Here is a 105,356-nt window from a genome sequence, read left to right on the forward strand (position 1 = left end):
GACGCGTTGGAGCTGGCCCGACAGCGCCTGCTCCGCCAGCAGTACGACGAGCTACGGCGAGCAGAGGAAGGGCTGGTCTTCGGCCGCCTCGACGGCCTTGACGGCACGGTGCGCCACGTGGGCCGTGTCGGTCTCCGTGACGACGGGGAGGGCAGTGAGCCAGTGCTGGTGGACTGGCGTGCTCCCGCGGCTCGGCCGTTCTACACCGCCACGGCTGTCGACCCACAGGGTCAGGCACGGCGCCGGCACATCCGTACGACGGGATCGTCCGTCGTCGGCGTGGACGACGAGCCCCTCGACGGAAGCACGACTGCGGAACTCGTCGGCGAAGGCGCCCTACTGGCCGCGCTCGACCAGCGGCGCACCGGCCGCATGTCGACGGCGATCTCCACCCTGCAACGCGAACAGGACGACATCATCCGGGCTGAGGCGACCGGCCCACTGATCGTCCAGGGCGGTCCCGGCACGGGCAAGACCGTGGTTGCCCTGCACCGCGTCGCGTACCTGCTGTTCACCCACCGGAAGATGGCCGACCAGGCGGTCCTGGTCCTGGGTCCCTCGCCGCGGTTCCTCGAGTACATCGCCCAGGTGCTACCCGCGCTCGGTGAGACCGCCGTCGTCTCGGCGACCTGCGACACGCTGCTGGCCGACGTCCACGTGGGCCGCGACGAGAGCCGGCGACTCGCCGAGATCAAGGGCCGCGCTCTCTGGCAGGCCGCCCTCGAAGGCTATGTCACGTCGCTACTCCCCCGTCCGCGCGAGCTGAAGCTGCGCTGGGAGGGCGAGTTCTACGTCATTCCGGCCGCGACCGTGGCGCAGGCGCTCGCCTCGGCGGTGCAGGGGCGTCCGTACCACCGCGCCCGCGCGGCGTTCGCCGATCAGTTGCACCACCGTCTGGCCGATGTCGTCGCCGAACAGCGCGAGACGCTGATGGCGGAGATGGAGGAAGGCTTCGAGGACATCCTCGCTCGCGTCGACAAGGGCATGGCGCAGGATCACTTCTCCACTGAAGCGTCCACCGGGAGCGACATCAACGGGTTGCTCTCCGAGGAGGAGATCGAAGAACTTCGTGGTCGCATCGCCGAGAACGCCACCATCGCCCGGTTCATCGAAGCGTGGTGGCCCACCCTCGATCCCGAAACCCTGCTGGGTGGCCTCCTGACCGACCGCACCCTGCTGGCCCGGTTCGCCCCGCAGTTGTCCCCCGAGGAGATCACGGCCGTCGCAACCGAGCCGACCCCCTGGGCGTCAAGCGACATCCCCCTGCTCGACGCCCTCGCCGACCTGCTCGGCGACGTCGACACCCCGCAACCACAGGGCGAATTCCTCGCCGAACGTGCTCGCCGCCAGCGCGCCTGGGTGTACGGCCATGTCGTCATCGACGAGGCGCAGGAACTGTCCGAGATGCAGTGGCAGATGGTTCTCCGCCGGTGTCCCAGCCGTTCCATCACCGCCGTCGGTGACATCGACCAGGCCGAGGCAGCCCACCGGCACACCAGTTGGGCGCAAGCGGTAAGAGCTGCCTTCGGAGACCGCTGGACCGCAGCGGAACTGACCATCTGCTACCGGACCCCGCGCGAGGTCATGGACCTCACCGAACCGGTCTTGAAGAGGGCGGGCAGCCACAACACTCCGCCACGAGCGGTGCGCTCCTCCGGCATCGCCCCCTGGGCGCGGACGATCACGCCGGCTGAGCTTGCCGACGCCGCCGTGGACGCAGTGCGGCAGTTGCAGCAACGGTGGCACGGCGGCACGGTCGGCGTCATCGCCCCCGTGGAGCGCATCGCCACACTCCACGCCGTACTGAGTGACGTGCCGGTGCTCAGCGCGACCCAGTCCAAGGGGCTGGAATGGGACGCGACACTCCTCATCGACCCTCAGGGCATCGCCGCCGAACCGCGCGGTTGGAACGGCCTCTACGTCGCGCTCACCCGATGCACCCAGGAACTCGGCCAGCTGACCCTCACGCAGCAGTCGCCACACCCTGACCAGGAGCGGCCGCCCACCTCCTGACGAGCGTTCGAAAGCGCTCCCGCCGGGCGGTCGGAGTCGCCGATCGGCGGCTCTGCCGGAAGGAGCGCACCATGGCCGTCTCGTTCGTCGATCCCGAAGGACTACCGGCGAACGACCTGTACCGTCACGTTGACGACGGCAGACCAGGACGCCAGCCGATCAAACTGTGGCTCTGACCGACTTCGGGACAGACCCTAGCGGGCCAGGCGGTCCAGCAACTCGCCGAGCAGCGCGTGCTCGCCCGGGGTGAGGTCACCCGGGTCGTCGCCGACCAGCGCACGTAGCGTCAGTGCGGCGCTCGCACGAGTCTCGGGGGCTTCGGCGGGGGGCATGCGCAGGACTCCGGCCAGCGCGGCCGAGATCCGCGAGTGGATCCAGGGGCACCTGATCTACCCCAAGGTCGTGCTCACGCCAACCTCGTTCGCGGTCGACCGGCTGGTGGCCTCCGGGGACGGCGAATTCCCCGGCGGGCCCCTGTCCTTCGCACTTGTGTTCGACATCAAGGACGACCAGGTCATCGACCTCGCGATCGAGCCCGTCTGATGCGTCACCGGCCGGGCTGCCCGAGGGCTGCTCCGGCCGGTGAACGCGACAGTGGAGCACGGCATCAATCGGCTCAACGCCACCGTGCAGTCGCGACCAGGCTCGACGAACTCGCCGTTCGCGACGAAGCGACCGCCGTCAACCGCGACGACTCTTGGACATCTGCATCGAGGGCGCGGTGGCACGGGCGGCGCTGTCGATGAAGTCGGCGACCGGGCCGGGTTGCGAGACCGCCACAGCGTGGGAGGCGGCGATCTCCATTGTCGTGGAGCCCGCCCGGTCGGCCATGAAGCGTTGCAGGTCTGGCGGGATGCCCTGGTCCTGGGCACTGATCAGGGTCCAGGAGGGGATCGTCTTCCAGGCGGCCTTGGTCACGCCCTCCTCCTGGGCGTTCGCGGAGGCGGGTCGCTGCGTTGCCGCCATGAGTTCGGCGGTGCCGGCATCGACGTCGGCGGCGAACACCTCGTGGAACTTTTCCTGCAAGATGTACTGATCCATGGTCATGCCGCCGTCGTCGGAGGGCACCGGGATCATCTTGATGCTTGAGGTGAGCTGACTTCCGGGATACTTGGAGACCAACTCGATCACACTTTCGCCCACGTCCGGGCTCACGCTGGCGACGTACACCAGGGCCTTGACGTTGGGGGCGTCGGCCGCCGCCTCGGTCATGACCAGTCCGCCGTAGGAATGAGCAGCCATCACCACCGGTCCGGGCAGGCTGTCCAAAAGGGCGCGAACGTATGCGGCGTCCTTTTGCACACCGCGCAGCGGGTTGGCGACGGCAATGACCGGATAGCCCCGATGTTTGAGGTTGGCAATCACTCCGTTCCAACTCGACGAGCCGGCGAATGCCCCGTGGACCAGCACGATCGTCGGCATCTCCTGGGCAGACATGTCAGAAGCAGCGCTCATCTGGAGGTCCTTTCGAGAGGCCTCGTCACCCAGTGCCCGCAGTTGCCGGCCGGACCGACGAGTACGGTCGACGGAGCATTTCCTCGGATACCGCGAATCAGCGCGCGCGATCCCTGCTCCGGTGGGGTTGCAGCATCCAGAATCCCGCACTGATCGGGCCACTGTCAGCGAGATCGGAGAACAGCGGACAAGGATAAGACCGAACGTTCTGTCGCTAAGATGGTTGGATGGCGAGCGACGAACCCACCAACCGGCCCTCCGAGGCGCGCCTCAAGCTTCTCCGAACGGCGACCAGGATCTTCTACGCGGAGGGCATTCACGCCGTCGGTGTCGACCGGATCATCGCCGAGGCGAAGGTGACCAGGGCTACCTTCTACCGCCACTTCCCCAGCAAGGATGATCTCATCCTGGCCTACCTGCGGGAGGTGCATCAGCTGGAGCGCGGCATGGTCGACGAGGCGCTCGCCGCCGATCGATCGCCGGTCGACCCGCTCCTGGCCATCGCCAATTCCATCGCTCGGAACATCCAGTCCCCCGGGTTCCGTGGGTGCGCGTTCCTGAACGCCGCGGCGGAATATCCCGACACGAACCATCCCGTGCACCAGGAACTCATGGCCCACCGGCAATGGTTCCTGGACACCATCACCGGGCTCATGGCGCAGGTCCACGAAGGAACGGCGGATCCCGCAGCCCGTCACTTCGTCATGCTCCGCGACGGTGCCATGGCGGCGGGATGCCTCGCCGACCCCACGACGGTGTCCGAGACCTTCCTGCGTGGTGTCGAAGGACTCCTCAGGATCAACTCGGAGCTTCGGTCGGCAGAGTCGGCCCGGTAGCCCCCGTACGACCGCGAGCTGGGCCACCCTCCGGTAGGAGGATGACACAGCTCCTGTGTGTCGCGGCCGGCCGTACGGCGCAGGTCAGCGGCCGTACGCCTCCAGCAGGCGCAGCCAGACCTCGCTGACGGTCGGGTACGCGGGCACGGCGTGCCACAGCCGCTCCAGTGGGACCTCACCGACGATGGCGATCGTCGCGGCGTGGATCAGTTCCGCGACATCCGGGCCGACGAGGGTGAGGCCGACGATCACCCGCCGGTCCTCGTCCACGACCATCCGGGCCTGCCCCTGGTAGCCGTCGGCGTGCAACGCGGCTCCGGCGACGGCGGCCAGGTCGTAGTCGACGACCCGGATCCGCAGTCCAGCGGCCTCGGCGGCGGCTGCGGTCAGCCCCACCGACGCGACCTCCGGGTCGGTGAAGACGACCTGCGGCACGGCGCGCTCGTCCGCGGTGGCGACGTGCCGACCCCACGGGCGGTCGTCCGTCGCGTCTCCGGTGGCCCGCGCCACGATCACGTCGCCCACCGCGCGCGCCTGGTACTTACCCTGATGGGTCAGGAGCACGCGCCGGTTGACGTCTCCGGCCGCGTACAGCCACCCGTCGCCGATCAACGCGCCGGCACCGTCGACCACCCGCAGGGTGTCGTCGACCGTGAGCCAGGCGCCCGGCTTCAGGCCGATCCGGTCGAGGCCCAGGTCGTGCGTGTTCGGCGTACGGCCGATCGCGACGAGGATCTCGTCGGCCTCGACCTGCTGGCCGTCGGTGAGCATGATGTGCACCGTGCCGTCGCCGTCACGGCTCACCGATCTGGCCTCGGCACCGAGTTGGACCGACACGCCGGCTTCCCGCAGAGACTGCGTGACCCGCTCGCCGACGAACGGCTCCGCCGCGGTGAGCACACCGTCGCGCGCGAGCACCGTCACGGTCGATCCGAGGCCGGCGTACGCGGTCGCCATCTCCGTGGCCACCACGCCACCACCGATGATGGCGAGGCGGCCGGGAACCTCGCTCGCGGCGGCCGCCTCACGGCTGGTCCACGGTGCCGACTCGCGCAGACCGGCGATCTCCGGCACCAGCGCGCGACTGCCGGTCGCGACGACGACGGCGTGTCGGGCGGTGAGCGAGGTGGTGGAGCCGTCCGCGCTGGTCACCTCGACGAGCCGGTCGTCGCCGATGCGTCCCTGGCCCCGGTACAGCGCGATCCCCGCCGAGCTCAGCCAGGACACCTGCCCGTCGTCCTTCCAGTGCGAGGTAAAGGTGTCCCGGCGACGCAGCACGGCCTGCGCGTCCAGCTCGCCGGTCACCGCCTCGCGCGCTCCGGGCAGCTGACGAGCCGCCCGGAGCGCGGTCTGGCTGCGCAGCAGCGCCTTGGTCGGCATGCAGGCCCAGTACGAGCATTCGCCGCCCACCAGCTCCCGCTCGACGATCGCGGCGGTCAGGCCGCCCCGCACGACGCGGTCGGCGACGTTCTCCCCCACCGGTCCCGCGCCGATGACAATCACGTCGTACGTGGCCTTCTGCACGTCAGTTTCCCTTCGCGGCGCGGCCGAGGCGGATGGCCGCGATGAGGAAGAAGATGGCGCCGGGGATGGCGTAGCCGATCGCGTTGGTCAGCGCCGGGTTGTCCGCGGAGGCCGCCGCGAAGAACGACGCGCCGGCGATGACGGAGATGCCACCGCTGATGATCATGGGCCATTGGCCACCCATCGTGCGGCGGGTGACGGCCACGATCAGCTGAACCAGTCCGGCCACCACCGCCCAGGCGCCCCAGACGCGCAGGACCGCCGGGATCCCGGACGCGCCGGCGATGCCCAGGCCCACCGCGGCCAGCAGGCTGATCGCGACGTTCACGTACAACAGGGTTGGCGATCCGGTGGCCCGCGATGCGCGGACGTCGACAATGGCGGCGGCCACGTCGAACAGCGGGTAGAGCACGAGCAGCGCGGTGGTGAGGGGGTTGAGGTGTTTGGCGAGGGGGAACGTCACGGCGGCCCAGACGATCGCGAAGGCGAAGCGACCGAAGTACAACCGCCGCAGAGCAGCGGCTGTCGTCGAGATGCCGGGGACGGCAACGGTGGTCATGGTCAACCTCTCGGTGATTGCGGAGCGAGGGGACATCCAGCGGGGTGAGGGCCGCCGCCGGGAGGGGAAGGGCGGTGCTACTCGATGTCTGAGAACAGCCCGGTGATCTCCACCTGAGCGCCCTGGAGCCCACCGAAGACAGCACCGGCAGCGGGCGTCGCGACTGCGGCAGAGGCGTCCTCGTAGCTGGCGAAGTACAGGTCGAGCGTCCGGTACGCGGGCGTGGGCGTGCCGTCCTCCTTCGGCCACACCTTGGCCGACTCGACCCGCTGGAGCTTCGGGAACGTCTCCGCGGCCCGGCGCACGTCGGCGTAAACCTTCTCGAACTCGTCGGGGTCGGCCGGATTACCGATGACAAGGGTGATCTTGGTGGGCACGGGGCTCTCCTTCGGGCGCAGCCATGAACGTCAGGTAGACCGAACGTTCTGTCTGCACGAACGGTACCCACCCGGCTGCCCGCCGTCAAGACCGATCGTTCTATCTGACGGGTGCTGTGGTGGGCACCACTGCCCGGGGTGAGGGAACACCGGTTCGACGTGAACACGAGGTGCGTGGCCAGCAGGGCGGTTACGGGACGAAACAGGTCATCGCGGCGACCGGGCGCCGCGTCACGCCTCGGAGTCGCGGTCTCCGGACGTCTCCCGTCCGATCGGCGAGGCGGAAACCTCCAACGGCTCGCCTCGCCTGCGCAGCGCTCCGAGTAGCGCGACCAGGGCCAGCACACAGGCCACCACGCTCAACCCGACCATCGGCGCCCAGTGCGCCAGCACCGGTGTGGCCAGCAACAGGGCGCCCAGACCGACCACCTGGGGTCGGGAGATCTGACCGAAGATCTCGTACTCCAGCCGCAGGCGGGCCACGAGGAAGAGCATCGGTCCGCCCACCACGAACAGCAGCCAACCGGGCCGCGGCTGTCCGAACGGATGATCGATCACCAACTCGTACCCGACCGAGGTGATGAGCACGCTGAGCACGATCAACAGGTGCGTCCGTTCCGACGTCGCGCCCAGCCGGGCGGGCATACCCGCCCGGCCGAACGCCTCCGACAACAGCAGACCGGCGCGGTAGAAGTAGATCCGCCAGAGCAACGCGCTGATGGCGAACGCGACCGCGAAGGCGGCTGCCCGATCCCCGGAGTAGTCCGCGCCGCTGAAGACCACGCCGATAACCAGAATCGACTCACCGAGCGCGATGAGGACCATCTGCTGATAACGGTCCGCGAGATGGGTCCCCGCGATCCGCCACCGACCTATTTTCGAAACCCCGAGCCACGGCAACGGCCAGCCCAGGAGCCAGGCGAGGTAGTCGACAGCGAGAGCGACAAGCCACAGCGGCAGGCGGAGGTGATCCGGACCCAACGCGCCGACCAGCCACAGCGGGGCGCTCGCCAGGGCCCACACGACAAGCCGGACGGGCACCAGCCGTCGCGGATGCCCGCGCAAAGCGACTGCGACCACCAGCGGCCGCAGCACCATCACCATCAGGTACGCGACCGCGAACGGCAGCGCGCGCTCCTCCATGGCGCGGGGCAGCGCCACCGCCATGATCAGGCCGGCGAACATGGTGCCGACCACGACGGCCTGAATGACCGGCTGCTCCGGTTCGTACCGGCTGGTGATCCAGGCGGTGTGCGACCAGATCAACCAGAGCGCCAGAAACAGCAGCAGGGTACGCCCGAAGCCCGTGACGAGCGCCCAGCCGGTGTCATCGGCGGCACCGGCGAAACGTTGCGAGACCCGGGTGAGGGCCACCACGAAGGCCAGATCGAAGAAGAGTTCCAGGAACGTCGCCCGACCCGAACTCATCGGCGGGCGCAGCAGCTCGCCACCCCGCCCCGCCGCCATCGTCCGCCTCCGTCCGCCCCCCGCTACCAACGAGCCGACCGCCAGTGGAGTTGCGTCGACATCACCTGGCGTTTGGCGCGCACCGTACGCCGCTGCCTCCAGGCGCACGGATCATGCGGTTGGATATTGATTGCAGTCACTGTACGGTGGGAACGCTCCCAGACCGCGTCCACCACCCACCTGATCGAGGAGCTGAACATGTCACGACGACGTCGTCGCCCGGCCGCCATGCTGGCCGGGTTGCTCGCTCTGGCCCTGGCTGCGACCCTGTCGCCACCGACGCCGATTGCCGGCACTGCCGCGGCCGGCCCATCCAAAACCCGCGCTGTGCCACTCGCCGAGTTGACCGTGGTATCCGAACGGGTGGCTTTCGGCCTGCAGCGCCCCATCGCGATCACCGGCCTCCCGGACGGCCGGATGCTGATCGCTGAGAAGAACGGCACTGTCCGCGCCTACCACCCCGACACCGGCCTGGCACCCGACCCGGTGATCGACCTGACCGCCCGGATCGACACGTCGGACAACGAGCGCGGCCTGCTCGGCATCACTCCGGCACCGAACTTCGCGCGGACCGGGATGCTCTACGTGGCCTACACGAGCCTGCCGGCCGGCGCGCTGACCCTGGCGCGAGTGCCCATCAACGCCCCCGACCGGGTGCAGGTGCTGCTCACCCAGGAGCACGCCGAGTACGGCAACCACAACGGCGGACAGGTGGCCTTCGGCCGCGACGGCTACCTGTACTGGTCCCTCGGCGACGGTGGTTACGCGAACGACCCCTACAAGAGCGGCCAGAACCTCGGCACCCTGCTCGGCAAGATCCTGCGGATCGACGTCAACCGCAGCTGCGGGGCGAAGCCGTACTGCGTGCCCTACGACAACCCGTTCGTCCGCACGTCGGGCGCCCGGCCGGAAATCTGGGTGTACGGGCTGCGCAACCCGTGGAAGTTCTCCATCGACCCGGCCGACAACTCACTGTGGATCGGCGACGTCGGCCAGGGCCTGATCGAGGAGATCAACCACATCCACCCGTCGCAGCGTGGGGCGAACCTCGGCTGGTCCTGTCGAGAGGGCACGCCCGTCTTCGACGAGACGCAGTGCCGGCCGGGCGTGCGGCTCACCGACCCGATCGTCGAGTACGACCACTACATGACGGAAAACTGTTCCATCATCGGCGGTCTAGTGTACCGGGGGTCCGTCACCCCGGAAGCGCGGGGCACCTACATCGCCAGCGACTACTGCTCGACCCGCGCTTTCGCCGTGCGGCCCAAGTCCACCGGTGGCTACGAGTCCGCTGAGATCGGCACCTTCCCCACCCAGCCGACGGCGTTCGGCGCCGACGTGAACGGCGAACTGTACGTGCTCAGCGACCTCCCGGGATGGCTGAGCAAGGTGCGGTTCGAGCGGGTCCAGCCGACCCCCACCGGCGGGGCGACGATCCGCTGAACCTCAGGACATGCCCGTGACACCGCGCTACCCCTGGGGACGGCCGCTCGGCGGCCGTCCCCAGGCTCGACGGGAAGGACGCCGTCGAGCCAGTCGAGTGCTGCCGCACGCCTCGGCGGCGTACCCGAATCCCCAAGCCCGTGGCAGGAACAGGTAACCGAGGTCGACCTTCGAGGCTGCCACACCTGGGTCCTCCGAACCCCACCCCGCCAGTCACCGTGTCCTCAAAGGACAGCCGAGCAATCATCGCCACGACCATCGTTTCCTCGCGTGCGCCTCACGTAATGGCATACACCTCATGCCGGCACTCGACCTTGCGGCGATGCTGACCATCCGTTCGGCCCATATCCGCCGCTGGCGCCCGAGTGGGGCGGCACCAGCGCTAACGCCCTCATAAGCTCCGCGGGTTCCACTGATCAATCCCACGGAGGAAGCGGTAATGCCCAAGCAATTCGCCCGGCGCTGGCTTGCCGGGGTCGGGATCGTAGGCGCGCTCCTCGCCGCCTCCGCCGTCCCCGCCTTCGCCTCCCCTGCCGTCGAGGACCTCGACTTCTTCGTCAAGGACGTGGTTGTCGCCCCCGGCGGCCCGGCAAAAGGATCGAGCCTCGCTGCCCGCACCCGCGTCAGCACCATGGAGTGGGGCGAATACACCGTCAAGGTGGACCGGAGCAAGGTCGTCGACTTCGCCGACGTGCGGAACGGCGGCGATGCCAACTCCTGCACCGAGTCTGGTCCGATCCTCACCTGCACGGTGGTGGAAGAAGAGAACGACTACTACACGTACATCACCATGGTCGACCTGGTCGTGCGGGCGAAGAAGAGCGCCACGCCCGACCAGCAGGGCGACATCACCTTCACCATCACCGATAGCGACGGCGGTTCGGCCACCTACCGCTCGACCGTCAGCATCGGTGAGGGCGTGGATCTCGCCGGCGTCGAGCAGAGGCTCGACCTGAACGCCGCCCTCGGCGACACGCTCGACCTCCCGCTCACAGTGGCGAACCGCGGCGAGAAGGCCGTCGAAAGCGTGGTGCTGTACTTCGAAGGCGGCTACGGTTTCGGCCCGTCGAAGCGGTACCGGAACTGCGAGTACAGCCCGGGCGACGCCTTCCGCCACGCCTTCGCCTGCCGGTTCCCCACCACCATCGAGCCGGGCGGCGCCGCACGGCTGGACTCCAGCTTCGGTTTCACCGTGCCAACCGACGGTTCGGCCCCGAACGGTCACACCGGCGTCGTGCACTGGTACACGCCGGCAGACTTCGAGGAGCGGCAGTCCTTCAACCAGACGCGACTCGGGCAGCAGGGCACCGAGGGAGAGCTCAGGCTTGAGCCGGTCGGCCCGCGAAGCACGTCGCGGCAGACAGACGTCAACTACCAGAACGGCAGCACGGTGATGAGACTCCATGTCAGCGGTGACCAGGGGGCTGAGGTGGCAGCGCTCGGTACGCCGGCGACCGCCACCGGAAAGGTCGGCGACACGGTGCCGTTGAAGGTCGGCTACGTCAACAACGGCCCGGCGGCTGTGAACGTTGACGGAGCCAAGGACCTACGGGCCCGTACCGTGCTCTCGCTGCCGGATGGCGTCACGGCCGTGCGCGTTCCGATGGCCTGCTTGAGCGCCGGCTTCTGGGTGCCCGGAAAGCCCGGCGCGAAGGAGTACCACTGCCGCGAGCACAGACGCCTGACGCAGGGCGAGAAGATGGAGTACGAGTTCGGGTTGCGCCTCGACGAGGCCGGCACCCGGGCCGCAGAGGTGCGGCTGACCTTCGACGCAGGCGTCGATCCCAACCCAGCCAACGACAGCGCGAAGATCACCATCATCGCGAGCGCTGACGGCGGGAGCGAAAGCCCCGGTGGGGATGACGGCGGGAGCGAGAGCCCCGGTGGGGATGACGGCCAGGGAGGCGGGGACACCGATGGATCGCTGCCGATCACCGGTGCCAAGGCCGGCCTGATTGCCGGCATTGGTGGCGTACTGCTGGCCGCCGGCGCTGCGGGCTTCGTGGTGGCCCGCCGCCGCAGGACCCGATTCGTCGCCTGATCCGTTCCCCGCGCCAACCGTGCCCCGTCGACCCCAGGTCGGCGGGGCACGGTTTCACCCGCGTGAACTGCGGTGAGTCCGGGCGCTCACCAGCATCTGGCCCCGACGTCGTACGGAGCGCCGCAGCGATCAGTGACCTCGGTCCGGGTCGAGGAAGCACGAGAGTAGTTGTCTGAACTCCCGCGGGTGCTCGATCGCCGGCACGTGCCCGCATCGACCGAACACGTGCAGACGGACGTCGGCCAGGTGTTGGAGCAGGGGCTGGGCTGCCGTCGCGAGCGGGGTGACCCGGTCCTCGACGCCGTGCACGAGCAGCACGGGCGCGCGCACCGCCGCCAGCGTCTGCGCCGAGAGGGTGAGATCGGTGGCCCATCGTGCCCGTGGTGGAGGGAACAACGACGCGAAGGCCCCCGCCCCCGCCCGCATCGCGGATGCGCGGGCGTCGACGGCCGCATCGGTCACGAGCGCCTGGTCGAGGACGAGGCGACTGAGCATGTCTCGTGCCCCGGCCGGGCTGGCGGGGGCGGCCCAGACCGCGTCGAGGTCGGCGGAGAGCGGCGCCCCGGGTGCGCCCATCGTCGAGACCGCCACGACACGGGTGACCTGCTGGGGGCGCGCGGCCGCCAACGCCAGCGCCACCGCACCGCCCATGGAGTGGCCCACCACGGCGTAGTGCTCGACACCGAGAGCATCCATCAGGCTCGCGGCCTGCTCCGTCCACAGCCGGAGCCCACCCCTGGAGCCTGCCGGGAGGGGTGTGCGGCCGAACCCCGCCTGGTCAGGAGCTATCACGTGCCAGGACGTGCCCAGCGCCTGCGCCGTCGCTGCCCAGGCGCCGGACCCGGTCGTGCCGGGTCCGGAGCCGTGCAGCATCAGCACCGCGGGCCCCGTGCCGCCGTCCAGGACGTGGACGGGGGAACCGTCCACTGTGACGGTCCGAACTGCGGTCACCAGGGCAGACCGGATGAGCTCATGCCGACGCGGAGTCGACGGACTTCGAGAAGAGCTCCATCATCGCCCGGCCGAACTGCGGCATGTCGGGCCACCCCCGGCAGGAGACGAGGTTGCCGTCCACGACGTCGGGAGCGTCGATGACCGTCGCGCCCGCGTTCTCCATGTCACCGGTGATGGGAGGAAAACACGCCGTCTTCCGGCCCTTCAGCAGCCCGTACACCGCCGGCACCTGCGCGCCGTGGCACACCAGCGCGATGGGGAGGTTGCGGGCGAAGAAGTGCTCGGTGATGCGCCTGACGTCGGCGTCGACCCGGATCCACTCGGGGGCGCGTCCCCCGGGGATGATGAGCGCGTCATAGCGCTCGACGTCGACGTCGGCCCAGGGCACGTCGACCGGCAGCTTGCGGCCGTTCTTCTCCACGTAGGCGTCGGAGTTCGGGTCGAACTCGTGGATGACCAGTTGCACGTCGCGCATCGTCCGTGACGTGACGTCGACGTCCCAACCCCCCTCCTGCACGCGGTAGTAGGGATACATGGTGTCGAGCTCCTCGGCGGCGTCGCCGGTCAGGAGCAGCGCTCTGGGCACCTGCTTCTCCTCGCATATGGGGACGGGTGAGGTGGATCCAATCCGATCCGATCAGGATTGAGCCAGCATTCCTGGGCCCAGCGCGCCCGTCAAGCCTCCACCGTCATTCCGTCCGCGTGCTCGATCTCGTTGAACAATCGTCGGAAACGCTCACCGGATCGAAGGATGTGCCGACGCATCGCGTAGGCGGCCGCGTCGGGGTCACGCGCGGCGATCGCGGCCACGACGTCCTCGTGCTCGGCCATGGCCAGGTGAGTGACCTGGGTGTCGTGGTGCAGCCGGAAGAGATGCACGTGGCTGTGCAGGCGAGCGAGCGTTTCACGGATGACCAGGTTCTCCGCGCTCAGGGCGACGAGATCGTGGAAGGCCGCGTCGCGTAGCCCGAAGGCGCCGTAGGCCAGGGGCCCGCTGCCCCCCTCCAGCTCCGCCATCTCCTCCAGCATTCGCCGCAGACCCGCCACCTGCTCAGAGGATGCGCGTTCGGCGGATCGGCGCGCCGCCGCCGGCTCGAGGAGCAGGCGGACCTCGAGCATGTCCTCGAACCGGTGACGGGTTATCTGGGGAGGAATGCGGTAGCCGGCATGGGGCACCCGCACGACCAGGCCCTCGGCCTCCATCCGGTTCAGAGCGTCCCGGATCGGCGTCTGCGAGACCCCCAACTCCCGGGCCAGGACGTCGATCGTGACGCGGGAGCCAGGCTCGATCCGTAGCGACATCAGCTGTCCGAGCAGCGTGTCGTACACCTCGTCGGCAAGCCGGCCGCCAGATCTCCCCGCCGGCGATCCGCCCCTCACGGCCCTGCGGCCCCGCGCGATCATCGCTTCGTCGTCCATCGTGAGGTGAGGTCCCTTCCTGCGCCTTCGCGAAACTATTGACATCAGTCACAACGCTCCGGCATGCTGACGCCCCCACGCGATCGTATAGGAAAAGCGGCGCACATCCGCCATCCCGCACATCGCGGCACCACCGCCACCGCTCCACTTCGATCACCTGAAACTCCCACGAGCATGCTCGACGTCCCGCTCGGGTCGTCACCGGGTCGCAGCTGAACCGAAGGACCTCTCGACGGCAGGCAGACCCGGCACATCGCGGCGTACTCGTGACGCCGGTCCGCGGGTCGGTCCCCGCGGCAGCCCGGCAACGCGCCTGAAGAACCCAGCAACTGCTCGGCGAAGCACATAGCGAGGCCTTGAGAGTCCCGACCCGGAAAGCAGGCATAAGATGCGGTACCTGAAGCGAATAGGACGATTGTCCGGTCCCGGCCAAAAGGCACAGCTGGCGACGATGGCCATGCTGCTGGTGGCAACGACCGCGACGGCGTGCGGCGGCGACGGCAAGGACGAGGGCGAGAAGGCGAGCGCGCCCAAGGCGCCGGCGACCATCCCGGAGCTCACCAAGGATCCGCTGACGCTTAGCTTCATCTGGTTCGACTGGCCGCCCGCGAAGGCACTGGAAGCCTTCGCGAATGCGGAGTACAAGAAGGAACGGCCGAACGCGACCATCAAGGTCAACACCGTGCCGAACGCGAACTGGCACGACGCCATGTTCACCCAGTTCGCAGCGCGGAAGACCGACTTCGACATCGCGATCCTGGACTCGCAGCACATCGGCGAGGCCGTGACGAACGGCAACATCCTCGACATCACCGACTTCGTCAAGAAGAACATCGACGTCACCGCCTACGACCCGTACCTCCTGGCGGCCTACGGCCAGTACCCCCAGGCGGAGACCGGCAAGCGCGACGAGAACGCCAGCCTGTACGGACTACCGCTGCTCGGCGACACCTGGACGATGATCTACCGCAAGGACCTGATCGGTGACAAGCCGCCGCAGACCTGGGACGAGATGATCGCCGCCGCCGCGAAGTGCCAGGCGGACAACCCTGGCGTCAGCGGGCTGGCTTTCCACCAGGCCAACGGCTCCGACGCCGCGGCCGTCACCTACAACACGGTGAACGGCGTCTACGGCGGCAACCTCTGGGACGCCAAGACGCGCAAGATCGAGGGCATCCTCAACGACGCCGCTGGCCAGGAGGCGATGGACGTCCTGGTCAACAAGATGAAGCCGCTGACCGCCAAGGGCTCCGGCAACTGGTTCATCGACGAGGTGAACGCGGCGGTCGCCCAGGGCAAGGCGTGCATCGCGTTCAACTGGATCGCCGCGAGCGGCGGCCTGCTCGACCCGAAGCAGTCGACGCTGGGCAGCAGCCGGGAGCAGATTCTCGACAAGCTGGGTTTTGCCACCCTGCCGAGCCAGAAGACGAACCTGGTCCCCCTCGGCGGCATGGGGATGCACGTGTCGGCCTACTCCGCCAAGGACAACCAGGCCGAGGCCCTGAACTTCATGGAGTGGTTCGAACGGGCTGACATCCAGAAGAAGTGGGCCGCGGCTGGTGGTGTGCCATCGCGTACGGACGCGATCCAGTCACCCGAGTTCCTCAACGCCGGGCCGTTCAACAAGGTGTACGCCGACTCGGTGCCGCGGATGCGGGACATGTGGAACGTGCCCGAGTACGCGCGCCTCGTCGACATCGAGAACACCAACGTGAACGCGGCCCTCAACGGCGCGAAGAAGCCCAAGGACGCGCTCGACGACATCGCCAAGGAGCAGCAGGGCGTGCTCGACTCCGGCAACCGCAAGGGTGGCGGCGGACTGTGAGTGACCCCGCCCCTCTGACGACCGACGATCCCGGGCAGGTGGCGTCCGCGAGGCCGCCTGCCCGGGGTCGGTCCCCTCGGCTGAGTGACCGCGGGCTCGCCGTTGCCTTCATCTCCCCCGCGATGCTGCTGTTGCTGGCCATGTCGGTGTTCCCGTTGCTGTGGGCGTTGTACCTGTCGTTCACCGACTACTCCGCCACCCGCGGGGGGCCCGCCGATTTCATCGGATTCGGCAACTACACCGCCATCCTGACGTCGGCGCAGGTCCACACGAGGGCCCTGACAACGTTGATCTACGTGGTCGGCGCGGTCGGCCTGCAGACCGTGCTCGGATTCGGTATCGCCTACCTGATCTCACGGCGCACGCATGGGCGCGGAGTGCTGACCACCCTGTTCCTGGTGCCGATGATGCTGTCGCCGGTCGTGGTCGGGTTGTTCTGGCGATTCATGCTCGACGCGCAGTTCGGCGTGGTCAACAGCATGCTCGGCTCGATCGGCCTGGGGCAGGTGGAGTGGCTCACCCGCCAGCGGACGGCACTGCTGTCCCTGATCGTGGTGGACACCTGGCAGTGGACGCCGTTCATCATGCTCATCGCACTCGCGGGCCTCACCGCGGTTCCCAAGTACCTCTACGAGGCCGCCTCGATCGACCGGGCGTCCGAATGGTTCCGGTTCCGCACCATCACGCTTCCGCTGGTGTGGCCGCTGCTCCTCATCGCCGTGATGTTCAGGGCCATCGAGGCGTTCCGGCTGTTCGACCTCGTCTACATCCTCACCAACGGAGGCCCCGGCGTCTCTACCGAGACGTTGTCGTTCCACATCTACAAGGTCGCGTTCCTGGGCTTCAACACCGGAACCGCTTCGGCGTACGGAATCCTCATGGTCCTCGTCGTCATCGTCCTCACGCAGTTCTACCTGCGCTATCTGAACAAGCTCAAGGAGGGCTGATGGCCGTCTCCGTCGACGATGCAGTGGCCACGGGTCCTGCCCGGGATCACACGCCCCCCGCGCGCCGCCTCGGCAGCCGAGGCCGCTCCGTGCTGGAGGTCGCGCTGCTGACCGCGCTCGCCGTCGTGATGCTCTTTCCGGTGCTGTGGATGATCGAGACGTCCATCAAGGAGAACCGGGACGTCTACGCCATCCCGGCCAAGTTCTTCGACTTCAAGATCACTCTGATCCATTACAAAGACGTGTTCGTCTCCCCTGGCGGCGGTCGCTCGGCCCTGTCCGTCGCGTTCCTCAACTCCGTCGTGGTGGCCGGCGCCTCCACGGTGCTGGCCACCGTGCTGGGAGTTCCGGCGGCCTGGGCCTACTCGCGCTTCGCCGTGAAGGCCAAGAAGGACCAACTCTTCTTCATCCTCTCCACGCGCTTCATGCCGCCCGTGGTGGTCGTGATCCCGATCTTCCTCATGTACCGCCAGGTCGGACTCATCGACAACAAGATCGGCCTGATCCTCATCTACACCGCGTTCAACGTCCCGTTCACGATCTGGATGATGAAGGGGTTCGTCGACGAGGTGCCCGCGGAGTACGAGGACGCCGCCATGCTCGACGGCTACACCCGTCTGCAGGCGTTCCGGCGCTTCACCCTTCCCCTGCTCGTGCCCGGCATCGCCGCGACGGCGGTCTTCGCCCTCATCTTCTCGTGGAACGAGTTCGTGTTCGCCACCTTCCTCACCTCCAGCGATGACGTCCGGACGGCCCCACCCGCCATCGCCGGCCTGATCGGCGGCACCACCACGGACTGGGGTCTCGTGGCCGCCGCCTCCGTGGTGTTCGCCCTACCGGTGCTCGTCTTCGCGTACCTGGTGCGCAAGCACCTCATCGCCGGCGTGACGCTCGGGGCGGTGCGACGCTGATGGCGGGCATCGAGGTGACCGCGCTGCACAAGCGCTACCCGGACGGGACGGTCGCAGTCGAACACGTGGACCTGTCCATCGGCCACGGCGAGCTGTTCGTGATGCTCGGCCCTTCGGGGTGCGGCAAGACGACCACGCTGCGGGCCATCGCCGGCCTGGAGCGACAGACGACGGGCGACATCCGCATCGGCGACACGCTGGTCAACGACCTGCCACCCGCCGAGCGCGACATCGCCATGGTGTTCCAGTTCTACGCCCTCTACCCGCACCTGAAGACCCGCGACAACCTGGCGTTCCCACTGCGGGCCGAGGGACTGCCCAAGCAGGAGGTGCACGAGCGGGTCAACGAGGCAGCCCGGCTGATGCAGCTCGGTCCGCTCCTGGACCGGCGACCCCGCCAGCTCTCCGGCGGCGAGCAGCAGCGCGTCGCGCTCGCCCGCGCCCTGGTGCGGCGACCGCGCGCCTTCCTCATGGACGAGCCTCTCACCAACCTGGACGCGGAGCTGCGGGCGGACATGCGCACGGAGATCAAGCACCTGCAGGGGGAACTGGGCGCCACCATGGTCTACGTCACCCACGACCAGGTCGAGGCGATGTCGCTCGGTCACCGGATCGCCATCCTCAACAAGGGTCGCGTCGAGCAGATCGGCACACCGTTGGAGGTCTACGACCGTCCGGCGAGTCTCTTCTGCGCCGCATTCATCGGCTCCCCGCCGATGAACCTCATCGAGGTGGAGGTGGCCGACGGGAAACTGCGCGGTCAGGGCGGACTGACCCTCACGCCACCGCCGGGTCTGCCGCGCGACCGTCGCCTGGTCGCGGGCGTCCGGCCGGAGGCGCTGGAAGTCACCGAACCAGGGGCGGAACGGTCGATCCCGGCCCGCGTGGTCTCGGCGGAGTGGCTGGGCGACGAAATCATCTACGTGGTCGACCACGGCGGCCAGCGCGACGTACGGGTGCGGATGCCACCGACGGTCCGTTTCGCCGCTGACGCCACCGTCGGGTTGCGGCACACCGGCGGGACCCCGGCGGTCTACGACGTGAGCACGGAAGAGCTGGTGGCCTGATGGGAACCGTGGCAGCGCACGGGCTGCGCAAGTCCTTCGGAAAAGTCCAGGCCCTCGACGGGGTGACGCTGGACGTGCCGGACGGCTCGTTCTTCGTCGTGCTCGGGCCCTCCGGCGCGGGCAAGACGACGACGCTGCGAGCGATCGCCGGCCTTGACAAGCTCGACGCCGGGTCGGTGCATCTGGACGGCAGGGACGCGACCGGTGACACCCCGGCCGCACGCGACCTGGCCATGGTCTTCCAGAGCTACGCCCTCTACCCGCGACACACGGTGTACGAGAACATCGCTTCGCCGCTGCGGGCCCGTCGCTGTTCGTCGAGCGAGATCGCCGCCGCCGTGGAGCAGATGTCGAACCTGCTACACATCGAGCGGTTGCTGCAACGTCGTCCGGCACAGTTGTCCGGTGGTGAGATGCAGCGCGTCGCTCTGGCCCGGGCGCTGGTCCGTCGTCCGCGCGCGTTCCTGATGGACGAGCCGCTGACGAATCTCGACCTCAAGCTCCGCGTCGAGATGCGCACCGAGCTCACCCGCATCCACCGCAGCCTCGGAGCGACCTTCGTCTACGTGACCAACGACCAGGTCGAGGCCCTGTCCATGGCCGACCAGGTCGCGGTCCTGAAGGAGGGGACTGTGCAACAGGTCGGAACACCGACCGAGGTGTACGAGCGCCCAGCCAACCAGTGGGTCGCGGGATTCGTCGGGAGTCCGCCGATCAGCCTGCTGGCCTGCCGCGCCGAGGGAGATCGGCTGGTCGGTGCCGAAGGCTGGACGCTGCCGCGCCCCCGCTGGACCACGGCCGAGGACGGTCGTGAGCTGATGCTGGGCCTGCGGTCGGAGGACCTGTCGGTCGAGCAGCGTGGCGACGCGTCGTTGTCGGGCGAGCTCTACGGGCTTGAGCCGCTCGGTGACCGGACGGTGGTCGACGTCCGGATCGGGACGGAGATCATCAAGGTCAAGGCCCGACCCACCGTCACGGGTACGCCGGGTGAGCGGGTGGTCGTCACCGTCGACCTGGACCGTGCGCACCTGTTCGATGCGGGCACCGGGGTGTCGCTGTCCGAGGCTGGGCGGTAACCCCACCGGGCGGCGACGGCGAGATGCGCCCGTACATGGCAGTCGTGGCCCGCCTCGCCTCGCAATGAGGCGGGTCACCCGTCCGTCTACGCGCACAGCGCGATCGCTGCGGCACGCCGGACATCACGAGGAAGATCACAGGAGGCGACGCGATGAGTGACCCGATGAACGTGCTGGCCCCCGAGCACCGGCGGCTCCGGATCGGCGACGCCTGGCGCGACGCCGCAAGCGGAGCCACCTTCGCCGTGGAGGACCCGGCCACCGGCAAGACCATCGCCGAGGTGGCGGACGCTGACGTCGGTGACGGGCTCGCCGCCCTGGACGCGGCGAGCGGGGCGATGGCGCAGTGGGCGGCTACCCCGCCACGGAAACGGTCAGAGTTGTTGACCGCGACGTACCGGGCCCTGACCGAGCGATCCGAGGAGATCGCCCGGCTGATCACGCTGGAGATGGGCAAGCCTCTCCCCGAGGCTCGGGGAGAGGTGGCCTACGGTGCCGAGTTCTTCCGCTGGTTCGCCGAGGAGGCGGTGCGCGTCGAGGGGCGCTACAGCATCGCTCCCGCAGGCGGATATCGCATCCTCACCGTGCCGAAGCCGGTCGGGCCGTGCGTCTTCGTGACGCCGTGGAACTTTCCGTTGGCCATGGGTGCCCGCAAGATCGCTCCTGCGCTGGCGGCCGGCTGCACGACGATCACCAAGCCAGCAGGTCAGACGCCGCTGACCATGCTGCTCCTGGCCCGCATCATGGAGGAGGTCGGCGTTCCTCCGGGCGTCGTCAACGTGGTGACCACCAAGCGTTCCGGCGAGGTGGTCTCCGCGCTGCTGGCCGACAGCCGGACCCGCAAGCTGTCCTTCACCGGGTCGACCCAGGTCGGGCGCGTTCTGCTGCGACAGGCCTCGGAGAATGTGCTGCGCACGTCGATGGAACTGGGCGGCAACGCCGCCCTGATCGTGTGTGCCGACGCTGACCTGGACGTGGCGGTCGACGGCGCCATGGTGGCCAAGATGCGCAACATCGGGGAGTCATGCATCGCGGCCAACCGGATCTACGTCGAGGAGCCGGTGCGCGAGGAGTTCACGGCGCGCTTCGCCGAGCGGATGGGCGCTCTCTCGGTGGGCCATGGTCTCGACGACGGCGTGAACGTCGGGGCGTTGATCGACGAGGCCTCGGTCACCACGATCGACGGGCTCGTCGCCGATGCGGTCGATCGCGGCGCCCGGGTCCTGGTGGGCGGCGAGCGTCCCGATGGGCCGGGCCACTTCTACCCGCCCACGGTCCTCGTCGACGTGCCCGAGGATGCCCGGATGCTCCAGGAGGAGATCTTCGGCCCGGTGGCGCCGATCATCTCGTTCACCTCCGACGACGAGGTGATGGCGAAGGCCAACGACACCGAGCACGGCCTGGCAGGTTACGTCTTCACCCGTGACCTCCAGCGGGCGCTCCGATTCGCCGAAGGGCTGGATACGGGGATGCTCGGCGTCAACCGTGGTCTGATCTCCGATCCGTCAGCTCCGTTCGGCGGGGTGAAGCAGTCCGGGATCGGCAAGGAGGGGTCGCACGAGGGCGTCCTCGAGTACCTCGACCTCACCTACGTGGCGATCGATCTCCCGTGACCGGCCTGCTGCCCCGGACGCCCGCCGCGCGTATCCGCGCCGCGCGGGCGGCCAACCTCGCCGACGCCGTCCCGGTCCCGCAGGTGACCTGGACGTCCACCCAGCACATCGCCGCCGACGTTCCGGAGAGGCACCGCCATGCTTGAGACCGTCCGCGGACCACGCCAGCTGATAGTGGGCGAAGGGGTCGCCCAGAACATCCCCCGGGTGGTGGCCGAGAGTGGCTCGCGAGTCCTCATCGTGACCGATCAGGTTCTCCTGGGGCAGCCGGGCGTGGCCGAGATCGTGGCCGCCGTGCGGGAGAAGGTCGAGGCCGTCGAGGTGTTCTCCGACGCGACCTCAGATGTGCCTCTCGCCGATGTCGCCCTGGCCGTCTCGGCCGCCGCCGAGGTGAACGCCGACGTGATCCTCGCCGTCGGGGGTGGCACGGTGATCGACCTCGCCAAAATCGTCGGCGTCATCCGCCGCCACGGTGGGACGCCGCGTGACTACTACGGCGAGTCGAGGGTGCCGGGGCCGACGATTCCTCTCGTCGCGGTCCCGACGACGTCCGGCACCGGTTCCGAGCTCACACCCGTCTCGGTGTTGACCGACCCGGACCGCGAGCTGAAGGTGGGGGTCAGCAGCGTCCACATCGTCCCCGACTTCGCCATCATCGACCCCGAACTCACCTACACCTGCCCGGCGACCGTCACCGCCCACTCCGGTATCGACGCGTTCTGTCACGCCGTGGAGAGCTACACCGCGCGGCCCCGGCCCCACGGACCGCGCGACCCGGTGGAGCAGGTGTTCCTCGGCCGCAACCCGATCACCGACCACTACGCGCTCCGCGCCGCCGAACGGATTGCCCGTAGCTTGCGCCGGGTGGTCAGGGACGGAAGCGACACGGCCGCGCGGGCGGACATGTCCTACGGATCCATGCTCGCCGGGATCGCTTTCTCCCACGCGGGCAACGCGGCCCCGCACGCTCTCCAGTACCCCATCGGCGCAGCCACGCACACGCCGCACGGCCTGGGCGTCGGACTACTACTGCCCTACGCGCTGGACGCGGCCAGGGATGCCATCGGTGACCGGTTGGCCATCCTCGCCCGGGTGTGCGGGCTCGACGTCGCCGACGCCTCCGACGCCGAGGCCGCGGACACGTTCCTCGCCTGGCTCGACGGGCTCCTTGCCGACATCGGCATCCCTGCCACTCTGGCGGACATCGGCGTGGCGCGCGCCGACCTCCCGCGCTTCGCGGAGATGGCCAGCGGTGTCACCCGCCTGATCCAGAACCACCCCGGCCCGAGCGACACCGCCAGCCTGACCGCGATCCTCGAAGCGGCCTGGACCGGAGACCGAACCCGGCAGACGCTGGCTGCGAGCAGAGAGTGACCGGCCCCTTCCGAGACGACGACTTCCCCGCTCTATCCGGGGTGTCGGAGTGCTCGGCGGCCATCGACCGGCGTGGGTGCTAACGTCCCCGGGTGACCGCCATCTGGGGCACCGACGCACAGGGCAGCTGGCAGCCGCTTGCGGCAAGTCGGTACCCGGCGGAGCAGGCCCTGCACGACCTGGTCGCTGAGGGCCCGCAGATGCTCCCACTGTCCGGGGCCCCGCGCCTGACAGTGCTCGGCACGGAAGTGCAGCTCGGTACCGGCCGCGCTGACGTCGTGGCCGTGGAGTCCTCAGGGCGGCTGGTCGTCATCGAGGTCAAGCTCGCCGGAAACCCCGAGGCGCGACGGGCAGTGGTCGCTCAGGTCTTCTCCTACGCGGCGTACCTGCAAGGACTCGACCCTGACTACCTTGAGTCGGCCACCCTCGTCACACACCTGGCACGACGCAGAGTCACGAGCATCGCGGAAGCCGTCCGCAACGACGACCAGGAGGGATCAGTCGACGCCGCGTCGTTCGCCGACGGGCTCGCCCGTAGCCTCGCGGACGGAGCATTCCGCCTGGTGATTGTGCTCGACAGTGTGCCTGACGAGCTGGTGCAGCTGGTGGGGTACCTGGAGCTGATCACAGACAGGGTCGTTATCGATCTTGTCACCGTCACGGCGTACGACGTCGGGCAGTCGCGAGTCCTGGTACCCCAGCGCATCGATCCCGGCCGCCGCGCGGCGGAGCTGTCCGAAGCCGAGGCCGCCGCCCGGCAGGCCAACGCGCCGCAACCAGGCTCGGCTGACTTCCGTAGCGCTGCGGCGAAAGCACCGACGGAGCACCAGCAGATGCTGGCGCGACTCGTCGACTGGGCGGAAGCCCTTGACGCGAAGCACCTGATCTCACTGTTCAGCTACAGCGGCAAGAACGAGATCACCACCTTGCTGCCGCGTCTGACTCGCGGCGGTTCAGGGCTTGTGACGATCTACTGCGCGCCGGGGGCCGCATACCTTCAACTGTGGCCGTCCGTGTTCAACCGCCTCGCACCCAACGCCATACCGCTGGTGGAGCAGGAGCTCGGCGGGCCGATCAGAAACGGGCAACGGATAACCGCCGTTTCCGACAGCCTCCTCGAGGCGCTCGCGTTCGCCTACTACGAGGCGAACGGCCAGCGTATGCCGACCTCTTCGTGACGTTGCCCGACATGCCGCCAGCGCGACGACGTCGGCCTGCCGCTGCGGCGCGACATCGCCGAGGATCTACATCACAGGCGGGTACGGCGCGCGCCCGTTGACCTCCGCGGCATACCTGGCGACGATCATTCGTACCACTCGTACGCCGGCAGAGCGCAACCAATCCGACACCGAGAGGCCTACCCGTCGGCCCGGCATGCGACGCTCAAGGTCCACGACCAACGGGCCACGCCGTTGTAGCCCCCGGACACCACCGCCGTCGCCGCACACGTCCTGGCAGGACAGTCCGCCCCCCACTCCCACACCCCTTGTGCCCGGAGGAACGCAGACATGGACCACGCTTCTCAGCTCATTCAGGAGCGGAGTGCCCCGCCGGCCACGCTGGTGATTTTCGGTGCCTCCGGTGACCTGACCCGGCGTAAGCTGCTGCCCGCGATCGAGAGCCTGGCTCGGCACGAGCGGCTCCCGGACCAGTTCGCGCTGGTCGGCGTCGCGCGTACGTCGATGACCGACGAGCAGTTCGCCGAGAGCGCCCTCGGCGCACGTACCCTCGCCAGCAAGCGCCAGCTCCAGAGCGGCGTGCGGTACGTGGCCGGCGGCTACGACGACCCGGAGACGTACAAGCGGCTCGTGGAGACCCTCGACGAGCTGGACGCACAGCGGGGTACGGCTGGCAACCGGCTCTTCTACCTGTCCACTCCGGCCGGGGCCTTCGAGCCGGTGATCAACGGACTGGCGGGTGTCGGGCTCAACCAGCCACGCGAAGGCTCCTTCTCCCGTCTGGTCATCGAGAAGCCGTACGGACGCGACCTGGCCACGGCCCGCGAGCTCGACGGTGTGGTGCACAGTGCGTTCGACGAGCACCAGGTCTTCCGTATCGATCACTATCTGGGCAAGGACACCGTCCAGAACGTGCTGGCGCTGCGCTTCGCGAACTCGATCTTCCAGCCGATCTGGGATCGCTCCTGGGTCGATCACGTGCAGATCACCGTCGCCGAGACCCTCGGCGTCGGCAGCCGCGGCGGCTTCTACGAGGATGCCGGCGCGATGCGGGACATCGTGCAGAACCACGTGCTCCAGGTCCTCGCGCTGGCGCTGATGGAGCCACCGGCGTCATTCGAGGCTGAGGGCCTGCGCAACGAGAAGGTGAAACTGCTGCAGGCGATCCGGCTCCCCACCGACCGGGACATCGCCGAGGCCGCGGTCCGGGGACAGTACACCCGGGGTGGCACCCGCGAGGAGCTGATGGCCGGCTACCGCGAGGAGACCGGCGTCGACCCTCTGTCGCGGACCGAGACCTACGCCGCCATGCGGCTCAACGTGGACAACTGGCGCTGGGCCGGGGTGCCGTTCTACGTACGCACCGGCAAGCGCCTGCCGGCCCGGCTCACCGAGGTGGCACTGCAGTTCCAGCGGCCGCCGCACCTACCGATCCCGACCGACCAGCTCACCGGCCTCGATGCTGACGCGCTGATCCTGCGGATCCAGCCCAACGAGGGCATCTCGCTGCGCTTCGGCGCCAAGGTGCCGGGCCACTCCTTCCGGGTCCGCACCGCCACGATGGAGTTCTCCTACGACCAGACGTTCGTCGAGGAGTCCCCGGAGGCGTACGAGCGTCTGCTCCTGGACGCGCTGATCGGCGACGCCTCGCTGTTCATCCGCAGCGACGAGGTGCAGCAGTGCTGGCGGATCGTCGACCCGATCATCGACCACTGGAAGAAGGACAACTCGCCGATCCCCACCTACGAGGCCGCCTCCTGGGGGCCGACCGACGCCGATCGGCTCATCGGTCGGAACGGCCGCAAGTGGCGCAACTCCGCGTGACCCTGCCACACCGAGTGTGACCGCGCTGCCGGGCCCGATCGCTGGGTCTGACCATCGACGCGCGGCGCGGTCCTCTCGGTGCCCGGCGGGCATCGTGCTTCTCCAGGGCTGGAGGATCTGACCGCCGAATCGCCGGTAACCCTGGCCGACCTACCGCACCGACACACCCTCGCCGAGGTGGAGGTGACGCGAGGTACCGGCCGCCGCCGCCCGTGCCGCCTCCGGGCTGGACGCGGCAAGGGCTGCCTCGGCGATCTGGCGGCACTCGGCCAGGGTGTGCGCGGCCAGGGACTCGCGCACCGCCGGGATGCTGCGGGGCGCCATGGACAGGCTGGTGATGCCCAGACCGGCCAGCACCAGGGCGAACTGCGGATCCGCTGCGGACTCTCCACACACGCCGACTGGCTTGCCCGCCTCGACGCCCGCTGCCGCGCAGGCGGCGAGGAGCGCGATCAACGCGGGCTGCCACGGGTCGAGCAGGTCAGCGAGGTCGCCGCACATGCGGTCCGCGGCGAACGTGTACTGGCTGAGGTCGTTGGTGCCGACGCTGAGGAAGTCCGCGTGGCGCAGCACCTGGTTGGCGCGCAGGGCCGCGGCCGGCACCTCGATCATCACGCCGGCGGTCGGCAGGCCGTGTTCGCGGCAGGTTTCGGTGAACGCTGCCGCCTCCGTCGCCGTGGCGACCATCGGCGCCATCACCCAGACGTCGGCGTCGGTCGCGGCAGCCGCCGCCGCGATAGCGGCCAACTGCGCGGTGAGTACGGACGGTGCCTGCCGCGCGACCCGCAGACCACGGATGCCCAGTGCGGGGTTGGGTTCCTCGGTCAGCCGCAGGAACGGCAGCGGCTTGTCGGCGCCGGCGTCCAGGGTGCGTACAACGATCTTGCGGCCAGGCAGCGCCGCGAAGACGTCGCGGTACGCGTCGACCTGTTCCTCGTACGACGGCGGGTCGCTGCGGTCGAGGTAGAGCAGCTCGGTGCGGAACAGGCCGACTCCTTCCACCTCGCCGGTGAGGTCGCGGACGGAGCCGATGTTGGCCAGTAGCGCGACGGGATGACCGTCCGCGGTCCGCCCGGGGCCCTGAGATCGGGCGCGGCGTTCGATCTCGGCGAGCCGCTCCGCGTTGACGGCGGTCACCGTGTCCGCGGAGACGCCGGCCACCACGACACCGCTCGTGCCGTCGAGACTGGCCAACGCGCCGTCGGTCACGTCCAGGATTCCCGCGCAGCGGACCACGGCCGGGATACCGAGTGTCCGGGCCAGGATCGCGGTGTGGCTGGTCGGCCCGCCCTCGGCAGTGATCAGGCCCAGCACCAGGCCGGGTTCGAGGCCGGCGGTGTCGGCGGGTGCCAGGTCGCGGGCGATGAGCAGGTACGGATGGCCAGGGTCCGGAACGCCCGGCATGGGCTGCCCCAGGCACGCCGCGACGAGGCGGTCCCGCAGGTCGTCGAGATCGCTGATCCGCTCGGCGAGGTACCCGCCCGCGGCTTCGAAGGCGGCCCGGTGCCCGGCGAGCACGTCGGTGAGCGCGTGCGGGGCGTCCGCGCCGCCGTCGATGGCGATGTCGGCCGCGTCGATGAGCGTCTCGTCCTGCGCCATCATGACCTGCGCGCGCAGGACCTCGGCGGCGGTCGCGTCCAGGGCGGTGTCGGCGCGCCGGGTCAGGTCGGCGGCGACGGCGACGACCGCGGCCCGGACGGCGACCTTCTCGGCTTCGGGATCAACGGTTTCCGCCAACGGCGGCAGGGCCGGAGGCGGGGCCAGCCGGTGGACCGGCCCCGCCGCACCACCCGGGCTGGCCCCGATCCCTCGGAGTTCACGCATCGAGATCGCGTTCGAGGAGGTCGGCCAGGGTGTCGACGGCGGCCTGGGCGTCGTCGCCGTCGGCCTCCAGGGTGACCTCGGTGCCCTTCTTGGCACCGAGCGACAGCACGCCGAGCATGCTGCGGGCCGGCACGGGTTTCTTGTCGCCGGTGCGGATGGTGACCAGCACCGGCTGCTTCGCCGCCTCGGCGACGAACAGCGCCGCCGGGCGGGCGTGCAGCCCGCTGGCGGAGCCGACGAGGACTGTTCTGCTGGGCAACGGATCCCCCTAGGGTTCGATCGTCACCTTGATCGCTTCGCCGCGCGCCACGATGCCGAAGGCGTCGAGGGTGCGGTCGAGCGGCAGGCGGTGGGTGATGAGGTCGGCGACCGGCACGGAGCCGCTGGCGATGAGTCGGAGCGCTTCCTTGTTGTGCTCCGGGCTGGACCCGTTGGCGCCGACGATGGTCAGCTCGCGGTAGTGCACGAGGTTGGAGTCCAGGGAGATGACGGGCTTGTCCTTCGGCAGGCCGCCGAAAAAGCTGATCCGGCCCTGGCGTGCGGACATCTGCACCGCCTGCTCCTGGGCGACGCCGGCGGCCGTGGCGGTGATGACGACGTCGGCACCCCGACCTTCGGTGAGCTTGAGCACCGCGTCGACGACGTCGGTCTCGGCGCCGCAGATCGCCGCGTCCGGCTGGACCAGGTTGGCGGCCAGGTCGAGGCGTTCGCGGTTGAGGTCGACGAGGAACACCCGGGCCGCGCCGCGGGAGCGGGCCAGGCGCACATGCAGGCAGCCGATCGGCCCGGAGCCGACGACGACCACGTCGTCGCCCTCCCCCACACCCGCGAGGTTCTGGCCGTTGAGAACGCAGGCGAGGGGCTCGGCGACCGACGCCTCGGCGAAGCTGAGCCCCTCGGGGATGCGGTTGAGCCCGTCGACGGCGAGGACGTTGTGCGGCACGACCAGGTATTCGGCGAACCCGCCGTCGAAGTGGTATCCCATCGACACCTGGTTGGGGCACACGGTCATCCGGCCGCGCCGGCACTCGGCGCACGTACCGCACGGGATGGCGGCGATGACCTGAACCCGGTCCCCCGGCCGCCAGCCCGTGACGTCGTCACCGACGTCGCTGATCTCACCGGCGATCTCGTGGCCCATGACGCGCGGCGGGGCGATGTGGTGGTGGCCGAAGCGGGAGATCTTCACGTCGGTGCCGCAGGTGGAGCAGGCGCGGACGCGGATCTTCACCTCGGCGGGGCCCGGCGTGGGCTCGGGCGCGTCCTCGATGCGGACGTCACCGGGCGCGTGGAATCGAACGACCTTCACGAGGGCTTCCCTTCGAGGATGGTGATGACGTCGTCGACGCTCGTCGACTCGCGTAGCCGCTGCGCCTGGGCGGGGTCCATCAGCACCGAGGCGAGCTGGGCGAGGATGTCCACGTGCCCGTCGCCGGCAGCGGCGATGGCGACGCAGACCCGTACGTCGAAGCCGTCCCAGTCGACGCCGTCGGGGAAGCGCAGCACCGCGAGGGCGTCGCGCTGGACGGACTCCTTGCTGTTCAGCGTGCCGTGCGGGATGGCGACGCCCTCTCCGATGTACGTGGAGACGCTCTGCTCGCGGGCGAGCATCGCGTCGACGTACGCCGGGGCGACCGCGCCGATCTCGACGAGTACCGCGCCGCAGCGGCTGATCGCCTCGTCCCGCGATCCGGCCCGCTCGTCGAGCCGGATCGCGTCACGGGCCAGCAGCTCAGCCACTCAGCTCACCACCGCGCTGTACCGCGTTCACGACCCTGCTGACGGCCGGGTCGCCGATGAACACCTGGATCGGCACGATCACGGTGTCGGGTGCGCTGACCCGGGCCCGCGCGGCGAGCCCCTGGTGGCAGACGACCACGTCCGCGTCCGCCGGGATCGAGTTGACCGGCGTGTGCTCGACGGTCACCGCGTTCTTCGCCAGTTGCCGCCGAAGTTGGCTGGCCAGCATCACGCTGCTGCCCATGCCGGCGTCGCAGGCGACGACGACCTTCTTGATCTCGGTGCCGTTGATGGTGGGCATGGATTCAGACCTCCTGCTTTGCCGACTTGTGGGGGGTCTCATCGGGGTCGACAGCCCCTTCCTCGTCTGGGCGGACAGCCGTCTCCTCGTCCGGGCCGACGGCGTCCGCGGCGGGCTCGCCGCGGCCGAAGCCGAGCAGAGCCGAGGCGACCGCGAAGGTGACGGCGGCGGCGATCACGACACCGAGGATGACCCCGAAGTGGCCGCCCTTGGGGGTGACGGCGAGGTAGGCGAAGATGCTGCCCGGCGAGGGGGTGGCGACCAGGCCGGCACCGGTGATCACGAAGGTGCCGACGCCGGCCGCACCGCCGGCGATCATGGCGAGGATCAGCTTCGGCTTCATCAACACGTACGGGAAGTAGATCTCGTGGATGCCGCCGAGGAACTGCACGATGATCGCGGCCGGGGCGCTGGGGCGCAGCGCGCGGGGGCCGAAGACCATGAAGGCGAGCAGCAGACCGAGGCCGGGGCCGGGGTTCGACTCGATCATGAACAGGATCGACTTGCCCTTGTCGGCCGCCTCGGCGATGCCCAGCGGGCCGAAGACGCCGTGGTTGATGGCGTTGTTGAGGAAGAGCACCTTGGCGGGTTCGACGAGTACCGAGGTCAGCGGCAGCAGGTCCCTGCCGACGAGCCAGTCGACGCCCGAGCCGGCTTGCTTGGTGAGCCATTCGACCACCGGGCCGATGCCGTAGACGCCGCCGATGGCCATCCCGGCACCGATGATGCCGGCGCTGAAGTTGTCGACCAGCATCTCGAAGCCGGGGCGGATCCTGTCTTCGATCAGACCGTCGAAGAGCCTGAGGACATACGCCGTGAGCGGCCCGATGATCATCGCGCCGAGGATCATCGGCACATCCGCGCCGACGACGAGCCCCATGGTCGCCACCGCGCCGACGACGGCACCGCGTTGGCCGTGGACCAGCCGGCCGCCGGTGTAGCCGATGAGCACCGGTAGCAGGATGCTGATCATCGGGCCGACCAGTTCGGCCAGGGTCTTGTTGGGGATCCAGCCGGTCGGGATGAACAGTGCGGTGATCAGGCCCCAGGCGATGAACGCGCCGATGTTGGGCATGACCATCGCGGCCAGGTAGCCGCCGAGGCGTTGCACAGTGGCTTTGATGCCCTGGCCCTTCACCTCTGGTGTGTAGGAAGAGGAGGTCACGGGGGTATCTCCTTCATCGAGGGGCGGTCCGGACGGCTGCGGGGGAAGAAGCTCGTCCGGCTAGGGGTGGATGGTGACGTGGTGGCGGAGCAGGTCCGCTGGACCGGGCATCCGGCTGCCGGGCAGGCTCACCGCGGCGGCGCCCCAGGCAAGGCCTTCGGCGAGGGCGGGGGCACCCTGTGCGCCTGCGGCGAGGAACCCGGCGAGCAGCGCGTCGCCGGCGCCGACGGTGCTACGGGGCCGGGCGACCGGGCAGGTGCCGCTGCGGACCCCTTCGGCGTCGACCAGGACAGCGCCGTCGGCGCCGAGGCTGGCAACGACGGTGCCGGCGCCCCATGCCCGCAGGCGCTGAGCGGCATCGACCACATCGCCGAGGTCCTTCAGCGGGGCGCCGACCACGTCGGCCAGTTCGTCGCGGTTGGGCTTGAGCAGGGTCGCCCCGGCAAGGGCGGCCTCGCGCAGGGCGGGACCGCTGGTGTCGACGGCGACCCGGACGTCGGCGGCGCGCAGCTTCCGGCACACCTGCGCGTAGGCGTCGGCGGGCAGACCGGGCGGGACGCTGCCGCACAGCACGACCCAGTCGGCGCCGCTGGCACGGGCGAGCACACTGTCGATCACCTCGTCGAACTCGGCGCGGCACAGGGTCGGGCCAGGCTCGTTGATCTTGGTGACCGTGCCGTCGGGCTCGGCCAGGGTGATGTTGGAACGGGTTTTTCCGGCGATCGAGACCGCGAGAACCTCCACGCCCTCCGCCTTGAGAAGGCGGATGAGCTGGTTTCCCTCGTCACCGCCGGACGGCAGCACCGCCACCGACGGCACGCCGTTGGCCAGCAGGGCACGGGACACGTTGACCCCCTTGCCGCCGGGGTCGAGGTGAGCGGTGGCAGCCCGGATGACCTCGCCCCGGGTGAGTGAGTCGACCTCCACGGCCCGGTCGAGGCTGGGGTTGAGGGTGACGGTGACGATCATGCCCGGCCCGCTCTCATGCGCGGGCCACCCGAACGCCTATGGACTCCAGGTCACCGACCAGGTCGAGGTCGGCACGGTTGTCGGTGATGAGCAGGTCGACGTCGGCCAGCTCAGCGAACCGGGCCAGATAGTCGTTGCCGAGCTTGGTGTGGTCGGCGACCACCACCGTGCGGCGGGCCGCACGGACCATCGCCCGCTTCACCGCCGCTTCGGACGGGTCCGGGGTGGTCAGCCCGCGCTCGACCGAGATGCCGTTGGTGCCGATGAACGCGACATCGACGTAGAGGTCCGCCAACGGTGACAGCGCCCAGTCGTCGACGGTCGCCAGGGTCTTCCCGCGGACCCGTCCACCCAATAGCAGGACGTTGAGGTTGGCATAGGTACCGAGGGTCGTGGCGATGACCGGCGAGTTGACCACGACGGTCAGCTCTCGGTCGACCGGCAGCAGTTGGGCCAGCCGGGCGGTCGTGGTGCCGGCGTCGAGGATGATCGCGCCCTCCTCCGGCACCTCGTTCAGGGCGAGTTTGGCGATGCGCTCCTTCTCCTCGATGAGCACCGCGTCACGCGCCGCCAGCGCGGGCTCGAAGCCGAGCCGTTCGACCGGGATCGCTCCACCGTGGACTCTGCGCAGCACCCCGGCTCGCTCCAGAATGGTGAGATCGCGGCGGATGGTCTCCGCGGTCACGTTGAGCCCATCAGCCAGGCCGGTCACCTCGACCCGGCCCACGTCCCGGGCGATGCGAAGGATCTCCTGCTGTCGTTCCTCGGCGTACATGTTGTTTCACCGCCGTTTCGTTTTGCTTGTGCTTTGTTTACGCCCGACTGTGAGGGAAGTCAAGAGAGCGACCACAGAAACACACACCCGACGCGACGGTGATGAGGTGTGTGTCCCTACGACTTCGGCGTCCGGTTACGGCGGGCGTCGGCGGCAGGCGCCACGACGTACGCCGGAAAGGACCGTGGGAACGTCGAGCAGTCGGAGAACCAGGCCGCCCGGACGTTGCTGGTCGAGGCCGGGTCGGCTTTCGGGGGGTACGTCGTCCTGCTGATCGTCTTCGTGGTGGCGGGCACCATGGGGCTGTCCGTCCGGCACCGTCGACGTGACCTGGCGTTGCCGCGCGGTGGCGGCCACGCCAGGGCAGGTCCGCCGCATGCTGATCGCCGAGGCCATGCTGCTCGCCCTGGTCGGCTCCGCGATCGGCGGCCCGGCCGGCCTGTTGGCCGCCCACTGGGTGCACGGTGAGATGGGTCGGGCGGGGGTTCGTTCCGGCCGGCTTCCCGACGGCCGGTGGTCTGTTCGCGGCGCCGGCTGCGGTCGGTACGGCGGTCCTGGTGGCGGTGCTCGCCGCGTTGGTCGCCGCGCGCCGGGTCACCGGGATCGAGGCGCTCGGTGAGATCGCTGTCGAGCCTCGGCGTAGTGGCCGGGTGCGGCTGATCGCCGGCGTGCTGACGCTGGCGGCGGCCGGCACATTCGGGGCGTTCACGCTCGGTGCCGGCGCGTCGGCCGGGGCACTGGCCGGCGCGGTCGGCATGCTGTTTCTGTTCGTCATCGCGGTGGCGCTGCTCGCACCGAGGATCAACGCGTACGCGGCACGCCTGCTCACACCGGTGTTGCCGCGGGTGTGGCGGGTCAGCGGCTACATGGCTGCGGCCAATCTGCGGGCCAACGCGCAGGGCATGGCGACGGTCCTGACCGCACTCGTGCTGTCCGTGGGGTTCGGTGGCTCGGTCTGGTTCCTGCAGAGCAACCTGGAACGGCAGACCACCACGCAGAGCAGTGCGGGAACCCTCGCCGAGCGGGTGCTTGTCGCTCCGGCAGGACTGCCCGCGGACGCTGCACGGGAGATCCGCGAGTTGGCCGGGGTGCAGGCGGCCACCGGTGTGCGCCGTACGCAGGTGCTGGTACGGACGCTCGACGGAATCGCGGTCAGCGCGCAGTCGGTCGACCCGGCGGGCATCACGTCGACGATGGACCTCGCCGTGCGCGAGGGCAACCTGGCCGACCTGCGGGCGGGCACGGTCGCCCTGTCGGCGATGCAGGCGTCCTCATCCGGCTGGGACGTCCCGCCGCTCGGTTGGGTGGCCCTGCTCGGCGGCGTGACGTTGCTGGCGCTGGCGACCACAGTGTGGCCGGCTCGACGGCTGCTCAGCGCCCCTCCGATCGACAACATCGGTGTGAAGGAGTAGACGCCCGGACGAGCCGTGCATCGGCTGCGTCCGTCATGGGCGCACGCAGCCGATCCGCTAGTGACGCCGTGTCATCAGCGCAGGTGACGCGGTGTCACTGGTCGCGGCTGACCGCCGCCGGACACTGGGGTGGTGACGGTGGGATCACCGCGCTCCACCGCGACGACGGCTGTGCCCGACAGCGAAGACAGAGGGAGGACCCATGGCAGTAAGAGTGAGCGACGTTCCCGAGGCCAGGCGATATGAGGCTCGCGTCGACGGGGAGTCGACGGTCGCGGGCGTCGCGCAGTACATCCGTACCCCGGAACTCGTCGCGTTCGTCCACACCGAGGTCTCGCCGGCGTACGAGGGCAAGGGAGTCGGGGCAGCACTGGCCCGCGCCGCCCTCGACGAGGCCCGCGCCGCGAACCTGCTGGTCCTGGCCACCTGCCCGTTCATCGCGGGGTGGATCGCCCGGCACCCCGAATACCAGGACCTGGTGTACCAGGCCCAGAGCAGGGTCAGTGACTGAACGGCCGAGCACGGCGACGACGGAGGCCGCGATGAGCAGCTCAACCGCGAAGAAGACGTACGAGGGCAAGAAGATCACCGTCACCTTCGAGGCGGGGCGGTGCCTGCATGCCGCCGAGTGCGTCGGCGGCCTGCCGGAGGTGTTCGACACGGGCCAGCGCCCGTGGATCCGGCCCGACGGCGCCGAGGCCGAGCGCGTGGCCGACGTGGTGCGGCGCTGCCCCTCGGGGGCGCTGCGGTACGAACTCGTGGACAGGGCTGCCCAGACCGGCCCACGCGGATCACACGCAACGTCGTAGGACAGCTCCCCCGCTCGGCCTCGGACCGCAGGAGCTGATCCTCCGGCAACGGCGCACGGGGGTCACCATTCCCGGTCTATCCTCGTCCCGAGGTCAGGCCAGCGACGGAAGACAACCCACCCGTGTCCCGTTGACCGACATCGAGGTGTGAGATGCCGTATCTGAGTCCGGTCTCAGCGCAACGCGTCGAGGGCCTCGCCGTCGCGGCTCTCGCGGTCGTCGTGACCGTCACCGCCGGGTACCCATGGTGGTCGCTGCTTGCCCTCTTCCTCGTCTTCGATGTGTCCATGCTCGGCTACCTGCGGGGGCCACGCCTCGGGGCCTTCTGCTACAACCTGGCGCACTCCTACACGGTGCCGGTTGTGCTGGGCGCGGTAGCCGTGGCCGCGGCCGGGTTCGGTGGCGAGATCGGCTGGCTCGGAATTCTTGCCCTTACCTGGGTGTTCCACATTGCCGTCGATCGCGGCCTCGGCTACGGCCTCAAGACGGCCGAAGGATTCGAGCACACCCACCTCGGCTTGATCGGCAAGGCCAGGAGTCGTGGCCCGCTGTGACGGACGTTCAGACCTCGACGCTTCCAGGACCTTCCTCGGCTGTGTAGGGAATAGCGCGAGGCTGCGTGAGTGGGGTGCCGCCGGCCCTTCTGATCTTCACCATCGCCTGCGCGCGCACGGCCGTTGCAGGGAAAGGGCGACGGCCCGCTCGAATTCGATCCCCTGCCGCGGCGGATCCTGCGGTCCGAAGGACTGATAGATCACCTGCGCCGAATGCTGCGCCACCGTCGCGTTACCTCCGTCACTCCACTTGGCATCCGGAACGTTGTTCCGTATGTTGATTACCGGAACGCCGCTCCGGTTGCTGCCCATACTGAACCGGGCGGGCTGCCACCAGACCGTGGACGTTGAACGTCCGGAGGAGGAACAGTCATGCAGTACCGCACCTTGGGTCGCACCGGCGTGCAGGTCAGCACCCTCGTACTCGGCGCAATGAACTTCGGCAGGATCGGCAACACCACCCAGCAGGACGTCGCCGCCATCGTCGACGGCGCGCTCGACGCGGGGATCAACCTCATCGACACCGCCGACGCCTACAGCGGTGGCCAGTCCGAGGAGATGGTCGGCAAGGCCATCGCCGACCGCCGCGACGACGTCGTCCTGGCCACCAAGGCGACGCTGCCGATGGGCGACCAGCGCAACCAGCGGGGTGGCTCGCGCCGCTGGTTGGTCACCGCGCTGGAGAACAGCCTGCGCCGCCTCGGCGTCGACCACGTCGACCTCTACCAGATGCACCGGTGGGACCCGACGACCAGCGACGACGAGACGCTGTCGGCGCTGACTGACCTGCAGCGCGCGGGCAAGATCCGCTACTTCGGCTCCTCGACCTTCCCTGCCTACCGCATCGTGCAGGCGCAGTGGGCCGCCCGCGAGGGGCGTCTGAGCCGTTACGTGACCGAGCAGCCGAACTACTCGATCCTGCAGCGTGGCATCGAGACCCACGTGCTGCCCGCGACGCAGGAGTACGGCATGGGCGTGCTGGCCTGGAGTCCGCTGGCGTCGGGCTGGCTGTCCGGGGCGATCCGCGCCGACCGGGAGATCAGCACGAACCGCTCGGCCTTCATGCAGCAACGCTTCGACGTCAGCATCCCCGCCAACCGCGCCAAGCTCGACGCCGTCGAGCAGCTCGCCACGGTTGCCGACGATGCCGGCCTCAGCATGATCCAGCTCGCGCTCGGCTTCGTCACCGCGCACCCGGGCGTCACCAGCGCGATCATCGGTCCCCGCACGATGGACCACCTCAGCACGCAGCTCGCCGCCGCGGACACGGTGCTCCCGGCCGACGTGCTGGACGCGATCGACGCGATCGTGGCCCCCGGCGTCGACCTCGCCGCCCACGAGAAGAACGACACCCCGCCCGCTCTGCTCGAGCCGGCGCTGCGCCGCCGCTGACCACTCGACACGCCAGCGACCAGACGGCAGGCGGACGTACGCCTACGCGTCCGCCTGCCGCTGACGCCGCCGCACCGCCAGACCTTCCTGGCTCGCGCCCGAAGGAGGAACCCACCCATGCCGAGCAAGCCCGCGCCCAGCTTCGGGCTCATGACCGCCCCGATGCACGTCGACTACCCCGATGTCCTGCGGGTGTGGCGGGAAGCGGACGCCATCGCCGAGATCGAGCACCCGTGGCTGTTCGACCACCTCATGCCCATCGATGGCGATCCGGGCGGACCGGCGTACGAGGGCTGGACCTTGCTCTCCGCCCTCGCCGCGCAGACCGAGCGGCTACGCCTGGGCGTGATGGTGAGCAGCAACCGCTTCCGGCCTCCCGCGATGCTCGCCAAGATCGCCACGGTCGTCGACATCGTCTCCGGCGGGCGCCTCGACTTCGGCATCGGCGTCGGGTCGCGGCCCGATCATCCCCTTGCCCGGCGGGAGTACGCCGCGCACGGCCTGCCCTTCGCCGACACCGCCGACGCCGTGGGCAGCCTCGCCGAGGCGCTCACGGTCATTCGCCGGCTCTGGACCGGCAACGAGCCGTTCGACTTCCACGTACTCGCCCTCGGTGTTCTCCCGGACGACGACGAAGTCGATGTCGCCGGGGAGCCGGCCGGCCAGGGGGCTGCGGACGCCGGGCATGAGCCGACAGGGGCGCAGGTTCACGTACTGGTCGAAGACCCGACGGAACTGCAGGAGGCTGCCCCAGAGCGAGACATGGTCGGGTACGACCTGCGGCCAGCCCACCGCGCCGAGGTAGATGGCGTCGTAGCCACGCAGCGTCTGTTCCCGATCCGGCGGCGGCATGTCGCCGTGCCGCTGCCAGCAGTCCGTGCCGGCCGTGATCCACCTCGCAGTACTTGCCTCTCACGTTAGCGTGAGGTTTTAGCGTGTCGGTATGCAGATCAACGGCTCGACAGCTCTCGTGACCGGCGCCAACCGCGGGCTCGGCAAGGCCTTCGCCGAGGCACTCCTGGCCCGCGGCGCCACCGTCTACGCGACCGCCCGTCGCGTGGAAAGCATCGACATCCCCGGTGCCGTCGCCCTCCAGATGGACATCACGGATCCAGCGTCCATCGAGGCCGCGGCAGGCAAGGTGGGCGACCTCAACATTCTCATCAACAACGCCGGCACCTCCACCGAAGCCCCGCTGCTCGGTCCCTCCCTGGACAACATCCGCCGCGACTTCGACACCAACTTCTGGGGCACCCTCAACGTCACCCGCACCTTCGCACCGAAGCTGGCCGGCGGCGCCATTCTCAACGTCATCTCGGCGCTGAGCTGGTACGCCTTCGCCCCCGGCAGCAACGGCTACGCCGCCTCCAAGGCCGCGGAGTGGTCCCTGACGAACGGCATCCGACTCGAGTTGGCCGGCCAGAAGACTCTGGTCACCGCCCTGGCGCTGGCGATCGCCGACACGGACATGATGGCCGGCATCGACATCCCCAAGCTCCCGCCCCACGAGGTGGTCAGCCAGGCTCTCGACGGGCTGGAGGCCGGCAAGATCGAAGTCATCGCCGACAAGCCCACCGCCAACGTCAAGGCCTCCCTCTCCGGCGACCCCGCCCTCTTCTACGCCGACATCACCGGCAACCTCTTCGGGTGATCTCGCCAGCATGACGCTCAGGCGTGATCGGCCTGGTCAAGAGAGCGCACGCCCCCGCGGCGGCCGGCTGTCGGTGCAGCCGGCCACCGGCCGGTCGGCGACCGCCCTCGAGGTGGTTCGTGCTGCCCAACCGGGTGCCCTCAGTTCGCCGGGATGCCGGCCCGGTGCGCCAGCAGGCCCGCCTGGGTGCGGTTGTCACAGCCGAGCTTGTCCAACAGTCGGGAGACGTACCCCTTGACCGTCGCCTCGGAGAGGCGCAGTCGTCGGGCGATCTGCTGGTTGGAGCGGCCGGCGCCCAGACAACCGAGGACCTCCACCTCCCGGGCGGTGAGCGTGGCGACCAGTTCCCGGACCCGCTCTCCGCCGTGTCGGCTCAACACCAGCCGCTGAGTCGCGGTCGGGGACAGCACCGTGTGCCCGGCGGCGGCGACCCGTACCAGATTGAGGAGATCCTCCGGCGCCGTCGACTTGAGCAGGAAGCCGACGGCACCCGCCCGCATGGCCCGCAGCACGTACTCGTCGAGGTCGAACGTGGTCAGCGCGACGATCCTCGGTGGCGCGGAGGACCGGGTGAGGTGCTCGATGGCGGTGAGCCCGTCGACGCCCGGCATCCGCAGGTCCATCAGGACCAGGTCCGGCCGGAACCGGGTCACCGCCTCCACGGCCTCCGCGCCGTCGTACGCCTCGCCGACGACCTCGACGTCGGGGGCCGCTGCGAGAATCGTCCGTAGGTAGGCGCAGACCATCCGTTCGTCGTCGACGAGCAGGATCCGGATCATCGCGGCACGTACCCGGGAAGGGTCGCCCGCACCACGAAGCCGCCCTCCGGGGTCGCCGCCGCGGCCAGGGTGCCGCCCAGCACGTCGACCCGACTCCGCAGGCCGGCCAGGCCGCAGCCCCCGCCGGCGGCGGCGAGGTCCGGGTCGGGAGCACGCTCGGGCCGGTCGTTGGTCACTGTCGCGCGGACCAGATCCGGCTGATAGCGGATCGACACGGTCACCCGCGAGCCCGGCGCGTGCTTGTGCACGTTCGTCAGCGATTCCTGCACCACCCGGAAGAGGGTGCGCCGCATGGCCGGTGCCAGCGCCGACGGGTCACCCTCCTCGTCGAGACGGACCGGCAGACCGACCGCGCGCGAGTCGGTCACGAGATCGTTCAGGTCGCCCTCCGCGGCCGGGTCCTCCGTCGCGACGCGGGTCGTCGGTGGGTCGCCGTGCCGCAGCACGCCGACCAGGTCGCGCAGCTCGGCCAGCGCCTGGCAGCCCGTCGTTCGCAGCTCCTCGGCGGCGCTGCGAACGGCGGGATCCGTGGTGCTGGTGCCCAGCGCCCCGGCGTGCAGCACCATCAGGTTGATCCGATGGGTCACCACGTCGTGCATCTCGCCGGCGATCCGGAGCCGCTCGTCGCTACGGGCCTGCTCGGCAAGGAGCAGCCGCTCCTGCTCGGCGCGTTCGGCGCGGTCGAGCAACTCCGCGACGAGCCGGCGGCGGGCACTCACGTAGAGGCCGAGCAGGGCCGAGATGGCCAGCAGTCCGGGCCCGCTGAACGGGTCGTCGACCGTCCAGAGCCGCGCGCCGAGCAGCCAGCACACCCCGAGCACCACGATCACCGCCCAGGACCGCCGGCGGTCGCGACCGTAAACGATCACCGCGTACGGCACGAGGAAGACCGCCGACGCCGGCACCAGCAGGCTGACGCCGGCGATGACCAGGGCCATCGGGTACGGCCGGCGCCGGCGCAGCAGCAGGGTGGCCGCCGCGGCGACCTGCATCACCGCGTAGACCCAGACGGGGGCCGGGAGATGCCTCGACCCGGCGCTCGGGAAGGCGACCTCACGGGCCACGCCGGCCGCCGCCGCTACGACGACCAGCAGCACGTCGACGGCGAGCGGCGGCACCCTTCGGCGGTCCACCGCGCTCATGCGTTGCAGGTTAGCCGGGCCGGCCAGGATCGGCGCGGCGAGCACCAGCGGGGCCGACGAAGGGACCGGGGGACGCGACGAAGGTAGGTCGCGCGGGCGACCTCCGGGCCTGTCCCGACCGGGTACGACTGCTGTGGCATTGACGGATGGCACCCTCGACTGATTCCGTGGCGCAACCAGCCGGGCCCCACCGCATCGACGAACTTGACGCGCTGCGTGGGCTCGCGCTCCTCGGCATCGTCATGTTCAACATCGTCCAGATGACGCACCTGACCCGGGTTTCCGGGCCGGCGGATGAGCACGTCGGCGCGTACCTCTGGGAGCTGCTCTTCGTGCAGCGGCCGTTTCCGATCTTCTCGCTGCTCTTCGGGATCAGCTTCTCGCTCTTCCTGCGGACGGCGGCTCGGCGCACCGACCGGCCCCGACTGGTGCTGCTGCGCCGGCTGCTCTGGCTGGGTCTCTTCGGCGCGCTGCACACCCTGATCCAGCCCGGTGAGGTGCTGAAGTTCTACGCCGTGTTCGGGCTGGTCGTGCTCCTGCCGGCGTCGTACCTGTCCCGGCGCTGGGCGCTCGGGCTGGGCATCGTGTTGACCCTCGCCGCCGCGTTGACCTTCAACGGTGTCTTCATCATTCCGGGGCTCTTCCTGCTCGGTCTGGCGATCGCGGAGTACGGCATCCCGGACACCCTGCCGTCGCGGGGCCGGCAACTCGCCCTCGCCCTCGCCGTCGCGGTGCCGGTCGCCGCGGTCATGGGCTGGTTGCAGTTCCGGGCTGGAGTCGGCCCGACCGCCAACTACCGCATCCTGCCGGCCGGTCTCGCCTTCGCCTTCCTCTTCACCGTCGGGTTCCTGCTGCTGATGCGAACCGCCCTGCGACGGCCGCTCGGCGCGCTGCTGTCACCGCTCGGCCGGGTGGCGCTCACCAACTACGTCGGCGCGTCGTTCCTGATCGTGGGCGGTGATGCGCTGCTCGACATAGGCTCCCGGTCCTCCTACTCGGCCGTCGTCGGACTGGGCCTGGCGATCGGAGTCGTACAGGCGATCTTCAGCGTGCTGTGGCTGCGCTGGTTCCGGTACGGCCCGCTCGAATGGCTCTGGCGGTGCCTCACCTGGTGGCAGCGGGTGCCGATCCGCCGCGCCTGACGCGGCGACGGCCGGTAGAACCTGGGTACCACTGGCGGGTCGGAAGAGCCGACCGCGGTACCACGATGAGGGCTGCGCCCAGACCTAGCGTGGTGAGCATGATTCAGATACGTGAGGTAACCAAGCGGTACGGGGCGAAGACGGTCGTCGACCAGCTGTCGTTCACCGCGAAGCCCGGACAGGTCACCGGCTTCCTCGGACCCAACGGCGCCGGCAAGTCAACGACCATGCGGATGATCGTCGGTCTCGATGCGCCGACCTCTGGCGACGTCCTGGTCAACGGCAAGCCCTACACATCGTCGAAGGCACCGCTGCACGAGATCGGCGTTCTGCTCGAGGCCAAGGCCGTGCACCCGGGGCGTACGGCGGTCAGCCATCTGCTCTCCATGGCCCGGACGAACGGCATTGCGCGTTCGCGCGTCGATGAGGTGCTCGACCTGGTCGGCCTCTCGGCCGTCGCCCACAAGCGGGTCGGCGCATCCTCCCTCGGCATGGGTCAGCGGCTCGGCATCGCCGCCGCGCTGCTCGGCGACCCGGCCGTGGTGATGCTCGACGAGCCGGTCAACGGCCTCGACCCCGAGGGTGTCCTGTGGGTGCGCAACCTGCTCACCGGCCTGGCCGCCGAAGGTCGCACCGTGATGCTGTCCTCGCACCTGATGAGCGAGGTCTCGCGGATCGCGGACCACCTGGTCATCATCGGCCGGGGCAAACTGCTGGCCGACACCACCGTGGCCGACTTCGTGACCGCCGAGGGGGTCCGGGTCGTCACTCCCGCCCCGGACGCGCTGCGCACGACGATTGCCGGCCCGGGCGTCACGGTCACCTCGACAGGTGCCGAGGAACTGCTCGTCGCCGGCGCCTCCGCCCGCGTGATCGGGCTGGCCGCGGCCGCCCGCGGCATCCCGCTGTTCGAGCTCACCCCGCAGAACGCCTCGCTGGAAGAGGCGTTCATGGACCTGACCCGCGACGCTGTTGAATACGAGGCCGCCCGATGAAGATCACCCCTGGTGGCGTTGTCGCCGCCGAATGGACCAAGTTCTCCTCTCTGCGCTCCACCTGGATCACGACCGGCATCTCCGTCTTCCTCCTGATCGTCTTCGGCATGATCGCCTCCGCGTCCTTCTCGGGCGACAACATGAGTTCGGTGGGCCTGATCCTGTCCGGCAGCGCCCTGGCCGCCCTGTCCGTTGGCGTGCTCGGCGTGCTGCTGGGCGCGAGCGAATACACCACCGGCATGATCCGGGCGACCCTCGCCGCGGTGCCGCGCCGGTTGCCGGTGCTGTGGTCGAAGAGCCTCGTGGCTGGCTTGGCCGCCTTCGTCACGATGACCGTCGGCGCTTTCGCCGCCTTCGCCGCAGGATCGGCCGTCCTCAACGACAATGTCGACGCCTCGGGCCTGGGTGACGACGGCGTGCTGCGGGCCCTGCTCGGCGCTGGCGGCTATCTCGGCCTGGTCGCGGTGCTCGGCGTCGCGCTCGGCATGCTCGTCCGCTCCAGCGCCGGCGCCATCACGATCCTTGCCGGCCTGCTGCTGATCGTGCCCGGCCTGGCCCCGCTGCTGCCGGACTCGATCGCCGATGCCGTCACCCCGTACCTTCCCAGCAACGCCGGCGGCGCGGTGATGGAACTGACTCCCACGGACGGCACGCTGGGTCCGTGGGCCGGTCTCGCGGTCTTCGCCGGGTACGTGGTCGTGACGCTCGCCGCCGCCGCTTATCGGCTCAAGAAGACCGACGCGTAAGGGAGACTCGGGCGATGAGCACGCAGGGATGGCTCGTGGACCGGCAGGCACGGCTGCGGGCGTTCGACCGGCGCCACCCGTGGATGACGGACACCCTGGTGGCCGTTCCGATCGTGCTCTTCAGCATCCCGAACATCATCGAGAAACCCCTGTCGGCGATCATCGCGACCCTGGTGCTGCTGCCACCGCTGTACTGGCGGCGGCGGTACCCGTTCCCGGCGTTCCTGGCCACCGTAGCCACCGACCTGCTCCTGAGCAGGATGGGCATCAGCGTCGGCGCCGGGGTGATCCTGCTGGTGATGCTCTTCGGGGTGGCCTCCCGAGGTACCTGGCGGTCGCTGGCCTGGGCGTCCGGGATCACGGTGGCCCAGATGCTCGCCGAGATCTACCTGTTCGGGTCGGTCACGCAGGACCGCACCCTCACGTCGTTGCTGGCTCTCGGGGCGATAGTGGCGGCGGTCGCGTCCGGCGTCGCGGTGCGCACCCGCCGGGCGTACCTCATCGCCCTGGAGGACCGGGCCGCCCGCCTCGAGATCGAGCGGGATCAGCAGGCCCGCCTGGCCGTCGCTGAGGAGCGGGCCCGGGTGGCCCGGGAGATGCACGACATCGTCGGCCACCACGTGTCCGTGATCGTCGGCCTCGCCGACGGCAGCGCCGCCCTCGCCACATCGCGGCGGGAGCAGACCGCCGAACCGCTCCGGCTGATCGGCGAGACCGGCCGCCAGGCGCTCGCGGAGCTGCGCCGGGTGCTGGGCGTGCTACGCGGGGAGGACACCGACCCGCAACTGAGGCCGCAGCCCGACATCGACGACCTCGACCGGCTGCTGCCGAGCGTGCGGGCAGCAGGGCTGCCAGTCACCTACTCCACCTCGGGCGAGCTGCACACCCTCAGCAAGGGGCTGCAGCTCGCGGTCTACCGCATCGTCCAGGAAGCGCTCACCAACGTCCTCAAACACGCCGGGCGGGGCGCGACCGCCGACCTGAGTCTCAGCGTCTCCGACGGGGAGGTACGGGTCCGCGTACGCGACAACGGCCGGGGCGCCCCCGCCGCCCCGAGCCACGGTCTGCTCGGCATGCGTGAACGCGGAGCCATGTACGGCGGGGTGGTGACCGCCGGCCCGGCCGAGCACGGCTGGGTGGTCGACGTCGTCCTCAAGGAGCCCGCATGACAACCGTGCTGATCGCCGACGACCAGCCGCTGCAGCGTATGGGTTTCAAGATGCTGCTCGATGGAACTCCCGGAATGACCGTCGTCGGCGAGGCATCGGGCGGCGCCGAGGCGGTCCGGATGATCGACCAGAGCCGCCCCGACGTGGTGCTGATGGACGTACGCATGCCCGGCATGGACGGCATCGAGGCGACCCGGCGCATCACGGCGGCCGGCTCGCGCACCCGCGTCCTGATCCTGACCACCTTCGAACTGGATGAGTACGTCTATGCCGGGTTGCGGGCCGGGGCCAGCGGTTTCCTGCTCAAGGACGCCCGGCCCGAAGAGCTCATCGCGGCCATCCGCGCCGTGGCTGCCGGCGACTCGGTGGTGGCTCCCAGCCTGACCCGCAAGCTGATGGACGCCTACCTGCAGGAACCGGCACCGGCCACGTCCGAGGATCCCCGCCTGGGCACGCTGAGCGAGCGGGAGCGCGAGGTGCTCGAGGCGATCGGTCAAGGCGCCACCAACACCGAGATCGCCGAACGCTTCACGCTGACCGAGTCGACAGTGAAGAAGCACGTCGGACGGGTCCTGTTCAAGATCGGCGCCCGCGACCGGATCCAGGCGGTGATCTTCGCGTACGACAACGGCCTGGTCCACCCCCGCTGACCGGCGCAAGGGTGGTGACTCGAGGGAGAGCGACGTCCGGGTGGTCGATGGGCTGCCCGAGCCGCGCCACACAACCGGTCGGCGCCCGAGAGCCTGGAGCGCCCGAGCGCACGGCGGGTGCTATCCGGGGGTGTCGTCCTGCCGGGCCGGCCCGAAGAGAGTCATGACGAGCGCCACGATGCTGAAGAAGCCGGATCCCAGGGCCAGCAGAAGCGAGGGTACGAAGGCAGATGGCGGTGGCACCCAGCCACCAAGCACCCAGGGCAGCGTGACAAGGACGACGACAGCGGCCGTGGTGGCGACTTCGTTGATGACGAAGGCGGTCGATATGGCCGAGGCGCCGCGAGCGAGTGTGCGGTAGGTCGTATTGGCAGTCAGGGCAACCAGCACGACCGAGAGCGCGATGAAGGTGAGAGCACCCCAGAACGGCTCCAGGCCGGCGAGTGTGAGGGACACGAGGAGCGGAACGGCCGACACCAAGAAGATCCACCGCACTCCCGAGCGCATGTAGCGGTCGGCCGCGGCTGCGCCCTGGCGGTTCTTGTGCAGGTCGGAGTCGAGGTAGAAGAAGACTCCGACGAGAAGTGTGCCGACAAGAGCGGCGGACACTTCTGCCATCGTCAAGAAGAACTCGTCACTGATTTCCCGCATCGCGACCGACTCCCCTTCGGCATGGAGACGTCTCGACGCCAGCCTCCCGGTAACCATAGGGTCGACCGAGGAGGGTTTGTGCCTGTTTGCGGCCTCGGGCTGTGCCGGTGACAAGCCCATGCGTTCAGACGCGAGTTGTCCGACGAACGCACATCACAGTCGGGTGTGGTGACCCATCGACCCGGCGGGTCACACGCCGGTACGCGCGGCCACTCTCCCTTTCCGGCGCGACAGAGCCTCAGCTCCTGGGGCGGCTGGCGGCGGTGTGACAGATTCTCAGTATGCCGCCGACCACGAGCCACCCTGGTCCTCCGGCCCGAGCCCATCGGATGTCGCCGCTGCGCACCGTCGCTGCCGACCTCCGCAGGGGCCGCAACGCCGATCTGTACATCGCGGTTCTGGTGGCGGCTGTCGTGGCTGTGCTGGGTGTGTTGAGCGTGGTGGACGCTGGGGTCATTGCCGCGGCGACACTTGCCGTTCTTGCCGTCATCGCCACGTCGGTACTCGCGGGACGGCACCAGACCGAGGCGATCGGCCGAGCGCTGGACCATCTGGCCATTGAGGCGGACGGCCCTCTGCCCGCCAGCCGGTTCCTGCTCGCGCGGATGCCTGGGCTGGACGCCGAGGCCGCAACCGCCAGCGACATCGGCCTCGTGGGGGTGACGTTGACCCGTACGGTCCGCGACCTCCTGCCGGTCCTCGAACGGCGGTTGGCGGCTGGCGGACGGGTGCGGGTGCTGCTGATCGACACGGAGAGCAGCGCGGGTGTGGAGGCCGTGGCACGCAGCCGCAAGGCCGACGCCGCGGACTTCTACCGCCATCGAGTGGCCGCTACCGAAGATCTGCTGCGGGTGGTCGCGTCCACATCACCCGACGGCAGTCGCCTCGAGCTGAGGCTGCTGCCGTTCGTGCCGACGTTCGGCATGTGCCTGCTCGACCCCAAGGAGCCGCATGGGCGGATCCACGTGGAGATCTATCAACATCGGACGCTGGCCTCGGACCCGTGCTTCACCCTGCAGGCCGGGCGCGACGGACACTGGTACGCGCTGTTCCAGGGACAGTTTGAAACGCTCTGGGAGTGTGGGCGACCGATCGTGCTGACCACCTAGCGACGGTCAGTCGCCTGCCGCCTCGGGATGCAGCGACTGCCGCAGCATCGGCGGATGCAGGTTGTCCGCCGATCCACGCTGGTAGAGCATCGCCGGTCGACCCAGCCGGGAGGAGGTTCGCCGACCGGTGGCGACGATGAAACCGTTGGTGTTGAGTACCTTACGACTGAAGTTGCGGTGGTCCAGGCCGATTCCCCACAGCGCCTCGTAGACCCCCCGCAGATCGGCGATGGTGAAGGTGTCGTCGCAAAATGCCGTAGCCAGGGTCGTGTACTCCAGCTTGGTGCGAGCCCGCTCCAAGGCGGCAGCCAGGATCGCCGTATGGTCGAATGCGAGGTCCCCGTGCGGGCCGAGCATCCGGTCGACCGGTTCCCAGGCGGCTGCCATGGCGTCAGACCCGGCTCGGGGTGCCGGCAGGTCCGGTGCGACCGCCAGGTAGGCGACTGTGACCACCCGGCCGCGCGGATCACGCTTCGGATCGCTGAACACGCGGAGTTGTTCCAGGTGTAGTCCGGCCAGGCCCGTCTCCTCCGCAAGCTCTCGGACGGCCGTCTCGTCAACCGTCTCACGAGGGCGGACGAAGCCGCCGGGAAGCGCGGGCCGGCCGCGGAAGGGCTCGTTGCCCCGATTGACGGTCAGCACCTCCAAGCGGCCGCCACGGACGGTGAGGATCGCCAGGTCGGCAGTAAGCCGCAGTTGCTCATGTGGACGTCCGGTCACCGCCTCAGGATATTTCATGTCCTGTTGACAGCAATCGGCGGACTATTTATTGTCTCCATGACAGTAAATAGTCGTCTCGCCGCACTATCGGGCGGTGGCCTGTCCGCCGTGCGACAGGGTGGCGGCCAAATTGGACGATCACCTCCGGTCCGATTGACGGGACCGGCCGACACGATTCGCCTCGTCGACGCCGCTGGACCGCTGTGTCAAACGCCACGAAAGGCTGTCGCTCCGAGCGATCTCACACCGTTACGGTTCGATCCACCCTCAGTGACAATCCCGCCGAGGCACCCTGCTCGTCCTCCGCCGCATTCCTCCGCTGCACCACGATTGAGGTGACAGACGTGTACCCCCGACCCCCCCGCCTCAGCCTGTTGATCGTCGCCGGGCTCAGCGTCGCCTTGTCGACGACGGCGTGCGCCGACGATGCTGCCCAGCCCACCGCTACCCGCGCCGCACCGGCTACCACCTCTGCTCCGCCGGTCGCCTCCCCGTTGCCCGAGCCGTCCGCCACTGGCGTCGCCTCTACCGGTACCGCCCCGACGCCGGCGCTACCCGACGTCACCGGCAAGCGGCTCAGCGAGGGCGAGGACGTCCTGCGCGCAATGGGCTTCTTCTCCGTGCAGGCAGTCGACGCCAGCGGCGACGGCCGAACCATCCTGGAGAAGAACAACTGGCTGATCGTCCGACAGGACCCGGCCGCCGGTTCCCCTCTCCCGCAGGGGCTGACCGTCACCCTCGGCGTTCTCCGACCGACCGACCGGCAGCCCGCCCCGGCGGTCCGGGAAGGCGTCGTCCCCAAGGTCGTCTGCCGCGACCTGCAGGACGCCCAGGACGCGCTGCGCGAGGCGGGCTTCTACTTGCTCGTACCCCACGACGGCCTGGGGCAGGGCCGCCTTCCATTGCTAGACCGCAACTGGATCGTGATCGGACAGTCGCACACGGCCGGTAGCCGCCCGGAACGTACCGAGAAGATCGAGTTGACCGTGGTCAAATTCGGTGAGCCCACCGGGAACTCGCGATGCCCGAGCTGAGCCCGCTGCCGACCTGGGCGGAGTGCCGCGCCGCCGCGCGTTCCGTCTGGACCGCGGAGTACGCCCGCGAGGCAGTCGCCAGCGTGCGCCCCCGTGGAGTGTTCGGCGTCTTCCGTCGTCGCGGGCCGCTGCCCCTGCTGCTCTATGTCAGCGCCCGGGAGGGACGGCTGGTGTGGCGCAACCCGGACTCGCTGGCGTTGCTTCAACCGCCCGGCGACGTCACCCAGCCCGCGGCGGGAGGCCTGCGGCTGAGCCTGCTGCGCCTGCTGGTGCGCGGCTGGGAGGGCCTCCTGTTCGCCGTGCCACCCGCACTCATGCTCGCCGGGTCCGGTCTCGCCGCGCTGGCGCTGCTCCGCACTGGCGCCCCCGGCACGGGCACGGTCGGCCTGCTACTCGCCCTAGGCGCGATGCTCCACGTCAGCATCCTGGCCACCTGTCTGGTTGTCATCGCGTTGGGCCGGCTCCTGCGGGAATCCGTTCGGCGAGCACCGGAGGACGACCGGATCGCCGCCGAACTGCTGCCCGGTCACCGCTGGACGCTGGCCTTCTGCCACCACGTCGACGATGGGCGCCCCGCGTTGCTGCTGGAACTCGCCCATCAGCAGCTCGCCGACCTGCTTCACGCCGACGTCGTGGAGCTCGGCCGGGACCGGGGCGTGGAACTGGGGCAGATTCACCTGACGGAGACGCTGATCTGCCTCCCGCAGGCAGTGACCACTCAGGCGATGCGCGACGTGCTGGACATCTGGACGGAACAGGACCGCACCTTCGGCGCAGGCGCCGCGGTCTCGGTGAAGATCGCCGCACACAGGTCGGCGCGTCCGCCGGACCGCCTCTATGACCGGGGTGGCTTCATCGTCTGGTACCTAGCGGGGGAGGCAATCGCGCTCGCCGTCACCGCGCGGTTCGTCGCCGACGGCGAGCGGGCGGCCTGCGTGGCCGCCTGCGACGGGCACCCGGCCGACTACGGCCTCGCCCTGCGTTGGCTGAGTTCCCGGCTGTTGTTCAGCGATCCCTACGGGCTGACGCCCGTCACCCATCAGGCGTGGGTGCTCGGCCTGCTCACCAGCCTCATGTCGCTGATGGGGATCTTCATCGCCGTGACCGCGACCCAGCAGTACCTCCGCGGCCGCCGCGCCGCGCTCATCGCCGCCCAGAGAAGGATCGACATGCCGAACCAACGCACCAGGACCCTGATCATCGTTGCCACGGACGAGGAGCACCAGGCCGTCCGCGATGCGGTACGGGAGAGCAACAAGGCGACCCCACAGGACGAGTTCCTCCATCACCAGAGCGTCGCGCACCTCGGCGAGATCAGCCGTACGAAGATCATGCTGGTGCAGGTGGAGCCCGGCTCCGTCCAACCAGGTGCCGCCGCGATCTCCGCCGCGGCCCTGGTCTCCCAGCTTGATCCGGACTTCCTCATCCTCACCGGGATCTGCTACGGACTCCGGCCAGACCTCCACGAATTCGGTGACATCCTGGTCTGTACCCAGCTACGGGCGATCGACCATCGCAAGGAGGCCGAGCCAGCCGGCCAGCCGGTGCCGGCGCCGTTCCGCAGCGCCGCCGAGGCAGCCGCAGCGCTGAAGGGCACTCCGGCGCCGCCAGGTCCGAGAACCGTGCGGGTACGAGGCGACCACGTGACCCCGTCGATCACCCTGCTCAGCCGGCTCCGGACCGTCGCGCGGCATTGGGCCGACGGCGGCCGAGTCCACTTCGGCCCGCTGCTGTCGGCCAGCACGCTTGTGAGTTCCCGCTCGCTGCGGGACGAGCTGCATCGCCAGCAGCCGGAGGCGATCGGTGGCGAGATGGAGGGCGCCGGTGTGTACGCCGCGGCGGCCCACGCCAAGGTCGACTGGATCGTCGTCAAGGCCATCTGCGACTGGGGCTTCGGCAAAGGTGACGAGTTCCACGAGGAAGCCGCCCGCAACGCCGCCCGTTTCATCGTCCAAGCCGCCGAACGGCGCGCGTACGACAAGGCGCCGCCCCGCGGATCGATCTAGCACCCCCGTCCCCGCCCGGTCCTTCGAGAGGCGACACATCGATGAGCAACCACGCGGAGCCCCGTGACGGCGAACCACCCCGGGAGCACGGCTACCCGGTTCTGGACTCGGCGGAACTCAGCCCCGTGACCCGGCGATGGTTCCGCCGTGCCCGCCGCGAACTGCACGAGATCCCCCGGCAGCCGCCAGGGACCGTGTTGGTCTTCCAGCACGGCGACGCGTACGAGACGCTTGCCGAACCGGACCTGCGGCTTGACGCGCCGCTGGTCGTCGACGCGGTCGCGGTGGCGGTGGTCTCCACCCGGCACACCCTGCGCGAAGCGGTCGCCTACCTACCCAGCGCCGACACGCGTACGTGCGTGTCGCTGCGGGCACGGTTCCACTGCTGGGTGACCGACCCGCAGCTGGTGCTAGACGCCGGCTGCTGGGACCTCGACTCCTTCCTCGTCGACCACTTGGTCGCCGATCGGCGACTGCGCTTCATCGCGCAGTCCACCGACCCGCACACCGGGTGGCCGCTCTTCCATCGCAACGCCACCGCCCGGATCTTCGCGTACCACGATCTGCACCCGCTCATCGTGCCCGGGTTGCGGACCAGGCTGGTGGACGTCGCGGTGGAACCGCAGCGCCTCGCCACCCCGCCGCGGCCGCGGGACGATTCGCGGCCCATGGAGGTGCCGCCGGTGGTCGAGAACCACGGCCCCGACGCCTCCGACGAACGCGACGGCCACCCGACCGGTGACGCAGGGCCGACTGCGGACGGCAACCCCGCCTTCATGCCCGACAACTACACCTGGGGAGGCAACCCGTGACCGAGCAGGTACCCCAACGCGGCGTCGGACGCGCGCTGCGCGCCCTCGTCGGGGTCGACGAGACAATCCTCGACACGGTGCCGACGGAACGGCCCCGCTACACGGCCATGGGCGGAGTGGTGGTCGGCACAGCGCTCATGGCGATGTTCTCGATGACCGTGGCCCTGTACTGCGTCTTTGACGGCTTCCAGCCGAGCATCCTGGCCTTCGTACCGGTGTGGGGGGCGTTCATCCTCTTCCTCGACCGGTGGCTGATGTCCAGCGTGGCGGCCCCGCGGGTCGGCGCGCGGTTCCGCAAGCTGCTGCCCCGGCTGCTGCTCGCGATCGTCTTCGGCGTGATTATCGCCGAGCCGCTGTTGCTCGGCGTCTTCCATACCGCGATCGAGACCAGGGTCAATGACGACCGGAACGAGGACGCACTGGAGTACGAGAGCACGCTGAAGCGGTGCAATCCGGTTCCCGGCACCAAGGAGTACGACGGACCGGAGGCAAAGCGGCCCGACTGCGATCAGTACCGGTTCGGTCTGACCTCCGCTTCCGAGGCTCAGCAGCGGCAGGTGAGCGACCTCCAGACCCAGATAGAGAGCCTGCGGACGGATACCGACGCGGACGACAAGGAGTACGCCCGGCTGGAGTCGCTCGCCCGGCAGGAGTGCAACGGCACCGACGGTCCGGAGACCACCGGAATCATCGGCCAGGGACCGAACTGTCGGCGGCTGCGCGCGCAGGCGGATCAGTACCGCCGTGACCAGCGGATGGACGCGAACCACAAGAAACTCACCGACTTGACCAACGAGGTCACCGTGCTCACCGGCAACGTCGCCGCGGCACGAGCGGACACGGCTGACAAGATCAACGCGAGGATCGAACAGGCTACGGCGAAGTTCCGGGCCGACCAGAAGCAGATCGGCCTGTTGGAACGCCTCGGCGCCCTCCGGAAGCTGGTCCACGACAACCCCGACGTACGCGCATCGGAGTGGGGGCTGCGGCTGTTCTTCATCGCGGTGGACGCCCTCCCGGTGCTGCTCAAGTTCCTCAACGGCTTCAGCTCCTATGACCGGATCGTCGCCGACTGGCTGGCCGGCCAGCGCCGCGCCCAGCGGGTCGTCAGCGAGACAGAACGCCGGCGTCTGGTCATCCAGGAGGAACTGGCCCGGCACCAGATGAACGCCGAGCACGCCTCTGCCGTGGGCAAGGTTGAGTTCGACGCGCGAATACGCAATGTCGACGTGGACCTTCTGCGTGAGCAGGCCACCGATTCGCGAGCGGCCTATCTGCTCCATGACGCGCCGACGATGCCGCTGCCCGCGCCGTCCCGCGCTGAGCCCGAGGACGTCGATCCCGACGGCGGGAGGTACCGGTGAGCGTCGCCGTCGCCGAGCGCAAGAAGTACCCGATCTACATCCTGCTCGACGTGTCCGAGTCGATGCGCCGCGCCGCACCGGGCCGGCCGGCACCCCTGACGGAGTTCCGGCAGATGATCCCCGACCTGATGATGGCGCTGGCCGACTCCAGTGCCCTGACGGGGACGGCGTGGATCAGAGTCATCGCCTTCGGTGACCGACCCGTGCCGCTGTGCCCGATGACCTCCCTCGCCGAGAAGGTCACGGTGAAGAGCCCGCCCGACTCCGTCGAGACGGACTACACGGCCGCGCTGCGTTACCTCCATGAGCAGGTCGGCCCGGACCTACGGCGTATCGAGGCACACGGCGTGCGGCGGGACTACCGGACGAAGGTCGCCAGACCACTGGTCTTCTTCGTCACCGACGGGGCGCCCTACGCCGGTCGCCGGTACCAGTCCCCGGCCGAGTGGCTGCCGTACCGGGACCGTCTCGTCGAGCCGCCGGTGGAGGCCCGCATCGCCGCGATCGGCCTTGTGGGCGCGCACCCGCCCACGCTCTGGGCGATGGCGACCGGCCAGGCCGGCGGGAAGCGCAACGCGTTCGTCGCCGACCACGATGCCTCCGGGGACGGCCTGGCCCGCAGCGTCATCGATGTCATTCAACGCAGCATCACGCTCTCCGTCCGAGCGGGGGACATGGTCATCGACACGCCACGCGGAATGCACCGTGTCGATGGGTGACCTCGTCCTGGCCGTCGCGGCGGTACTCGTCGCCGCCACCGCCGCGTATCTGGTGGTCGACCTGACCCGGTCGAGGACGCACGCGCCCCGTCCCGTCAGGCCCCGCCGACCGCTATGGCACCTCCTCCGAGCCCGCGCCGACGGCAAGCCCGGGGACATCACCGGGCCCGCCGCATCGCGCGGTCTCGCCCCGGCGGTCCGTCCGCCTGAGCCCACGCCGCAGCAGCCACAGGAAGATGCGGCGTCCGGCGCGGTCGCCACACCCGCACAGACTGCCGATCCAGGAGTACGTCGCCTCGTGCTCGAACCGCCGCCCAACGGGTGGGAACACGAGCCACGGCTGCCGGACCACGTGACGGTCAGCAGCGGATGGCACGGTTCCTTCTTCCACGGCTGGTGCGGGACCGCCACCGGAACCCGCCCGGTGGCGCGGCTGGGCGTACGCGGGGCGACCCTGCGCGGTGCCACGCACGCCGGGCTCGGCACCGAGGGGCAGGATGCCGTCGGAGCTGCCTGGGACGGGAACCGGACGGCCCTGTACCTGGCCGTCGCCGACGGGCTTGGATCGCTGCCCCGGTCCGGGCGGGTGGCGGTCGAGGCGATCAACGCGGCCCTGCACCTGTGCCTGCGCCGCCCGCCCGGGATCTCCTTCGTCGACAACGGCACGCGCCTGTTCGAGCGCATCGCCGCCGGCATGCGTCGGTCCCTCGGTGCCGAGGATGCTCCGCTCGACGGGGCCTGCACCCTGGTGATCGCCGAGGTGCTGCCGCGCTTCGACGGCGCCGACGTGACCGTACACGGCATCGGCGACTCCGAGGCGTGGGCGCTCTACAACGGCACCTGGACTCCCCTGCACCACGAGCGCGGCGGAGCGGACAACGCCACCCGGGACCTGCCCGCACACGTTCAACCACGGAGCGGCAGTTACCAGCTGCCACCGGGGTCCGTCCTGCTCCTCGGCACCGACGGCTTCGCCGGCGCCCTGGACACCAGCACCTCTCCCCTGGCTCGTTGTCTTGCCAAATCTTGGCGGGTCCGGCCGTCCTGGGTGGAGTTCGTCAACCACGTCGGCTTCGTTGACGAGTACTACGCCGACGACCGGTCGGCGGTCGCCGTGTGGATCGGTGAGGGGGAGTCACTTGACTGACGGGGATCGAGCGGATCCGTTGCACGTGCCTCACGGCCGGCTCCGCGCGCAGGTGGCCCGGCACGTTCTGATCGAGGACGGCGGCAACGCGGTCATCGACTGGTGCCGGTACGGCGAGGACGTCTACCTGTTCAAGCGGTTCCGCGAGGAACACCGCAACGTCGTGGACGAGGCCGCCCTCGTCCGGCTGGTCCTCTGGCGCCGCAGCCTCCCCCCGGACCGCCGCAGCCGACTCGACACGTTCACGGCGTGGCCCCGCTACGTCGTGCGAGACGGTGACGGGCGGGTCGCCGGCGTTCTCATCCCGGCCGCAGGCCATCGGTTCTTCCGCGCCACCTGGGACGGTCGGCTGACCCCGCGCGGCCTGTACGTGCTGCTAGGCGTCGGGGGACGCCCCGGCGTGCCGGTCCCGGAGCGGATCCGCGTACTGGCTCGGTTGATCGGCGCCGTGCGATGGCTGCACCGGTGCGGAGTCGTGGTCAACGACCTGCAACCCGAGAATCTGCTCTACTCGGTCGACGGGCGCGACACGGCGGTGTACATCGTCGACTGCGACTCGATGGTGTCGGTGCGGCACTGGGGGCGGGTGGCGCCGCCCGCCGCCCCGGACCTGATGACCGAGGTGCTGCCCGCCGGCACCGAACCAACCGTCGAGGCCGACCTGACGAAGCTCTTCTGGCTCGTCACCCGGGTGGTGCTCGACGATCCGTCGGTGACCGGCCTCGGCGCCCGGGACGAGGCGGAACTCTTCGCCGCTGTACCGGGCCACAGCCGTGGCCACCTGTCGGCGCTGGTTCGAGACCCCACTGACGCGGCGGCCTGGGACGCCCTGGTCGAGGCGTGGCACGCGGCGCCTCCGTCCCCGCCGCCCCAGCCGCCCGAACCGCTTGCGCAGCGACAGGATCCGGGCCGTGGGTGGCTCCCACCCGGCTGGTCCTACCGCCCGGCACCCGGCCCACCCGTGCTCCCGGCTCGGCTGCGGGGCGGGCCCGTCCTGCCTGGCGGGCGCGCCCTCGCGATGACCGCTCTGGTGGGTTGCCTCGCAGGGCTGGCGTCGCTGCTATCCGTCCTGGCCATGGCGCTGCTGTCGGGAGGTCGTTGACATGGGGACGCTGCGAGTCAGCCTTCACGGACGCGAGGTCGAGCTGGCCGAGGAGGAGGTGCACTACCTGGTGCGCGAAGGCGAGCGACTGGCGGTCAGCCGGACACCCATAGACGGTGGGTCGACCCGGCAGCTCGGCTTCTTCGTACCGGTCTTGGGCCGGTGGTTCTTCCACGCCGACAACGTGCCCGCCGCTCGTGTGCTGCGGATCGACGGTGCCCCGGTCATCAATGCCCGGCAGGAACTACCCACCGACCGTCCCACCGCGCTCGGGTTGGCGAGCGAGACGCCGACCGGGCCAGTGAACCCGCGCCGGCTCGTCGACGAGAAGACGCTGCCGCCGCCCTCGCCGCACGACACCGCCGCCGGCGAGCCCCCATCACGCGGGCTCGTCCGCTACGTCATCGGGCGCGCCGGCACCAACGCCGACATCCCGATCGACGATCCGCTGGTCCGCGCGCGGCACGCCACCGTTCGCGTCGACGCCAAGGGCCGCTGGTGGATCTCCGGTGAGCTGTACGTCGACGGCGTCCAGCAGATGTCGGCCACCCTGGCCGATGGGGAGGTCTTCGTCATCGGCCAGACCGCCGTGACGGTGAGTCCCGACCTTCTACCCGGTGGCCAGCGGCCCGAGCTGCGCCAGGCCGGCGTGCGGAAGGTTGGTCCTGCGACGCTGCGGCGGCCCACCACCGAGACCGGGCTCGCGGTGCGGCTTGAGCACCTCACCGCGATCGGCGACCGGGGCAAGATACTGCTCGACGACGTCAGCCTCGACATCACACCCGGGCAGGTCGTCGCCGTGGTCGGTCCATCCGGCGCGGGCAAGTCCTCGCTCATCAGGGTGCTGATGGGAGAGGTGACCGAGAGCGCTGGCATTGTCCACCTCGGTCCGGGCACCGGCGGCCGCACCGATCCGCAACTGCGCCGCCGGCAGGTCCGGTACGTGCCGCAAGGTGACGAGGATCTGTTCGCCACCCTCTCCGCGCGGGAGACGCTGACCTACGCCGCCCGGTTACGGGCGGCACCGGACACCACCGCCCGGGAGGTCCAAGGCCGGGTCGACGACGTCCTGCGACGGCTCGGCCTCGATCAGCCCGCCGCGCTCGCCGAACGGCGGATCGACAAGCTCTCCGGCGGGCAGCGCCGCCGGGTGTCCATCGGCATGGAACTCGTCGGCGATCCGCAGCTGCTGCTCCTGGACGAGCCGACCAGTGGACTAGATCCGGGCAAGGATCGGGCGATCATGGCCGATCTCCGGGCGGTCAGCGCCACCTACCACTGCACCGTGGTCATCGTCACCCACGCCACCGAGCACCTGGGGATGGTCGACAAGGTACTGGTCGTGGCGAAGGGCGGACGGATCCGCGACGCCGGCCCGCCCGAGACGGTGCTGGAAACGCTCGGTCACGACAGCTGGGCCGACCTGATGACCGAGCTCGACCGTGAGCCGGCAGCATCGGAGAGCCGCGGGCATCCACCCACGACCGCCGCGTTCACACGCAACCCGTCGCCCGCCCGGTGGGCGCTGGCCGGGTTCGGCACCCTGCTGCACCGCCAGTTCACGCTCACCCGTCGGCGTGGGCGGGCATCCCTGGCCGTGCTGTTCGCCGTACCGCTCATCTGCACCGTCATCGCTGTCGTGGCCTCCCCTGACGGCTTGCGGCCCGGCCCGGAGACGGGTGCCGTGCTGGCCATCCTGGTCACCCTCGCGGCACTAACCGGGGCGGCCCTGACCTATCCGGACATCGTCGCCGACGAGCGGACCTTGCACCGTGACTTCCGGGTCGGCGTGGAGGCGCTGCCGATCGTCCTGTCGAAGGCGGTCGTCTACGCCGGCGTCTGCGTGATGCTGGCGGGTGTGGTCACCGTAGCCTTCGCGACGGCACGCGACCTTCCGCCGATGGAGTACGGCGTACCGCCGCTGGTCATGCTCTACGGCGTCGTGCTGTTGACCATGCTCGCGTCGATGGGGATAGGTCTGCTCATCTCGGCCGGCGCGCCGACCCTCGAGCGGGCCGTCACCTGGAGCACCCTGCTGGCCGTGACGCAGGTGGCGCTCAGCGGCACGCTGTTCCGTCTCGACCGGTGGTACGGATTGCCGGCCGACGTCCTGCCCGCGCGCCTCGGGCTGGCGGCGATCGCGTCCTACATGGACCTCAACCGCCACCGCCGACCGGCGCTCTACGAAGACTGGCTGTGGAACCCCGGGGCGGCCCGGTTCTGGGTCCTGAATGCGTTGGCCGTGGTGCTGTTTCTACTCGCCGTGGTCGGCTCGGTCCGGCGCCTACACCGCCGGTGGACGCGCTGACCGCTCTCATCGTTGCACTGGTTGCCCGCCGCGGGCGGCCGTGCCGGGCATGCAACGGTCACGCTGCGGGCGGTCATTAGCCTGGCGACATGCAGCATGATCCGCACGCGCTGGTCGGCTTCTTCGTCACTGAGGTTGGCGTCCGTCAGGCTTGGCCCTTCGTGACCTTCACCAGTAACAGCGGAGCCATGACGGCGACCGAGTTGCGGCTGTACATCGACACCGCGTGCGAGGTAATCCCGCCCCCGCCGTTCGTCGTCGGCCTGGCGGCGGAGGAGCCGGCATCTGCGTTGTCGTCGCTACTGGAAGTGCTGAACCTGACCGTCAATGCCGTCACCGTGGCGGACAACGGCGACCTGGTCCTTCGCTTTGTTGGCGGCATCACTCTGCGGGTGTCGGGCACTTCGAGCGCCTGGACGACCCATGACGCGTGGTGGCTTGGCGACCGGCGCTCATAGCGCGGCGCTCCGCGCGTCCCTTCCCTGGTTCCACACCGTCAGTTCACGAGGGCGTTTTGAGGTGGGTTGTGATGCTCGAAACGCCTGCGGCCGGAGGTTCGCCGGGCTGCGTTTCGTGCCCCGTCGTAGCCGCTGGGGGCCACGGTTTGCTGGCCTGCGGATGGCCCGTGCTGACCTTCAGACTCGGTCGCCGTGACCGGCGGCAGGGCGGAGATGCTCCCACTGTGGGTCGTAGCAGACGAGCCCGTGCTCGGCGGCCATCTGTGCCGCTCCGGCCGCTACCTCGTCGGACCGGTTGAACGGGATCGTGAGGTAGACCATCGGGCCTGACGCCTCGTCCATGAGCCCTTCCGACAGGGGATAGAGCTGGGCGTCGTGGCCATAGAGGTCAGGCCACCGGGCTGCCACAGCATCGACGTAGGCGCGGATGCGCGGCGTCGGCGGCAGTTCCTCTTCGCTCTCGCAGTACTGCTCGTAGAGGGCTTCGTATGCCTCCCCGGCCGCTTCGTCGTCGGCGGGCACGTCGCCCTCCCACACCGCCATGTCGTAACTCATGCCCGGAGTGTGCCACTGCTGGCAGATCTCTGAGGAGGGCCGAGGTTCGGGGCGGAGTCTCAAGGTCTTCTGATCCTGCGACTCGCAAGCGTGGCCGGGCTGGCCGGCGCGGGCCGGGCCGGCACGGTCCGCCACCGTCCGAGCGATGCCCACTGGCGTCCACATCGATCGTCAGTCGGGTAGTCACCCAGGGTCGCCTGCCTCGTCCACCCACGTAACATCCTCACGGGTCGCCCGCCATAAATAGGGAGCAGCGCCTTGCGGAGCTACCAGCGCTCGTTGAATAGCAGTTGCCCGCCGCCGACCAGCATCGCGACGCCCGCGACAATCATCAACACCCCGAAGAGCCTGTCGAACACAATGAAGAAGGCGCGGCGTCGGGCCAGTCGGTCATCCGTCCGCCGGAAGGGACTGAGCGGACGCACAACCTGCATGGATAGCTCTATGTGCTTTGTCGCGAAGCCGCGATAGTCACTCGCGAGGGCCGCTCCAATCACGATGAAGAGCACTCCCAACAACAGCCCGAGCAAAACCCGCCACATCACGATGCCTCCGCCGAACGGCTCCCGGGCAGCCCCGCTGACATGGCGAGACTAGACGAAGTCCTCAGGCCATCCCGTGTCGTCGACCCGCCCTTCTGGAGAGCGGGCCGCCGACTGGCCCTCCACGTCCAGCGGACCTTGACGCACGTACGGACGCTGGTGGGTCGAGCGGTGGTCTGCTCGGGTCGTCGGCTGGCGGGATGACCCAGCGCAACCACTCACGGCTGCAACCGGCCGACGGGCCCCCGACCATCTCGGAGCTACTCGCCACGTTCCGCGCACCGCGACAACGGCCCCTCCGGTTCAAGGCGCGCAAGCCGGAGCCGCCACGCAGACACGAGAGGCAGACTCCGCCGGGTGGCAGACTCCGCCCATGATCCGGTACGGCATCCAGGTCAGTTCGTTGTGGCCGGACAGCCCGGGCCGGCGAGCTGACCGGGTTGCCGCGGTCCGATCGCCTATTCGTTCGACCCCGTTGTCGAGGAGTTGTGCATGCCCTCGTCCGCGAGCGTCTGCGCGACCGTGAGGCTGTCCTCGTACACGTGGTAGCGGATGATCAGACCGTCCTCGGCCGTGACGTGCAGTGCGACCGGGAAGCTGTACGCCCTGCCGGTGACCTTCACCGTCTGTGAAACTTCTGCCAGGACCACCGCGTCCTCGCCGTCGACGAGGATCCGGGTCACCGACGCGCCCCGCTTGTCGGGGATGTGGAAGGCATCGAGCGTGCGGAAGTGGTCGGCGACGTCGGCGCGGGTCGAGCGGGGGCGGCCTGTCGCCGCCCTGGGCGCGAACAGCTACGTGACGCGGTAGGCGGTGTAGCGCACCCGGTCGGCCTCGCGGATCGCCGACGCCACGAAGATGGACTGCTCCAGGACGGCCAGCGCGGGCATCGACGTCTCCAGTCGTACGCCCAGGCGGAAGTAGTATTCGGACACCTCGACGGCGTCGCCGCGCAGCAACGCCTCGAGGACCTCCGGGCGGCCGCTGCGGACGCCGAACGTCCGCAGGTAGACGTGACCGCCGTCGGCGGTACGCGCCGAGTAGCGCGTGTCGATCTCGATCGCGCCGTCGGGGCGGACAACCTGCCAGTCGGCGCCGCCGGGCAGGATGTCGGCCTCGAAGAGACCGGTGACCCGGCCGCCGACAACAGGCACCACGCGACGGTGACCGGCACGGGTCATCCCGTGGTCCTCCAGCGCGCCCAGCCGCGCCTCCACCTCGAACGCGGCCTCCAGCCCGGGAACCGGCGGGGCGGTCACGGCGTCCCGACCGGCGGCTCGGCGCGTACTCATGGAGTCTCCTTGGTGTGCGCGAGGGCGTCGCGGAGGCGTTCCAGCGCGGGCACCGCGGCGGCGAGGGCCGCGCGGTCCGCCGCCGGCAGGGTCGCCGCGGCGCGGGCGACCAGGTCTCCGCTCGCGAGGTCGAAGCGGTCGAACAGGTCGAGGGCCTTCGCGGTGGCGAGGACGTCGACGTGGCGGTGGTTGCCGGGGCGGGGGCGACGCTCGACGAGGCCGTTGCCCTCCATCGCGGTGAGCAGGTTGCTGACCGTGGATCGGCTCAGGCGCAGCCGCTCGGCCAGCTCACCGGGGCCGGCCACGGTGCCCCGGGGCAGGGCCCGCACGATCTCGATCTGCGCGTCCGGGATCTCCGGCAGGTGCTCGGTGGCCCGGGCTGCGGCCAGCAGCGTGCGGCGCAGCGGTGAGATCACCGACGCCAGTCGCGCCGCGTCCAGTTCGGTCGGCTCCGGGCCGGTCACGGCAGGACACCCGGGGAGGGCGTCGGCGTCAGGGAGGCCCGTTCGTTGAGGTCGGCGGGTAGGAAACCGGCCGCCTTCTTGTAGCCGGTGGCGATAGCGGTGAGTTCCTCCGGCGGGATGACGTCGTGGATGTGCGTGAACCCGTCCGGCGCGCGCTCGTGGGCGAGCACCATCACCTGTTCCGGGCCCTGCCGCCGGTTGCTCAGCACGAGCGCGGTGGTCGCGGGCCGCCGGTCCGCCTCGTAGGCGTCGAGCGCCGCCCGGACCGTCGGCGCGGTGGCGAGGTGGAAGGCGAGGGTACGTGCGTCCAGGATCGCCTGCGACGCCCCGTTGGAACCGTTCGGATACATCGGGTGGGCGGCGTCGCCGAGCAGCGTGCTGTTGCCGTGCGTCCACGTGTCGATCGGATCGCGGTCCACCATGGGGTATTCGAGGATCTCGTCGGCGGCGGCCAGCAGTTCCGGCACGTTGAGCCACGCGAAACGCCAGTCGGCGAAGAGCGAGACGACCGGCGCGGGGTCGACCGTCCGGTTCCAGTCCGCGTTGGGCCCCGCGAAACCCGGCCCGCGTCGCTCGGCCACGACGTTGATCAGGCCGGCGCCGATCGGGTACGCCACGAACTTCTGTTCCGCGTCCCCGGCCATGATCATGGTTCGCCCGTCCAGGAATCCGGGTGCCCGTGCCGTCCCCCGCCACAGTGTCAGCCCGTTCCACAGTGGCGCCCCCTCGCCGGGCCGATGGTGACGGCGCAGCGCGGAGTGGATGCCGTCCGCTCCGACGATCAGGTCGCCGGCGACGCTCACCTCCCCCGCCGCCGTCTCGAAGTGCGCGACGCCGTCGCGGACGCCGACGAGCCGGTGCCCGGTGCGCACCGCGTCGGCACCCAGCCGTTCCCGCACCACGGCGAGCAGTTCCATCTGGAACCGGCCGCGGTGCACGGAAAGCTGCGGCCAGCGATATCCGGCGTCCAGCCCGCGCGGCTCGCTCCAGATCTGCTGACCGTAGCGGTTGTAGTAGGCAAGCGTGCGGGGTGCGGCACCCAGCCTTTCGATGCGTTCCCCGAGACCCAATTCGGTCAGCTCACGGACGGCGTGCGGGAGCAGATTGATCCCGACGCCGAGTGGGCGCAGCGCGGCGGCGCGCTCGTAGACGGTGATCTCACGGAAACCGGCCCGGTGCAGGCTGAGCGCGGTGGCGAGGCCACCGATACCAGCGCCCACGATCACGATTGCCACGTCGTCGCCCTCTCCGCCCCGCGCCACCAACCGCACAGTTTGGTCACCAAATCGTCGTCCGTCAAGACGTTTCTCACCGTCATCGGACAACTCCCACCGCTATGCGATTCGCCGTTTGGAATTCTTGACAATCAATCGCTTCTGCATGACGCTGATCGACGCGATCGGATGCTCTCGGCACTCCGTCGACCCCACTCCTCAGGCTGCACAAGCGCCGCGCACGGAAGGGCCCGTCCATGAAGAAGGTCACTGCCCTCGCTGTTCTCGCCGGCGTCGTGATCACCCTGACCGGCTGCACGGATTCCGATGCCACCGACCCGTCCCCCGGGGCGAGCGGCGACCTGCGCAAGGTCCGCGTGGCGGCGCTGCCGATCAGCGAGACCGCCGCGCTGTGGGGCGGCATCAAGGCGGGCATCTTCCGGGAGCAGGGGCTCGACGTGGAGGTGGTGCCCGCGCAGGGCGGCGCCCAGGCCATCCCGGCCATGATCAACGGCGACATCGACTTCGCCATCGGCCAACCGTTCGGCCCGTTCCGCGCCGATCTGCAGAACCTCGGCGTGGTGATCATCGGGAACTACGCGTCGTCCTACGCCGACGGCGACGACATCAACGCCGTGCTGGCGTCCACGAAGTCCGGTATCACCCGGCCGGCCCAACTCGCCGGACGCAAGGTGTCGGTGAACAGCCTGGGCGCCGCCGGCGATGTCACGATCATGGCAGCGGTCGAGAAGGACGGCGGCGATCCCACCAAGGTCAAGTTCGTCGAGGTGGCCTTCCCGGACGCACCGGCCCAGCTCGCCGCCGGCAACATCGACGCCGCCTGGGTGACCGAGCCGTTCATCACCCAGATGCGTCAGCGCGGCGACGTTCTCGTGGTGGCTCCATACCAGGCCACCGTTCCCGGACTCACCACCCTGACCACGATCACGTCGAGCAAATTGAAGGATTCCGACGCCACGCTGGTGGCGGACTTCTCGTCGGCGATGCAGAAGACGCTCACCTGGGCCAACGACCCGGCCAACCAGGCCGGCCTGCGGCAGGCCATCAAGGACAACCTCGAACTGCCGGATGCGGTAGCGGACTCCGTCCGCCTCCCGGCGTTCGGGTGGACGATCGACCGGGCCGGCCTGGAGCAACTGGCGACGCTCGCTCAGAAGTACCGCGTACTCGACCGGCAGCCCGACTTCGACCGTCTCGTCCAGCAGCAGTAGCCGACCGATGCGCAAGATCCTGCTGGGCGCCGTCGGCCTGCTGGGGTTCCTCGCCGTCTGGCAACTGCTCCCGGCTCTGGGGCTGGTCCACCCGCGCGACCTGCCGTACGCCACCGACGTGCTCGGATGGCTGTTCCACGAGGTCCGCGACCTGGCGTTCTGGCGGCGGCTCCGGCTCACCATGACGTCGTGGGCGATCGGCCTCACCCTGGCGACGCTCGCGGCGGTCACGCTGGGGACCGTGGTCGGGATGGTGCCGTTCCTGCGTCGCGCCACGCACACGACAGTCGAGTTCCTACGACCGGTGCCGTCGGTCGCGCTGATCCCCCTCGCCGTGCTGATGTTCGGCCTGCAGATGCGCGCCGCACTCGTCATCATCGTCTACGCGGCGTTCTGGCAAGTGTTCGTGCAGGTGATCTACGGCGTCGCCGACGTCGACACGGTCGCCCGCGACACCGCGCGGAGCTTCGGCCTCACCCGCTACGAGCGGCTGCGGTATCTCATCCTTCCGACCGCTCTGCCGTACCTGATGACCGGCCTACGCCTCGCCGCGGCGGTCGCGCTCATCCTGGCCGTCACCGCGGAGATGGTGATCGGCAACCCCGGCCTCGGACGCATGATCGAGCTGTCGCGCTCCGCCGGGGACGCCGTCGGCCTGTACGGCCTCGTCGTGGTCACCGGGCTCCTCGGCCTCGTGGTGAACGTCGTGTTCCGCTTCGCCGAACGCCGCTCGTTGGCCTGGCACCAGTCGGTGCTCGCGGACGAGGCAACCCGATGACCGCCCTCGGTGCGGGCAGGACCGCCCCTCGCGGGCTCGGCGCCCGGGTCGCCGAGAACGTCGTGTACGCGGTCGGATTTCCCGTCCTGGCCGTGGGACTGTGGGCCGTCTGGTCCACCCGGTCGGCCAACCGGTTCCTCGTCGGCCCCCGCCCGCTCCTCGACGCGTTCCGGCAGACCTGGATCGGCCCGGCGTTCGTCGACGACGTGCTGCCGAGCGTGTACCGGCTGCTGGCCGGCCTGTTCGCGTCGATCCTCCTCGGCGTCGCCGCCGGCGTCCTCATCGGCCGGTTCCGCCCGCTACGCGAGATCCTCGAACCACTGCTGGAGTTCTTCCGCGCGATTCCGCCACCGGTGCTGATTCCGGTCGCGACGCTACTGCTCGGTATCACCGACACCATGAAGGTCGTCGTCATCTCCTCCGGCGCGATCTGGCCGATCCTGCTGAACACGATCGAGGGCGTCCGGGCGACCGACAGCGTGATGCTGGAGACCGCCGACTCGTACCGGATCTCCCGGTGGCAACGGGTGTGGCTGCTGATCCTCCCGGCGGCGAGTCCGCGCATCATGACCGGCGTACGGCAGGCACTCTCGGTGGCCCTGATCCTCATGGTCATCTCGGAGATGTTCGCGTCCTCGGCCGGCCTCGGCTACCGGATCGCCTACTTCCAGCGGAACTATCTCATCGCCGAGATGTGGAGCGGCATCCTCCTGCTCGGCCTCATCGGCGTCCTCCTCGCCGTGGCCTTCGGCGTCGTCGAACGCCGCGTCCTGCGCTGGTACCACGGAATGAGGGAGGTCTCCCGTGCCTGAGGCACGTCCGCTGCTGCGGGTCGAGCACCTACGGAAGATCTACGCCTCCGGCCGGGGCGAGGTCGAGGCGATCGGGGATCTCAGTTTCACCATGATGCCCGGCGAACTGCTGTGCGTCGTCGGCCCGTCGGGCTGCGGAAAGACCACCCTCCTGAAATGCCTCGCCGGACTGCTCCGGCCCACCAGCGGCCTCGTCGAGATGGAGGGATCTCCGGTGACGGGTCCGAGCCCGGCGATGGCAGTGGTGTTCCAGGAGTACGGCCGCAGCCTCTATCCCTGGCTGACGGTCCGGGGCAATGTGGAGCTTCCCCTGCGACACCAGAAGCTCTCCCGCGCCGAACGCGACCGGAGGGTCGCCGACGCCCTCGACGCGGTCGGACTGCCGCAGTCGGCACTCAGCCATCCGTGGCAGCTCTCCGGCGGGATGCAGCAACGGGTGGCCATCGCGCGCGCCATCGCGTACCGGCCTGAAGTCCTGATCATGGATGAGCCGTTCGCGGCGGTGGACGCGCAGACCCGTGCGGACCTGGAGGACCTCGTACGCGACCTGCACCTGAACCGCGGCATCTCCACTGTCTTCGTGACGCACGACATCGACGAGTCCGTGTATCTGGGCCAGCGCGTGCTCGTCCTGTCCCATTCGCCGACCCGGGTGCAGGAAGACCTCGTGATCGACCTCCCCCGGGAACGCGACCAGCTCACCACCCGGGCGCTGCCCCGGTTCACCGAGCTGCGGACCCACGTCTACGCGCAGATCCAACGGGCCAAGCGTGCGCCGGCCTCTGCACCGTGACGCGCCTACGCCGACGTGTCCAGGCCAAAGCGTCCAGGGGTCCTGCAGCAGCAACCCTGGCGTGTCCCGTTTCGACAGGGGCAAGATGCGCTGCTGCACCGATCGCGACTCCTGCACGACAAGACGCCCTCGATAAACAAAGCAAGTCCCGGCTACCTGCGCGGCATTGATCGCGGTCTTGACTCTATGCGCCGCCCTGCTCATGATTTACTGCGGCGGTTCAACAGTGAGGGTCAATGTGATGACGCAGATAGAACCACCGGCAGGAGGCCCCACACCAGCCGCCGCTCTCAGCGAGCCCGGACAAAATGGCCGACTCGCGCGTGTCAGTTCAGGCACGAGGGATTGGCTGTCCCGTGGGCATCGGCGGGAACTGAGCATCGCGAGCCTCGGTTCAGTGCTCCTCGCTGTCGCGATGATCTGGCTGATTCCGCCGTACGCGATTCGCGTGATGAGTGCCGGTGCCAGGACCGCGCCGATCGCCGACCCGGCCCACACCATCGTCGGTGACGTGGGTGACCCGACGGCCCAAGCATGGCTGGTGGGATGGGGTGGCCACGCTCTCACCCACGGTCTCGGTGGCCTGTGGGACACCAACGCCTTTTATCCCGACAAGTACGGCCTGGCCCTGAACGACACCCTGCTCGGCTACGCCCCGGCAGGGCTGATAGGCAGCGGTGTGGTCGGCGCCGTGCTGCGCTACAACATCCTGTTCGTGCTGGCTTTCGCGCTCGCCTTCCTCGGCGGCTACGCGCTCCTGCGCCAACTTGGCGCGAACAAGGTCGCCGCCGCGGTAGCCGGGGCCGCCCTCGCCTACGCACCCTGGCGCTACGGCCACGACGGCCATTTGAATATTCTCTCCACCGGTGGCATCACTCTGGCCCTGGCGATGCTGGCGCGCGGCCACGGACTCTCGCTCACCCGCGGCTACCTCGCCGAACGGGTCCGGCCGGGCTGGGCGTTCGCTGGCTGGCTGGTCGCGTCCTGGCAGGTCAGCCTAGGCTTCGGCGTGGGGCTGGGATTCGTGTACGTCCTCGCCGTCCTCTGCCTGATCACACTGACAGCCTGGCTGATCCACCGCCCACGCCTTAGCCGCCGGCTGATCGCCAGTGATCTGATCGGCGGGCTGGTCTTCACCGCGGTGACCGGATACCTCGCATACGCGTACCAACACGTGCGGGAGCTCAACCCACAAGTCACCCGGGACTGGGACTACGTCGCGTTTTTCTCCCCGACACTGCGCGGACTTCTCGTGGCGCCGCAGTCCTCGCTGCCCTGGGGCACCCTCCACAACGAAGCCCGCACCGCTCTCGGTGGCGCACCGACTGAGAAAGTGCTGCTATGCGGGTACGCACTGTATCTACTGGCCTTCGCCGGCCTGTTCCTATCCCGCTGGTCACCGGTGCAACGGCTTCTGCTGCTGTTCGGGGCAGTCGTCGGAGTGTTGTTCGCGCTGGGCACGAACGGCCCGATCTACCGCCTGCTCTATCTCTACGTGCCCGGGTTCGACGGATCCCGTACACCAGGTCGGTTGATCTTGTGGCCCACCCTCTGCCTGGCCATCCTCGCGGCCGGCCTGGTTACCCAACTGGCCGAGGTGGCTCGCAGGGGCGCCGAGCCGAAATGGTCGGTGGGAGAGGCACGGCTACTGACCGTTCCGTTGCTGGTCCTCGTGCTAGCTGAGGGCCTGCCTGACCTGCAGCACCCCCAAACCCCAGCCAAACCGGCCGCGATGACGCTAGCCACCGCGCACGCTCCGATCATGGTATTGCCGTCCGACGACGGCGCCGACCTCAACGTCCTACTGTGGTCGACCGACGGTTTTCCCGCCATGGTCAACGGTGCGGCCAGCTACACCACACCCAACCGTCAAGCGATCCGCGACGTCATGACGACCTTCCCCAGCGAGCCGGCCATGGATCGGTTGCACCAGCTCGGCATCCGCAGCGTCGTCCTGCTGCGCAACCGGGTCCAAGGCACCCCATACGAACCACTGCTCAACATCCCCGACGTACCCGGCATGACCCGCCACGAGGTCGGGCCAGACGTGGTCTACATCATCGACGCCAACACGAAGTGATGGTCGGCGTGTCCTCGGGATTCGAGGATCGTCCTGTCTGGATGGAAGAGGGTGAGCAGCCGCTGTGGGTCGTCTCGGACGAACTCTGGGCCGAGGTCACACAGCTGCTGCCACCCCGACCGACCGCCTGTACACCCGGCACGACCACGCTGGCCCGAGTTGCGCGCGCGGCCGGTGCTCCTGGGCGGTGCAGTCGCCATCGACCGGATCTTCGACGCTGAGACGTAGTCACTCAGGTACGACGGGCCGTCTCGATCTTCCGAGGTGGCCCCTCATTTGCGTCGGAACGGCCGGATTCAAACCGACGACCCCTTGCCCCCAGTCAACCAACACGGGTCGCTGACCTGCCGTTCCACCGTTTTGATCTGCTGGTACCTTCCATGAAGGTCCCCTGCTCGTCCGCTGACGTCACCCAGTTGGTCACCCATCTCGGGTGTCGGACCTTGAAGCGGTACTTGGACCGGCTCCAAGGTGACCTGCGGAGGCCTGGCCAGCACGCTGGCCGAGCCCTGGTTTGGGTTGCTGTCACTGCCGGCTGGTTGCCGACGGTGTCTTATGCCCGTGCGTGTCCCAGACCTCGTAGGCAGCCACCGACCGACCCGTATGCTCCTCGCGTGAACTGGCGGCAATTCATCGCGGCGCTGCTGCAGACCGTCGCCTGGCCCCTAACGGTTCTCATCGTAGTTCTTCTCTTCAGGAAGAAGATCAACGGACTACTTGGAGACAGACTACGGCGGCTGACCGCTGGCCCGGTGGAAGCGGAGTGGGCAGAGAGCATCGGGTTGGCGCAGGAGGCCGTCGAGTCGGACCGTCCGAGGCAGGGAGATCAACTCCCCAACCCCACGACGCCCGAGCCCGAGCCCGAAGTTGATGCTGAAGCTGTGCAACCCACTCAGAGCGAGCCCTCACCATCTTCAACCGAGCGCCCATCTGAACACGAAGAACCCAGGCCGCAGCCTGAGCCAAACGAGGGAAGCCCGCACCAGTGGCCAACCACCAACCCGATACCTGTGCCAGATCCACGTCCGAGTTCTGACCCAACCGGAACCGTCAACGACTCAGCGCTCCAAGTGAATTTGCCTGCTTGGGTAAAAGTAGAGCCGTACGGGCCCCCGGGCTACGAGCCTCCCCGGTCTGTTCAGCTCGCTCTGGTCCAAGCGGAAGCCGCCCGCCGAGTAGCCAAGACTGATCCAACCTCCGCCACAATGATGGGCTTCAAGGCTCTCGACGCTGCCCTCTCATACGTCGCCGAATCCTCCGGCCTTCCGCAGAATATCCGGGATTCTACTCCAAGGCAGGTAGCGAAGCATCTCGCAGACAAGGGACTGATTGGAAATGGAACCTACCGCGCAATAGCCGAGTTAAGCAAGCTGAGAAACGCGGTCGCTCACACCAGCAAGAAAATCACCCCCGGTGACGCGCTGCTCTACCTCAACACGCTCGGAGATGTACTGCGTACGCTTCTCTATCCGTCGGAACTCTACGAGTCGCAAGTAGCTGCCGCACTGGTCGGGATGGGCTTCGAGGTAAATCGAACAGGTGGTGGAACAAATTTCCTTGTCGTCACCGCCCAGGCTGCAATAGCAGTCGAAGTCAAGTATCTCCCGGGCCGCACTTTGAGTTGGAACGTTATCGACAAGCTTGTGGGCAAGGCTGCTGTCGACAGGACCTCCCTCCTCTTTGTCACAAACGCACTGTTGGATAAATCTATCCAGGAACGCGACCCATCAGTCCGGACCCGACTCGGATGCCGGATCGAAGTGGTTTCCTGGCTGGGCCCCGAGGACGACGGGCATCTCTGGCAAGCAGTTCTGCGGGCTGGATCTTCCTGAGCAGCGCAAGGTCAAGCAGACCTTGACACTGGACGAGGCATCGCGCCCTCGGTTGTGTGATGAGGCCGTGGTGGGGATGCGGCGCGAGTCTCACGGGCAGGCCGCAGCCTGCCGGCAACGCCGGCTTGAGAGGCCGCAGAGGCTCGGGGGTCAAGGGCGGCCAATGGCCGGTCGCGCAGCGGCGCGAAGCGCCCTTGAGGTCGGAGGGGCGACCCCGCATCCGCCGCGCCGCATCACCACCACGGGCAGCGGTAACTCGCGCTACGGCGCGGCGGTACGACGGCCCGTCGGTCAATACGGCGACCCGTGCGACGCTGTCGAGTGGTACCTCTCCGGTGATCGCGTGCCGGGCTGCGAACGGGTCGGCCGCTGCCGACCCAGTACCCGCCGGGCTGGTTACAAACGGCCAACTCGGCGTGCTTCATCCGCAGTAACGCCGCCTGCTTCTCGGCCGATCCGAACGGGTGCCGGTCCGCCTCGTCGCGTTCTGCACGGGCGGTCTTGCCCACCCAGGCATCAGTGATGACCTGGATCCCGTCGACAGTGTCGATCAACACCGTGACATCACCGAGAACCCATATTCCAACATGGTGTCCTCGAGCCGCCGTACTGCCGTGGCTCCAACGCCTCACGGCGTAGCCGAGACAGCTCGTTGACGGCCGACCTGCGCGGCCACTCCGGTACGACGGTCACCGAGAGCGTCTACCGGCACCAACTACGGCCGGTGCTCCTGGGCGGCGCAGTCGCCATCGACCAGATCTTCGACGCTGAGGCGTAGTCACTCAGTTAGTCACCCAGGTACGACAAAGGGGCCGTCTCGACCTTCCGAGATGGCCCCTCACCTGCGTCGGGACGGCCGGATTCGAACCGACGACCCCTTGACCCCCAGTCAAGTGCGCTACCAAGCTGCGCCACGTCCCGCCCCCGCGTGGTTTCCCCGCGGCAGCCGGTACAGCTTAGCGCAGCAGCCCCGGGCCGTCCGCACAGGCCCCACCGGCGTTCGCGACTTAGCTGAACCACCGCACAGCGAACCACCGCACCATCCCTGAAGCGTCCTAGGAGGGTGGGGTTGGATAGACGAATGCCGGATGGGCAGGAGCGCCCATCCGGCATTCGCGGAGCAGAACGACGGAACGGCAGAACGTGTCAGCCGTGCGCCTTGCCTCGACCGCCGGGGCCGAGCTTCTTGCGCGGGCGGACCGAGATCTCGATCGGGCTGCCCTCGTACCCGAATTCCTCGCGGAGCTTGCGCTCGACGAAGCGCTGGTAGCCGGCGTCGAGCGGGCCGGTGGTGAAGAGCACGAACCGTGGCGGCGCCACACCGGCCTGCGTTGCGAACAGGATCCGCGGCGCCCGCCCACCTCGCACCGGGTGGGGGGTGGCCTGCACCAGCGCGGTGAGCCACTGGTTGAGGTGGGCGGTGGGAACGCGGGTTTCCCAGCTCGCGAGGGCCTTGTTGAGGGCGGGGGCCAGCTTGTCCACGGCACGGCCGGTCATCGCCGACAGGTTCAGCCGGATCGCCCAGGGGATGCGGCGCAACTCCCGGTCGATCTCCTTGTCCAGGTAGTACCGACGGTCGGCGTCGACCAGGTCCCACTTGTTGAACGCGATGACCAGCGCCCGACCCGACTCGGTCACCATCGACAGGATCCGCTGGTCCTGCTCGCTGATCGGTTCGCTGGAGTCCAGCAGCACCACGGCCACCTCGGCGGCCTCGATCGCGCCGGCGGTCCGCAGGCTGGCGTAGTACTCGGTGCCGCTGGCCTTGCCGACCCGCTTGCGCAGCCCGGCCGTGTCGACCAGTTGCCAGGTCTGACCGCCGATCTCGACCAGGCTGTCCACCGGGTCCACTGTGGTGCCGGCCACCGAGTCGACGACCGCCCGCTCCTCACCGGAGAACCGATTGAGCAGGCTGGACTTGCCGACGTTCGGCCGCCCGACCAGCGCCACCCGGCGCGGCCCACGCGGACGGTTCTCCACGATCGCCGGTGCCTCCGGCAGCGCGGCGAGGATGGCGTCCAGCAGGTCGCCGGAGCCGCGCCCGTGCAGCGCGGACACCGGGAACGGCTCACCGAGGCCGAGTGACCACAGCGAGGTGGCCTCCATCTCGATGGAGTTGTTGTCCGCCTTGTTCGCCACCAGGATCACCGGCTTGGCGCTGCGCCGCAGCATCTTCACCGCGGCCTCGTCCACGTCGGTGGAGCCCACCATCGCGTCGACCACGAAGAGCACCACGTCGGCGGTGACGACCGCCGTCTCGGCCTGCGCCGCGATGGCCGCGGCGCGGTCCTTCGCGTCCGGTTCCCAACCGCCGGTGTCCACCACGGTGAACGCCCGGCCGTTCCACTGCGCGTCGTACGGGACCCGGTCGCGGGTCACGCCGGGGACGTCCTCGACGACCGCCTGCCGGCGGCCGATGATCCGGTTGACCAGCGTCGACTTACCGACGTTGGGGCGACCGACCACGGCCACCACCGGCTGCGGGCCGCTCGGTTCCTCGACGGCGACGTCGGGCTCCCGCAACTCCACCCAGCCAGCACCCTCGCTCATGCCGCTCCTCCGCTTCGCTCCGGACCGCCACGAGACACAACCGCGCCGCTCATGCCACGCCCCGCTCGGTGAGCAGGTCGCGCATCCGCGCCACGACCTCGTCGATGCCCAGCTCGGTGGTGTCCAGCACCACCGCGTCGGGCGCCTGGGCCAGCGGGTTGACCTTGCGGGTCGAGTCGAGACGGTCCCGCCGGGCCAGATCGGCGGCCGTGGCCGCCACGTCGGCGGCGTCCTCGGCGCTGCGCCGGGCCGCACGGGCCGCCTCGGAGGCGGTCAGGAAGACCTTCAGGTCGGCGTCCGGCGCCACGACCGAGCCGATGTCGCGACCCTCGACCACCATCCGACCCGCGTTGGCGATCATCTCGCGCTGCCGGCCGACGAGCAGCTCACGGACAGCCGGCACGGCGGCGACGGCGGAAACGGCGCCGGTCACCTCGGCGCCCCGGATGTCGGCGTCCACGCCCACACCGTCGACGGTCACGCCGTACCCCTGCGGGTCGGTGCCGATGCGCAGGTCGACCTCGCCGGCGACCTTCCCCACCGACGCGGCGTCGGTGAGATCGACGCCGGAGCGCAGCACGGCCCACGTGATCGCCCGGTACATCGCCCCGGTGTCCAGGTAGCGCGCACCGATGCTCGCGGCGAGGCGCCGCGACACGGTGGACTTACCCGACCCGGACGGCCCGTCCACAGCGACCACACATCGCCCGAACCGTACGTTTTCCTCCACCGTGTCCTCCTCAGCCCGTACCTCACGGATCGCCCGGTGAGCTGGCGCCGCAAGCGGTTGTCAATCGTCATCAATCATGCCCGGGTGCGCTGTCGAACCCGCGCGCGCCGCCGCCGGAGGCGACCCACGCCACCCGGGCGGCCGCGTCCCGGCCATCGGTGGAGCCTACCGGCTGCCGTACCCCGAACTCGGGGGTCAGTCACCCACCGCGGCGAACAGGGCGGCGACCTCGGCGTTCGTCAACCGCCGGATCCGTCCGGTCCGCAGTTCACCCAGCCGGATAGGACCGATCGAGGTACGCACCAGCCGGGTGACCGGGTGCCCGACCTCCTCCATCAGCCGTCGGACGATGTGCTTGCGGCCCTCGTGCAGGCTCAGCTCCACCTGGGCGGTTTTACCCAGAGTGTCCACCACCTTGAACGAGTCGACCTTGACCGGCCCGTCCTCCAGCTCGACGCCGGCCAGCAGCCGCTTGCTCAGGTTGCGCGGGATCGGCCCGACGACCTCGGCCAGGTAGGTCTTCAGCACCTCGTACGAGGGGTGCATGAGCTTGTGCGCGAGGTTGCCGTCGTTGGTGAGCAGCAGCAGGCCCTCACTGTCCGCGTCGAGCCGCCCGACGTGGTAGACCCGCTGCTCCACCCGGTTGCCGATGAACTCGGCCAGCTCGTTGCGCCCCTTGTCGTCCGCCATGGAGGTGACCACCCCGCGCGGCTTGTTCATCGCCACGTAGACCAGGCGAATGTCGACCTGGAGGCGCTCCCCGTCGACGTGGATCACGGAGGTGGCCGGGTCGACCTTGTCGCCGAGCTTGGCGACCCGCCCGTCCACGGTGACCCGGCGGCGGAAGATCAGGTCCTCACAGGCGCGCCGGGAACCCACGCCGGCGGCGGCGAGCACCTTCTGCAGGCGCTCAGCCCCCTCGTAGACGGGCGCGTCGGGTTTCGGGGAACGGTTATCGGGTCGCATCAGCAAGCTCTTCTACGTCGTCGGGCAGGAAGGGTGCGAGGGGCGGCAGCTCGTCGACGGTGTTCAGCCCGAGCTTCTCCAGGAACAACGTGGTGGTCCGGTAGAGGAACGCCCCACTGTCCGTTTCGGTGCCGCACTCCTCGATGAGGCCACGGGTGACCAGCGTACGGATGACCCCGTCGCAGTTCACACCCCGGATGGCTGAGATTCGCGAACGGGTCACCGGTTGCTTGTACGCAACCACGGCGAGCGTCTCCAGCGCCGCCTGGGTCAGCCGCACGGACTGCCCGTCCAACACGAACCGCTCAACGTACGTAGCGTATTCCGGCCGGGTGTACAGCCGCCACCCGCCGGCCGCCCGGCGCAGCTCGAACCCGTGCCCGGCCGCCGTGTAACCAGCGGCGATCTCGTCGAGCATCGGCCCGACCCGCTCGGCGGGCTGCTCCAGCATCTGGGCCAACACCAGCTCGCTGACCGGTTCGTCGACGACCAGCAGGATCGCCTCCAACGCGCCGCGCAGCTCACTGTCGGACAGCTCGGGCGCGGGCTCCGGCACGACCGTCGCCCGCCGCCGTCCCGCCAGCTGCCGCCGGGGTACGCCCACAGCGTCACCCGACTCCCCCACCGTGCCGTCCGTCACCGCGCCGAGGTCCGGGCGCGCCGAGCCAACGTCGTCCGCAGCCGCCTCAACGCGATCGGGCTCACCCGGGCCCACCTCGTCGGAGGCCGCCTCAAGGCGATCGGGCCCACCCACGGCCACCTCGACAGGACCTGGCCCACCCGGGCCCGCGTCGTTTGGACCCCGCCCATCCGGGTCACCCTGCGCAGAGTCCGGCACGACCACGTCCGGCTCGGCGGCTTCTGGCTCCGGTCCGGGCGCTGCCGCTGCCGACTCGTCGGTCTCCGCTGGGGCGGCTGACCCGTCCGGCTCCGTGGCGGTGCCGGCGGCGGGCGGGCGGGGACGGTCCCACGGGGGCACCCAGGCGGCGGCCTGGTCGGCCAGCGAGTCCCGACGTTGCTCGTCACTCATCCCGCGCACCCTCCGTCGTTCCCGTCCCGTCCGACCCGCCGGCCTCCCCCGTCGGCGCAAGGTCAGCCCCCGCCGGCTCAGGACCCGCCCCCGCCAGTTCAGGCTCAGGCTCCGACTCCGGGTCGGCCGGGCTGCCGGCGTACTCGTCGACGTGCAGCTCGGTGTCGCCGTCGGCCGGGCCGGTCCACCGCACCGTCAGCTCCTCCAGGGCCTGCTCCTGCACGAACGACACCAGGCCCTCCCGGTACAGCTCCAGCAGCGCGAGGAACCGGGCCACCACCTCCAGGGTGGCCTCGCAGTCCGCGCAGAGCAGTGAGAACGTGGCGGTGCCGGCCCGGCGCAGCCGGGCGGCGAGGATCGCCGCGTGTTCCCGGACACTGACCCGGACCATGTGCACGTGGGCGATGGAGACCTCCGGTACCGGCTTCGGGGTCATCGCCTTCACCGCCAGCTTCAGCAGCCGCTGGGGGCCGATGCCGAGGACCAGGTCGGGCAGCGCCTCGGCGTAGCGGGCCTCCAGGCTGACCGCGCGCGGGTAGCGTCGGCCGCCGACGGCCTCCAGTTCGGCGATGTGCGCCGCCGCCTCCTTGTACGCCTTGTACTGCAACAGCCGGGCGAAGAGCAGGTCCCGTGCCTCCAGCAGGGCGAGGTCGGCCTCGTCCTCCACCTCGGCGGCGGGCAGCAGCCGGGCCGCCTTCAGGTCGAGCAGGGTCGCGGCGATGAGCAGGAATTCGCTGGCCTCGTCCAGGTCCCAGTTGTCGCCCATCGCCCTGATGTAGGCGATGAACTCGTCGGTGACCGTGTGCAGGGCCACCTCGGTGACGTCGAGTTTGTGCTTGCCGATCAGTTGCAGCAGCAGGTCGAACGGGCCGGTGAAGTTGGCCAGCCGCACCGTGAAGCCGGCGGCGGCGGGATCGGCGGTCGGCACACCGTCGACCACGGCCGCGTCGGCGGTCTCGGGTGGGTCGAGGGGTGGCGCGGTCACCGGACGACCGTAGTCCACGACTCGGGCACGGGACGGTCCGGCTACCGCTCCGACTGGGCGGCGATCACCTCGCGGGCCAGCTGACGGTAGTTACGTGCCCCGGAGGAGGCCGGGTCCATCGTCGTGATGGGGGCACCGGCCACTGTCGACTCGGGGAACTTCACCGTCTTGGTGATGACCGTCTGGTAGACCTTGTCGCCGAACGCCTCCACCACCCGCTGCAGGACCTGGCGGCAGTGCGTGGTGCGGCTGTCGTACATGGTGGCGAGGATGCCTTCGAGCTCCAGGTCGAAGTTGAGTCGCTCGCGCACCTTGTCGATGGTGTCCAGCAGCAGTGCCACACCCCGCAGGCTGAAGAACTCGCATTCGAGGGGGATGAGCACGCCGTGCGCGACGGTCAACGCGTTGATCGCCAGCAGGCCGAGGGACGGCTGGCAGTCGATCAGGATGTAGTCGTACTCCTTGCGGACCGTGCGCAGGACCCGGGCCAGGGCCATCTCCCGCGCGACCTCGTTGACCAGCTGGATCTCGGCGGCGGAGAGGTCGATGTTGGCCGGCAGCAGGTGCAGGCCCGCCACGTCGGTCTTGATCAGGACGTCCTCGGCGATCACGTCGTCCTGCATGAGCAGGTTGTAGACGGACAGGTCGAGGTTGTGCGGGTTGACGCCCAGGCCCACCGAGAGGGCGCCCTGCGGGTCGAAGTCGACGAGCAGCACCTTGCGGCCGTATTCGGCGAGAGCGGCGCCCAGGTTGATGGTGGTGGTCGTCTTGCCGACGCCACCCTTCTGGTTGGCCATCGCGATGATGCGCGCGGGGCCGTGCCGGTCGGTGGGCATCGGCTCGGGAATGGGCTTACGCATCGTGTAGGCAGCCGGGTCCGCAGGACCCAGGTCCGCGCCGAGCGTGGCCTGCTGCTCGCGGAGCTCCGACGTCCAGGTCTCGGCACGGTCACCGTTGCCAGCCATGTGCTCGTTGCCCCCTCCCGACGACCCACCCGGCGTCGGAGCCGTCCGACGTCCTTCGCGGCGCCGCTGCGCACCCCGGTCGTGTCGCTCCAGGAGGTCCGCGCCGATGCCGACTGTACGCCACCGACCAGCAGGGGGTTCGGCACCGGCCCGGCGTGTCGGCGTCGACCGCTACCGGTTCAGCCCTGGGCCCGGGGATGGGCGGTGGCGTACACCTCGCGCAGCCGCTCCACGGTGACCAACGTGTAGACCTGGGTGGTGGTCACCGACGCGTGGCCGAGCAGCTCCTGGACCACCCGGACGTCGGCGCCACCGTCGAGCAGGTGGGTGGCGTAGGAGTGGCGCAGGGTGTGCGGGGAGACCGCGGCCGGCCCGTCGACGGGCAGCCCGGCCCGATCGGCGGCGCGGCGCAGGATGCCCCACGCGCCCTGACGGGACAGCGCGCCACCGCGGGCGTTGAGGAACACCGCCGGGGTGCCCCGGCCGGCGGCGGCCAGCCCGGGACGAGCCCGGACCAGATAGGCGCGGACCGCGTCGACGGCGTACCCGCCGATGGGCACCAGCCGCACCCGGCCGCCCTTGCCGCGCAGCAGCACCGTGCCGTCGTCGGCGTCGAGGTCGTCCACGGCGGCCCCGACCGCTTCGGAGATGCGCGCGCCGGTGCCGTACAGGAACTCCAGCAGCGCCCGGTCGCGCAGCGCGAGGGGCGCGTCGTCGCCGGTCGCGGTGATCGGGCCGGCGGTCTCCAGCAGCCGCACCACGTCGTCGACCGGTAGCGCCCGGGGCAGCCGCCGGGGCGGGGTGGGCGGGCGGACGTCGCGGCTCGGATCGGCGCCGGTCAGGCCCTCGCGCACCGCGAAGCGGTGCAGGCCGCGTACCGCGCTGGCCGCGCGGGCGGCGGAGGAGACAGCGAGGGGCGGGTGCGCGTCGTCGCCGGCGCGCAGCCGCGCCAGGTGCGACTCGACGAGGCCGGCGCCGACCGACGCGAGGTCGGTGACGCCGGCGTCGGTCAGGGTGGCGAGATAGCGGTCCAGATCCCGGCGGTACGAGGCGAGCGTGTTCGCGGAGAGGCCACGTTCGACGGTCAGGTGGTCGAGGTACCCGCGAACGGCACGGCGCAGCGCCGGCGTGGGTGGTGTGCCCACGCCGGCGCAGTCCGTGCCGCCGGTCAGCCCGCCACCGTTCAGGCCAGCACCTCGGCCAGCGGGAGCACGTCCATGCCGTGCGCCTCGGCGACCGGGCCGTAGGTGACCTGACCGGCGTGGGTGTTGAGGCCCAGCGCGAGCGCCGGGTCGTTGCGCAGCGCCGCACGCCAGCCCTGGTTGGCCAGCTCCAGGGCGTACGGCAGGGTGACGTTGGTCAGGGCGTAGGTGCTGGTGTTCGGCACCGCGCCGGGCATGTTCGCCACGCAGTAGAAGATCGACTCGTGGACCTTGTAGACCGGGTCGGCGTGCGTGGTGGGGCGCGAGTCCTCGAAGCAGCCGCCCTGGTCGATGGCGATGTCGACGAGCACGCTGCCCGGCTTCATCCGGGAGACCAGCTCGTTGGAGATCAGCGTCGGGGCCTTCGCGCCGGGCACCAGCACCGCGCCGATGACCAGGTCGGCGTCGAGCACGGCGCGTTCGACCTCGTACGCGTTGGACGCGACGGTCTGCAGGTGACCCCGGTAGATCGCGTCGGCCTGCCGCAGCCGGGCCACGTTCTTGTCCAGCAGCAGCACCTCGGACTGCAGACCCAGCGCGATCGCGGCGGCGTTCATGCCGGAGACACCGGCGCCGATGACCACGGTCTTGGCCGCGTACACACCGGAGACACCGCCGGGCAGCACCCCGCGCCCACCACCGGTACGCATCATGTAGAAGGCGCCCACCTGCGGGGCGAGCCGGCCGGCGACCTCGGACATCGGGGCCAGCAGCGGCAGCGACCGGTCGGGCAGCTCGACGGTCTCGTACGCGATGCCGGTGACCCGGCGGTCGATCAGCGCGTCGGTGCACTCCTTGGAGGCGGCCAGGTGCAGGTAGGTGAAGAGCACCTGCCCCGCACGCATCCGGTGGTACTCCTCGGCGATCGGCTCCTTGACCTTGAGCACCAGCTCGGCGGTCTCCCACACCTCGTCGGCGGTGGCGAGGATCGTCGCGCCGGCGGCGGAGAACTCCTCGTCGGTGATGCTGGAGCCAACCCCGGCGCCGGACTCGACGAAGACCTGGTGGCCGCTGCGGGTGAACTCGTTGACACCCGCTGGCGTGATCGCCACGCGGTACTCGTGGTTCTTGACCTCGCGGGGGATTCCGACCTTCACGATGCAGACACCTCTCTTCGGGGCTGCTCTCCCCCGACTGCGCGGTGCCACGACGGCCCCTTTGCCACCGCGGTACACCGGTCCTGCGGCGGCAGTCTAGGCGCGCCCGGTGCGGCCGCGGGCCAGCACAGTGCCACCCGGTGCCCGGGTGTCCTGACGATGTGTCAGGGCACCGCCGAGATTCGGCGGTCGAGCGTCACCTCAGCCAACAGGACAATGTTTCACCATTATCGTCCCATCTGCCGGGCGGCGGTGCGGACAGCCGGCGAGTGGATCACTAATGTGTCCGCCCATGACCACTCCTCCTTACCAGCCCGGTTACCCCGAGCCGGGGTACCCCCAGGGCGTCTCCGACAAGAGCAAGATCGTCGCGGGTATCCTCGGCATCCTGCTCGGCACCTTCGGTGCCGGTCGGTTCTACACCGGACACACCAAGATCGCCGTCCTCCAGCTCGTCGTGAGCCTGGTGACCTGCGGCGTCGGCGCTCTCTGGGGCGTCATCGACGGCATCCTCATCCTGGTCAACGGCGGCACGGACGCGCAGGGCCGCCCGCTGCGCGACTCCTAGATCAGCCAGCGAAAAAGGGGCCCCGCGGCTGACCGCGGGGCCCCTTTGGCGCGTACTCCCCCGACCGGCTGGACCGGCGGCGACGCTCAGCGCGGCAGCGGCGCGTCCGCCCGACGCAGAGACGCGAAACCGGTGTCCCGGGCGCGGGCCGCGGCCAGCAGCCCGGCCACCGCGGACGCGTTGGTGATCTCACCGGCCACGACCATGGCGACCGCCTCGTCCAGGTCGATCCGCACGACCTGAAGGTCGGCCTCCTCGTCGTGGCGCTCGTGCCGCTCGTCGGCCGGCACGTCGGCGAGGTCACGGGCCAGGAACACCCGGACGATCTCGTTGGTGAACCCCGGCGAGCTGTGCAGGTCCACCAGCACGTCGACCCGCCCGGCGGTGAGGTCGGCCTCCTCGGCCAGCTCCCGCAGCGCGGCCACCGGCAACTCCTCGCCGGAGACGTCCATCAGACCGGCCGGCAGCTCCCACAGGTGCCGCCCGACCGGGTGCCGGTACTGCCGGATCAGCACCACCTGGCCGGCGTCGTCGAGCGCCACCACGGCCACCGCCCCGACGTGCCGGACGAGGTCACGCAGCCCGGTCCCACCGCCCGGCATGGTCACCTCCTCGGTGACCACGTCGAAGATCCGCCCCCGGTACCGCTCCTGCCGGGAACGCACCTCGTAGCGGTGCTCCAGGTTGCTCACGCCGTCGCCCCGCTGCGCCCGACGACGGCGTGCGGCACCCCACTGAGCCTGCTGGTTCGCTCGCTGCGCTCGCTCACGAGGACGACGACGCCTTCGTCGCAGCACCGTTGCGGGCGGCCTTGCGCGTCGTCGGGGCCTCCGCCGTCGCGTCCAGGTCGACCGGCAACTGGTCGGCCTGCGAGTACGTCACCGCGGCCTTGACGAACGAGGCGAACAGCGGGTGCGGGCGGGTCGGGCGGCTCTTCAACTCGGGGTGCGCCTGGGTCGCCACGAAGAACGGGTGCAGGCTCCGGTCCAGTTCGATGAACTCGACCAGCCGGCCGTCCGGCGACGTGCCGGAGAAGTGCAGACCCGCCTTGGTCAGCGCGTCCCGGTAGGCGTTGTTCACCTCGTAGCGGTGCCGGTGCCGCTCGCTGATCTCGGTGCTGCCGTACGCCTCGGCGACGAGCGACCCCTCGGTCAACGTCGCCGGGTACGCGCCCAGCCGCATCGTGCCGCCCAGATCACCCCGACCGGCGACGATGTCCTCCTGATCGGCCATCGTCGCGATGACCGGGTGGGCCGCCTGCTCGTCGAACTCCAACGAGTTCGCGCCGTCCAGGTCGGCCAGGTGCCGGGCCACCTCGATCGTCATGCACTGCAGGCCGAGGCAGAGGCCGAGCAGCGGGATGCCGGCCTCCCGGGCGTACCGGGCGGTGCCGATCTTGCCCTCGATGCCGCGCACGCCGAAGCCACCCGGGATGAGGATGCCGTCCACGCCGGCCAACGCCGCGGCGGCCCCGGCCGGGGTGACGCACTCGTCGCTGGGCACCCACGTGAGCTGCACCCGGGCCCGGTGGCCGAAGCCCGCCGCCCGGATCGCCTCACTCACCGACAGGTACGCGTCGGGCAGGTCGACGTACTTGCCGACCACGGCGACGGTGACGGTGTGCCGGGGCCGGTGCACCCGCTCCAGCAGGTCGTCCCAGCTGGCCCAGTCCACGTCCCGGAAGGACAGGCCGAGCCGGCGCACCACGTACGCGTCGAGCCCCTCCCGGTGCAGCACCTTCGGAATGTCGTAGATGCTCGGGGCGTCCGGGGCGGCGACGACCGCCTCGGCGTCCACGTCGCAGTAGAGCGACAGCTTCTCCTTGAGCTTCACCGGGATCTCCCGGTCGCAGCGGAGCACGATCGCGTCCGGCTGGATACCGATGTTGCGCAGCTGCGCCACCGAGTGCTGCGTCGGCTTGGTCTTCAGCTCACCCGACGGCGCGAGGTACGGCACCAGCGAGACGTGCAGGTAGAAGCAGTTGTCGCGGCCCAGGTCATGGCGGACCTGACGGATCGCCTCCAGAAACGGCAGCGACTCGATGTCGCCGACCGTGCCGCCGACCTCGGTGATCACCACGTCGGGCAGTTGGCCGTCCTCGTCCGGGTCGGCCATCGCCAGGATCCGCGACTTGATCTCGTTGGTGATGTGCGGGATGACCTGGACGGTGTCGCCCAGGTACTCGCCGCGCCGCTCCTTGGCGATCACGTCGGAGTAGATCTGACCGGTGGTGACGTTCGCCTTACCCGACAACGCCCGGTCGAGGAACCGCTCGTAGTGCCCGACGTCGAGGTCGGTCTCGGCGCCGTCCTCGGTGACGAACACCTCACCGTGCTGGAACGGGTTCATCGTCCCCGGGTCGACGTTCAGGTAGGGGTCGAGCTTCTGCATCACCACGCGCAACCCGCGCGCGGTCAGCAGGTTGCCGAGGCTGGAGGCGGTGAGGCCCTTACCCAGCGAGGAGGCGACGCCCCCGGTGACGAAAATGTGCCTGGTCGTCCGTGCTGATGGGGCCAAGGCCTGCTCCCGTGTCGTCTGTCGCGGTCATGCAGACCGCCGTGCTTGATCAGCAAAGTGATCACGCGATCCACGGGATTCGACGGTAACACCTCCCGGGCGGGTACCCGCAGGCCGCACCCCGGCCACGACACCTCCGGGCCATCCGGACGAGGCCCGCCGCTCAGGACGCGGCAACCTCCGTCGATGACCGGGAGACCTGCCGGGGCGGCACGGGCGCCGCCGCCGCATCCGGCGTCGACCCGCCCACCGTCGGCTCGGCCGGCTCGTCGGCGTCCCCCCGGCGCTCGCCCGCAGGGTCCGACACCGGTTGGGCGACGCTCGCCGGTGCGCCCGGCGCCGGGCCGGCGACCGGACCGGGATGCACCGCACCCACCGGCCCCCCGCCGCCGCCGGTCGGACCGTCACCGCCACCGGTCGGGCCGACCCCGCCGGACCCCGAGTCGTCGTCGGCGCCGTTTGCCCGGGAGCGGGCCGCCACCGGGCGGGTCCGGTCCGCGGCGTGCCCGAGCACCCGCAGCGACGCCAGGGCCGCCATCGGCACCACCAGGGCGGCGGCAGCACCCATCACGTCCAGGGCCGCACCGTCGAGCACACCACCGAGCACCGCCGCGACCACGGTGCCGGCCAGCGCCGCCCGGACCGCCGGGTAGATACCGAACAGCCGCATCAGCCCACCCCACGGCTGCAACAGGGCGAACCACACCAGCAACCCGGCGGTCAGCGCCAGCACCGTCAGCGGGCTGTTGACCAACGTCTCGAAATTCTCGGTGCTGGAGCGGTGCACGGCGAACCCGCCGGTGCCGTCACCGAGCGCGGACAGGAACCGGCCCAGGCTGCCCCGCTCCGCGGCCGGACGCCGCAGGTCCACCACCGCGAACCCGATACCGACCGCCAGCGCGGCCATGGTGGCCCAGGCCAGCCGGCTGATCGTCAACCAGCCACCGGCGCTGATCACGGCGGCGACGCTCACCCCGGCGGTGAGCGCGATCGCGCCGACCGGGTCGGCGCCCAGATACGGGCTGCCGACCACCACCACGGCGAGGCCACCCACCGCCACCATCACCGCCGGCCGCCAGCTCCGGTGCACCCGCTGGGCGAACCAGCCGCCGGTGACCAGCGCACCGGCGAGGAACACCCCCAGCCCCACGATGCTCAGCCCGGCGTACCGGCCGCCCTGCAACGCGGAATAGCCGACCACACCGTTGAGCTGCAGGCGGGCCCCGGTCAGCACGTCCAACCCGACCACGAGCGTGGTGAGGCCGGCCACCGCTCCCAGCGGCCCGAGGGTTTTCGCGTACCCGGGGGCGAACCGCACCGCCGCGGTGCCGGCGGCCACCAGCAACGCGGTCACCCCGGCGAAGATCCACCCCGGGTGCTCACCGCGCCACCACGGCACCGCGTCGGCCAGCAGCGCCGCCGGCACCGTCAACGCCACGGCGACCAGCAGCAGCTCCATCACCGCCACGATCCGCCCGGAGACCGGCGTCGGACCGGCCGGACCGGCGTGCGGGCGGGCCCGGCGCAGCAGCGGCAGGATCGCGATGGCCAGCAGCACCTGCACCCCGGCCAGCAACGCGAAGAACGCCCCGGAGACGGAACGCTGCGCGGCCGCCTCCCGGTCCGCGTTCGCCGGCGCGTTGATCGCCTCGGTCAGATCGGCGGGACGCCCGCCGGTGCTCAGCGCCGGACGACCGAGGAACAGCCGCTCCGGCATGGGCCGGCCCAACGCGGCAAGAGCCGTCGGCGCGAGGTCGACAAGTTGCAGGTACCCGTCCCGGCCGGTGCTGGCCGAGGTGAGCCACCCCCGCTCCCAGCCCGGCCCGTCGGCGACCGCCACGTGCAGCCGCGCCGGCTGGGCCGTGTCGGAGATCCCCGCCACCAGCACCAACGACCGCGGGGGTCGCGCCGCCAGCACCCGGGCCAGCTCGGCGTCCGCCGCGCGGGCCTCCTCGGCGCGGGTCGCCGGGTCGGCCCCCTTCACCGTGCCGAGGTCGACGATGCTCAGCACACACGAGCCGAGCAGCGGCCGCGGGTCGGCCGGCAACCCCGAGGCGTACCGGTCGACGCGGCCGAACGGTCGGGCCGCGGCCACGGCCGCGCCCGGACCCACGGCCACGGAACACCGCACCGACTCCGACAACGAGCCGGGCAGGGCACCCCACGGCAACCGCTGCTGGTTGTACTGGACCACGCTCTCCTGGTCGGGCAGGTTCGCGCCGATGCCGTCGGGCTGCTCCACCGTCACCGCCGCCGACGGGCAACCGTCGACCGACCGGCTGCCGTTCCACGCGGCGAAGCTACCCGCGCCCAGGGTCAGCCAGCCGTCCACCGGGCAGGTGGGCCGGTGCGCGGACCGCACCGACAGTGACCCGATCGAGCCGTCCTGGGCCATCCGCCACAGCGTCGGGGTGCGCTGCGGATCCACGTCGTCCCAGCGCAGCCCGGCGATCCCGGCGAGCACCACGAAATCGGCGGTGCGTTGCGGGGCGCCCTGCGGCGGGCGGGCGGCGAGCGCGGTGACACCCAGCGCCACCACGAGCACTGTCAACAGGGCGGGGGCGATTCGGCGCACCATCACCGGTGTCCCGTTCTCGGGGCGTCGGAGCCCGGGGCGGTCGCCGGACCGCCCGGGTTCCCGGCCACCTCGGCGTAGAGGGCGGCCAGCGTGGCGACAGTGTCCACCTCGGTCGGCCACGTCGCCGCCCGTTCGGCGCCGCGCCGGCCCAACTCCGCCCGCGCCGCCGGGTCGTCCAGCAACGCGCGTACCGCCGCGTCGAGGGCGTCCACGTCACCGGCGGGAACGAGCGTGGCCGCGTCGCCGACCAGATCCGGGAGCCCGCCGACAGCGGTGGCCACCAGCGGCACCCCGGCGCGCAACGCCTCCTGGGCGAACAGTTGCCGCGCCTCCCAGTCGCTGCTCACCACCGCCAGGTCCGCGCCGGCCAGCAGGTCCGCCACGTCGGTGCGGTGCCCCAGCAGGGTCACCGGGGCACGGGCGGCGGAGGTCCGCGCCGCGAGCGGCAGATACGCCGGCCCGCTGCCCGCGATCACCACGACCGGCGGCGGGGTACGCGTACGCCAGCGGGCCGCCGCGTCGATCAGCACGTCGTAGCGCTTCTGCGGGTGCAACCGACCGACCGAGACGATCAACGGCTGGTCCGGGCGGACGCCGAACTCGGCGCGTACCGCCGCCGGGCGGCGACGCGGCGCGGGCAACGTCGGCGCGGCGACCGGGGCGAGCCGGGCGTCGGCGGCACCCACCTCGGCGGCCCGCCGCACCAGGTCCTCGGACGCACCGAGCGCCACCCGCACACCCCGGGCGACCACCCGCTCGACGAGCCGGGACACCCCGCCCCGCAGACCCCCCGCGAGCACCGCGTTGTGCCAGGTGACGATCAACGGGACGGCCGGACGGGCCAGCACGGCGACCAACCCGGCCCGCAGGCCGTGCGCGTGCACCACATCGACGGTCGCCGCGGCGAGCACCCGACGCAGCGCGAGCACCGCCCGCCCGTCGGCCGGAGTCGGACTGGCCGGGATCTCCACCGCCGCGAACCGGGCACCGACACCGGTGAAGTCGAACTGCTCCTCGGTCGCGGCAGGCCCGCAGACCAGCACGGTGGCGCCACCCGCGACGAGGCCACGGGCCACCGAACGGACGTGCTGGCCGACCCCGCCGGTGCTGGACGCGAGCACCAACACGACGGTGCCCGACCAACCGGCAGGCAGAGCTGGCTCAGTCATCGCGTCGCCGTCTCCTTCCCGTCGCCCCGCTGCGCGGAGCCCGCGCCCGGAGTCGGCGCACCGCCGGACGGCCCCCGCCGGCCCAGACGCCGCAGCACCCCGGCGAGCAGCGGCTGCACGTCCCGCCGGTCGACGAACCAGACCACGGCGAGGAACACAACCCCAACCAGAACCCCGGACAGCATGCCCTGACCGAACGCCACCGCCGTCGTCGGGGTGCCGCCGTCCAACTGTTCGAGCCAACGGCTGAGGCCCAACCCGGCGAACCCGGCGAGCACACCGGCCAGACCACCGCCCGCCGCGGCCCGTGCCGCTCCCGCGAGCGCGGCACGGCCGGCGCTGCGCCGCACCGCCACGAGCAGCAGCGCACCCAGCACCAGCATCCCCACCGAGTTCGCGGACGTCACCGCGAGCACCCGGTCCCGCAGCGGCAGCACCGCGCCGAGCAACAGCACCACGGCCGGCACCACCAGGAAACCGACCGCCGTGGCGAGCGTCGCCGCCCGGGTCTCACCCCGCGCGTAGAGCGCCCGGGTGAGCACCGCGAAGAGGCCGTACCCGACCAGGCCGGGGGCGTACCCGATGATCGCGGCGGCAGCCGTCGACGCGGTCTCCGCCGGGAAGAAGAAGTGCCCGACCGGCCCGGCGGTCCCGACCAACGCGGCCGTGCCGAGGCAGGAGAACAGGAGCACACCACGCACGGCCGGCGCCAGGGTCGCGCGGTAGGTGCGCTCGTCCCCGGCGGCCCGCGCCGCCGCCAGCGTCGGGTAGGCGGCGATGGCCAACGGCACCGCCAGCACCGCCCACGGCAACAGGTAGACCGTCTGCGCCAGGTTGTAGACACCCGGGTTGCTCCGCGCCCCCGCGGTGACCTGGTTCAGGCTGACGATCAGCGCGATCTGCTGGGCGGTGACGGTGACCGCGCCGGCCACCGCCAACCCACCGACCCTCGCCCGCGCGTCGGCCGGAAACCCGAAGCCGAACCGCAGCCCGAGACGCAACCGGCGGACCGGGATCAGCAACGACAACGACAGCACCACCACGCCGAGGGTGGTACCGCCGGACAGCAGCAGCTCACCGCCGGCGCTCACCCCACCGACCGTGGCGTACCGGCCCTGCGTGAGGGTGAAGCCCAGGTACACCAGGATGACGGTGAGGCTGGACAGCAACGGGGCGAGCACCGGCCAGGCGAAACGGCGGTGCGCCTGGAGCACCCCGGTGAGCACGATGCCGACCCCGTACAGCGGCAGCTGCGGCGCGAAGACCCGCAGCATCCGCACACCGCTGTCCTGCTGGGCGGTGGTCAGGTGATGACCCAACGACTCGACCACCGGGCCCGCCAGCAGCACCACCAGCAGCGCGAGCGGGACCAGCAGGGCCAACGTCCAGGTCAGCAACGCGCCGGTCGTCCGGGCCACGGCCGTCCGGTCGCCCGCCGCGACCGCACCGGCCAGCAGCGGCACGACGAGGCTGGCCAACGCTCCCCCGGCGACGATCTCGAAGATGAAGTTCGGCACCGCGTTGGCCACCACGTAGGTGCCACCGAGGTCGGTGGGCGCCAGGCTCCAGGTGAACACGGCGGTACGACCGAAGCCGGCGAGACGGCTGGCCACGGTGAGGACGGCGATGAGCGCGGCTGCCCCGGCCAGCCGGCCGGCGCCGGCGAGGGGTGCCGGTCTGCTCACGTCAGTCGGCGCGTCGGCCCAGTGCGTCGAGCTCACGCAGCCCCGGGGTCCGCTGGATCACCGCGGTGAAGCTGACCTTCTCGCTGGCCGCGGTCAACCCGGCCAGGACGGCGAGCAGACCGGCCCGGCCGAGCGGGCCGGTCCGGGCGGCGAGCGCGACGCCGAGCACCGCCCCGAGCGCGTTCGCGCCACTGTCGCCCAGCATCACGTCCTCGGCCAGGTCGTCACGGAGCAGACCGGCGGCGGCACCGGCCGCACCCGCCGCGATACCGCCCTGCGGGCCGCCGGTCAGCGGCGCGGCCAGCAACAGACCGGACTTGATCGCCCGGCCCGGCCGCAGGTCGAGCAGGTTGAGCAGGTTGGCTGTGCCGGCGATCACACCCGCGCCGAGCAGCACGTCGACGCCCCGGCCGACCGCACCGTGGCGCTGCCGGCGCGGATGCGCGGCCACCCGGGAGTCGGCGGCCAGCAGCGCGGCGGCACCCAGCCCGGCCGCGCCCACCCCGACGACCTTGACCAGACCGGCGGTGACCCGCCCCTCGCGCAGCGCGGCGAGGTGCCCGGCGAAACCCTTGGCCGCCTTCTGCTCCGGCCGCGCGCCGACCACGTCGTCGTACAGGCCGACACCGCCCGCGCCGAGACCGGCGACCAGGGCGGCCCCACCGGCCGCGCCGCCGGTGGCACCGAACGCGCCGGCGGCCGCAGCGCCGGCGGCGAGCGCCGGCCCGGCGGCCAGGCTCACCGTGCGGCCCCGGAAGTTGGTGCGGTCCAACGCGGGCCCGGCCGGCGAGGTGCGCGCCTCACGCAGCGCGTAGCGCGCCGCCGCGGCACCCGCGCCGGCGATCAACAGCCGACCCAGGGCGCTCACACCGCCACCTCACCGGCGCGGTCACGCGTCACCTGGTCGGATCCGGACACGGGGGTACGTCGTTCGCTCACTGGGGCAGTTTAGGCAACAGGCCGGACGCGGCATTGTCGCCGACGCCGTACTGCCCGGCTTTCTTCTCGACGAGTTGCTGCACCAGGGCGAGGCTGGTGACCACCTGGCCCTGCACGGTGTTGGCGTTGTCGACCGTGGAGATGGTCTGGGCGAGCACCGGGTCGCCGCGCACCACGCCGACCAGGTTGCCGCCGACGGAACCGTTGCCGGCCACCACGATCGACCCGGTGCGGTCGAACTGCTCCGCGACGTTGACCACCGACTCGTCCCGCTTGTCGGAGTCCTTGTCGACGTACGGCTGGCCGCTGATCACGACGACGGCCTCCGCCGAGGCGGTGACCTTGTTGCTGTCGGTGGTCAGGTAACCGGCGTTGTTGTAGGCGGCGAGCACGGCCCGCCGGTCGGCGTCGCTGACCGGTGTGACGCCCTGCGGCCGGTCCAGCAGGACGCTGGCGAGCAACGCGCTGGAGGTCTCCACGCCGTGCCCGTTGCCCGGCAGGCCGGTGGTCTGCGCGGTCGGGCGGGCGGCGGTGACGGCCAACTCCAACAGGTTGGAGTTGTTGTCCGGGTTGATGAACTTGTCCTGCAGGTCGACCTGGCCGGTGATGGTGGCCCCGCCGAGCTGGAGCTTCTTGAGCACGCCCTCGGTGTGGTCGCGCCCGTTGGGCAGGCTGAGCACCACGACGCGACGCCCGGTGAGGGTGCCGGGCAGGAGGAGCTGCGCGGATTCCTCGGCGAACTCCTCTTCCAGCGCGAGTTGCTTCTCCATGTTGCTGACCGTCTGACGCCAGTGCTGGTTGTCCTTGCGGAGCCCGGTGACCTGCCCCTCGAGCGAGTCGGCGACCGGGCCGTTGAGGGCGGCTGTGCCGACCACCAGACCGATCGCCAGAGCCAGGAAGACCGCGGTGAGGGACACCACGTGGTAGCGGAAGTTGATCACGCTTGCAGCCTCTTGATCGGTCGGGAACTAGAAGAGCCGGTACAGCTGGAACACGAAATTGTCCCACCACTCGGCGACCACGCCCAGGTACGCCTTCCCGACTGTCGACACGGCCACCGCGGACGCCATCGCCGCGATCGCCGACAGCACCAGCAGCAGCAGCGACGAGCCGGAGATGCTCTGCCGGTAGAGCCGGCTCACGCCCTTGGCGTCGACCAGCTTGCCGCCCACCTTCAGCCGGGTCAGGAACGTCGAGGCCATCCCGCCGCGACCCTTGTCGAGGAACTCGACGAGGGTGGCGTGGGTGCCGACCGCCACCAGCAGCGACGCGCCCTTCTCGTCGGCCAGCAGCATCGCCAGGTCCTCGCTGGTCGCCGCGGCCGGAAAAGTGATGGCCGGCACACCGAGACCGTTGACCCGGGGCAGGCCCGGCGCGCGCCCGTCCGGGTAGGCGTGCACGATCACCTCGGCGCCGCAGCGCAGCACGTCGTCGGTGACCGAATCCATGTCCCCGATGATCATGTCGGGGGTGTAGCCGGCCTCGACCAGCGCGTCCGCGCCACCGTCGACGCCGATCAGCACCGGCTTGAACTCCCGGATGTACGGGCGCAGCACGTCCAGGTCGGCCTTGTAGTCGTAGCCGCGCACCACGATCAGACAGTGCCGACCCTGCATCTGGGTCTCGATGTCCGGCACCCCGACACCGTCGAGCAGCAGGTCGCGTTCCTGACGCAGGTAGTCCATCGTGTTGGCGGCGAACGCCTCCAACTGCACCGACAGACCCTCCCGGGCGTCCGCCATCGCCTTACCGACCGACTCGGCGTCCTGAAGGCTGCCGTGGGCCACCGGCTCCTCACCGGCGAAGACCGTGTTGCCCTCGATGCGCACCTGATCGCCCTCGCGGATACGCTCGAAAACACCCTCCCCCAGGTCGTCCAGGAGCGGAATGCCGGCGGCGATCAGCACCTCCGGGCCGAGGTTCGGATAACGGCCGGAGACCGACGGCTTGGCGTTGAGCACCGCCGCGACCCCGACGGCGACGAGCGAGTCCGCCGCCACCCGGTCCAGGTCGACATGGTCGATGACCGCGATGTCACCGGGGCGCAGCCGACCGACCAGGCGTTTCGTCCGGCGATCGAGGCGCGCGGTGCCGAGGACTCTGCCGGGTTCGGCGTTCCGGTTCCGGCGCAACGTGGGTAGACGCATCGTGACCATCCTGGCATGTGAGGCAGGCTTTTCTGTCGCGACATGCCTGAGCAGGGCCGCCTACCCAGGGAAGCACACACCGGCACAAGCCGGTGTGCTTGCGCTCACAATACGCGGCGTCACAACCGCCTTTCCTTGGCGGCCACTGCCAGAAGCTCCTCGGCATGAGCGATACCCAGATCCGAATCGGGCAAACCCGCCAGCATGCGCGCCAACTCCCGCGCCCGCTCGGTGTCCTCCACCACACGCACCCCGCTGGTCGTCACCGCACCGCCGGTGTCCTTCGCCACCACCAGGTGCCGGTCGGCGAACGCGGCCACCTGCGGCAGGTGCGTGACCACCAGCACCTGGTGACTGCGGGCCAACCGCGCCAACCGACGGCCGATCTCCACCGCCGCCTGCCCACCGACGCCCGCGTCGACCTCGTCGAAAACCAACGTGGGCGGACCACCGGAGCCGGCGAACACCACCTCGATGGCCAGCATCACCCGGGACAACTCACCACCGGACGCACCGCGCTGCAACGGCAACGACGGCGCACCGGGGTGCGCCAGCAACCGCAGCTCGACCTCGTCACCGCCGTCCGGCGCGACACCCACCTCGACACCGTTGACCGCGAGCGTCGGCTCGGCACGCCCGGCCGGACGGGGCAGCACCGCCACCTCGATCCGCGCGTGCGGCATGGCCAACCCGGCCAACTCGACAGTGACCTGGTCGGCGAAGCGGACCGCCGCCTCCTGCCGGGAGGTCGACACCCGCCCGGCCAGGTCGGCCACCTCCACGGCGAGCCGCTGCCCCTCCCGCTCCAACTCGTCGAGCACATCGTCGGACATGTCCAGATCGGACAGTCGGCCGCGCGCCCGATCAGCCCAGGCGATCACCCCGTCGACGTCGTCGGCGTACTTGCGGGTCAACGCGCGCAGCGCCGCCCGCCGCTCGTAGACGTGCTGCAACCGGGCCGGGTCCGCGTCCAACGTCGCCAGGTACGCCGACAGCTCCGCGGACACGTCGGTGACCAGGGTGGCCGCCTCCTCCAAGCGGGCCGCCAGCTCACCGAGCGCCGGATCGGTGCCGGACTGCGCCTCCAGGGTCCGCCGGGCGGTGCCGAGCAACGCCGCCGCGTCCGGGGCCTCCTCGGCGGCCTCCACGCCACCGGCCACACACTGCTGGGCGATCTGCGCGGCCGTCCGCAGGCCCTCGGCGTGCTCCAGCCGCTGCGCCTCGGTCTTCAGCTCGTCGTCCTCACCGGGCTGCGGATCGACCCGGGTGATCTCGTCGAGGCCCAACCGCAGCAGGTCGGCCTCCTGGTTGCGCTCGCGGGCGTTGCGCCGACGGTCGGCCAGGTCGTCGACGACCCGACGCCACCCCGTGTACGCCTCGCGCAGCGCGTCGAGCAGCTTCTCGTGCGCCGGGCCGGCGAACCGGTCGAGTGCGGCCCGCTGCTCCGCCGGGCGCAGCAACCGCAACTGGTCGGACTGGCCGTGCACGGCCACCGCCTGCTCGCCGACCTCACCGAGCATCGACACCGGCATGCTCCGGCCACCGACGTGGGCCCGCGAGCGCCCCTCCACCGTCACCGTGCGGCTCAACAGCACCGAGCCGTCCTCGTCCGGCTCCCCGCCGGCCTCGACGATCCGCGCGTGCACGGCGTCGCCGACCCGCCCGTGCAGCCGCAGCCGCCCCTCCACCACCGCACGCCCGGGTTGGGCGCGGACCCGGCCGGCGTCGGCCCGGCCGCCGAACAGCAGGCCGAGGCCGGTGACCACCATCGTCTTACCCGCACCGGTCTCGCCGGTGATGACGTTCATGCCGCCGGTCAACGGCAGCGTGGTGTCCTCGATGACGCCCAGCCCGGTGATGCGCAGCTCTTCCAGCACAGCCACCGACAGTAGACGCGAGGCCCGACACTTGACCAGCCGACGGGCCCGGGTCGGTCCCTCACCCGGCCGACGTACAGTTCTGCCCCGTGTTGGACGTGATCGGCCTGACCTCGGCTGAGGAGGAGCTCTACCGCTGCCTGCTCCAGCTCACCACGGCCCGCATCGACGAGTTGGCCCGTCGCCTGCACCGACCCCGGGAACAGGTCGCCGCCCAGGTCGAGGCGCTGCGCGCCAAGGGCCTCGTGCAGCGCAGCGACACCGACCCGGACGCCCCGCTGCGACCCACCGCCCCGGACGTCGCCCTCGGCGCGACGCTGCTGCGGCGCCAGGAGGACCTGGAGTCGGCCCGGCGACTGGTCACCCAACTGGCCGAGGAGTACCGCTCCGGGCTGCGCCGCCACCACGTCGACCACCTGGTCGAGGTGATCACCGGCGCCCGGGTCCTTCGGGACCGTCTGCGCGACCTGCAGAACTCCGCGCGTACCGAGGTGCTCTGGTTCTGCCGCGCCAATCCCCTCGCCATGGCCGGCCCGGAAAACGTCGAGGAGTTCGACGCGCTGGCCCGTGGGGTGAGCTACCGGGCCATCTACGAACGTGACCTGCTGCTGGAACCGGGCGCGTTGGCCGACCTGGCCAAGGGGGTCGCCGCCGGGGAACAGGCCCGCGTCCTGGACCGGCTGCCGGTCCGACTGGCCATCGTGGACGCCCGCACCGCCATCTGCCCGTTGGTGCCCGACCGCGACGGCGGCGAACCGAGCGCCGCCGTGATCGGCCGCAGTCAGCTGCTCGACGCGCTGCTCGCCCTCTTCGAGAGCCACTGGCGGGTCGCCACCCGGCTGCGCCTCGACGATCCCCTCGCCGTCGCGGCCCCCGAGCCGCGTCGACCGGAGCCCGCGGACCAGCCGGGCGACGGTTACCAACCCGACGCGGACGAGGCTCGGCTGCTGTCGCTGTTCGTGGCGGGCGTACCGGACAAGTCCATCGCCTCCCAGCTCGGGGTGAGCCGGCGGACCGTGCAACGGCGCATCGCCGACCTGATGGCCGCCGCCGGCGTGGACACCCGACCGGGGCTGGCATTCCAGGTCGCGCGACGGGGCTGGCTCTGACGCGTTGAGGGCCCGCCGTCGACCGACGGCGGACCCCGACCAGCGGGGGCGGGACGGCCGGGCCGCCCCGCCCCGCCCGGTCACCGCAGCCCGTACGCCTGCAGCACCGTCTGGTCGACGGTGTTCCCGGCCCGGTCGGCGGCACGCACCCGCAGCGACACCGTTCCGCGCCCCGCCGGCACGGTAGCGGTGTACCGGGTGCCCGACCCCGTGGTCGGCGCGTTGCGCCAGGTGACGCCCCCGTCGAAGGAGACCTGCACCCGGACGCTGGCACCGGTCGGCGCCGGCGCCCCGGCCGGCTGCCGCAGGGTCAGCCCGAGCTGGTGCGGCCGGTTGCCGCGGACCGTGCCGCGCAGGTCCGCCGGCACCCGGTAGTCCACCTGGAGCAGCGACAACGGCGTGGCGGCATCACCCGCCGGCCGGGCCGAGGTGAACTCCCAGGCCGTGTCGGTCCGCGTGCCGTAACGCCACTCGACCGAGGACCGCCGGGTGCTCACCTCCAGGCGGTACCGGGCGGCCCCGGCGGTCGTGGGCACCGACGCCCACCCCTCGGAGAGGTCCGCGATCTGCTGCCCGTTGCGGCTGACCCGCGCCGTGACGGTGTCCGACTCCTCACTCTCGCCGGCCACGCTGTAGTGCCCCTCGGCGTCGACGAACTCGGGCACCCGCACGTCCAGGTTGTCACCGGTGCGGGTGGGCACCGGCGCACCGCTGGCCGGCACGGCCGGACGGAGCACCGGCGCGTGCCAGGTCTCGGTCACCCGGTCGTCGGCGGCGTAACGCCGCGGCTGCTGGGTCAGACCACCGGTCAGCTGCCCGCCCTGCATGAACATGAGCTTGTGCAGCACCCGTTGCTGCCACCAGTTGTCGCCGGAGCTGACGAACTCCCGTCGGGTGGTGCCGGTACGGACCAGCCGCTGGTTGTCGTTCCAGGAGGTGTCCTGCCACGGACGCCACCCGAACCGCTGCTCGCTGGCCCAGTCCCCGCCGACGTTGCCGAAGTGGCTGGTCACCTCGGCGGTGTTGCGGTCGGTGACCGTGTGCAGAATCCGCTCCGGGACCCGGTTCTTCGAGACCTGCCACACGTCGTACAGGTACGGACTCTCCACCGTCAACGTCAGGTCCAGCGTCGTGTGACGCTTCCGGACCGCCGCGATGACCTTCTGCCCGTCGTCGTACGCCACCGCCATCGACGGGATCGGCAGCCGGTCACCCAACGGGGTCCACGACGTCCACGCGCTCTGGTCGGCCGGTCGGACGATCAGCGCCACCTTCGCGCCGGCGGCAGCCGCCGCCGCGATTTGCTCCTCCTCCGAGGCGTCCGGAGAGCTGGTGAGCAGCGCCGCCGCGCCGCGTACCCGGGTCAACTCGGCGGGAGTGCCGGTGCCCGCCCAGACCAGCGGCAGCTTGCGCCGCTCGGCCGTCGCCGGCGAGTAGCCCATCAGGTTGATGTCCAACGGACCGGACACCCCGCTGATCGTCGCGTCCACCATCGGCGCGACCAACTGCCACCGCGACGCGAACTCGAACTCGCCCTCGCGCACCGCACGGGTCGGGGTGACGTTGACCTGCTGGATGGTGCTGAACGTCATCACACCGTGGTCGACCTGCCGGCCGTTGCCGAAGACCCGGTGCTCGTAGAAACTGATCGTCGAGCGCTGCTCGGAGGGCTTCGGCGTCTCGATCCGCACCGGGGTGCCCTTGCGCGGGTCGAGCACCACCGTGACGTCCCGATCGACGAGCAGCTCCGGGTCGGTGACCAGGGTCATCTGCTCGTCCAGCGGAGCACCGTGCTCGATCAACGCCTGAACCAGGTAGGGGCCCTCCTCGACCTGCAGTCGCACCTCGCCGCCGACCCACCCGAGCCAGTCGGATTCGGGCTGCTCACCGAAGAGGGTGAGCACCGACGCGAGACCCGGCTGACCCTGCATGTCCAGCGCCCGCACGGTCACGGTGTGCAGCGGTCCGCTGAGGGTGAGCGCCACAGCGGTGCGCACCGCGACACCGTCCGCGCCGGTCGCCACCAGCCACCCGCTGTGCACACCCCGGTCCAGCTTCGCCGGGTCCGCCCGCAGCGGCACGGCGACGCTGCCGCCGGCCGGCACCGTCACCTCGACGCCACCGACCGTGACCCCGTCGGTCTCGGCCGCACGGGAGTCCAGGTTGCGCAGCTCCAGCGCCAACCGCAGGGTCTGCGGGGCCGTGCCACCGTTGGTGTACGTCACCGCCCGCTCCACCGCCACGCCACCGGTGCTCAGCCGGCCGAAGTCCGCGGTGCCGGAGGAGTACACCCGCTGGCCGAGCGCGCGGGCCACGTCGACCCGACCGGCGCCCTGCTCGAAGACCGTCAACGCCGGGTTCGCCTTCGTGGTGCTGACCAGCGCGTCCTTGAGCGTCGCAGCCGACCAGTCGGGGTGTTCCTGGGCGAGGATCGCCGCCGCCCCGGCCACGTGCGGAGTGGCCATCGAGGTGCCGGACGCGGTCGTGTACGCGTCGTCCACCGGCGTACCCATGGCGGTGCCGGCGGCCCGGGCGGCGACGATGCCCACGCCCGGCGCGGTGATCTCGGGCTTCAGGCCGTTGTCACCGAGGCGCGGACCCCGGCTGGAGAACTCCGCCAGCTCGTCGGCACCGTCCACCGCGCCGACGGTCAGCGCCGCCGCCGCCGCGCCGGGCGCACCGACGGTCCGCGCGGCACCCGAGTTGCCGGCGGCGACCACGAACAGCGCGCCGGTCTCGGCGGTCAGGTCGTTCACCGCCTGGCTCATCGGGTCGGTGCCGTCGGTCGGGTCCCCACCGAGGCTCATGCTGACCACCTTCGCGCCGGAGTGGGCGGCCCACTCCATGCCCGCGATGATCGACGAGCTGTAGCCGGACCCACCGTCGTCGAGCACCTTGCCGACCAGCAACCGCGCACCCGGGGCCACGCCCTTGCGCAACCCGGCGGACGCCGCCCCGCTGCCGGCGATGGTGGCGGCCACGTGGGTGCCGTGGCCGTGCCCGTCGCGGGCGCTGCCGCTGCCGGAGAAGTCCTGCGCCTCGGCGACCCGACCCGCCAGGTCCGGGTGGGTGGCGTCGACGCCGGTGTCGAGCACCGCCACCTTCACACCGGCACCGTCGCGGCCAGCGGCCCAGGCGATCGGAGCGCCGATCTGCGGCACACTGTGCTCCAGCGTCGGGCGGACCTTCCCGTCCAGCCAGATCCGCGCGACACCGGCCCCGAGCCGGGCCGGCGAACCGGCCGTCACCCGCTGCCCGGGCGCCCCGCGCAGCGACGTCCACAGGCCACCCAGGTCACCCTTGCCGACCCGCAACGCGGCACCGTTGATGCTCTCCAGCGCACGCGCGTCGGTCGCGCCGGCCAGCGGCCGGACCCGCCCGGCGGCCGGCTCCTGATAGCGGACGATCAGCGGCAACGCGCCCTGCGCGGCATCGCCGTACCCGTCGGCCGCCAACTCCTGCACGTCGAACAGGTCGGGGTCGAGCACCCCCGCGGCGAGGTACGGCATGACGTCGCTGGGCAGCACCCGCAACCCGCCGTCGACCTCGACAGTCTGGAAGGCGATCCGGTCGCGCCCCGGGCCGGGGTGGACGGTGGCGGCGACCCGACCGGGTGCCGCCTGCACCAGGTCGACCTGGTCGCCGGTGATCAGAGTGATGCGGACGGGTGCGTGCTGGGCGGGCGTGCCCGACGTCGGGCCGGTGGGCCGGGCGGGCGGGTCGGCGGACGCCGGTGCGGCGACGCCGACCACCAACGCGCCGACCGCGCCGACGGCGAGCCAGCGTGGGGACCAGTGCATGCGATGGGCTCCTCTACTCCTCCAGGCCCGCCATCCGTAGATGAGGGCCGATCGGAGTCTGCGTCGGAGCGTGTCACCAGGTCACTAGTCGCCCGCCGCCGCAGCGGCGACATGTCGTCAGGTGGACACCGGACATCCACCGACCGTGTGCGCCACCGTCACCGGCGGCTGCCACGCCACCCGTGCACGGGCAGACCGAACTTCGCCACCAGCCGGTCGGTGAACGGGCGGGGGCGCAACCGCACGATGCGTACCGGCAGGGCACCCCGACGCACCGTCACCCGCGCGCCGGGCGGCAGGTCGTAGACGCGCCGCCCGTCGCAGGAGAGCACGGCGAGGGTCGTGAACGGGTCGACCGTGATCACGAACGTCGACGTCGGGGCCGTCACCAACGGGCGACTGAACAACGCGTGCGCGCTGATCGGCACCAGCAGCAACGCCTCCACCTCCGGCCAGACCACCGGACCGCCACCGGAGAACGCGTACGCCGTGGAACCGGTGGGGGTGGCGCAGACGACACCGTCGCAGCCGTAGCGCGACAGCGGCCGGCCGTCCACGTCGACGAGCAACTCCAGCATCTGGGCCCGCTCGCCCTTCTCGATGCTGATCTCGTTGAGCGCCCAGGACTCGATGGTCGGCCCACCGTCGAACTCGGCCGTGACGTCCAGGGTCAGCCGCTCGTCGACCGTGTAGTTGCGCCCGACGACGTCCCGCACCGCGGTGTCCAGGTCGTCGATCTCCGCCTCCGCCAGGAAGCCCACCTTGCCGAGGTTGATGCCGAGCAGCGGCGCCTTCGCGGGTCGGGCCAACTCGGCCGCGCGCAGGAAGGTGCCATCCCCACCGAGCGCGAAGACGATCTCGGCGCCCTCGGCGGCCTGCGGGCCGCCGACCGGCACCACCCCGGGCAGGTCGAGGTCCTCGGCCTCGTCGGCGACCACCCGTACCTCGAAACCGGCGTCGATCAGATCGGCGGCGACCGACCGGGCGTGCTCCGTGCTACGCCGACGGCCGGTGTGCGTCACCAGCAGCGCGGTCCGGCTCATCGGGCCGCCCGCCCACGCCGAACCGGGCCGCGTCGCACCGGCGCCGACACCTCGGCACGGCCGCGGGTCACCGCCCGGCCCGTTGCGGCGCCCTCACTGCGCGCGTTCACCCTGCGACCTCCTCCGCCGCCACGTCCGGCACCTCGCCGGTCGTCGTCGAGCCGTCCGGCCCGGCCGCCACCACGGCCCGCACCCGCTCCGGGTCGGCCGCCGCTGCGCCCCGGCGCAACCATACGAAGAACTCCACATTGCCGCTGGGCCCCGGCAGCGGGCTGGCCGCCACGTCGGCCAGCCCGAGGCCGAGCCGCGCCGCCGCCGCCGCCACGTCCAGCACCGCCTCGGCGCGCAGCGCCGGATCACGGACCACACCGCCGGCGCCGACCCGCTCCTTGCCCACCTCGAACTGCGGCTTGACCATCAGCGCCAGGTCACCGTCGTCGCGGGTGCAACCGGCCAACGCCGGCAACACCAGTCGCAACGAGATGAACGACAGGTCCGCCACCGTCAGATCGACCTGGCCGCCGATCGCGTCAGCATCGAGGGTACGGACATTCGTGCGCTCCAGGACGCGGACCCGCTCGTTCGTCCGCAGCGGCCAGGCGAGCTGCCCGTAGCCCACGTCCACGGCCACCACCTCGGCCGCGTCGGCGCGCAGCAGCACGTCGGTGAACCCACCGGTCGACGCTCCCGCGTCCAGGCAACGCCGCCCGGCCACGTGCAGCCCACCGGGGGCGAACGCGGCCAGCGCGCCGGCGAGCTTGTGCCCGCCTCGGGAGACGTACTCCTCGGCCGGGTCCGCACCGGTGACCAGGAGCGGGTCGGCGGGGTCGACCATCGCGGCCGCCTTGCGGGCGACCACCCCCCGCAGTTGGACCCGGCCGGCCTCCACCAACGCGGCGGCCTGCTCACGGGAGCGGGCGAGACCGCGGCGGACGAGTTCGGCGTCCAGCCGGTTACGACGTGCCATGGGTGGTTCTCCGGTCTGCTCAGGCCTGGTCGTCCCGCTCAGGTCTGGTCGATGGTGGCGAGGGTTTCCCGCAGCGTCTCGTAGGCCGCCTCGTACTGGGCGATCTGGTCGGCGGGAGCGAGCGTCGCCGCGTTGGCGATGGCCCGCACGGCGGCGTCCACCGCCGGATGCCGGGCCTCGTCGTCCCCGAGATCCGGCGGCGGGCCGGGGCGGGCACCCACCGGCGGGCCCGGACGGGCCGGGAACCCCCCGCCGGCCGGCGGGCCGGGCCGGGCCGGGAACGACCCGCCGGCGGGCGGTCCGGGCCGGGTCATTCGGCGTCGTCCGGCCGCTGCCTGCGAATCGCCGCCTTCTTGGCGGGCATCACCGCCGGCGTCGGAACGTCCTCGTCGGCCGTCCGGCTGATCGTCGCCGGCGGCTTCTTGGCGATGGCCTTCTTGGCGACCGCCTTCTTCGCGACGGCCTTCTTCGCCACCGGCGCGGAGACCGGGGCACCGGCCGGGGCGTCGGACGGCACGAGACCCGTGCCGGGCTTCGCGGCGACGGTCGGGTCAGGTTGTGGCGCGGGGCCGGCCGTCGGCGCTTCGGCCGGCTCGGTGGACCTCGCCTCCCGCAGCTGCCGCTCCAGGTCGTGCACCCGCCGGGTCAACTCGGCCACCTCGTCGGCGGTGGCCAGACCGACCGCGCCGAGGGCCCGGTCGACCTCGAAGCGGACCAGCTTGGTCAGCGCCTCCCGGTTGGCGGCGCCGGTGGTGACCAGTTCCTCGCCGAGGGCCTGGAGTTGGGCGGCCGTCGCGCCGCCGGAGCCGACGAGGCGACGTGCCACGTCCTGGGCCTTCTTCCGGGGCGCCTCCGTAAGGCCCATGGCCAGCTCGAGGTAGGCGCGCCACGCGTCCTGCATGCCTGAGTCCTTCCACGGGGCGGGGTGTGCAGGTGTCACGCTACCGGGCACCTCCGACCGACCCGTGCGGTACGGTGCCGAGGACGGCGTGGCGATCACCGAGGGGGAGATGTGGCCAGCGTGGACGAGTGCCGGCAGGCGTTGCAGGAGCTGGCCGCCCGGTTGGATCGCAACGCCGAGACCGTGCGCGAACGGATCGACCTGGACCGGACGCTGGCCTGCCGGATCACCGACCTGGACACCGCGTTCCACGGCCGGATCACCGGCGGCCGACTGGTCGAGCTGACCGACGGCGACGACCCCAAAGCCAAGATCGCGCTGAGCACGTCCAGCGACGACCTGCTCGCCCTGGTCCGGGGCGACCTGGACGTCACCAACGCGGTGACCTCCCGCCGGGTGTCGATCAAGGCCAATCCGTTCGACCTGCTCAAGCTGCGCAAGCTGCTCTGACGACCGCCCGGCTCACGCCGCCGCGGTCAGACCGAAACTCTCCACCGCGTGGGCCGCGTCCGGGCCCACCGGGCGGACCTTCGGCAGCGCCGGCACCGACGCCGACCAGGCCACCGCGCACAGCGCCGCGAGGGCGTCCAACGGCCGACCGGCCCCGGCCAGCTCCAACGTGCCGTCCCGGTCGGTCACCGACCAGCCGCCGGCGTCCGCCGGGCCCGGAACCCGCACGGCGGCAGCCGGGTCGAAGAGCCCCGCCAGGTCGTTCGCGACGTACGTGGGACGTCGCCGCGGCTCGGCGGCCAGCAACTCCGGTACGCCGTGCACGCCGGTGAGCACGAGCAGGCTGTCCAGCCCGGCCCGACGGGCACCCTCGATGTCGGTGTCCAGCCGGTCACCCACCACCAGGCTCCGCCCACCGCCACTGCGCCGGGCAGCGGTCTCGAACAGCGCCGGCTCCGGCTTGCCGACCACCACGTCGGGGTCCCGCTCCAGTGCGGTACGCAGCACGGCGACCAGCGACCCGTTGCCCGGCAAGGGTCCCCGCCCACTGGGCAGGGTCCGATCGGTGTTGGTGGCGATCCAGATCGCACCCGCCCGTACCGCCAGCGACGCTTCGGCCAGCTCGGCCCAACCGACCTGCGGGCCGTACCCCTGCACCACCGCCGCCGGCTTCTCATCGGCCTGGGTGACCGGGTTCAGGCCGACCGCGCGCAGCTCCGCGCGCAGCGCCTCCGCGCCGACCACCAGCACCGACGCGCCGGCGGGCAGCCGGTCACGCAGCAACTCGGCCGAGGCGGCAGCGGAGGTGAGGACCTCCTCCGGTCGGGCCGGCACGCCCATCCCGGTCAGCAGGTCCGCGACCTCGCTGGACCGGCGCGACGCGTTGTTGGTGGCGTACGCCACCGCCCGTCCCTCGGCGTGCAGCCGGGCCACCGCGTCGACGGCGCCGGGGATCGGCCGGTCGATCAGGTAGATCACGCCGTCCAGATCGAAGACGACCAGGGTGTACCCGTCGACCAGCCGCTCCCCCACGCCCGCGCTCACCGCTGCGTCGACCCCGACTCGTCGTTGCGGGCCGGCACGGTCCCGTCGCCGTTCGCCGCGTCGCCGTTCGCCGCGTCCCGGTCCGTCACGCCGCTGTCGCCAGTGGTGGCCACGTCGGCGTTGCCGCTCTCGGTGGGGTGACGGTCCTCGTCCTCGTCGTCGAAGCCTTCGTCGTCAGCGGGGCGGCCGACAGCGTCGTCCTCCTCGTCGTCGTCGACATCTTCATCGTCGTCGTCGCCGTCGTCGTCGTCGTCTTCGTCGGTGTCGCCGGCCAGGTCGGCGTCGGGGCGGGCCGGCACCGCGCCGGGAGCACCCGGACCTGCGGCGATCTCCTCGGCGGCCTCGTCCTCTTCGTCACCCTCGATGACCACGCCGTCGAGTTCGAGCAGCCGCTCGGCGGCGTCGGTCTCGCCCTCGGTGTCCACGTCGGCAGCGCGGGAGAACCACTCGCGGGCCTCCTCGCGCCGACCCACCGCGAGCAGCGCGTCGGCGTACGCGTACCGCAGTCGGGCCGTCCACGGCACGGTGGCCTCGTTGGTGAGGTCCGGAACCTGGAGCATCGCGACCGCGGCGTCCTTCTGCCCGAGGTCTCCACGCGCGCCCGCGGCGACGATCAGCAGTTCGATCGCCACGGCCTGGTCCAGCTTCTCCCGGTCCGCGCCACGGAACAGGTCAATGGCCCGCTCCGGCCGGCCGAGAGCCCGCTCGCAGTCCGCGAGCACGGCCAGGTGGCTCTGCAGTCCGCTCATCCGGTGGTACGTGCGCAGCTCGGCGATCGCCGACTGCCACTCTCCCGCCCGGTACGCGGCCAGACCGACCGCCTCACGGACAGCGGAGATGCGCGACGCGAGCCGCCGGGCGGCCAGCGCGTGCGCCAACGCCTCGGCCGGGTTCTCGTCGATCAGCTGCCCAGTGGCGACCAGGTGCCGGGCCACCGTCTCGGCGACCGGCTTGTTCAGCGAGAGCAGCTCAGCGCGGACGTCCTTGTCGAGGTCGGTCGCGAGAATGTCGTCCGGCAGCGCCGGGGCCGAGCTACGCCCGCCCTCGGCCGACTCGGAGCCAGTCGCGCGGTCATCGCGACGGAACTCCCCCTCGCGACGCGGCCGCTCGTCGGACCGGAAACCCCCGGTACGCTCTCCGCCCCGGTAGCCGCCCTCGCGGTCGCCGCCGCGGAAGCCACCCTCACGCGGCGGGCCGGAACGGGTGCGGTCACCACCCTGGAAACCACCCTCACGGCGGTCACCACCACGGAAACCACCCTCACGGCGGTCGCCACCGCGGAAGCCTCCGTCGCGGTCGCCGCTGCGGAAGCCACCCTCACGCGGCGGGCCGGAACGGGTGCGGTCACCACCCTGGAAACCACCCTCGCGACGGTCACCACCGCGGAAGCCGCCGTCACGGTCACCACCGCGGAAACCACCTTCGCGCGGAGCGCCCGAACGCGAACCATCGCGGTCACCGCCACGGAAACCACCCTCACGGCGGTCGCCACCGCGGTAGCCACCGTCGCGGTCACCACCGCGGAAGCCACCCTCGCGGTCACCACCGCGGAAGCCACCCTCATGCGGCGGGCCGGAACGGGTGCGGTCACCACCCTGGAAACCACCCTCGCGGCGGTCACCACCACGGAAACCACCCTCACGGCGGTCACCACCGCGGAAGCCACCGTCGCGGTCACCACCGCGGAAGCCACCCTCGCGGTCACCACTCCGGAAGCCACCCTCACGCGGCGGACCGGAACGGGTGCGGTCACCACCCTGGAAACCACCCTCGCGGCGGTCACCACCACGGAAACCACCCTCACGGCGGTCACCACCGCGGTAGCCGCCGTCGCGGTCACCACTGCGGAAGCCGCCCTCGCGGCGGTCACCACCGCGGAAGCCACCCTCACGCGGAGCGCCCGAACGCGAACCATCGCGGTCACCGCCACGGAAACCACCCTCACGACGGTCACCACCACGGAAACCGCCGTCGCGGTCACCACCACGGAAACCACCGTCGCGGTCACCGCCCCGGAAACCACCCTCACGCGGAGCACTGGACCGCGAGCCCTCGCGGTCACCACCGCGGAAGCCACCCTCACGGCGGTCACCACCGCGGAAACCACCTTCGCGCGGGGCGCTGGACCGCGAACCGTCGCGGTCACCGCCGCGGAAACCACCCTCACGGCGGTCGCCACCACGGAAACCACCGTCGCGGTCACCACCGCGGAAGCCACCCTCACGCGGAGCGCCCGAACGCGAACCGTCCCGGTCACCGCCACGGAAACCACCCTCGCGCGGCGGACCGGAGCGGGTGCGGTCACCACCCTGGTAACCGCCCTCACGGCGGTCACCGCCACGGAAGCCACCCTCGCGGGGAGCGCCCGAACGCGAACCGTCGCGGTCACCGCCGCGGAAACCACCGTCGCGGTCACCGCCACGGAAACCACCCTCGCGGCGGTCGCCCGAACGCGAACCGTCCCGGTCACCACCACGGAAACCACCGTCGCGGTCACCGCCCCGGAAGCCACCGTCGCGGCGGTCGCCGCCGCGGTAACCGCCCTCACGGGGGGCGCTGGAGCGCGAGCTGTCCCGGTCACCACCACGGGAGCCGGAGTCGCGGCCGCCGGCGTATCCGCCGCGGGCGCCTCCGCTGTCGCGGTCTCCCCGGTACGGGGGCCGGCCCTGGTCGTCGCGGCGTGGGCCGCGGTCGCGTCCGCCCGCACCGTCAGTACGGTCTTCGTAACGACGGGGACGATCTCCGCCCTGCGGTCCTGAACTCACAGGTACATCCTTCCTGATTGCGCCACCAATGGCGCTACGCAGTCGAGGGCCGACCCGGATGGGGCGGCCCTCGACTGGAAGATTGTCCGGCGGCGTCCTACTCTCCCACACCCTCACGAGTGCAGTACCA

General features: G+C 70.6%; 98 protein-coding genes, 1 tRNA gene and 3 pseudogenes (1 of these 102 only partly in view). 48 read left to right on the forward strand and 54 right to left on the reverse strand.

Going from position 1 to position 105,356, the window contains the following annotated elements; genetic code table 11:
• Positions 1 to 2,013: the 3' portion of a UvrD-helicase domain-containing protein gene (locus tag AB0877_RS16995; protein WP_366609696.1), read on the forward strand. It extends 201 nt beyond the left edge of the window; only the last 2,013 of its 2,214 coding nucleotides appear in the window; its start codon lies beyond the left edge, outside the window; its stop codon occupies positions 2,011 to 2,013.
• Positions 2,014 to 2,207: 194 nt separating this feature from the next.
• Here AB0877_RS16995 and AB0877_RS17000 read toward each other — a convergent pair whose 3' ends face one another.
• Positions 2,208 to 2,345: a hypothetical protein gene (locus AB0877_RS17000; protein WP_366609698.1), complete on the reverse strand. Its 138-nt coding sequence runs from the start codon at positions 2,343 to 2,345 to the stop codon at positions 2,208 to 2,210.
• On the opposite strand from AB0877_RS17000, the gene AB0877_RS17005 reads away from it, so the two are divergent.
• Entirely contained in the window at positions 2,344 to 2,556 is a 213-nt protein-coding gene (locus AB0877_RS17005) for a hypothetical protein (RefSeq protein ID WP_366609700.1), read from the forward strand. The two genes, AB0877_RS17000 and AB0877_RS17005, sit on opposite strands and share 2 nt — an antisense overlap.
• A gap of 138 nt (positions 2,557 to 2,694) precedes the next feature.
• Here AB0877_RS17005 and AB0877_RS17010 read toward each other — a convergent pair whose 3' ends face one another.
• Positions 2,695 to 3,468, reverse strand: coding sequence for an alpha/beta hydrolase (locus AB0877_RS17010; RefSeq protein ID WP_366609702.1), 774 nt, complete (start codon positions 3,466 to 3,468; stop codon positions 2,695 to 2,697).
• A gap of 227 nt (positions 3,469 to 3,695) precedes the next feature.
• Between AB0877_RS17010 and AB0877_RS17015 the strand changes: the two genes are divergently transcribed.
• Positions 3,696 to 4,304 carry a helix-turn-helix domain-containing protein gene (locus AB0877_RS17015; RefSeq protein WP_366609704.1) on the forward strand — a complete coding sequence of 203 codons (609 nt, stop codon included), beginning with the start codon at positions 3,696 to 3,698 and terminating at the stop codon, positions 4,302 to 4,304.
• A gap of 84 nt (positions 4,305 to 4,388) precedes the next feature.
• Here AB0877_RS17015 and AB0877_RS17020 read toward each other — a convergent pair whose 3' ends face one another.
• From AB0877_RS17020 to AB0877_RS17035, 4 genes are all read right to left on the reverse strand, one after another.
• On the reverse strand, positions 4,389 to 5,828 hold the full coding sequence (locus AB0877_RS17020) for an NAD(P)/FAD-dependent oxidoreductase (protein WP_366609706.1): 1,440 nt from the start codon (positions 5,826 to 5,828) through the stop codon (positions 4,389 to 4,391).
• Between the two features lies 1 nt (position 5,829).
• A complete protein-coding gene (locus AB0877_RS17025; protein WP_366609707.1) occupies positions 5,830 to 6,387 on the reverse strand; it encodes a hypothetical protein in 558 nt (185 codons plus the stop codon).
• Between the two features lie 77 nt (positions 6,388 to 6,464).
• Positions 6,465 to 6,764, reverse strand: a complete 300-nt coding sequence (locus AB0877_RS17030; RefSeq protein WP_366609708.1) for a hypothetical protein — start codon at positions 6,762 to 6,764, stop codon at positions 6,465 to 6,467.
• Between the two features lie 231 nt (positions 6,765 to 6,995).
• Positions 6,996 to 8,231 carry a low temperature requirement protein A gene (locus tag AB0877_RS17035; RefSeq protein ID WP_366609709.1) on the reverse strand — a complete coding sequence of 412 codons (1,236 nt, stop codon included), beginning with the start codon at positions 8,229 to 8,231 and terminating at the stop codon, positions 6,996 to 6,998.
• Between the two features lie 198 nt (positions 8,232 to 8,429).
• On the opposite strand from AB0877_RS17035, the gene AB0877_RS17040 reads away from it, so the two are divergent.
• Positions 8,430 to 9,674 carry a PQQ-dependent sugar dehydrogenase gene (locus AB0877_RS17040; RefSeq protein WP_366609710.1) on the forward strand — a complete coding sequence of 415 codons (1,245 nt, stop codon included), beginning with the start codon at positions 8,430 to 8,432 and terminating at the stop codon, positions 9,672 to 9,674.
• A gap of 439 nt (positions 9,675 to 10,113) precedes the next feature.
• Complete coding sequence (locus AB0877_RS17045) at positions 10,114 to 11,715, forward strand: LPXTG cell wall anchor domain-containing protein (RefSeq protein ID WP_366609711.1); 1,602 nt, start codon at positions 10,114 to 10,116, stop codon at positions 11,713 to 11,715.
• A 129-nt stretch (positions 11,716 to 11,844) separates the two neighbouring features.
• On the opposite strand, the gene AB0877_RS17050 is transcribed toward AB0877_RS17045, so the two are convergent.
• The 3 genes from AB0877_RS17050 to AB0877_RS17060 all read right to left on the reverse strand — a co-directional run bounded on the left by AB0877_RS17050 (position 11,845) and on the right by AB0877_RS17060 (position 14,088).
• Positions 11,845 to 12,666, reverse strand: a complete 822-nt coding sequence (locus AB0877_RS17050; protein ID WP_366609713.1) for an alpha/beta hydrolase — start codon at positions 12,664 to 12,666, stop codon at positions 11,845 to 11,847.
• Positions 12,667 to 12,685: 19 nt separating this feature from the next.
• Positions 12,686 to 13,255 (reverse strand): DJ-1/PfpI family protein, encoded by a 570-nt coding sequence (locus AB0877_RS17055; RefSeq protein ID WP_366609715.1) that lies wholly within the window; start codon positions 13,253 to 13,255, stop codon positions 12,686 to 12,688.
• Positions 13,256 to 13,344: 89 nt separating this feature from the next.
• Positions 13,345 to 14,088 (reverse strand): GntR family transcriptional regulator, encoded by a 744-nt coding sequence (locus AB0877_RS17060; RefSeq protein ID WP_366609717.1) that lies wholly within the window; start codon positions 14,086 to 14,088, stop codon positions 13,345 to 13,347.
• 451 nt (positions 14,089 to 14,539) lie between these two features.
• On the opposite strand from AB0877_RS17060, the gene AB0877_RS17065 reads away from it, so the two are divergent.
• From AB0877_RS17065 to zwf, 10 genes are all read left to right on the forward strand, one after another.
• Positions 14,540 to 15,913, forward strand: coding sequence for an extracellular solute-binding protein (locus AB0877_RS17065; RefSeq protein WP_366609719.1), 1,374 nt, complete (start codon positions 14,540 to 14,542; stop codon positions 15,911 to 15,913).
• 122 nt (positions 15,914 to 16,035) lie between these two features.
• Entirely contained in the window at positions 16,036 to 16,860 is an 825-nt protein-coding gene (locus tag AB0877_RS17070) for a sugar ABC transporter permease (protein ID WP_366609721.1), read from the forward strand.
• Positions 16,861 to 16,949: 89 nt separating this feature from the next.
• A complete protein-coding gene (locus AB0877_RS17075; protein ID WP_366609723.1) occupies positions 16,950 to 17,771 on the forward strand; it encodes a carbohydrate ABC transporter permease in 822 nt (273 codons plus the stop codon).
• A complete protein-coding gene (locus AB0877_RS17080) occupies positions 17,771 to 18,838 on the forward strand; it encodes an ABC transporter ATP-binding protein (protein ID WP_366609725.1) in 1,068 nt (355 codons plus the stop codon). Before AB0877_RS17075 ends, AB0877_RS17080 begins: the two co-directional genes overlap by 1 nt.
• Positions 18,838 to 19,914 carry an ABC transporter ATP-binding protein gene (locus tag AB0877_RS17085; RefSeq protein ID WP_366609727.1) on the forward strand — a complete coding sequence of 359 codons (1,077 nt, stop codon included), beginning with the start codon at positions 18,838 to 18,840 and terminating at the stop codon, positions 19,912 to 19,914. The genes AB0877_RS17080 and AB0877_RS17085 overlap by 1 nt, the downstream gene beginning before the upstream one ends.
• Before the next feature lie 152 nt (positions 19,915 to 20,066).
• Entirely contained in the window at positions 20,067 to 21,527 is a 1,461-nt protein-coding gene (locus tag AB0877_RS17090; RefSeq protein WP_366609729.1) for an NAD-dependent succinate-semialdehyde dehydrogenase, read from the forward strand.
• Positions 21,524 to 21,673 (forward strand): hypothetical protein, encoded by a 150-nt coding sequence (locus tag AB0877_RS17095; protein WP_366609731.1) that lies wholly within the window; start codon positions 21,524 to 21,526, stop codon positions 21,671 to 21,673. Before AB0877_RS17090 ends, AB0877_RS17095 begins: the two co-directional genes overlap by 4 nt.
• Positions 21,666 to 22,901, forward strand: coding sequence for an iron-containing alcohol dehydrogenase (locus AB0877_RS17100; RefSeq protein WP_366609733.1), 1,236 nt, complete (start codon positions 21,666 to 21,668; stop codon positions 22,899 to 22,901). Before AB0877_RS17095 ends, AB0877_RS17100 begins: the two co-directional genes overlap by 8 nt.
• A gap of 92 nt (positions 22,902 to 22,993) precedes the next feature.
• Positions 22,994 to 24,079, forward strand: a complete 1,086-nt coding sequence (locus AB0877_RS17105) for a hypothetical protein (RefSeq protein ID WP_366609735.1) — start codon at positions 22,994 to 22,996, stop codon at positions 24,077 to 24,079.
• 330 nt (positions 24,080 to 24,409) lie between these two features.
• Positions 24,410 to 25,903 (forward strand): glucose-6-phosphate dehydrogenase, encoded by a 1,494-nt coding sequence (zwf, locus tag AB0877_RS17110; RefSeq protein WP_366609736.1) that lies wholly within the window; start codon positions 24,410 to 24,412, stop codon positions 25,901 to 25,903.
• 150 nt (positions 25,904 to 26,053) lie between these two features.
• Here the strand turns inward: zwf and ptsP are convergent, their stop codons facing one another.
• From ptsP to AB0877_RS17155, 9 genes are all read right to left on the reverse strand, one after another.
• Positions 26,054 to 27,727 (reverse strand): phosphoenolpyruvate--protein phosphotransferase, encoded by a 1,674-nt coding sequence (gene ptsP, locus AB0877_RS17115; protein ID WP_366609738.1) that lies wholly within the window; start codon positions 27,725 to 27,727, stop codon positions 26,054 to 26,056.
• Positions 27,720 to 27,986: an HPr family phosphocarrier protein gene (locus AB0877_RS17120; protein WP_357203559.1), complete on the reverse strand. Its 267-nt coding sequence runs from the start codon at positions 27,984 to 27,986 to the stop codon at positions 27,720 to 27,722. The genes ptsP and AB0877_RS17120 overlap by 8 nt, the downstream gene beginning before the upstream one ends.
• 9 nt (positions 27,987 to 27,995) lie before the next feature.
• A complete protein-coding gene (locus tag AB0877_RS17125) occupies positions 27,996 to 29,036 on the reverse strand; it encodes a zinc-dependent dehydrogenase (RefSeq protein ID WP_366609740.1) in 1,041 nt (346 codons plus the stop codon).
• A complete protein-coding gene (locus AB0877_RS17130) occupies positions 29,033 to 29,467 on the reverse strand; it encodes a PTS sugar transporter subunit IIA (protein WP_366609742.1) in 435 nt (144 codons plus the stop codon). The genes AB0877_RS17125 and AB0877_RS17130 overlap by 4 nt, the downstream gene beginning before the upstream one ends.
• Positions 29,460 to 29,768, reverse strand: a complete 309-nt coding sequence (locus AB0877_RS17135) for a PTS lactose transporter subunit IIB (RefSeq protein ID WP_366609744.1) — start codon at positions 29,766 to 29,768, stop codon at positions 29,460 to 29,462. Before AB0877_RS17135 ends, AB0877_RS17130 begins: the two co-directional genes overlap by 8 nt.
• A 4-nt stretch (positions 29,769 to 29,772) precedes the next feature.
• Positions 29,773 to 30,933: a PTS mannitol transporter subunit IICB gene (locus AB0877_RS17140; RefSeq protein WP_366609746.1), complete on the reverse strand. Its 1,161-nt coding sequence runs from the start codon at positions 30,931 to 30,933 to the stop codon at positions 29,773 to 29,775.
• 60 nt (positions 30,934 to 30,993) lie between these two features.
• Positions 30,994 to 31,902, reverse strand: coding sequence for a 1-phosphofructokinase (gene pfkB / locus AB0877_RS17145; protein ID WP_366609748.1), 909 nt, complete (start codon positions 31,900 to 31,902; stop codon positions 30,994 to 30,996).
• A 13-nt stretch (positions 31,903 to 31,915) separates the two neighbouring features.
• Positions 31,916 to 32,677 (reverse strand): DeoR/GlpR family DNA-binding transcription regulator, encoded by a 762-nt coding sequence (locus AB0877_RS17150; RefSeq protein ID WP_366609750.1) that lies wholly within the window; start codon positions 32,675 to 32,677, stop codon positions 31,916 to 31,918.
• A gap of 116 nt (positions 32,678 to 32,793) precedes the next feature.
• Complete coding sequence (locus AB0877_RS17155; RefSeq protein WP_366609752.1) at positions 32,794 to 32,976, reverse strand: hypothetical protein; 183 nt, start codon at positions 32,974 to 32,976, stop codon at positions 32,794 to 32,796.
• Between the two features lie 165 nt (positions 32,977 to 33,141).
• Here AB0877_RS17155 and AB0877_RS17160 point away from each other — a divergent pair, with 165 nt between their 5' ends.
• From AB0877_RS17160 to AB0877_RS17185, 6 genes and pseudogenes are all read left to right on the forward strand, one after another.
• Positions 33,142 to 34,089, forward strand: coding sequence for a hypothetical protein (locus AB0877_RS17160; protein WP_366609754.1), 948 nt, complete (start codon positions 33,142 to 33,144; stop codon positions 34,087 to 34,089).
• 202 nt (positions 34,090 to 34,291) lie between these two features.
• On the forward strand, positions 34,292 to 34,600 hold the full coding sequence (locus AB0877_RS17165; protein WP_366609756.1) for a GNAT family N-acetyltransferase: 309 nt from the start codon (positions 34,292 to 34,294) through the stop codon (positions 34,598 to 34,600).
• A gap of 31 nt (positions 34,601 to 34,631) precedes the next feature.
• Positions 34,632 to 34,898: a (4Fe-4S)-binding protein gene (locus AB0877_RS17170; protein WP_366609758.1), complete on the forward strand. Its 267-nt coding sequence runs from the start codon at positions 34,632 to 34,634 to the stop codon at positions 34,896 to 34,898.
• Positions 34,899 to 35,050: 152 nt separating this feature from the next.
• Positions 35,051 to 35,452, forward strand: coding sequence for a DUF4260 family protein (locus AB0877_RS17175; protein ID WP_366609760.1), 402 nt, complete (start codon positions 35,051 to 35,053; stop codon positions 35,450 to 35,452).
• A gap of 372 nt (positions 35,453 to 35,824) precedes the next feature.
• The gene (locus tag AB0877_RS17180) at positions 35,825 to 36,844 is read left to right on the forward strand and encodes an aldo/keto reductase (RefSeq protein ID WP_366609762.1); all 1,020 of its coding nucleotides are present in this window, start codon (positions 35,825 to 35,827) and stop codon (positions 36,842 to 36,844) included.
• Positions 36,845 to 37,006: 162 nt separating this feature from the next.
• Positions 37,007 to 37,384, forward strand: a pseudogene (locus AB0877_RS17185) (LLM class flavin-dependent oxidoreductase); the annotation flags it as partial.
• 60 nt (positions 37,385 to 37,444) lie between these two features.
• Here AB0877_RS17185 and AB0877_RS17190 read toward each other — a convergent pair.
• Positions 37,445 to 37,672, reverse strand: a pseudogene (locus AB0877_RS17190) (isocitrate/isopropylmalate family dehydrogenase); the annotation flags it as partial.
• A 115-nt stretch (positions 37,673 to 37,787) separates the two neighbouring features.
• Between AB0877_RS17190 and AB0877_RS17195 the strand changes: the two are divergent.
• A complete protein-coding gene (locus AB0877_RS17195; RefSeq protein WP_366609763.1) occupies positions 37,788 to 38,495 on the forward strand; it encodes an SDR family oxidoreductase in 708 nt (235 codons plus the stop codon).
• Positions 38,496 to 38,635: 140 nt separating this feature from the next.
• On the opposite strand, the gene AB0877_RS17200 is transcribed toward AB0877_RS17195, so the two are convergent.
• Together AB0877_RS17200 and AB0877_RS17205 are read right to left on the reverse strand one after the other, a co-directional pair.
• Positions 38,636 to 39,274, reverse strand: a complete 639-nt coding sequence (locus AB0877_RS17200) for a response regulator transcription factor (protein ID WP_366609764.1) — start codon at positions 39,272 to 39,274, stop codon at positions 38,636 to 38,638.
• A complete protein-coding gene (locus AB0877_RS17205; RefSeq protein WP_366609765.1) occupies positions 39,271 to 40,416 on the reverse strand; it encodes a histidine kinase in 1,146 nt (381 codons plus the stop codon). Before AB0877_RS17205 ends, AB0877_RS17200 begins: the two co-directional genes overlap by 4 nt.
• Before the next feature lie 167 nt (positions 40,417 to 40,583).
• On the opposite strand from AB0877_RS17205, the gene AB0877_RS17210 reads away from it, so the two are divergent.
• The 5 genes from AB0877_RS17210 (at position 40,584) to AB0877_RS17230 (ending at position 45,118) form a co-directional block, all read left to right on the forward strand.
• Positions 40,584 to 41,558 (forward strand): DUF418 domain-containing protein, encoded by a 975-nt coding sequence (locus tag AB0877_RS17210; protein WP_366609767.1) that lies wholly within the window; start codon positions 40,584 to 40,586, stop codon positions 41,556 to 41,558.
• A 98-nt stretch (positions 41,559 to 41,656) separates the two neighbouring features.
• Entirely contained in the window at positions 41,657 to 42,553 is an 897-nt protein-coding gene (locus AB0877_RS17215) for an ABC transporter ATP-binding protein (RefSeq protein ID WP_366609769.1), read from the forward strand.
• Entirely contained in the window at positions 42,550 to 43,299 is a 750-nt protein-coding gene (locus tag AB0877_RS17220) for an ABC transporter permease (protein ID WP_366609771.1), read from the forward strand. Before AB0877_RS17215 ends, AB0877_RS17220 begins: the two co-directional genes overlap by 4 nt.
• Before the next feature lie 14 nt (positions 43,300 to 43,313).
• Entirely contained in the window at positions 43,314 to 44,468 is a 1,155-nt protein-coding gene (locus AB0877_RS17225) for a sensor histidine kinase (RefSeq protein WP_366609773.1), read from the forward strand.
• Positions 44,465 to 45,118 (forward strand): response regulator transcription factor, encoded by a 654-nt coding sequence (locus AB0877_RS17230; RefSeq protein ID WP_366609775.1) that lies wholly within the window; start codon positions 44,465 to 44,467, stop codon positions 45,116 to 45,118. Before AB0877_RS17225 ends, AB0877_RS17230 begins: the two co-directional genes overlap by 4 nt.
• A gap of 120 nt (positions 45,119 to 45,238) precedes the next feature.
• On the opposite strand, the gene AB0877_RS17235 is transcribed toward AB0877_RS17230, so the two are convergent.
• The gene (locus tag AB0877_RS17235) at positions 45,239 to 45,769 is read right to left on the reverse strand and encodes a hypothetical protein (RefSeq protein ID WP_366609776.1); all 531 of its coding nucleotides are present in this window, start codon (positions 45,767 to 45,769) and stop codon (positions 45,239 to 45,241) included.
• Between the two features lie 329 nt (positions 45,770 to 46,098).
• Between AB0877_RS17235 and AB0877_RS17240 the strand changes: the two genes are divergently transcribed.
• A complete protein-coding gene (locus AB0877_RS17240; protein WP_366609778.1) occupies positions 46,099 to 46,878 on the forward strand; it encodes a hypothetical protein in 780 nt (259 codons plus the stop codon).
• Positions 46,879 to 46,884: 6 nt separating this feature from the next.
• Here the strand turns inward: AB0877_RS17240 and AB0877_RS17245 are convergent, their stop codons facing one another.
• Positions 46,885 to 47,616 (reverse strand): NUDIX domain-containing protein, encoded by a 732-nt coding sequence (locus AB0877_RS17245; protein ID WP_366609779.1) that lies wholly within the window; start codon positions 47,614 to 47,616, stop codon positions 46,885 to 46,887.
• A 326-nt stretch (positions 47,617 to 47,942) separates the two neighbouring features.
• Between AB0877_RS17245 and AB0877_RS17250 the strand changes: the two genes are divergently transcribed.
• From AB0877_RS17250 to AB0877_RS17290, 9 genes are all read left to right on the forward strand, one after another.
• On the forward strand, positions 47,943 to 48,632 hold the full coding sequence (locus tag AB0877_RS17250) for a PASTA domain-containing protein (protein WP_366609780.1): 690 nt from the start codon (positions 47,943 to 47,945) through the stop codon (positions 48,630 to 48,632).
• A complete protein-coding gene (locus tag AB0877_RS17255) occupies positions 48,620 to 50,638 on the forward strand; it encodes a hypothetical protein (RefSeq protein WP_366609782.1) in 2,019 nt (672 codons plus the stop codon). Before AB0877_RS17250 ends, AB0877_RS17255 begins: the two co-directional genes overlap by 13 nt.
• A gap of 41 nt (positions 50,639 to 50,679) precedes the next feature.
• Complete coding sequence (locus tag AB0877_RS17260) at positions 50,680 to 51,450, forward strand: hypothetical protein (protein WP_366609783.1); 771 nt, start codon at positions 50,680 to 50,682, stop codon at positions 51,448 to 51,450.
• A 77-nt stretch (positions 51,451 to 51,527) separates the two neighbouring features.
• On the forward strand, positions 51,528 to 52,814 hold the full coding sequence (locus AB0877_RS17265) for a DUF4407 domain-containing protein (protein ID WP_366609864.1): 1,287 nt from the start codon (positions 51,528 to 51,530) through the stop codon (positions 52,812 to 52,814).
• A complete protein-coding gene (locus AB0877_RS17270; protein WP_366609784.1) occupies positions 52,811 to 53,533 on the forward strand; it encodes a VWA domain-containing protein in 723 nt (240 codons plus the stop codon). Before AB0877_RS17265 ends, AB0877_RS17270 begins: the two co-directional genes overlap by 4 nt.
• Positions 53,526 to 54,680 carry a protein phosphatase 2C domain-containing protein gene (locus AB0877_RS17275; protein WP_366609785.1) on the forward strand — a complete coding sequence of 385 codons (1,155 nt, stop codon included), beginning with the start codon at positions 53,526 to 53,528 and terminating at the stop codon, positions 54,678 to 54,680. Before AB0877_RS17270 ends, AB0877_RS17275 begins: the two co-directional genes overlap by 8 nt.
• On the forward strand, positions 54,673 to 55,782 hold the full coding sequence (locus AB0877_RS17280) for a hypothetical protein (RefSeq protein WP_366609787.1): 1,110 nt from the start codon (positions 54,673 to 54,675) through the stop codon (positions 55,780 to 55,782). The genes AB0877_RS17275 and AB0877_RS17280 overlap by 8 nt, the downstream gene beginning before the upstream one ends.
• 1 nt (position 55,783) lies before the next feature.
• On the forward strand, positions 55,784 to 58,090 hold the full coding sequence (locus AB0877_RS17285) for an ATP-binding cassette domain-containing protein (protein ID WP_366609789.1): 2,307 nt from the start codon (positions 55,784 to 55,786) through the stop codon (positions 58,088 to 58,090).
• Between the two features lie 89 nt (positions 58,091 to 58,179).
• Positions 58,180 to 58,548: a hypothetical protein gene (locus tag AB0877_RS17290; RefSeq protein ID WP_366609791.1), complete on the forward strand. Its 369-nt coding sequence runs from the start codon at positions 58,180 to 58,182 to the stop codon at positions 58,546 to 58,548.
• Between the two features lie 177 nt (positions 58,549 to 58,725).
• Here AB0877_RS17290 and AB0877_RS17295 read toward each other — a convergent pair whose 3' ends face one another.
• The 6 genes from AB0877_RS17295 to AB0877_RS17320 all read right to left on the reverse strand — a co-directional run bounded on the left by AB0877_RS17295 (position 58,726) and on the right by AB0877_RS17320 (position 62,636).
• Positions 58,726 to 59,103 (reverse strand): hypothetical protein, encoded by a 378-nt coding sequence (locus AB0877_RS17295; protein ID WP_366609792.1) that lies wholly within the window; start codon positions 59,101 to 59,103, stop codon positions 58,726 to 58,728.
• A gap of 266 nt (positions 59,104 to 59,369) precedes the next feature.
• Positions 59,370 to 59,648 (reverse strand): hypothetical protein, encoded by a 279-nt coding sequence (locus AB0877_RS17300; RefSeq protein WP_366609794.1) that lies wholly within the window; start codon positions 59,646 to 59,648, stop codon positions 59,370 to 59,372.
• Positions 59,649 to 60,103: 455 nt separating this feature from the next.
• The gene (locus AB0877_RS17305) at positions 60,104 to 60,439 is read right to left on the reverse strand and encodes a nuclear transport factor 2 family protein (protein WP_366609865.1); all 336 of its coding nucleotides are present in this window, start codon (positions 60,437 to 60,439) and stop codon (positions 60,104 to 60,106) included.
• Positions 60,440 to 60,937: a DUF3237 family protein gene (locus AB0877_RS17310; protein WP_366609795.1), complete on the reverse strand. Its 498-nt coding sequence runs from the start codon at positions 60,935 to 60,937 to the stop codon at positions 60,440 to 60,442.
• The gene (locus AB0877_RS17315; protein ID WP_366609797.1) at positions 60,934 to 61,401 is read right to left on the reverse strand and encodes a MarR family transcriptional regulator; all 468 of its coding nucleotides are present in this window, start codon (positions 61,399 to 61,401) and stop codon (positions 60,934 to 60,936) included. The genes AB0877_RS17310 and AB0877_RS17315 overlap by 4 nt, the downstream gene beginning before the upstream one ends.
• The gene (locus tag AB0877_RS17320; protein ID WP_366609799.1) at positions 61,398 to 62,636 is read right to left on the reverse strand and encodes a flavin-dependent oxidoreductase; all 1,239 of its coding nucleotides are present in this window, start codon (positions 62,634 to 62,636) and stop codon (positions 61,398 to 61,400) included. The genes AB0877_RS17315 and AB0877_RS17320 overlap by 4 nt, the downstream gene beginning before the upstream one ends.
• Positions 62,637 to 62,872: 236 nt before the next feature.
• On the opposite strand from AB0877_RS17320, the gene AB0877_RS17325 reads away from it, so the two are divergent.
• From AB0877_RS17325 to AB0877_RS17355, 7 genes and pseudogenes are all read left to right on the forward strand, one after another.
• Positions 62,873 to 63,847: an ABC transporter substrate-binding protein gene (locus AB0877_RS17325; RefSeq protein ID WP_366609800.1), complete on the forward strand. Its 975-nt coding sequence runs from the start codon at positions 62,873 to 62,875 to the stop codon at positions 63,845 to 63,847.
• A gap of 7 nt (positions 63,848 to 63,854) precedes the next feature.
• A complete protein-coding gene (locus AB0877_RS17330; RefSeq protein ID WP_366609802.1) occupies positions 63,855 to 64,625 on the forward strand; it encodes an ABC transporter permease in 771 nt (256 codons plus the stop codon).
• Positions 64,622 to 65,437, forward strand: a complete 816-nt coding sequence (locus tag AB0877_RS17335) for an ABC transporter permease (protein ID WP_366609804.1) — start codon at positions 64,622 to 64,624, stop codon at positions 65,435 to 65,437. The genes AB0877_RS17330 and AB0877_RS17335 overlap by 4 nt, the downstream gene beginning before the upstream one ends.
• The gene (locus AB0877_RS17340; RefSeq protein WP_366609805.1) at positions 65,430 to 66,230 is read left to right on the forward strand and encodes an ABC transporter ATP-binding protein; all 801 of its coding nucleotides are present in this window, start codon (positions 65,430 to 65,432) and stop codon (positions 66,228 to 66,230) included. Before AB0877_RS17335 ends, AB0877_RS17340 begins: the two co-directional genes overlap by 8 nt.
• Before the next feature lie 415 nt (positions 66,231 to 66,645).
• Positions 66,646 to 68,310, forward strand: coding sequence for a hypothetical protein (locus AB0877_RS17345; protein ID WP_366609807.1), 1,665 nt, complete (start codon positions 66,646 to 66,648; stop codon positions 68,308 to 68,310).
• A gap of 614 nt (positions 68,311 to 68,924) precedes the next feature.
• A complete protein-coding gene (locus AB0877_RS17350) occupies positions 68,925 to 70,142 on the forward strand; it encodes a hypothetical protein (protein WP_366609809.1) in 1,218 nt (405 codons plus the stop codon).
• Between the two features lie 658 nt (positions 70,143 to 70,800).
• Positions 70,801 to 70,920 (forward strand): annotated as a pseudogene (locus AB0877_RS17355) (site-specific integrase); the annotation flags it as partial.
• Between the two features lie 69 nt (positions 70,921 to 70,989).
• Here the strand turns inward: AB0877_RS17355 and AB0877_RS17360 are convergent.
• The 9 genes from AB0877_RS17360 to ald form a co-directional block, all read right to left on the reverse strand.
• A tRNA-Pro gene (locus tag AB0877_RS17360) sits at positions 70,990 to 71,063 on the reverse strand.
• 225 nt (positions 71,064 to 71,288) lie between these two features.
• Positions 71,289 to 72,692, reverse strand: coding sequence for a ribosome biogenesis GTPase Der (gene der / locus AB0877_RS17365; protein ID WP_366609811.1), 1,404 nt, complete (start codon positions 72,690 to 72,692; stop codon positions 71,289 to 71,291).
• Positions 72,693 to 72,741: 49 nt separating this feature from the next.
• A complete protein-coding gene (gene cmk / locus AB0877_RS17370; RefSeq protein ID WP_366609813.1) occupies positions 72,742 to 73,422 on the reverse strand; it encodes a (d)CMP kinase in 681 nt (226 codons plus the stop codon).
• 195 nt (positions 73,423 to 73,617) lie between these two features.
• Positions 73,618 to 74,388, reverse strand: a complete 771-nt coding sequence (locus AB0877_RS17375) for a pseudouridine synthase (protein ID WP_366609814.1) — start codon at positions 74,386 to 74,388, stop codon at positions 73,618 to 73,620.
• The gene (scpB, locus tag AB0877_RS17380; RefSeq protein ID WP_366609816.1) at positions 74,375 to 75,418 is read right to left on the reverse strand and encodes an SMC-Scp complex subunit ScpB; all 1,044 of its coding nucleotides are present in this window, start codon (positions 75,416 to 75,418) and stop codon (positions 74,375 to 74,377) included. Before scpB ends, AB0877_RS17375 begins: the two co-directional genes overlap by 14 nt.
• Positions 75,411 to 76,403, reverse strand: a complete 993-nt coding sequence (locus AB0877_RS17385; RefSeq protein ID WP_366609818.1) for a segregation/condensation protein A — start codon at positions 76,401 to 76,403, stop codon at positions 75,411 to 75,413. Before AB0877_RS17385 ends, scpB begins: the two co-directional genes overlap by 8 nt.
• A 41-nt stretch (positions 76,404 to 76,444) precedes the next feature.
• The gene (locus tag AB0877_RS17390) at positions 76,445 to 77,368 is read right to left on the reverse strand and encodes an AAA family ATPase (protein ID WP_124862901.1); all 924 of its coding nucleotides are present in this window, start codon (positions 77,366 to 77,368) and stop codon (positions 76,445 to 76,447) included.
• 179 nt (positions 77,369 to 77,547) lie between these two features.
• Positions 77,548 to 78,513, reverse strand: a complete 966-nt coding sequence (locus AB0877_RS17395) for a site-specific tyrosine recombinase XerD (RefSeq protein ID WP_366609820.1) — start codon at positions 78,511 to 78,513, stop codon at positions 77,548 to 77,550.
• Positions 78,514 to 78,551: 38 nt separating this feature from the next.
• Positions 78,552 to 79,667 carry an alanine dehydrogenase gene (gene ald, locus AB0877_RS17400; RefSeq protein WP_366609821.1) on the reverse strand — a complete coding sequence of 372 codons (1,116 nt, stop codon included), beginning with the start codon at positions 79,665 to 79,667 and terminating at the stop codon, positions 78,552 to 78,554.
• 292 nt (positions 79,668 to 79,959) lie between these two features.
• Here ald and AB0877_RS17405 point away from each other — a divergent pair, with 292 nt between their 5' ends.
• On the forward strand, positions 79,960 to 80,235 hold the full coding sequence (locus tag AB0877_RS17405) for a TM2 domain-containing protein (protein ID WP_366609823.1): 276 nt from the start codon (positions 79,960 to 79,962) through the stop codon (positions 80,233 to 80,235).
• A gap of 86 nt (positions 80,236 to 80,321) precedes the next feature.
• Here the strand turns inward: AB0877_RS17405 and AB0877_RS17410 are convergent, their stop codons facing one another.
• From AB0877_RS17410 to recN, 9 genes are all read right to left on the reverse strand, one after another.
• Positions 80,322 to 80,927: an NUDIX hydrolase gene (locus tag AB0877_RS17410; protein ID WP_366609824.1), complete on the reverse strand. Its 606-nt coding sequence runs from the start codon at positions 80,925 to 80,927 to the stop codon at positions 80,322 to 80,324.
• Positions 80,928 to 81,000: 73 nt separating this feature from the next.
• Positions 81,001 to 82,752 carry a CTP synthase gene (locus AB0877_RS17415; RefSeq protein ID WP_366609825.1) on the reverse strand — a complete coding sequence of 584 codons (1,752 nt, stop codon included), beginning with the start codon at positions 82,750 to 82,752 and terminating at the stop codon, positions 81,001 to 81,003.
• A gap of 163 nt (positions 82,753 to 82,915) precedes the next feature.
• Positions 82,916 to 85,330, reverse strand: coding sequence for a hypothetical protein (locus AB0877_RS17420; RefSeq protein WP_366609867.1), 2,415 nt, complete (start codon positions 85,328 to 85,330; stop codon positions 82,916 to 82,918).
• Positions 85,330 to 86,499 carry a glycosyltransferase family 4 protein gene (locus AB0877_RS17425; RefSeq protein WP_366609827.1) on the reverse strand — a complete coding sequence of 390 codons (1,170 nt, stop codon included), beginning with the start codon at positions 86,497 to 86,499 and terminating at the stop codon, positions 85,330 to 85,332. The genes AB0877_RS17420 and AB0877_RS17425 overlap by 1 nt, the downstream gene beginning before the upstream one ends.
• A complete protein-coding gene (locus tag AB0877_RS17430; RefSeq protein WP_366609828.1) occupies positions 86,496 to 88,184 on the reverse strand; it encodes a lipid II flippase MurJ in 1,689 nt (562 codons plus the stop codon). Before AB0877_RS17430 ends, AB0877_RS17425 begins: the two co-directional genes overlap by 4 nt.
• Position 88,185: 1 nt before the next feature.
• Positions 88,186 to 89,052: a hypothetical protein gene (locus tag AB0877_RS17435; protein ID WP_366609829.1), complete on the reverse strand. Its 867-nt coding sequence runs from the start codon at positions 89,050 to 89,052 to the stop codon at positions 88,186 to 88,188.
• A gap of 67 nt (positions 89,053 to 89,119) precedes the next feature.
• Positions 89,120 to 90,064, reverse strand: coding sequence for a copper transporter (locus AB0877_RS17440; protein WP_366609831.1), 945 nt, complete (start codon positions 90,062 to 90,064; stop codon positions 89,120 to 89,122).
• A gap of 27 nt (positions 90,065 to 90,091) precedes the next feature.
• Positions 90,092 to 91,270: a putative cytokinetic ring protein SteA gene (gene steA / locus AB0877_RS17445; protein WP_357235155.1), complete on the reverse strand. Its 1,179-nt coding sequence runs from the start codon at positions 91,268 to 91,270 to the stop codon at positions 90,092 to 90,094.
• A gap of 119 nt (positions 91,271 to 91,389) precedes the next feature.
• Positions 91,390 to 93,147 (reverse strand): DNA repair protein RecN, encoded by a 1,758-nt coding sequence (gene recN, locus AB0877_RS17450; protein WP_366609869.1) that lies wholly within the window; start codon positions 93,145 to 93,147, stop codon positions 91,390 to 91,392.
• An 89-nt stretch (positions 93,148 to 93,236) separates the two neighbouring features.
• Here recN and AB0877_RS17455 point away from each other — a divergent pair, with 89 nt between their 5' ends.
• Positions 93,237 to 94,256, forward strand: a complete 1,020-nt coding sequence (locus AB0877_RS17455) for a helix-turn-helix domain-containing protein (protein ID WP_366609833.1) — start codon at positions 93,237 to 93,239, stop codon at positions 94,254 to 94,256.
• An 80-nt stretch (positions 94,257 to 94,336) separates the two neighbouring features.
• On the opposite strand, the gene AB0877_RS17460 is transcribed toward AB0877_RS17455, so the two are convergent.
• From AB0877_RS17460 to AB0877_RS17480, 5 genes are all read right to left on the reverse strand, one after another.
• On the reverse strand, positions 94,337 to 98,056 hold the full coding sequence (locus AB0877_RS17460) for a S8 family serine peptidase (protein WP_366609835.1): 3,720 nt from the start codon (positions 98,054 to 98,056) through the stop codon (positions 94,337 to 94,339).
• Between the two features lie 158 nt (positions 98,057 to 98,214).
• The gene (locus AB0877_RS17465; RefSeq protein ID WP_357206865.1) at positions 98,215 to 99,099 is read right to left on the reverse strand and encodes an NAD kinase; all 885 of its coding nucleotides are present in this window, start codon (positions 99,097 to 99,099) and stop codon (positions 98,215 to 98,217) included.
• A 106-nt stretch (positions 99,100 to 99,205) separates the two neighbouring features.
• Positions 99,206 to 100,066 carry a TlyA family RNA methyltransferase gene (locus tag AB0877_RS17470; protein ID WP_366609836.1) on the reverse strand — a complete coding sequence of 287 codons (861 nt, stop codon included), beginning with the start codon at positions 100,064 to 100,066 and terminating at the stop codon, positions 99,206 to 99,208.
• A gap of 38 nt (positions 100,067 to 100,104) precedes the next feature.
• Positions 100,105 to 100,380 (reverse strand): hypothetical protein, encoded by a 276-nt coding sequence (locus AB0877_RS17475; protein WP_366609837.1) that lies wholly within the window; start codon positions 100,378 to 100,380, stop codon positions 100,105 to 100,107.
• Positions 100,377 to 100,967, reverse strand: a complete 591-nt coding sequence (locus tag AB0877_RS17480; protein WP_366609838.1) for a hypothetical protein — start codon at positions 100,965 to 100,967, stop codon at positions 100,377 to 100,379. Before AB0877_RS17480 ends, AB0877_RS17475 begins: the two co-directional genes overlap by 4 nt.
• A 111-nt stretch (positions 100,968 to 101,078) precedes the next feature.
• On the opposite strand from AB0877_RS17480, the gene AB0877_RS17485 reads away from it, so the two are divergent.
• On the forward strand, positions 101,079 to 101,417 hold the full coding sequence (locus tag AB0877_RS17485; RefSeq protein WP_030334914.1) for an SCP2 sterol-binding domain-containing protein: 339 nt from the start codon (positions 101,079 to 101,081) through the stop codon (positions 101,415 to 101,417).
• 12 nt (positions 101,418 to 101,429) lie between these two features.
• Here AB0877_RS17485 and AB0877_RS17490 read toward each other — a convergent pair whose 3' ends face one another.
• Both AB0877_RS17490 and AB0877_RS17495 read right to left on the reverse strand, forming a co-directional pair.
• The gene (locus AB0877_RS17490) at positions 101,430 to 102,461 is read right to left on the reverse strand and encodes an HAD-IIA family hydrolase (RefSeq protein ID WP_366609840.1); all 1,032 of its coding nucleotides are present in this window, start codon (positions 102,459 to 102,461) and stop codon (positions 101,430 to 101,432) included.
• On the reverse strand, positions 102,458 to 103,396 hold the full coding sequence (locus AB0877_RS17495) for a Replicase polyprotein 1ab (protein ID WP_366609842.1): 939 nt from the start codon (positions 103,394 to 103,396) through the stop codon (positions 102,458 to 102,460). Before AB0877_RS17495 ends, AB0877_RS17490 begins: the two co-directional genes overlap by 4 nt.
• Here AB0877_RS17495 and AB0877_RS17500 point away from each other — a divergent pair.
• Positions 103,385 to 105,220: a hypothetical protein gene (locus AB0877_RS17500; protein WP_366609844.1), complete on the forward strand. Its 1,836-nt coding sequence runs from the start codon at positions 103,385 to 103,387 to the stop codon at positions 105,218 to 105,220. The genes AB0877_RS17495 and AB0877_RS17500 overlap by 12 nt on opposite strands.
• Positions 105,221 to 105,356: the final 136 nt, after the last annotated feature.

Source organism: Micromonospora sp. NPDC047644, from assembly GCF_040704315.1.
Taxonomy (GTDB): domain Bacteria; phylum Actinomycetota; class Actinomycetes; order Mycobacteriales; family Micromonosporaceae; genus Micromonospora.

Coding starts and splice junctions, on each gene's coding strand:
- AB0877_RS17005 (WP_366609700.1), top strand. CDS start 2,344: ATGCGCAGGACTCCGGCCAGCGCGGCCGAGATCCGCGAGTGGATCCAG.
- AB0877_RS17000 (WP_366609698.1), bottom strand. CDS start 2,345: ATGCCCCCCGCCGAAGCCCCCGAGACTCGTGCGAGCGCCGCACTGACG.
- AB0877_RS17010 (WP_366609702.1), bottom strand. CDS start 3,468: ATGAGCGCTGCTTCTGACATGTCTGCCCAGGAGATGCCGACGATCGTG.
- AB0877_RS17015 (WP_366609704.1), top strand. CDS start 3,696: ATGGCGAGCGACGAACCCACCAACCGGCCCTCCGAGGCGCGCCTCAAG.
- AB0877_RS17025 (WP_366609707.1), bottom strand. CDS start 6,387: ATGACCACCGTTGCCGTCCCCGGCATCTCGACGACAGCCGCTGCTCTG.
- AB0877_RS17035 (WP_366609709.1), bottom strand. CDS start 8,231: ATGGCGGCGGGGCGGGGTGGCGAGCTGCTGCGCCCGCCGATGAGTTCG.
- AB0877_RS17040 (WP_366609710.1), top strand. CDS start 8,430: ATGTCACGACGACGTCGTCGCCCGGCCGCCATGCTGGCCGGGTTGCTC.
- AB0877_RS17045 (WP_366609711.1), top strand. CDS start 10,114: ATGCCCAAGCAATTCGCCCGGCGCTGGCTTGCCGGGGTCGGGATCGTA.
- AB0877_RS17060 (WP_366609717.1), bottom strand. CDS start 14,088: ATGGACGACGAAGCGATGATCGCGCGGGGCCGCAGGGCCGTGAGGGGC.
- AB0877_RS17065 (WP_366609719.1), top strand. CDS start 14,540: ATGGCCATGCTGCTGGTGGCAACGACCGCGACGGCGTGCGGCGGCGAC.
- AB0877_RS17070 (WP_366609721.1), top strand. CDS start 16,036: ATGCTGCTGTTGCTGGCCATGTCGGTGTTCCCGTTGCTGTGGGCGTTG.
- AB0877_RS17080 (WP_366609725.1), top strand. CDS start 17,771: ATGGCGGGCATCGAGGTGACCGCGCTGCACAAGCGCTACCCGGACGGG.
- AB0877_RS17085 (WP_366609727.1), top strand. CDS start 18,838: ATGGGAACCGTGGCAGCGCACGGGCTGCGCAAGTCCTTCGGAAAAGTC.
- AB0877_RS17090 (WP_366609729.1), top strand. CDS start 20,067: ATGAGTGACCCGATGAACGTGCTGGCCCCCGAGCACCGGCGGCTCCGG.
- AB0877_RS17100 (WP_366609733.1), top strand. CDS start 21,666: ATGCTTGAGACCGTCCGCGGACCACGCCAGCTGATAGTGGGCGAAGGG.
- zwf (WP_366609736.1), top strand. CDS start 24,410: ATGGACCACGCTTCTCAGCTCATTCAGGAGCGGAGTGCCCCGCCGGCC.
- ptsP (WP_366609738.1), bottom strand. CDS start 27,727: ATGCGTGAACTCCGAGGGATCGGGGCCAGCCCGGGTGGTGCGGCGGGG.
- AB0877_RS17135 (WP_366609744.1), bottom strand. CDS start 29,768: ATGCCCACCATCAACGGCACCGAGATCAAGAAGGTCGTCGTCGCCTGC.
- pfkB (WP_366609748.1), bottom strand. CDS start 31,902: ATGATCGTCACCGTCACCCTCAACCCCAGCCTCGACCGGGCCGTGGAG.
- AB0877_RS17150 (WP_366609750.1), bottom strand. CDS start 32,677: ATGTACGCCGAGGAACGACAGCAGGAGATCCTTCGCATCGCCCGGGAC.
- AB0877_RS17155 (WP_366609752.1), bottom strand. CDS start 32,976: ATGGTGCCCGCCACCACGAAGACGATCAGCAGGACGACGTACCCCCCG.
- AB0877_RS17165 (WP_366609756.1), top strand. CDS start 34,292: ATGGCAGTAAGAGTGAGCGACGTTCCCGAGGCCAGGCGATATGAGGCT.
- AB0877_RS17170 (WP_366609758.1), top strand. CDS start 34,632: ATGAGCAGCTCAACCGCGAAGAAGACGTACGAGGGCAAGAAGATCACC.
- AB0877_RS17175 (WP_366609760.1), top strand. CDS start 35,051: ATGCCGTATCTGAGTCCGGTCTCAGCGCAACGCGTCGAGGGCCTCGCC.
- AB0877_RS17180 (WP_366609762.1), top strand. CDS start 35,825: ATGCAGTACCGCACCTTGGGTCGCACCGGCGTGCAGGTCAGCACCCTC.
- AB0877_RS17195 (WP_366609763.1), top strand. CDS start 37,788: ATGCAGATCAACGGCTCGACAGCTCTCGTGACCGGCGCCAACCGCGGG.
- AB0877_RS17200 (WP_366609764.1), bottom strand. CDS start 39,274: ATGATCCGGATCCTGCTCGTCGACGACGAACGGATGGTCTGCGCCTAC.
- AB0877_RS17205 (WP_366609765.1), bottom strand. CDS start 40,416: ATGAGCGCGGTGGACCGCCGAAGGGTGCCGCCGCTCGCCGTCGACGTG.
- AB0877_RS17215 (WP_366609769.1), top strand. CDS start 41,657: ATGATTCAGATACGTGAGGTAACCAAGCGGTACGGGGCGAAGACGGTC.
- AB0877_RS17220 (WP_366609771.1), top strand. CDS start 42,550: ATGAAGATCACCCCTGGTGGCGTTGTCGCCGCCGAATGGACCAAGTTC.
- AB0877_RS17225 (WP_366609773.1), top strand. CDS start 43,314: ATGAGCACGCAGGGATGGCTCGTGGACCGGCAGGCACGGCTGCGGGCG.
- AB0877_RS17230 (WP_366609775.1), top strand. CDS start 44,465: ATGACAACCGTGCTGATCGCCGACGACCAGCCGCTGCAGCGTATGGGT.
- AB0877_RS17235 (WP_366609776.1), bottom strand. CDS start 45,769: ATGCGGGAAATCAGTGACGAGTTCTTCTTGACGATGGCAGAAGTGTCC.
- AB0877_RS17240 (WP_366609778.1), top strand. CDS start 46,099: ATGTCGCCGCTGCGCACCGTCGCTGCCGACCTCCGCAGGGGCCGCAAC.
- AB0877_RS17245 (WP_366609779.1), bottom strand. CDS start 47,616: ATGAAATATCCTGAGGCGGTGACCGGACGTCCACATGAGCAACTGCGG.
- AB0877_RS17255 (WP_366609782.1), top strand. CDS start 48,620: ATGCCCGAGCTGAGCCCGCTGCCGACCTGGGCGGAGTGCCGCGCCGCC.
- AB0877_RS17260 (WP_366609783.1), top strand. CDS start 50,680: ATGAGCAACCACGCGGAGCCCCGTGACGGCGAACCACCCCGGGAGCAC.
- AB0877_RS17275 (WP_366609785.1), top strand. CDS start 53,526: ATGGGTGACCTCGTCCTGGCCGTCGCGGCGGTACTCGTCGCCGCCACC.
- AB0877_RS17285 (WP_366609789.1), top strand. CDS start 55,784: ATGGGGACGCTGCGAGTCAGCCTTCACGGACGCGAGGTCGAGCTGGCC.
- AB0877_RS17290 (WP_366609791.1), top strand. CDS start 58,180: ATGCAGCATGATCCGCACGCGCTGGTCGGCTTCTTCGTCACTGAGGTT.
- AB0877_RS17295 (WP_366609792.1), bottom strand. CDS start 59,103: ATGAGTTACGACATGGCGGTGTGGGAGGGCGACGTGCCCGCCGACGAC.
- AB0877_RS17310 (WP_366609795.1), bottom strand. CDS start 60,937: ATGAGTACGCGCCGAGCCGCCGGTCGGGACGCCGTGACCGCCCCGCCG.
- AB0877_RS17325 (WP_366609800.1), top strand. CDS start 62,873: ATGAAGAAGGTCACTGCCCTCGCTGTTCTCGCCGGCGTCGTGATCACC.
- AB0877_RS17330 (WP_366609802.1), top strand. CDS start 63,855: ATGCGCAAGATCCTGCTGGGCGCCGTCGGCCTGCTGGGGTTCCTCGCC.
- AB0877_RS17335 (WP_366609804.1), top strand. CDS start 64,622: ATGACCGCCCTCGGTGCGGGCAGGACCGCCCCTCGCGGGCTCGGCGCC.
- AB0877_RS17345 (WP_366609807.1), top strand. CDS start 66,646: ATGATCTGGCTGATTCCGCCGTACGCGATTCGCGTGATGAGTGCCGGT.
- der (WP_366609811.1), bottom strand. CDS start 72,692: ATGAGCGAGGGTGCTGGCTGGGTGGAGTTGCGGGAGCCCGACGTCGCC.
- AB0877_RS17375 (WP_366609814.1), bottom strand. CDS start 74,388: ATGCGACCCGATAACCGTTCCCCGAAACCCGACGCGCCCGTCTACGAG.
- scpB (WP_366609816.1), bottom strand. CDS start 75,418: ATGAGTGACGAGCAACGTCGGGACTCGCTGGCCGACCAGGCCGCCGCC.
- AB0877_RS17390 (WP_124862901.1), bottom strand. CDS start 77,368: ATGGCTGGCAACGGTGACCGTGCCGAGACCTGGACGTCGGAGCTCCGC.
- AB0877_RS17405 (WP_366609823.1), top strand. CDS start 79,960: ATGACCACTCCTCCTTACCAGCCCGGTTACCCCGAGCCGGGGTACCCC.
- AB0877_RS17420 (WP_366609867.1), bottom strand. CDS start 85,330: ATGGTGCGCCGAATCGCCCCCGCCCTGTTGACAGTGCTCGTGGTGGCG.
- AB0877_RS17425 (WP_366609827.1), bottom strand. CDS start 86,499: ATGACTGAGCCAGCTCTGCCTGCCGGTTGGTCGGGCACCGTCGTGTTG.
- steA (WP_357235155.1), bottom strand. CDS start 91,270: ATGCGTCTACCCACGTTGCGCCGGAACCGGAACGCCGAACCCGGCAGA.
- AB0877_RS17460 (WP_366609835.1), bottom strand. CDS start 98,056: ATGCACTGGTCCCCACGCTGGCTCGCCGTCGGCGCGGTCGGCGCGTTG.
- AB0877_RS17465 (WP_357206865.1), bottom strand. CDS start 99,099: ATGAGCCGGACCGCGCTGCTGGTGACGCACACCGGCCGTCGGCGTAGC.
- AB0877_RS17470 (WP_366609836.1), bottom strand. CDS start 100,066: ATGGCACGTCGTAACCGGCTGGACGCCGAACTCGTCCGCCGCGGTCTC.
- AB0877_RS17475 (WP_366609837.1), bottom strand. CDS start 100,380: ATGACCCGGCCCGGACCGCCCGCCGGCGGGTCGTTCCCGGCCCGGCCC.
- AB0877_RS17480 (WP_366609838.1), bottom strand. CDS start 100,967: ATGCAGGACGCGTGGCGCGCCTACCTCGAGCTGGCCATGGGCCTTACG.